This is a genomic window from Mesorhizobium sp. A623 (assembly GCF_054489405.1).
The window spans coordinates 1-110,978 of sequence record NZ_JBTMXB010000001.1 but is presented as its reverse complement, the minus strand read 5'-3'; the positions used below and the strand labels follow the sequence as shown (position 1 = coordinate 110,978).

At 62.8% G+C, this 110,978-nt stretch carries 113 protein-coding genes, 4 tRNA genes and 4 pseudogenes (1 of these 121 running past the window's edge); 80 read left to right on the top strand and 41 right to left on the bottom strand.

What is annotated here, in order from left to right; all coding sequences use genetic code 11:
* The 3 genes from ACX3P1_RS00605 to ACX3P1_RS00595 all read left to right on the top strand — a co-directional run.
* Positions 1 to 862: the final stretch of an ABC transporter permease subunit gene (locus ACX3P1_RS00605; RefSeq protein ID WP_459077905.1), read on the top strand. 917 nt of this gene lie to the left of the window's left edge; the window shows 862 of its 1,779 coding nt (coding positions 918-1,779); the start codon falls outside the window, past its left edge; the stop codon is at positions 860 to 862.
* Positions 863 to 894: 32 nt separating this feature from the next.
* Positions 895 to 1,986 (top strand): ABC transporter substrate-binding protein, encoded by a 1,092-nt coding sequence (locus tag ACX3P1_RS00600; protein ID WP_459077586.1) that lies wholly within the window; start codon positions 895 to 897, stop codon positions 1,984 to 1,986.
* A 219-nt stretch (positions 1,987 to 2,205) separates the two neighbouring features.
* Positions 2,206 to 2,961: an IclR family transcriptional regulator gene (locus ACX3P1_RS00595; protein WP_459077585.1), complete on the top strand. Its 756-nt coding sequence runs from the start codon at positions 2,206 to 2,208 to the stop codon at positions 2,959 to 2,961.
* 201 nt (positions 2,962 to 3,162) lie between these two features.
* On the opposite strand, the gene ACX3P1_RS00590 is transcribed toward ACX3P1_RS00595, so the two are convergent.
* From ACX3P1_RS00590 to ACX3P1_RS00580, 3 genes and pseudogenes are all read right to left on the bottom strand, one after another.
* Positions 3,163 to 4,599, bottom strand: a complete 1,437-nt coding sequence (locus ACX3P1_RS00590; protein WP_459077584.1) for an aldehyde dehydrogenase family protein — start codon at positions 4,597 to 4,599, stop codon at positions 3,163 to 3,165.
* Positions 4,600 to 4,784: 185 nt separating this feature from the next.
* A complete protein-coding gene (locus tag ACX3P1_RS00585; protein WP_459077583.1) occupies positions 4,785 to 5,546 on the bottom strand; it encodes an SDR family oxidoreductase in 762 nt (253 codons plus the stop codon).
* Between the two features lie 177 nt (positions 5,547 to 5,723).
* A pseudogene (locus ACX3P1_RS00580) lies at positions 5,724 to 5,909 on the bottom strand (ROK family transcriptional regulator); the annotation flags it as partial.
* A 28-nt stretch (positions 5,910 to 5,937) separates the two neighbouring features.
* Between ACX3P1_RS00580 and ACX3P1_RS00575 the strand changes: the two are divergent.
* From ACX3P1_RS00575 to ACX3P1_RS00565, 3 genes and pseudogenes are all read left to right on the top strand, one after another.
* A pseudogene (locus ACX3P1_RS00575) lies at positions 5,938 to 6,386 on the top strand (SIS domain-containing protein); the annotation flags it as partial.
* A complete protein-coding gene (locus ACX3P1_RS00570) occupies positions 6,387 to 7,316 on the top strand; it encodes a PfkB family carbohydrate kinase (protein WP_459077582.1) in 930 nt (309 codons plus the stop codon).
* The gene (locus ACX3P1_RS00565; RefSeq protein ID WP_459077581.1) at positions 7,313 to 8,389 is read left to right on the top strand and encodes an ABC transporter ATP-binding protein; all 1,077 of its coding nucleotides are present in this window, start codon (positions 7,313 to 7,315) and stop codon (positions 8,387 to 8,389) included. Before ACX3P1_RS00570 ends, ACX3P1_RS00565 begins: the two co-directional genes overlap by 4 nt.
* A 15-nt stretch (positions 8,390 to 8,404) precedes the next feature.
* On the opposite strand, the gene ACX3P1_RS00560 is transcribed toward ACX3P1_RS00565, so the two are convergent.
* The gene (locus ACX3P1_RS00560; protein ID WP_459077580.1) at positions 8,405 to 9,631 is read right to left on the bottom strand and encodes an ROK family transcriptional regulator; all 1,227 of its coding nucleotides are present in this window, start codon (positions 9,629 to 9,631) and stop codon (positions 8,405 to 8,407) included.
* Between the two features lie 92 nt (positions 9,632 to 9,723).
* Here ACX3P1_RS00560 and ACX3P1_RS00555 point away from each other — a divergent pair, with 92 nt between their 5' ends.
* The 5 genes from ACX3P1_RS00555 to ACX3P1_RS00535 all read left to right on the top strand — a co-directional run bounded on the left by ACX3P1_RS00555 (position 9,724) and on the right by ACX3P1_RS00535 (position 15,432).
* Positions 9,724 to 10,776 (top strand): N-acetylglucosamine-6-phosphate deacetylase, encoded by a 1,053-nt coding sequence (locus tag ACX3P1_RS00555; protein ID WP_459077579.1) that lies wholly within the window; start codon positions 9,724 to 9,726, stop codon positions 10,774 to 10,776.
* 14 nt (positions 10,777 to 10,790) lie between these two features.
* Positions 10,791 to 11,984, top strand: coding sequence for an ABC transporter substrate-binding protein (locus ACX3P1_RS00550; protein WP_459077578.1), 1,194 nt, complete (start codon positions 10,791 to 10,793; stop codon positions 11,982 to 11,984).
* 220 nt (positions 11,985 to 12,204) lie between these two features.
* A complete protein-coding gene (locus ACX3P1_RS00545; protein WP_459077577.1) occupies positions 12,205 to 13,389 on the top strand; it encodes an ABC transporter substrate-binding protein in 1,185 nt (394 codons plus the stop codon).
* A gap of 4 nt (positions 13,390 to 13,393) precedes the next feature.
* On the top strand, positions 13,394 to 14,419 hold the full coding sequence (locus tag ACX3P1_RS00540; RefSeq protein ID WP_459077904.1) for a Gfo/Idh/MocA family protein: 1,026 nt from the start codon (positions 13,394 to 13,396) through the stop codon (positions 14,417 to 14,419).
* Entirely contained in the window at positions 14,416 to 15,432 is a 1,017-nt protein-coding gene (locus ACX3P1_RS00535; protein WP_459077576.1) for a Gfo/Idh/MocA family protein, read from the top strand. Before ACX3P1_RS00540 ends, ACX3P1_RS00535 begins: the two co-directional genes overlap by 4 nt.
* 88 nt (positions 15,433 to 15,520) lie before the next feature.
* Here the strand turns inward: ACX3P1_RS00535 and ACX3P1_RS00530 are convergent, their stop codons facing one another.
* From ACX3P1_RS00530 to uxaC, 6 genes are all read right to left on the bottom strand, one after another.
* Positions 15,521 to 16,366 (bottom strand): ABC transporter permease, encoded by an 846-nt coding sequence (locus ACX3P1_RS00530; protein WP_459077575.1) that lies wholly within the window; start codon positions 16,364 to 16,366, stop codon positions 15,521 to 15,523.
* A 1-nt stretch (position 16,367) separates the two neighbouring features.
* The gene (locus ACX3P1_RS00525) at positions 16,368 to 17,264 is read right to left on the bottom strand and encodes an ABC transporter permease (RefSeq protein WP_459077574.1); all 897 of its coding nucleotides are present in this window, start codon (positions 17,262 to 17,264) and stop codon (positions 16,368 to 16,370) included.
* Positions 17,265 to 17,272: 8 nt separating this feature from the next.
* Positions 17,273 to 18,340: an ABC transporter ATP-binding protein gene (locus tag ACX3P1_RS00520; RefSeq protein ID WP_459077573.1), complete on the bottom strand. Its 1,068-nt coding sequence runs from the start codon at positions 18,338 to 18,340 to the stop codon at positions 17,273 to 17,275.
* 77 nt (positions 18,341 to 18,417) lie between these two features.
* Entirely contained in the window at positions 18,418 to 19,608 is a 1,191-nt protein-coding gene (locus ACX3P1_RS00515) for an extracellular solute-binding protein (RefSeq protein WP_459077903.1), read from the bottom strand.
* Between the two features lie 106 nt (positions 19,609 to 19,714).
* On the bottom strand, positions 19,715 to 21,196 hold the full coding sequence (locus ACX3P1_RS00510; RefSeq protein WP_459077572.1) for a mannitol dehydrogenase family protein: 1,482 nt from the start codon (positions 21,194 to 21,196) through the stop codon (positions 19,715 to 19,717).
* Positions 21,197 to 21,198: 2 nt separating this feature from the next.
* A complete protein-coding gene (uxaC, locus tag ACX3P1_RS00505) occupies positions 21,199 to 22,599 on the bottom strand; it encodes a glucuronate isomerase (protein ID WP_459077571.1) in 1,401 nt (466 codons plus the stop codon).
* 158 nt (positions 22,600 to 22,757) lie between these two features.
* Between uxaC and ACX3P1_RS00500 the strand changes: the two genes are divergently transcribed.
* The 5 genes from ACX3P1_RS00500 to ACX3P1_RS00480 all read left to right on the top strand — a co-directional run bounded on the left by ACX3P1_RS00500 (position 22,758) and on the right by ACX3P1_RS00480 (position 27,866).
* The gene (locus ACX3P1_RS00500; RefSeq protein ID WP_459077570.1) at positions 22,758 to 23,510 is read left to right on the top strand and encodes a GntR family transcriptional regulator; all 753 of its coding nucleotides are present in this window, start codon (positions 22,758 to 22,760) and stop codon (positions 23,508 to 23,510) included.
* A 37-nt stretch (positions 23,511 to 23,547) separates the two neighbouring features.
* Positions 23,548 to 24,732, top strand: a complete 1,185-nt coding sequence (gene uxuA, locus ACX3P1_RS00495; RefSeq protein WP_459077569.1) for a mannonate dehydratase — start codon at positions 23,548 to 23,550, stop codon at positions 24,730 to 24,732.
* A gap of 93 nt (positions 24,733 to 24,825) precedes the next feature.
* Positions 24,826 to 25,878 (top strand): LacI family DNA-binding transcriptional regulator, encoded by a 1,053-nt coding sequence (locus ACX3P1_RS00490; RefSeq protein WP_459077568.1) that lies wholly within the window; start codon positions 24,826 to 24,828, stop codon positions 25,876 to 25,878.
* A 2-nt stretch (positions 25,879 to 25,880) separates the two neighbouring features.
* Positions 25,881 to 26,642, top strand: a complete 762-nt coding sequence (locus ACX3P1_RS00485) for a glucosamine-6-phosphate deaminase (protein ID WP_459077567.1) — start codon at positions 25,881 to 25,883, stop codon at positions 26,640 to 26,642.
* Positions 26,643 to 26,678: 36 nt separating this feature from the next.
* A complete protein-coding gene (locus tag ACX3P1_RS00480) occupies positions 26,679 to 27,866 on the top strand; it encodes an extracellular solute-binding protein (RefSeq protein ID WP_459077566.1) in 1,188 nt (395 codons plus the stop codon).
* Positions 27,867 to 28,115: 249 nt separating this feature from the next.
* On the opposite strand, the gene ACX3P1_RS00475 is transcribed toward ACX3P1_RS00480, so the two are convergent.
* Both ACX3P1_RS00475 and ACX3P1_RS00470 read right to left on the bottom strand, forming a co-directional pair.
* A tRNA-Ala gene (locus tag ACX3P1_RS00475) sits at positions 28,116 to 28,191 on the bottom strand.
* A gap of 172 nt (positions 28,192 to 28,363) precedes the next feature.
* Positions 28,364 to 28,747 (bottom strand): TIGR02300 family protein, encoded by a 384-nt coding sequence (locus ACX3P1_RS00470; RefSeq protein ID WP_459077565.1) that lies wholly within the window; start codon positions 28,745 to 28,747, stop codon positions 28,364 to 28,366.
* Between the two features lie 193 nt (positions 28,748 to 28,940).
* Here ACX3P1_RS00470 and aroA point away from each other — a divergent pair, with 193 nt between their 5' ends.
* The 3 genes from aroA to ACX3P1_RS00455 are packed head-to-tail and all read left to right on the top strand — an operon-like array spanning position 28,941 to position 32,682.
* Positions 28,941 to 30,299, top strand: a complete 1,359-nt coding sequence (aroA, locus tag ACX3P1_RS00465; RefSeq protein WP_459077564.1) for a 3-phosphoshikimate 1-carboxyvinyltransferase — start codon at positions 28,941 to 28,943, stop codon at positions 30,297 to 30,299.
* Positions 30,300 to 30,345: 46 nt separating this feature from the next.
* Positions 30,346 to 31,923 (top strand): 5-guanidino-2-oxopentanoate decarboxylase, encoded by a 1,578-nt coding sequence (locus tag ACX3P1_RS00460; RefSeq protein ID WP_459077563.1) that lies wholly within the window; start codon positions 30,346 to 30,348, stop codon positions 31,921 to 31,923.
* 51 nt (positions 31,924 to 31,974) lie between these two features.
* Positions 31,975 to 32,682 carry an SDR family NAD(P)-dependent oxidoreductase gene (locus ACX3P1_RS00455; RefSeq protein ID WP_459077562.1) on the top strand — a complete coding sequence of 236 codons (708 nt, stop codon included), beginning with the start codon at positions 31,975 to 31,977 and terminating at the stop codon, positions 32,680 to 32,682.
* Between the two features lie 8 nt (positions 32,683 to 32,690).
* Here ACX3P1_RS00455 and ACX3P1_RS00450 read toward each other — a convergent pair whose 3' ends face one another.
* From ACX3P1_RS00450 to ACX3P1_RS00435, 4 genes are all read right to left on the bottom strand, one after another.
* Positions 32,691 to 34,544 (bottom strand): hypothetical protein, encoded by a 1,854-nt coding sequence (locus tag ACX3P1_RS00450; protein WP_459077561.1) that lies wholly within the window; start codon positions 34,542 to 34,544, stop codon positions 32,691 to 32,693.
* A 154-nt stretch (positions 34,545 to 34,698) separates the two neighbouring features.
* Positions 34,699 to 36,396, bottom strand: coding sequence for a 30S ribosomal protein S1 (gene rpsA / locus ACX3P1_RS00445; protein WP_459077560.1), 1,698 nt, complete (start codon positions 36,394 to 36,396; stop codon positions 34,699 to 34,701).
* 204 nt (positions 36,397 to 36,600) lie between these two features.
* Positions 36,601 to 37,260 carry a (d)CMP kinase gene (cmk, locus tag ACX3P1_RS00440; protein WP_459077559.1) on the bottom strand — a complete coding sequence of 220 codons (660 nt, stop codon included), beginning with the start codon at positions 37,258 to 37,260 and terminating at the stop codon, positions 36,601 to 36,603.
* A gap of 13 nt (positions 37,261 to 37,273) precedes the next feature.
* Complete coding sequence (locus tag ACX3P1_RS00435) at positions 37,274 to 38,122, bottom strand: dimethylarginine dimethylaminohydrolase family protein (protein ID WP_459077902.1); 849 nt, start codon at positions 38,120 to 38,122, stop codon at positions 37,274 to 37,276.
* Positions 38,123 to 38,355: 233 nt separating this feature from the next.
* Here ACX3P1_RS00435 and ACX3P1_RS00430 point away from each other — a divergent pair, with 233 nt between their 5' ends.
* From ACX3P1_RS00430 to ACX3P1_RS00400, 7 genes are all read left to right on the top strand, one after another.
* Positions 38,356 to 39,168 carry an ABC transporter ATP-binding protein gene (locus tag ACX3P1_RS00430; RefSeq protein WP_459077558.1) on the top strand — a complete coding sequence of 271 codons (813 nt, stop codon included), beginning with the start codon at positions 38,356 to 38,358 and terminating at the stop codon, positions 39,166 to 39,168.
* Between the two features lie 45 nt (positions 39,169 to 39,213).
* Positions 39,214 to 40,011 (top strand): transporter substrate-binding domain-containing protein, encoded by a 798-nt coding sequence (locus ACX3P1_RS00425; protein ID WP_459077557.1) that lies wholly within the window; start codon positions 39,214 to 39,216, stop codon positions 40,009 to 40,011.
* Positions 40,012 to 40,211: 200 nt separating this feature from the next.
* Positions 40,212 to 40,922, top strand: a complete 711-nt coding sequence (locus tag ACX3P1_RS00420) for an ABC transporter permease (protein WP_459077901.1) — start codon at positions 40,212 to 40,214, stop codon at positions 40,920 to 40,922.
* Complete coding sequence (locus tag ACX3P1_RS00415; protein ID WP_459077556.1) at positions 40,922 to 41,734, top strand: ABC transporter permease; 813 nt, start codon at positions 40,922 to 40,924, stop codon at positions 41,732 to 41,734. The genes ACX3P1_RS00420 and ACX3P1_RS00415 overlap by 1 nt, the downstream gene beginning before the upstream one ends.
* A 28-nt stretch (positions 41,735 to 41,762) precedes the next feature.
* A complete protein-coding gene (locus ACX3P1_RS00410) occupies positions 41,763 to 42,761 on the top strand; it encodes an Ldh family oxidoreductase (protein WP_459077555.1) in 999 nt (332 codons plus the stop codon).
* A gap of 107 nt (positions 42,762 to 42,868) precedes the next feature.
* The gene (locus ACX3P1_RS00405; RefSeq protein WP_459077554.1) at positions 42,869 to 43,315 is read left to right on the top strand and encodes a DoxX family protein; all 447 of its coding nucleotides are present in this window, start codon (positions 42,869 to 42,871) and stop codon (positions 43,313 to 43,315) included.
* Between the two features lie 122 nt (positions 43,316 to 43,437).
* A complete protein-coding gene (locus tag ACX3P1_RS00400; RefSeq protein ID WP_459077553.1) occupies positions 43,438 to 44,412 on the top strand; it encodes a complex I NDUFA9 subunit family protein in 975 nt (324 codons plus the stop codon).
* 152 nt (positions 44,413 to 44,564) lie between these two features.
* Here the strand turns inward: ACX3P1_RS00400 and ACX3P1_RS00395 are convergent, their stop codons facing one another.
* Positions 44,565 to 45,371: an undecaprenyl-diphosphate phosphatase gene (locus ACX3P1_RS00395; protein ID WP_459077552.1), complete on the bottom strand. Its 807-nt coding sequence runs from the start codon at positions 45,369 to 45,371 to the stop codon at positions 44,565 to 44,567.
* 139 nt (positions 45,372 to 45,510) lie between these two features.
* Here ACX3P1_RS00395 and ACX3P1_RS00390 point away from each other — a divergent pair, with 139 nt between their 5' ends.
* The 17 genes and pseudogenes from ACX3P1_RS00390 (at position 45,511) to ACX3P1_RS00310 (ending at position 57,063) form a co-directional block, all read left to right on the top strand.
* Positions 45,511 to 46,203, top strand: a complete 693-nt coding sequence (locus ACX3P1_RS00390; RefSeq protein ID WP_459077551.1) for a glutathione S-transferase family protein — start codon at positions 45,511 to 45,513, stop codon at positions 46,201 to 46,203.
* Positions 46,184 to 47,350: a tRNA epoxyqueuosine(34) reductase QueG gene (queG, locus tag ACX3P1_RS00385; RefSeq protein WP_459077550.1), complete on the top strand. Its 1,167-nt coding sequence runs from the start codon at positions 46,184 to 46,186 to the stop codon at positions 47,348 to 47,350. Before ACX3P1_RS00390 ends, queG begins: the two co-directional genes overlap by 20 nt.
* Positions 47,347 to 48,246: an SDR family oxidoreductase gene (locus ACX3P1_RS00380; RefSeq protein WP_459077549.1), complete on the top strand. Its 900-nt coding sequence runs from the start codon at positions 47,347 to 47,349 to the stop codon at positions 48,244 to 48,246. Before queG ends, ACX3P1_RS00380 begins: the two co-directional genes overlap by 4 nt.
* Before the next feature lie 53 nt (positions 48,247 to 48,299).
* Entirely contained in the window at positions 48,300 to 49,382 is a 1,083-nt protein-coding gene (mepA, locus tag ACX3P1_RS00375; RefSeq protein WP_459077548.1) for a penicillin-insensitive murein endopeptidase, read from the top strand.
* 158 nt (positions 49,383 to 49,540) lie between these two features.
* Positions 49,541 to 50,575, top strand: coding sequence for a glucokinase (locus ACX3P1_RS00370; protein ID WP_459077547.1), 1,035 nt, complete (start codon positions 49,541 to 49,543; stop codon positions 50,573 to 50,575).
* Positions 50,576 to 50,668: 93 nt separating this feature from the next.
* Positions 50,669 to 52,543 (top strand): ABC transporter ATP-binding protein, encoded by a 1,875-nt coding sequence (locus ACX3P1_RS00365; RefSeq protein WP_459077546.1) that lies wholly within the window; start codon positions 50,669 to 50,671, stop codon positions 52,541 to 52,543.
* Entirely contained in the window at positions 52,540 to 53,352 is an 813-nt protein-coding gene (gene dapB, locus ACX3P1_RS00360) for a 4-hydroxy-tetrahydrodipicolinate reductase (RefSeq protein ID WP_459077545.1), read from the top strand. The genes ACX3P1_RS00365 and dapB overlap by 4 nt, the downstream gene beginning before the upstream one ends.
* Before the next feature lie 26 nt (positions 53,353 to 53,378).
* Positions 53,379 to 53,999, top strand: coding sequence for a 2,3-bisphosphoglycerate-dependent phosphoglycerate mutase (locus ACX3P1_RS00355; protein WP_459077544.1), 621 nt, complete (start codon positions 53,379 to 53,381; stop codon positions 53,997 to 53,999).
* 94 nt (positions 54,000 to 54,093) lie between these two features.
* Positions 54,094 to 54,178, top strand: a tRNA-Leu gene (locus ACX3P1_RS00350).
* A 161-nt stretch (positions 54,179 to 54,339) separates the two neighbouring features.
* Positions 54,340 to 54,599, top strand: a pseudogene (locus ACX3P1_RS00345) (hypothetical protein).
* 299 nt (positions 54,600 to 54,898) lie between these two features.
* The gene (locus ACX3P1_RS00340; RefSeq protein WP_459077543.1) at positions 54,899 to 55,267 is read left to right on the top strand and encodes a hypothetical protein; all 369 of its coding nucleotides are present in this window, start codon (positions 54,899 to 54,901) and stop codon (positions 55,265 to 55,267) included.
* A complete protein-coding gene (locus tag ACX3P1_RS00335) occupies positions 55,230 to 55,409 on the top strand; it encodes a hypothetical protein (protein WP_459077542.1) in 180 nt (59 codons plus the stop codon). Before ACX3P1_RS00340 ends, ACX3P1_RS00335 begins: the two co-directional genes overlap by 38 nt.
* Positions 55,343 to 55,912, top strand: a complete 570-nt coding sequence (locus tag ACX3P1_RS00330; protein ID WP_459077923.1) for a cadherin repeat domain-containing protein — start codon at positions 55,343 to 55,345, stop codon at positions 55,910 to 55,912. Before ACX3P1_RS00335 ends, ACX3P1_RS00330 begins: the two co-directional genes overlap by 67 nt.
* 5 nt (positions 55,913 to 55,917) lie before the next feature.
* Positions 55,918 to 56,094 (top strand): cadherin repeat domain-containing protein, encoded by a 177-nt coding sequence (locus ACX3P1_RS00325; RefSeq protein ID WP_459077541.1) that lies wholly within the window; start codon positions 55,918 to 55,920, stop codon positions 56,092 to 56,094.
* 141 nt (positions 56,095 to 56,235) lie between these two features.
* On the top strand, positions 56,236 to 56,517 hold the full coding sequence (locus tag ACX3P1_RS00320; protein ID WP_459077540.1) for a hypothetical protein: 282 nt from the start codon (positions 56,236 to 56,238) through the stop codon (positions 56,515 to 56,517).
* Positions 56,518 to 56,615: 98 nt separating this feature from the next.
* On the top strand, positions 56,616 to 56,810 hold the full coding sequence (locus tag ACX3P1_RS00315) for a YodC family protein (RefSeq protein ID WP_459077539.1): 195 nt from the start codon (positions 56,616 to 56,618) through the stop codon (positions 56,808 to 56,810).
* A 97-nt stretch (positions 56,811 to 56,907) separates the two neighbouring features.
* A complete protein-coding gene (locus ACX3P1_RS00310) occupies positions 56,908 to 57,063 on the top strand; it encodes a hypothetical protein (RefSeq protein WP_459077538.1) in 156 nt (51 codons plus the stop codon).
* A gap of 112 nt (positions 57,064 to 57,175) precedes the next feature.
* Here the strand turns inward: ACX3P1_RS00310 and ACX3P1_RS00305 are convergent, their stop codons facing one another.
* Entirely contained in the window at positions 57,176 to 57,520 is a 345-nt protein-coding gene (locus ACX3P1_RS00305) for a hypothetical protein (RefSeq protein ID WP_459077537.1), read from the bottom strand.
* A gap of 139 nt (positions 57,521 to 57,659) precedes the next feature.
* Here ACX3P1_RS00305 and ACX3P1_RS00300 point away from each other — a divergent pair, with 139 nt between their 5' ends.
* The 8 genes from ACX3P1_RS00300 (at position 57,660) to ACX3P1_RS00265 (ending at position 65,702) form a co-directional block, all read left to right on the top strand.
* Complete coding sequence (locus ACX3P1_RS00300) at positions 57,660 to 57,806, top strand: hypothetical protein (RefSeq protein WP_459077536.1); 147 nt, start codon at positions 57,660 to 57,662, stop codon at positions 57,804 to 57,806.
* A gap of 293 nt (positions 57,807 to 58,099) precedes the next feature.
* Positions 58,100 to 58,390 carry a hypothetical protein gene (locus ACX3P1_RS00295; protein ID WP_459077535.1) on the top strand — a complete coding sequence of 97 codons (291 nt, stop codon included), beginning with the start codon at positions 58,100 to 58,102 and terminating at the stop codon, positions 58,388 to 58,390.
* 382 nt (positions 58,391 to 58,772) lie between these two features.
* Positions 58,773 to 59,132: a septal ring lytic transglycosylase RlpA family protein gene (locus ACX3P1_RS00290; RefSeq protein WP_459077534.1), complete on the top strand. Its 360-nt coding sequence runs from the start codon at positions 58,773 to 58,775 to the stop codon at positions 59,130 to 59,132.
* A 311-nt stretch (positions 59,133 to 59,443) separates the two neighbouring features.
* On the top strand, positions 59,444 to 60,754 hold the full coding sequence (locus ACX3P1_RS00285) for a polyhydroxyalkanoate depolymerase (RefSeq protein WP_459077533.1): 1,311 nt from the start codon (positions 59,444 to 59,446) through the stop codon (positions 60,752 to 60,754).
* A 154-nt stretch (positions 60,755 to 60,908) separates the two neighbouring features.
* Positions 60,909 to 61,523 carry a transglutaminase-like cysteine peptidase gene (locus ACX3P1_RS00280; protein ID WP_459077532.1) on the top strand — a complete coding sequence of 205 codons (615 nt, stop codon included), beginning with the start codon at positions 60,909 to 60,911 and terminating at the stop codon, positions 61,521 to 61,523.
* A 289-nt stretch (positions 61,524 to 61,812) separates the two neighbouring features.
* Positions 61,813 to 63,246 carry a glutamine synthetase family protein gene (locus ACX3P1_RS00275; protein ID WP_459077531.1) on the top strand — a complete coding sequence of 478 codons (1,434 nt, stop codon included), beginning with the start codon at positions 61,813 to 61,815 and terminating at the stop codon, positions 63,244 to 63,246.
* 156 nt (positions 63,247 to 63,402) lie between these two features.
* A complete protein-coding gene (locus tag ACX3P1_RS00270) occupies positions 63,403 to 64,689 on the top strand; it encodes an NAD(P)/FAD-dependent oxidoreductase (RefSeq protein WP_459077530.1) in 1,287 nt (428 codons plus the stop codon).
* 185 nt (positions 64,690 to 64,874) lie between these two features.
* Entirely contained in the window at positions 64,875 to 65,702 is an 828-nt protein-coding gene (locus ACX3P1_RS00265; protein WP_459077529.1) for an SH3 domain-containing protein, read from the top strand.
* Positions 65,703 to 65,801: 99 nt separating this feature from the next.
* Here the strand turns inward: ACX3P1_RS00265 and ACX3P1_RS00260 are convergent, their stop codons facing one another.
* Both ACX3P1_RS00260 and ACX3P1_RS00255 read right to left on the bottom strand, forming a co-directional pair.
* A complete protein-coding gene (locus tag ACX3P1_RS00260) occupies positions 65,802 to 66,548 on the bottom strand; it encodes an SDR family oxidoreductase (RefSeq protein ID WP_459077900.1) in 747 nt (248 codons plus the stop codon).
* Positions 66,549 to 66,555: 7 nt separating this feature from the next.
* A complete protein-coding gene (locus tag ACX3P1_RS00255) occupies positions 66,556 to 68,031 on the bottom strand; it encodes an aldehyde dehydrogenase family protein (protein WP_459077528.1) in 1,476 nt (491 codons plus the stop codon).
* Between the two features lie 199 nt (positions 68,032 to 68,230).
* Here ACX3P1_RS00255 and zwf point away from each other — a divergent pair, with 199 nt between their 5' ends.
* From zwf to edd, 3 genes are read left to right on the top strand one after another with little or no spacing between them, the layout of a single operon-like run.
* Complete coding sequence (gene zwf, locus ACX3P1_RS00250; protein ID WP_459077527.1) at positions 68,231 to 69,703, top strand: glucose-6-phosphate dehydrogenase; 1,473 nt, start codon at positions 68,231 to 68,233, stop codon at positions 69,701 to 69,703.
* On the top strand, positions 69,685 to 70,407 hold the full coding sequence (gene pgl, locus ACX3P1_RS00245) for a 6-phosphogluconolactonase (RefSeq protein WP_459077899.1): 723 nt from the start codon (positions 69,685 to 69,687) through the stop codon (positions 70,405 to 70,407). The genes zwf and pgl overlap by 19 nt, the downstream gene beginning before the upstream one ends.
* Positions 70,408 to 70,451: 44 nt before the next feature.
* Positions 70,452 to 72,275 carry a phosphogluconate dehydratase gene (gene edd / locus ACX3P1_RS00240; protein ID WP_459077526.1) on the top strand — a complete coding sequence of 608 codons (1,824 nt, stop codon included), beginning with the start codon at positions 70,452 to 70,454 and terminating at the stop codon, positions 72,273 to 72,275.
* Between the two features lie 5 nt (positions 72,276 to 72,280).
* Here the strand turns inward: edd and ACX3P1_RS00235 are convergent, their stop codons facing one another.
* The 3 genes from ACX3P1_RS00235 to ACX3P1_RS00225 form a co-directional block, all read right to left on the bottom strand.
* A complete protein-coding gene (locus ACX3P1_RS00235; protein WP_459077898.1) occupies positions 72,281 to 73,183 on the bottom strand; it encodes a GlxA family transcriptional regulator in 903 nt (300 codons plus the stop codon).
* A gap of 117 nt (positions 73,184 to 73,300) precedes the next feature.
* A complete protein-coding gene (locus tag ACX3P1_RS00230; RefSeq protein WP_459077525.1) occupies positions 73,301 to 74,200 on the bottom strand; it encodes a bifunctional methylenetetrahydrofolate dehydrogenase/methenyltetrahydrofolate cyclohydrolase in 900 nt (299 codons plus the stop codon).
* Between the two features lie 244 nt (positions 74,201 to 74,444).
* Complete coding sequence (locus ACX3P1_RS00225) at positions 74,445 to 77,006, bottom strand: GumC family protein (RefSeq protein ID WP_459077524.1); 2,562 nt, start codon at positions 77,004 to 77,006, stop codon at positions 74,445 to 74,447.
* A 173-nt stretch (positions 77,007 to 77,179) separates the two neighbouring features.
* On the opposite strand from ACX3P1_RS00225, the gene ACX3P1_RS00220 reads away from it, so the two are divergent.
* Entirely contained in the window at positions 77,180 to 78,475 is a 1,296-nt protein-coding gene (locus ACX3P1_RS00220) for a lipopolysaccharide biosynthesis protein (RefSeq protein ID WP_459077523.1), read from the top strand.
* Here ACX3P1_RS00220 and ACX3P1_RS00215 read toward each other — a convergent pair.
* Genes ACX3P1_RS00215 through ACX3P1_RS00205 form a run of 3 tightly spaced genes read right to left on the bottom strand, consistent with a single transcriptional unit; the run spans position 78,472 to position 81,373 of the window.
* The gene (locus ACX3P1_RS00215) at positions 78,472 to 79,398 is read right to left on the bottom strand and encodes a DUF6492 family protein (protein ID WP_459077522.1); all 927 of its coding nucleotides are present in this window, start codon (positions 79,396 to 79,398) and stop codon (positions 78,472 to 78,474) included. The two genes, ACX3P1_RS00220 and ACX3P1_RS00215, sit on opposite strands and share 4 nt — an antisense overlap.
* Positions 79,395 to 80,204: a WecB/TagA/CpsF family glycosyltransferase gene (locus ACX3P1_RS00210; protein WP_459077521.1), complete on the bottom strand. Its 810-nt coding sequence runs from the start codon at positions 80,202 to 80,204 to the stop codon at positions 79,395 to 79,397. The genes ACX3P1_RS00215 and ACX3P1_RS00210 overlap by 4 nt, the downstream gene beginning before the upstream one ends.
* Positions 80,201 to 81,373, bottom strand: a complete 1,173-nt coding sequence (locus ACX3P1_RS00205; RefSeq protein ID WP_459077520.1) for a glycosyltransferase — start codon at positions 81,371 to 81,373, stop codon at positions 80,201 to 80,203. The genes ACX3P1_RS00210 and ACX3P1_RS00205 overlap by 4 nt, the downstream gene beginning before the upstream one ends.
* A 168-nt stretch (positions 81,374 to 81,541) precedes the next feature.
* Here ACX3P1_RS00205 and ACX3P1_RS00200 point away from each other — a divergent pair, with 168 nt between their 5' ends.
* The 3 genes from ACX3P1_RS00200 to proC are packed head-to-tail and all read left to right on the top strand — an operon-like array spanning position 81,542 to position 84,679.
* On the top strand, positions 81,542 to 82,540 hold the full coding sequence (locus ACX3P1_RS00200; RefSeq protein ID WP_459077519.1) for a glycosyltransferase family 2 protein: 999 nt from the start codon (positions 81,542 to 81,544) through the stop codon (positions 82,538 to 82,540).
* On the top strand, positions 82,509 to 83,831 hold the full coding sequence (locus ACX3P1_RS00195) for an O-antigen ligase family protein (RefSeq protein ID WP_459077518.1): 1,323 nt from the start codon (positions 82,509 to 82,511) through the stop codon (positions 83,829 to 83,831). Before ACX3P1_RS00200 ends, ACX3P1_RS00195 begins: the two co-directional genes overlap by 32 nt.
* 32 nt (positions 83,832 to 83,863) lie before the next feature.
* Complete coding sequence (proC, locus tag ACX3P1_RS00190) at positions 83,864 to 84,679, top strand: pyrroline-5-carboxylate reductase (RefSeq protein WP_459077517.1); 816 nt, start codon at positions 83,864 to 83,866, stop codon at positions 84,677 to 84,679.
* Positions 84,680 to 84,684: 5 nt separating this feature from the next.
* Here the strand turns inward: proC and ACX3P1_RS00185 are convergent, their stop codons facing one another.
* Together ACX3P1_RS00185 and ACX3P1_RS00180 are read right to left on the bottom strand one after the other, a co-directional pair.
* The gene (locus ACX3P1_RS00185) at positions 84,685 to 86,001 is read right to left on the bottom strand and encodes an NAD(P)H-dependent oxidoreductase (RefSeq protein ID WP_459077516.1); all 1,317 of its coding nucleotides are present in this window, start codon (positions 85,999 to 86,001) and stop codon (positions 84,685 to 84,687) included.
* A 174-nt stretch (positions 86,002 to 86,175) separates the two neighbouring features.
* Positions 86,176 to 86,250 (bottom strand) — tRNA-Thr (locus tag ACX3P1_RS00180).
* A gap of 136 nt (positions 86,251 to 86,386) precedes the next feature.
* On the opposite strand from ACX3P1_RS00180, the gene ACX3P1_RS00175 reads away from it, so the two are divergent.
* The 11 genes from ACX3P1_RS00175 (at position 86,387) to ACX3P1_RS00125 (ending at position 93,313) form a co-directional block, all read left to right on the top strand.
* A complete protein-coding gene (locus ACX3P1_RS00175; RefSeq protein WP_459077515.1) occupies positions 86,387 to 86,578 on the top strand; it encodes a hypothetical protein in 192 nt (63 codons plus the stop codon).
* Between the two features lie 139 nt (positions 86,579 to 86,717).
* A complete protein-coding gene (gene murA / locus ACX3P1_RS00170) occupies positions 86,718 to 88,007 on the top strand; it encodes a UDP-N-acetylglucosamine 1-carboxyvinyltransferase (protein ID WP_459077514.1) in 1,290 nt (429 codons plus the stop codon).
* Positions 88,008 to 88,084: 77 nt separating this feature from the next.
* On the top strand, positions 88,085 to 88,519 hold the full coding sequence (locus ACX3P1_RS00165) for a DUF2948 family protein (protein ID WP_459077513.1): 435 nt from the start codon (positions 88,085 to 88,087) through the stop codon (positions 88,517 to 88,519).
* Between the two features lie 8 nt (positions 88,520 to 88,527).
* A complete protein-coding gene (gene hisD / locus ACX3P1_RS00160; protein WP_459077512.1) occupies positions 88,528 to 89,820 on the top strand; it encodes a histidinol dehydrogenase in 1,293 nt (430 codons plus the stop codon).
* Positions 89,821 to 89,826: 6 nt separating this feature from the next.
* Positions 89,827 to 90,312 (top strand): UPF0262 family protein, encoded by a 486-nt coding sequence (locus ACX3P1_RS00155; RefSeq protein WP_459077511.1) that lies wholly within the window; start codon positions 89,827 to 89,829, stop codon positions 90,310 to 90,312.
* Between the two features lie 46 nt (positions 90,313 to 90,358).
* Positions 90,359 to 90,766 (top strand): arsenate-mycothiol transferase ArsC, encoded by a 408-nt coding sequence (locus ACX3P1_RS00150; protein ID WP_459077510.1) that lies wholly within the window; start codon positions 90,359 to 90,361, stop codon positions 90,764 to 90,766.
* A gap of 90 nt (positions 90,767 to 90,856) precedes the next feature.
* Positions 90,857 to 91,075: a translation initiation factor IF-1 gene (infA, locus tag ACX3P1_RS00145; RefSeq protein ID WP_459077509.1), complete on the top strand. Its 219-nt coding sequence runs from the start codon at positions 90,857 to 90,859 to the stop codon at positions 91,073 to 91,075.
* A gap of 29 nt (positions 91,076 to 91,104) precedes the next feature.
* Positions 91,105 to 91,734: a Maf-like protein gene (locus ACX3P1_RS00140; protein ID WP_459077508.1), complete on the top strand. Its 630-nt coding sequence runs from the start codon at positions 91,105 to 91,107 to the stop codon at positions 91,732 to 91,734.
* A complete protein-coding gene (gene yacG, locus ACX3P1_RS00135) occupies positions 91,731 to 91,940 on the top strand; it encodes a DNA gyrase inhibitor YacG (RefSeq protein WP_459077507.1) in 210 nt (69 codons plus the stop codon). Before ACX3P1_RS00140 ends, yacG begins: the two co-directional genes overlap by 4 nt.
* Before the next feature lie 214 nt (positions 91,941 to 92,154).
* Positions 92,155 to 92,229 (top strand) — tRNA-Phe (locus ACX3P1_RS00130).
* A 496-nt stretch (positions 92,230 to 92,725) separates the two neighbouring features.
* The gene (locus ACX3P1_RS00125) at positions 92,726 to 93,313 is read left to right on the top strand and encodes a GIY-YIG nuclease family protein (protein ID WP_459077506.1); all 588 of its coding nucleotides are present in this window, start codon (positions 92,726 to 92,728) and stop codon (positions 93,311 to 93,313) included.
* A gap of 22 nt (positions 93,314 to 93,335) precedes the next feature.
* Here the strand turns inward: ACX3P1_RS00125 and ACX3P1_RS00120 are convergent, their stop codons facing one another.
* Both ACX3P1_RS00120 and ACX3P1_RS00115 read right to left on the bottom strand, forming a co-directional pair.
* Entirely contained in the window at positions 93,336 to 93,683 is a 348-nt protein-coding gene (locus ACX3P1_RS00120) for a hypothetical protein (protein WP_459077505.1), read from the bottom strand.
* 45 nt (positions 93,684 to 93,728) lie between these two features.
* Positions 93,729 to 94,106: a hypothetical protein gene (locus tag ACX3P1_RS00115; protein WP_459077504.1), complete on the bottom strand. Its 378-nt coding sequence runs from the start codon at positions 94,104 to 94,106 to the stop codon at positions 93,729 to 93,731.
* Between the two features lie 122 nt (positions 94,107 to 94,228).
* Here ACX3P1_RS00115 and ACX3P1_RS00110 point away from each other — a divergent pair, with 122 nt between their 5' ends.
* Positions 94,229 to 94,531, top strand: coding sequence for a hypothetical protein (locus tag ACX3P1_RS00110; RefSeq protein WP_459077503.1), 303 nt, complete (start codon positions 94,229 to 94,231; stop codon positions 94,529 to 94,531).
* A complete protein-coding gene (locus ACX3P1_RS00105; RefSeq protein ID WP_459077502.1) occupies positions 94,528 to 94,731 on the top strand; it encodes a hypothetical protein in 204 nt (67 codons plus the stop codon). Before ACX3P1_RS00110 ends, ACX3P1_RS00105 begins: the two co-directional genes overlap by 4 nt.
* Here the strand turns inward: ACX3P1_RS00105 and ACX3P1_RS00100 are convergent.
* Positions 94,681 to 95,226 (bottom strand): hypothetical protein, encoded by a 546-nt coding sequence (locus tag ACX3P1_RS00100; protein WP_459077501.1) that lies wholly within the window; start codon positions 95,224 to 95,226, stop codon positions 94,681 to 94,683. The genes ACX3P1_RS00105 and ACX3P1_RS00100 overlap by 51 nt on opposite strands.
* 211 nt (positions 95,227 to 95,437) lie before the next feature.
* Here ACX3P1_RS00100 and ACX3P1_RS00095 point away from each other — a divergent pair, with 211 nt between their 5' ends.
* Both ACX3P1_RS00095 and ACX3P1_RS00090 read left to right on the top strand, forming a co-directional pair.
* Positions 95,438 to 95,905, top strand: coding sequence for a hypothetical protein (locus ACX3P1_RS00095; RefSeq protein ID WP_459077500.1), 468 nt, complete (start codon positions 95,438 to 95,440; stop codon positions 95,903 to 95,905).
* The gene (locus tag ACX3P1_RS00090) at positions 95,824 to 96,528 is read left to right on the top strand and encodes a hypothetical protein (protein WP_459077499.1); all 705 of its coding nucleotides are present in this window, start codon (positions 95,824 to 95,826) and stop codon (positions 96,526 to 96,528) included. Before ACX3P1_RS00095 ends, ACX3P1_RS00090 begins: the two co-directional genes overlap by 82 nt.
* Positions 96,529 to 97,028: 500 nt before the next feature.
* On the opposite strand, the gene ACX3P1_RS00085 is transcribed toward ACX3P1_RS00090, so the two are convergent.
* The 3 genes from ACX3P1_RS00085 to ACX3P1_RS00075 form a co-directional block, all read right to left on the bottom strand.
* A complete protein-coding gene (locus ACX3P1_RS00085; protein ID WP_459077498.1) occupies positions 97,029 to 98,408 on the bottom strand; it encodes a DNA cytosine methyltransferase in 1,380 nt (459 codons plus the stop codon).
* Positions 98,409 to 98,603: 195 nt separating this feature from the next.
* Entirely contained in the window at positions 98,604 to 100,025 is a 1,422-nt protein-coding gene (locus ACX3P1_RS00080; RefSeq protein ID WP_459077497.1) for a DNA cytosine methyltransferase, read from the bottom strand.
* Positions 99,968 to 100,783, bottom strand: a complete 816-nt coding sequence (locus ACX3P1_RS00075; RefSeq protein ID WP_459077496.1) for a hypothetical protein — start codon at positions 100,781 to 100,783, stop codon at positions 99,968 to 99,970. Before ACX3P1_RS00075 ends, ACX3P1_RS00080 begins: the two co-directional genes overlap by 58 nt.
* A 589-nt stretch (positions 100,784 to 101,372) precedes the next feature.
* Between ACX3P1_RS00075 and ACX3P1_RS00070 the strand changes: the two genes are divergently transcribed.
* The 4 genes from ACX3P1_RS00070 (at position 101,373) to ACX3P1_RS00055 (ending at position 104,003) form a co-directional block, all read left to right on the top strand.
* Positions 101,373 to 101,720, top strand: a complete 348-nt coding sequence (locus tag ACX3P1_RS00070) for a hypothetical protein (protein ID WP_459077495.1) — start codon at positions 101,373 to 101,375, stop codon at positions 101,718 to 101,720.
* Between the two features lie 451 nt (positions 101,721 to 102,171).
* Positions 102,172 to 103,056, top strand: coding sequence for a hypothetical protein (locus ACX3P1_RS00065; RefSeq protein ID WP_459077494.1), 885 nt, complete (start codon positions 102,172 to 102,174; stop codon positions 103,054 to 103,056).
* 135 nt (positions 103,057 to 103,191) lie between these two features.
* Positions 103,192 to 103,479, top strand: a complete 288-nt coding sequence (locus ACX3P1_RS00060; protein ID WP_459077493.1) for a DUF2958 domain-containing protein — start codon at positions 103,192 to 103,194, stop codon at positions 103,477 to 103,479.
* Between the two features lie 86 nt (positions 103,480 to 103,565).
* Positions 103,566 to 104,003, top strand: a complete 438-nt coding sequence (locus ACX3P1_RS00055) for an MATE family efflux transporter (protein ID WP_459077492.1) — start codon at positions 103,566 to 103,568, stop codon at positions 104,001 to 104,003.
* A 251-nt stretch (positions 104,004 to 104,254) separates the two neighbouring features.
* On the opposite strand, the gene ACX3P1_RS00050 is transcribed toward ACX3P1_RS00055, so the two are convergent.
* On the bottom strand, positions 104,255 to 105,112 hold the full coding sequence (locus ACX3P1_RS00050; protein WP_459077491.1) for a universal stress protein: 858 nt from the start codon (positions 105,110 to 105,112) through the stop codon (positions 104,255 to 104,257).
* A 369-nt stretch (positions 105,113 to 105,481) separates the two neighbouring features.
* Here ACX3P1_RS00050 and ACX3P1_RS00045 point away from each other — a divergent pair, with 369 nt between their 5' ends.
* Positions 105,482 to 106,054, top strand: coding sequence for an NADPH-dependent FMN reductase (locus ACX3P1_RS00045; protein WP_459077490.1), 573 nt, complete (start codon positions 105,482 to 105,484; stop codon positions 106,052 to 106,054).
* Positions 106,055 to 106,404: 350 nt separating this feature from the next.
* On the opposite strand, the gene ACX3P1_RS00040 is transcribed toward ACX3P1_RS00045, so the two are convergent.
* From ACX3P1_RS00040 to ACX3P1_RS00025, 4 genes are all read right to left on the bottom strand, one after another.
* Positions 106,405 to 106,635 carry a hypothetical protein gene (locus ACX3P1_RS00040; RefSeq protein ID WP_459077489.1) on the bottom strand — a complete coding sequence of 77 codons (231 nt, stop codon included), beginning with the start codon at positions 106,633 to 106,635 and terminating at the stop codon, positions 106,405 to 106,407.
* A gap of 7 nt (positions 106,636 to 106,642) precedes the next feature.
* On the bottom strand, positions 106,643 to 106,810 hold the full coding sequence (locus ACX3P1_RS00035; RefSeq protein ID WP_459077488.1) for a hypothetical protein: 168 nt from the start codon (positions 106,808 to 106,810) through the stop codon (positions 106,643 to 106,645).
* Between the two features lie 476 nt (positions 106,811 to 107,286).
* Positions 107,287 to 107,724 carry a tautomerase family protein gene (locus tag ACX3P1_RS00030; RefSeq protein ID WP_459077487.1) on the bottom strand — a complete coding sequence of 146 codons (438 nt, stop codon included), beginning with the start codon at positions 107,722 to 107,724 and terminating at the stop codon, positions 107,287 to 107,289.
* A 70-nt stretch (positions 107,725 to 107,794) separates the two neighbouring features.
* Positions 107,795 to 108,049: a hypothetical protein gene (locus ACX3P1_RS00025; protein WP_459077486.1), complete on the bottom strand. Its 255-nt coding sequence runs from the start codon at positions 108,047 to 108,049 to the stop codon at positions 107,795 to 107,797.
* A gap of 280 nt (positions 108,050 to 108,329) precedes the next feature.
* Between ACX3P1_RS00025 and ACX3P1_RS00020 the strand changes: the two genes are divergently transcribed.
* Together ACX3P1_RS00020 and ACX3P1_RS00015 are read left to right on the top strand one after the other, a co-directional pair.
* The gene (locus ACX3P1_RS00020; RefSeq protein WP_459077485.1) at positions 108,330 to 109,307 is read left to right on the top strand and encodes an alpha/beta fold hydrolase; all 978 of its coding nucleotides are present in this window, start codon (positions 108,330 to 108,332) and stop codon (positions 109,305 to 109,307) included.
* A 54-nt stretch (positions 109,308 to 109,361) separates the two neighbouring features.
* Positions 109,362 to 110,330, top strand: a complete 969-nt coding sequence (locus ACX3P1_RS00015) for an enoyl-CoA hydratase/isomerase family protein (protein WP_459077484.1) — start codon at positions 109,362 to 109,364, stop codon at positions 110,328 to 110,330.
* A gap of 32 nt (positions 110,331 to 110,362) precedes the next feature.
* Here ACX3P1_RS00015 and ACX3P1_RS00010 read toward each other — a convergent pair whose 3' ends face one another.
* Together ACX3P1_RS00010 and ACX3P1_RS00005 are read right to left on the bottom strand one after the other, a co-directional pair.
* Positions 110,363 to 110,824 (bottom strand): PaaI family thioesterase, encoded by a 462-nt coding sequence (locus ACX3P1_RS00010; protein WP_459077483.1) that lies wholly within the window; start codon positions 110,822 to 110,824, stop codon positions 110,363 to 110,365.
* Positions 110,821 to 110,978: pseudogene (locus tag ACX3P1_RS00005) on the bottom strand (TetR/AcrR family transcriptional regulator); the annotation flags it as partial. The pseudogene ACX3P1_RS00005 and the gene ACX3P1_RS00010, both read right to left, overlap by 4 nt.

Genomic DNA, 110,978 nt, shown 5'->3' with positions numbered 1-110,978 from the left:
CTCCGGACACACGCTTGGCACCGTGCTTGCCGACACTATCGGCTGGCCGATCCTGCGCGCACTCTCCGCCGCCCCCCGATGGCTCGGCGGCGCGACCGTTATTTCCAGCGGCCTCCTGGTCATCGCCATCCTGGTCGTGCCCATCATCGTCGTGATGGTCATTTCCTTTAGCGAGGCCAGTTTTCTGACATTTCCGCCACCCGGCTATTCGCTGCGCTGGTACGAGGAATTCTTCACGGACAAAGCCTGGGTCGAGGCCTTCAGGGATTCGCTGACTATCGCCGTCATTTCCGCGCTCATCGCCGTCGTGCTGGGGACGGCTGCGGCGATGGGCATCGTGCGCAGTTCCGTGCGCGGCAAGACGTTCATCATGCTGTTCCTGGTCAGCCCTGTGATCGTTCCGCCCGTTGTGCTCGGCCTGTCGCTCTACAGCCTCTATCTGCGCGTCGGCCTGGACGGCACAATAGGCGGGCTGGCGGCCGCCCATGCGATCGGCGGCCTGCCGATCGTCGTCGTCATCATCTGCGCCGCGCTGCAAAGCGTGGATCGCAATCTGGAGCGGGCGGCGGCCGTGCATGGTGCCTCGCCGCTCACCGTGTTCCGTACGGTGACGCTGCCGGCGATTGGTCCCGGCCTGGCGGCGGCGACCTTCTTCGCCTTTTTGCATTCCTTCGACGAACTGGTGCTTTCGCTGTTCCTGACCAGTCCCCGTCTGGTGACGCTGCCGCTCAAATTGTGGGCCGGCGTCAATTACGAACTCAGCCCCGTGCTGGCCGTCGTCTCCACGCTTGAGGTTTTCCTCGTCGTGGTCGGCATCATCCTTGCGCGCCCGGTACTGGCCCGTTCGCGCAAGCAAGTGTGAACCTCAGAACGCTCAATAGGGAGGAATATGGAATGACAAGATTTCGGACGTTCAAATCGCTCGCCGCGCGCTTCACGGCTATGGCTATCATCGTAGGGGCGGCCACGACAGCCCACGCCCAAAGCAATGAAGTCGTCATGCAGGACCCAGGCGGCCCGTATGGCGATGCCCTGCGCAAGGTGATGTATGACCCCTTCGAGGCCGATACCGGCATCGACGTCGTGCTCGTCCAGGAAGCCCGCAGCGGTCCGCGCATCAAGGCGCAGGTCGAAGCCGGCAAGACAGAATGGGACCTGACCTTCATCTTCGATCAGGAAACCAAGCTGCTCGGCGATTGCTGCCTTGCCGACATCGACTACGACAAGCTCTCCGACAGCGCCAAGAAGACGCTGGAGACCATGCCCGACAATCTGAAGCGTCCGAAGGGCGTCGCCCTTCAGGTCATCGGCGTCGGCATGGCCTACAGCACCGACAAGTACAAGGGCGACAATGTCCCCAAGGACTGGGCGGATTTCTGGAACGTCGAGAAGTTCCCCGGATCGCGCTGCATGCCGGCATGGCCACGTTTCGTCTTCGAGGCAGCCCTCATGGCCGATGGCGTGAAGAAGGAAGACATTTATCCGATCGACATGGAGCGCGCGCTCAAGAAGATCGAGGAAATCAAGCCTCACGTCACGAAATGGTGGACCACTTCCGCCCAGGGGCCGCAGCTGCTCCTCGATGGCGAGGCAGACATGTGCATGGCCTATACAAGCTCCATGAGCCTGCTTGCGCTCAAAGGCGCGCCGGTTGAAGTCAATTGGAACCAGGGCTTTGTCTATTACGACTTCTTCTCGATCCCGAAAGGCGCCCCGAATTACGACAACGCGCTGAAGCTTCTGTCCTGGCGTCTCGACGCGGAACTGGCGGCCAAGCTCACCTCGGCATATCCGGTAGCGCTGCCTTCGCCGTTGGTGTTCGAAAAGGCCGATCCCGCGGTCAGCCGCTACTGGGCCAACAATCCTGAAAACGTAAAGAAGGCCATTGAGTGGAGCCCGGATTTTTGGGGAGCCAAGTCGCCCGACGGCAACACCACCAATGAAGAATACGGACAGGAAAAGCTAAACGCTTTGCTCTCGCAGTAACTCGTAAGGGCGTTGGAGCGGCCGCGATCGCATGGTCGATCGCGGCCGCTCCTGCGGCGATGGACCGATGGCCAATACCGGCGGCTCATGGTAGAGGCCAAGTGTTCAGTCGAACGGATATTGGGGCGCTCCGCTACTTTGGCAATACATCGGATTTAATCGGAAACCGGAAAGTGATTCCGTGGCCCGGTGGCGGAAACTGCAAACTCGGCAAGAGATATGGATAAAGCCTTCATCAAGGGACTGCGTCTTCTCGAAACGCTGGCAGTGAGCGGCAACCCGCGTGGCGTCACCGATCTTGCAACTGAACTGGATTTCACCAAAAGCAACGTTCACCGGTTACTGACGACCCTGCAGGCGCATGGCTATGTCCGCCAGGTTCCGCCCAACAGCACCTACGAACTGACGACCAAGATCTGGCAACTCGGCAGCAATGTGATCCGCCGGCTCGACATCGTCCAGGTCGCCCGGCCCGCCATGACGGAACTCGCCGCGATCACGGGCGAAACGGTTCATCTGTCGGTCCTTGAAGGAACCGACGTCATCTATCTCGACAAGATCGAAAGCGCCCACCACATCCGGGCGCATACCAGCGTTGGCGCGCGCGCGCCGGCCTTCACCATGGCCACCGGAAAAGCCATGCTGGCGCATCTGCCTGACAGCTACCTCGAGCGCTTCGTTCCGCTTTTCAAGCGCTACACCGGCACCACGCGCTTGACGCTGGAAGAATTGCGCGAAGATGTAGAACTGGCGCGCCAGCAGGGCTATGCGGCCGTGCCGCATGGCGAGTGGCGCGAGGGCATCGCGGCCTGCGCCAGCGCCATCCTCAATCGCTCGGGTGAGGTCGTCGGCGCAATCGGCATGTCCGGCCCAGACACACGCATCAACCGCAAGCAATTGAAGCAGATGGCCGAGCACGTCGTGCACGCCGGCCGCACCATCAGTCTCGCGCTGGGCTACGTTGCCCGCGACTGATTTTTTTCGCTTTAAACCTGTATCAGAAACGGGGTTTGACGCGCACCGCGTCAAACTCCTCAGCTACGCCGCGCATCAATTGTCCTGACCTCAAGGCAAAAGACATGCCGCAGCATGCGAAACGTGCTCACCTGCCCCTGGCGGAGCATGGAAACGGCAGTCAGCGACCGCCGTTTCCGCAGTTCGTTCAGCCGTTGCGGCTTAGCTCGCCCAGCCGGAAACGGCCTTCGGCTCGAGGAACTCCTCGATACCCCATACGCCGCCCTCACGGGCGCGGCCGGAGGCTTTCACGCCACCGAACGGCGATCCGGCGGCGCGCGGCACACCGTTCATCTCGACCATGCCGGACTTCAGCTTGCGCGCCATGTGGTTGCGCTTCTCGCCGTCCTGCGTCTGCACATAGTTGGTCAGGCCGTAGGGCGTGTCGTTGGCGATGGCGACCGCATCGTCCAGCGTGTCGAAAGGAATGATCGAAAGCACCGGCCCAAAAATCTCTTCGCGGGCGATCGCCATGGAATTATCGACATCGGCAAACACCGTCGGGCGCACGAAGTAACCGCGGTTGAGGCCGGCAGGGCGTCCAAGGCCGCCGGCTACAAGGCGGGCGCCCTCGTCGATCCCCGTGCGGATCATGTCCTGCACCTTGGTAAATTGTGCCTCGGAGGACAATGGACCGATGTGGTTGCCGCGCTTGTCGGCCGTATCTACCGCCAGCGCTTCTGCAACCGATCTGGCGATTTCGACAGCCTCGTCATATTTCGGGCGCTGGACCAGCATGCGCGTCGGCGCATTACAACTCTGGCCGGTATTGTTGAAGCACTGGGCCGTGCCGCGACGCACGGCGTCGGCGTCGGCGTCCTCGAAGATGATGTTGGCGCCCTTGCCGCCAAGCTCGAGCACCACCCGCTTCAAACTGTCGGCGGCCGCCTTGGTGATCGCCTTGCCGGCCCGCGTCGAGCCGGTGAAGCTGATCATCTCGATATCGGGATGTGACGACAGGCGTTCGCCGACGCCGGCACCGTCCCCGTTGACGAGGTTGAAAACGCCGGCCGGGAACCCGGCCTCATCGATGAACTCGGCAAAGAGCATGGACGATAGTGGGGCGATCTCCGAAGGCTTGAGCACCATCGTGCAGCCCGCCAGCAAGGCGGGCGTGACCTTGAGGGTAACCTGGTTCATCGGCCAGTTCCAGGGCGTGATGAGCCCGACGACGCCGATGGGGTCCATGACGATCCGGTCGTTCGGAGCATGGTCGCCCAAGGGTCGGACGAATTCGAAGTTCTTGAACGCGGTAATGAAATTGGAGATGTGCCAGGAACCGGCGCCAACCTGGCTCTTGAGCGCCATGTCGATGGGGGCCCCCATCTCGCGGGAAATCGCCTGTGCCATCTCCTCGGCGCGGCGATTGTAGATGGCCAGCAGCCGCTCGACTTTCGCCAGGCGCTCGGCCGGCGTCGTGTTCGACCAGCTCTCGAACGCGCGCTTGGCGGCTTCGACCGCGCGATCCCCATCCGCGTTGCTTCCCAGCGAGATCACCGCGAAAGCTTCCTCGTTGGAAGGATCGATCACCTCGAGGCTTCGCGCCTCGATCGGATCGACCCAGGCGCCGTCAATATAGAACTTCCGCTTCTCAAGCATTGTCGTCCCTTCGTCACGTCATGAAATCAAAACATCGCGGCCATCCGCCGAGACCTTCAGATGGACGCCCGAACGCCATTCGGCAAGGGCTGACTTGATGCAAGGTGCGGACAGAAGCGGTAATTCCATCCAGCCAGTGCGGGTCTGTCACGGGTTCCTCGTCCAAGTCCTTTTTCCGCTGCGTCTCAGCCGCGCCCGATATAGGGCATGGTGGTTGCCATGACGGTCATGAACTGCACGTTAGCCTCTGCGGGCATGTCGGCCATATGCAGGAGCGAACGCGCCACATTCTCCACGTCCATCGTCGGCTCCGCCCGCATGGACCCGTCGGCCTGCGGCATGCCGTGGCTCATGCCGCCGGTCATGTCGGTCAGCGCGTTGCCGATATCGATCTGGCCGCAGGCGATGCCGAAAGGCCTGCCGTCCAGCGAGAGGGTGCGGGTTATCCCGGTCACCGCGTGTTTCGAGGCGGTATAGGCGATAGAGCCAGGCCGCGGCACCTGTGCCGAAATGGATCCGTTGTTGATGATCCGGCCGCCTTGCGGCCTTTGCCGCCGCATCCGGGCAAAGGCGGCGCGGGCGCAAATAAACATCCCCGTCAGGTTGACGTCGATGACCTGACGCCATTGATCGACCGTGATTTCGTCGATCAGCGCGGTTCTCAGGCCGATGCCCGCATTGTTGAACAGGACGTCGATGCGTCCCCATTGGCCTGCCACGCGATCGAAGGCCGCCTCGACCGAGGCCTCGTCGGTCACGTCGCAAGGCAAGACCAGCGTATCGGGCGCGTCTGCCGCCACCTGTTCCAGGGCATCCGCACGGCGGGCAATCAAGCCAACCCGCCAGCCCGCCTCGATGAAGGCGCGGGCTGTCGCCGCACCGATGCCGCCGGAGGCGCCGGTTACGACAATCGTGCGCCCCTTCTCCTGTGTGGAACCGCTGCTCATGCCAACCTCGCTGATTTCAGGAAACCCATCATGGTGGCGTACCGAGCCTTCGTCAAAGGCCATGCCGATGGCGAACGGCGTCCGGCCATCCGGTGGAACCGGCAAGGCGGAAAGCGAGGATCTGGAGTTGCCCCGACACTGACGGCCCGCCGCTTGGAGAGCGCCTAACTTCGGGGATCAGGCCGGCCGGGTCTTCAGCATGGCCGAAAAACGCGGATCGAAGGCGCGGCTGATCGGCTCTGCCGCCGCGCCGAGCGCGATGGCCCAGGGATCGGCGATGCCGAGTTGCAGCCTCGGCAAGGCGCGGTCGGGACGGTCCGCGATCGACGGAATGAGAGGATGCATCGCCTCGTAAAGACGCCGGACCCCCGAGGAAAAAGCCATCGACGGCGCGGCGGCTGCCCTTGCGGGGGTAAAACCGTTGTCACCTCGGGCCGTCGCTTGCAGGGCCTGGCCGAGGCGCTGGCGCTGGGCCTGACCGAACTGTCGCGGCGTCCGTGCTTTTCGCTGGAAGGCGGACAGTTGCGGCATGGGCCGATGGAAATGCTGGGACCCGATATCGGAGTCGTGCTTTTCCGGGGCGACGACCCGACGGCATCGCTCGTAGCCGCCATGGCGATCTCGGCGGTCGAGACCGGCGCGCCGGTTATCCTTTTCGATGCTTCGGGGGCCGAGCCGGTCGCGGGTGCGGTCACGCTGGCGTTCAAGCCGGCATCGGGGCTGGCGGCGATCTTCGCCATGCTGCCGGTGGCTCAGCGTCTGATGATCGCCTTCGCCGATGCGCGCGTCGACAATGCCGGCACGCCGGTGCGTTCCAGCAAGATCACCCGGAGCGAGTGAATGCGGCCTCTCGCGGTGATCGGCAACGTCAATGTCGACCTGATCCTCGGCCCGGCCAAGCCATGGCCGAAAGCCGGCACGGAAATCATCGTCGATCACGACGAACTGCGCGTCGGTGGCCAGGCCGGCAACAGCGCGCTTGCCTGGCAGGCGCTTGGCGTCGATTTCGCCATCGCCGCCAATGTAGGCACGGACCAGTTCGGCCGCTGGCTGCGCGAGGAATTTGGCCATCGCGCCGAACATTGGCCGGTCAGTACCGAGGGCACGACGCTCTCGGTCGGCATCACCCACCCGGACGGCGAGCGCACCTTCTTCACCACGCGCGGCCACCTGCCGCGCTTCGATCTTGCCGGTGTCCTGTCGGTTCTCGACGGGCCAAAACTTTCCGGCGGCTGGGCGCTGCTGACCGGTTCGTTCCTGACCGACGATCTGACGAAGGACTATGACGCGTTTTTCGACTGGGCCGACCGGCACCGCATCGCGGTCGCGCTCGACACCGGCTGGCCCATGGACGGCTGGACTGGGGCGAACCGCGCCAACGTGAAGACATGGCTTTCGCGCTGCGAACTGGCGCTGTTCAACGAGATCGAAACGACGACGCTGGCCGAACGGGAATGCCCGGAGGAGGCCGCGCGGCAGCTTCGATCCGGCATGAAAAAAGGGGCGGTCGCGGTCGTCAAGCGCGGACCGGATGGCGCAATCGCAATCGGCGCCGACGGGGTTCTGGCCTCGGCTGAGGCTCCCGCCGTAAAGGTCGTCGACACCATCGGCGCGGGCGACGTGTTCAACGCCGCGTTTCTGGCATTCCATGCCGCTGGCCTGCCGCTTGCCGCCTGCCTCGCTGCTGGAACGCAGGTGGCATCGCGGGCGATCTCCACCCATCCCCGCGCCTATGGCGGATTGCAGTCTTTCGAGGAAATCACGGCATGAGCAGGCTTGAAATCCTTAACGTCCGCAAGAACTACGGCAAGGTCGAGACGCTGAAAGGCATCGACATCGCGCTGGAGGACGGCGAGTTCCTGGTGCTGCTCGGGCCTTCCGGCTGCGGGAAGTCCACGCTTCTCAACATCATCGCCGGGCTGGCCGAGGCAACGAGCGGCGACGTGCGCATCGGCGACCGCTCCATCCTTGGCGTCCATCCCAAGGACCGCGACATCGCCATGGTGTTCCAGTCCTATGCGCTTTACCCGAACCTGAGCATCCGCCGCAACATCGGCTTCGGCCTGGAAATGCGAAAAGTACCAGTTGCCGAGCGGGAAAAAGCGGTGAACGAAGCGGCAAGGCTGCTGCAGATCGAGGACCTGCTCGACCGCAAGCCGAGCCAGCTTTCCGGCGGCCAGCGCCAGCGGGTGGCGATCGGCAGGGCGCTGGTGCGCAAGCCGCAGGTGTTCCTGTTCGATGAGCCGCTTTCCAATCTCGATGCAAAACTGCGCCTCGAAATGCGCTCCGAGATCAAGCGCCTGCACACCATGCTGAAGACCACCGTGGTCTATGTCACGCACGACCAGATCGAGGCGATGACGCTGGCGACCCGTATCGCCGTCATGCACGAGGGCCGGATCGAGCAACTCGGCACGCCCGAGGAAATCTACAACCGCCCGACAACGCTTTATGTGGCGGGTTTCGTCGGTGCGCCGCCGATGAACATGCTGCGGGCAAGCGTCAGCGGCAACAGCTTGACGATAGAGGGCACCGACGCGGCCTTGCCGCTGCCCAGCCGGTTTGCCGGCGCACTCGACGGCGACCGGCAATTGCTGGCCGGGATCAGGCCGGAAACCCTGCGGTTTGCCGCTGTCGGGAAATCGGATTTCTCCTTTACGGCCGAGATCGAAAGCGTCGAACTGACCGGCCCGGAACTGATCGCCGTCGCGCGGATTGGCGGGCAGCGTGTGACGGCCAGCCTGCCGCCGCGATCCCGTGTCGGCATCGGCGAAACGCATGCCTTCGCTTTCGACGAGGAAGCCCTGCATCTGTTCGACCCCACAACCGGTAAGGCCTACTGACGGGTCACCCAACTTTTAGCGTGTCTGACTTCGCCGCCTGCTTTGCTGCCGTGCCGCTTTGGCCCCATCGGCACCAAGCAGCACGCGCACGGCGGTTTCATGAAGCGGCTGTACCGCGCCCTTGACGACATAGTCTAGGCTGGAGCGGTCGGCGATCAGGATCGGCAGGCGCAACGTGCCGACCAGCCCTTCCGCTTCGAAACGGGCGCGCAGAAGTCCGTAGATGCCAGCATTGCCGGTAAACGGCCCGGTGATGAATACCTTCTCGGGGAAAAGCAGCCGGCAGGCGTTGCCCAGCGCGCGCGCCATGAGATCGACGGCGGTGCGGATTTCGGGAATATCCACCAGGTCCATCGTTGCGATCTGACTGGAAAGCAGTTCCTCCTCCACCGAAGCCCACGGATATTTCTCCCGTATGACCGGCAGCAGGGCCGATAGCGAAACGGCCGTTTCGAGGCAGCCCCGGTTGCCGCAACCGCAGGGGCGGTCTTTCAGGACATTGAAACGCCAATGGCCGATCTCGCCGAACGGGCCGCCCTGGTGCATCGGCGAATCGCCGCCGGCGCGGTAGGCGAGGCCGACACCCCAGCCCCAGTGCAGGATGAAGACGCCTTCGATCGCACTTTCGCCGGTGGCGGCGTAACGGGCGCTCAACTCGACATCCAGTTGGCGAAACAGGAACACGCGCGGCGTGATGCCTTCAAGCGCCTCGCCGACGTCGAAGTCGCGAACGTTCGGCCAGCGCGACGTCAAGATCCACATCCGCGTCTTCACGTCGACGATGCCCGAAACGGTAACCGACGTTCCGATGTGGCGCATGCCCAGCGGGCAGCTTTCGCTCAGCGTCGCGACAAGGCCCCGCATCGCCGCCGTCATGCGGGCTTTGTCGGCATCGGCCGGGACATGGGCGGTTTGTCGGGCGAGGATAGTTCCCCGAAAATCGACAAGGACGCCGATCAGTTCCTGGCTGGAAACGTGAAGGACGGTCGCGCCCGCGCAGCCGGGGTTCAAGACGATGTGCGCCGGCGGCCTGCCGCGGCCGCTCGCCTGGCCGACGCTTTGCTCGATGATGCCCCTGCCGATCAGGTCTGCGATGGCGCGCGACGTCGCCATCGAGGTCATGTCCAGTTCGGCGGCGAGCGCCGCGCGGGATTTGCCGCCGCCATCGTGCAGGTTGGCGATGACGCGCGCGCAGTCGCGCTGATGGGCGTCCGCGAAATCGGTGGTATCGAGCGTCAGCATGCCGGGTAACTTTCAATTCTCTTTTCGGATAACATTATTCAAAAATTGCTTGCAAGCGGTTTCGACCCGTGTAGTGTTTGGACAGCGCAACATTGGCGATCGGCAGCATCATGCTCACTTCCGGCCTGGTCGACATGCAGATCAACGGCTTCGCCGGCGTCGATTTCAACTCGGACACATTGACGGCGGCGGAACTCGACAGCGCGCTGGAGGCCCTTCTGGCGTGCGGCGTGACAACTTGCCTGCCGACGGTCATCACTGCAAGGCCGGATGAATTGGCGGCGCGATTCAGCGCCCTGGACAAAGCGGTTTCAGAGAGCCGCCTCGGCCCGCTCATGTGCCCCGGCTATCATCTGGAAGGCCCTTTCCTCAATCCCGCCCCCGGCTATTGCGGATGCCATCCGGCATCGGCGATGACGGCTGCCGACCCCGCGCTTATCGAGCGCCTGCAGCCGAAACTGGCGCGCCCGATCCTGTTGACGACGCTGGCGCCCGAAGTGGAAGGCGGCATCGCCTTCATACGGGCCATGAAGCGGCGCAACCTCCTTGTTTCGATCGGCCACTCGGCCTGCGGCTTCGATCTTGCGGCGCAGGCGGCGGACGCGGGCGCTGCCCTTTCCACCCATCTCGGCAACGGGTTGCCGCAAACCTTGCCGAAGCTGGACAATACCCTGTTTGCCCAACTAGCCGAAGACCGCCTCGCCGCGACGTTCATCGCAGATGGCATTCACGTTCCGCCAGGTGCCCTGAAAGCTCTTATCCAGGCAAAGGGGCTGGAGCGGTCGATCCTCGTTACCGATGCCGTTTCGGCAGCCGGTGCGCCGCGCGGCCTTTACCAATTTGCCGGGATGCAGGTCGAGAGCCACGCCGACGGCTCGGTCCGCGTTCCGGGCGGCATCGGTCTTGCCGGGTCGGCGCTATGCCTGGACGACGCCGTGCGCAACCTGGTGCGCTGGGGCATCGCCGGTTTCGCGCAGGCCGTCGACATGGCTTCGACCAACGCGATGGCGCTGCTCCAGCCCGTTCTGGACGCGCACGGCCTTCGCCTGCCCACGAGCGAAATCGAGTGGACACCTGACATGACCGTCGCCCGCGTGCGCGTCGGCGACGAAGAACGCAAATACGATCGGCAAACGACAAAATAGGAAGGAAAACAGCCATGACTGCTCATGAATTCAAGGTAAGCCGCCGCACCGTTCTCGGCGGCATCGGCGGCACGTTCCTCGCCGGCACGACGGGGGCCTGGGCGCAATCGCCCAAGCTGCCGGCCTCGCCCGTCACCATCTCGGTGATGGACGTGGGCGGCGCGCTGGCGCTTTCGCAGCCGGCGTTCGAGGACTACGCCAAGAAGTATCCCGCGCGCGCCGAACGCATCGTGTTCACCAAGGCGCCGGTAACCGAGCTTGCCGGAAAGCTGCGCGCGCAGCAGGCGGCGAACCGCGTCGATATCGACATGGTGCTGACCGGGTCCGACGGGCTGGCCGCTGGCCTTGCCAACGACACATGGATCAAGCTGCTGCCGGACTATAACGACAAGTTTCCCAATATCGAGGACAACTACGAACCAGCCGCCCTGGCGCTGCACAAGGTGCAAGGAGCGGGCTACGGCGTCGTGGTGAACTACTATCCTTCCGGCCCGCTGATCGAATACGCGCCCGAGCGGGTGAAGGACGTTCCAGATTCGGCCGAGGCGCTGCTTGCCTGGGCGAAGGCCAATCCGGGCCGCTTCATGTATGCTCGGCCCACCAATTCCGGCCCCGGCCGCACCTTCATGATGGGCCTGCCCTATCTGCTCGGCGACAAGGACCCGCAGGACCCCGTCGACGGCTGGGAGAAAACCTGGGCCTATCTGGCCGAGATCGGCCAGTATATCGACTATTACCCGGCCGGCACCGGCGTCACCATGAAGGAATTCGGGGAAGGCAGCCGCGACATCATCATTTCGACCACGGGATGGGACATCAATCCGCGCGCACTTGGCATCGTGCCGGAATCGGCGAAGATCGGCACGCTCAAGGGCTTTCACTGGGTTTCGGACGCCTTTTTCATGTGCGTTCCCAAAGGCATTTCCGACGACAAGCTCGCCGTGGTGCTCGACCTGATGGCGCACCTGCTCACCCCCGAGGCGCAGGCCTATTCCTATGACGAGGGCTATCTCTACCCCGGCCCGGCTGTGAAGAACGTGCCTGTCTCCATGGCGCCGCAGCACAGCCAGGACATCGTCAAGCGCTACGGAAGGGACGAATATGCCGGCCTCATCGCCGACAACCCGATCGAACTGCCGCTGCCGCCGGAAAAGATGATCGTCGCCTTCCGCAAATGGGACGAACTGGTCGGCGCCAAGAAGTCCTGAGGCTTCGCCCGACAAAGGCCGGCCGCGTCGAGCGGTCGGCCTTTTTGTACGTGCAGCCGCCTGAAATGCCGTGCTTCGTCCGGCGTTCCATCTGTCCGGCGTGAGGTACTCGTTTTTCGTTGCCTTCGAATACTAATAGACTAATATATCATTTGGCCGGAGGAGCCGGGCGAAAGCGCAGCAACGTCGCTTTGCCATGAGATATTTGAGGAGGACGACGATGTTCACGATTTCACGCCGCCAGGCGCTTGGCGGGCTGGCCGGTTTTGCCGCGCTGCCCTTTGGCAGGGCATTCGCCGATGAGCTTGCCCTTCCCACTTCGCCGGTGGCGCTCAACATCATCGACGTTGCGGGCAATCTGCAGCTTACCCAGGCGGCAATCGAGAAATTCGCCAAGGAAAATCCGGAAATCGTTTCCAAGATCACCTTCTCGCGCGCGCCGTCGCCCGAACTGCCGGCCAAGCTTGCCGCGCAGCAGGCGGCCAACCGGGTCGACATCGACCTGGTGCTGACGGGGCCGGGCGCCATGTCGGACGGCATCACGCAGGGTCTGTGGATCGACGTGTGGACGAAATATCCTCAGGCGCTGCCCAAGGCCGAGGACGTCTATCACGACAGCGCCTTGATGATGCAGAAGAATTTTGGCCAGAACGAAGGCGTGGCCGTCGTCTATTCGCCGTCGGGGCCGCTGTTCGAGTATGCGCCCGACAGGGTCAAGACGATCCCCAAGAATGCCGAGGAACTGCTGGCATGGGTAAAGGCCAATCCCGGCAAGTTCTGCTATGCGCGGCCGGTAAACTCGGGGCCGGGCTGGACCTTCCTGATGGCCATGCCCTACATCCTCGGCGATAAGGATCCGTCCGACCCGATCAATGGCTGGGAGAAGACCTGGGCCTATCTGAAGGAAATGGACGAAGGCATCGACTACTATCCGTCCGGCACCACGGTGACGATGAAGGAACTGGCCGAGGGCACCCGCGACATGATCGTGTCCACCTTCGGCTGGGATATCAACCCGCGCGTGCTGGGCATCGTGCCGAAGGAGATCGAGACGTTTGCGCTGGAAGGCACGCATTGGGTGCCAGACACGCAGTTTATGTGCATTCCCAAGGGCGTGGCCGACGACAAGGTCGCGGTGCTGGTCAAGCTCATGGCCTTCATGCTCGAGCCGGCGCAACAGGCCTACACTTACGACAAGGGCTATTTCTATCCCGGCCCGGCGGTCAAGGACGTGCCGCTCAGCGCAGCACCCAAGGAAAGCCAGGATGCGATCGCCGAATTCGGCCGTCCGCAATATGACGAGCTGATTAAGAAGTTCCCGGTCGAAGCGCCCCTGAAGCCGGCAGCGCTGGTTGCCGCCTTCGAGAAATGGGACCGCGAGGTCGGCGCCAACAAGACGAAGTAGCGGACTGATGCGGTTTGCCGTTATCGGCATCGATCATCGTCATGTCTATGACCTGATCGGTGGGCTTCTGGATGCCGGCGCGGAGTGCGCCGGCTACGATCCCGCGACGACCGATCCCAAGGTAGCCGCCGGCAGCACCGAGCGTTTCCCGAAGATCGCGGCGGTCGAGCGGCAGCGCCTGCTCGACGACCCCGCCGTCGATCTCGTCGTCACGGCCGCTGTCCCGTCGGACCGGGCCGGCATTGCCATCGAGGCGATGCGGCACGGCAAGGACGTTTTGGCCGACAAGCCCGGCCTGACCACGTTCGAGCAGGTTGCCGCAGTGCGGCAGGCGGTGCGCGACACGGGACGCATTTTTTCGATCTGCTTTTCCGAGCGCTTCCTGACGCGGGCCTCGACGCTGGCGACGAAGCTGGTAATGGACGGCGCCATCGGCGAGGTCATCCATGTGACTGGCCTGGGTCCGCACCGCCTCAACCGACCGCTGCGCCCGGCGTGGTTTTTCGATCCGGCGAACTATGGTGGCATTCTCGTCGATATCGCCTCGCATCAGATCGACCAGTTCCTGTTCTATACCGGCTCTTCCGATGCCCGTATCGTATCGAGCGCCATCGGCCATTACGGCGCACCCGATATCCCGGATTTCCAGGATTTCGGCGATGTGTTGCTGCGCTCCGATAAAGCGAGCGGTTATATCCGCGTCGACTGGTTCACCGCTGACGGACTGCCGACCTGGGGCGACGGGCGGTTGATCCTGCTCGGCACCAAGGGCACGATCGAACTGCGGAAATATGTCGACATCGCCGGGCGACCGGGCACCGATCATGTGTTCATGGTCGATGGCCAAGGCACGCGCCATTTCGATGCATCGGGCGAAAAGATCAGCTATTTTGAACGCCTGCTCGCCGATGTGCGGGATCGCACCGAAACCGCGACGGCGCAGGAACATGTCTTCACCGTCTGTCGGCTGGCGCTTGAGGCGCAGGCCGGGGCCGTCGTCGTGACGGCCAAGGAAAGGAACGCGCGATGAGCAGGCTACGTGTCGCCATGATCGGCCTCGGTCCGGCGGCGCTGCCGCATGCGAAGAGCCTCGTCGATCTTGCTGACAGGATCGAGGTTAGATGGGCGGCCAGTCGCAGCCAGGCGACGGCAGATGCCTTTGCCGGCCAGTTTCCCTTCCCCGTGACAACGGATATCGCCGCCGCGATTGCCGATCCGGAGGTCCAGGCGGTGCTGGTGCTGACGCCGGCCAACGCGCATCTGGAGATAGCCGAGGCAGCCCTTGCCGCCGGCAAGCATGTGCTCGTGGAAAAGCCGCTGGAAACGACGCTGGCGCGTGCCGAAAATCTGGTGGCGCTGGCGCGAAAAACGGGCCTGCTTCTTGGCGTCGTGCTGCAACACCGGTTCCGACCGGCCAGCCTGCGGCTGCGCGAAATACTGGCCGCAGGCGCCATCGGCACGGTCGAGGCAGCCAGCTTGCGTGTTCCGTGGTGGCGACCGCAGGCCTATTACGATGCGGCCGGCCGCGGCAGTTTCGCGCGGGACGGCGGCGGCGTTTTGTTGTCGCAGGCGATCCATGTCATCGACCTGTTCCGCTCGCTGCTGGGAGAGGTCGATGTGCTGGCCTCGCAGGTAACGACGACCAGCCTGCACAAGATGGAAGCCGAGGATCATGTCACCGCCCTGATGCGACTCGACAACGGCGCACCGGCTTCGCTGCTGGCGACCACCGCAGCCTATCCCGGTTCGCCTGAAACCATGGAGATCATCGGCTCGCTCGGCACGGCCACGCTGACCGGCGGGGCGCTGAACATTGCCTGGCTCGACGGGCGCGAAGAGCGTGTCGAGGCGGAAGGGAAGACCGGCAGCGGCGCCGCCATCATGGACTTTCCCCATGACGCGCACCGTGCGCTGATTGCCGATTTCGCCGATGCGGTTGCGCAAGGCCGTGATCCCGCTGTGACGGGAGAAGAAGCGTTGGCAACGCAACGCCTGATCGCCAGCATCATCCGCGCCGATCCTACCAGCAACCAGCCGGTATAACGCCCCCTTCAAAATCTGAAACGTTTTCGAGACTACCTCAGAAAGCGGTCTTTCCGCCGCGATCATGCGGCGGAAAGACAAGCTCTTGTCAGGTGGAGGCGGGCTGCTGCTTGGCGCGCGCCACGATCTGCGTCGGGTTGACGAAGCGCAGCGCGATCAAGAGCCAGATCAGCGTCGTTATCATGTAGATCACCGCCATCGCGTCGATCGACTGTACGGCGCGAACGCCCGAGGCGAAGACCGAATAATACAGCGCCACGACGAGTGTCTGGCTGGTCGGACCGGCCGTCAGGAAGGTCAGTTCGAACATGCCGATGGTGCGAACCAAAACCAGGAGAAGCGCCGCCAGAATGCCCGGCACCAGCATCGGCAGCAGGACATGGATAAAAAGCTGGAACGTGCTGGCCCCGAAGACGCGCGCCGCCGCCTCGATCTTGGGATCGATCTGCTCGATGAACGGGATCATCACCAGGATGACGAAGGGCACCGTCGGCACCAGGTTGGCCAGCACCACGCCCCAGAAAGTGCCGCCCACGCCCGATTGATAGAGCACGGTCGCCAGCGGAATGCCGAAGGTGATCGGCGGAACCAGAAGCGGCAGCAGGAACAGGAGCATGACCAGCTTCTTGCCGGGAAAATCGCGCCGCGCCAGCGCATACGCCGCAGTGACCCCGAGCAGGCCCGAAAGGGCGACCACGGTGAAGGCGATCTGGAACGTCACGATCAGGATGTCGTAGAGCTGGAATTCCGCCCAGGCGGAGAAGTACCAGCGGGTGGTGAAGCCGGCGGGAATCCACGTTCCCAGCCAGCGCGTGCCGAAGGACGACAGGATGACGGTGGCGATCATCGCCGCGAGGTTGAGGATGAAGAAGCCCACCACCACCCAGATTGCGGTGATCCAGAGCTTAGCGCCGATGGATGTATCGCGGATCATGTCAGCCCTTTCCGCCGGCGGTCGCGCCGCGATAGAATAGGTTGCGCAGCATCAGGATGGCGACGACGATGACCAGTTGCACGCCAGCCATGATCATCGCGATGGCCGAAGCCATGGAGTAGTCATATTGCTCGAAGGCGGCCTGGTAGGCCGCGATCGAGATGACGCGCGTCGGACCGGCCGGCGCGCCGAGCAGGATTGCCGACGGGAAGACGGCAAAAGCCTGCACGAAGGAAAGCAGGAAGGCGATGGCCAGGCCGGGGACCAGAAGCGGCAGGAAAACGTAGCGGAAGCGCTGCCAGGAGCGGGCGCCGTGGGTCGCTGCCGCCTGTTCCAGCGCCGGGTCGATGCCCGTCACGTAGGAAAGCGTCAAAAGGAACGTGAACGGGAAGCCGGTGATGATCAGCGAGGCGAAAACGCCCCAGTAATTGTTGGTGAGTTTCACGGGGCTGCCGATGATGCCCAACAGCATGAGCGTGCGGCTGAACCAGCCTTGTGGGCCGAGATAGTTGAGCAGCCCTTCCGCCACCAGCACCGTGCCCAGCGTGACCGGCAGAACGAGGATGGTGGTCAACATGCGCTGGTGCGTCATCAGGCGCACGCGAAAGGCGATGGGCAGCGCCAGCGTCAGGCTGATGACGGTGACCGGCACCGCCAGCCAGAGCGTCGTGGCAATGGTGTTGTAGAGGAACGGATCGGAAAAGAAGCGCTGATAATTGGCGAGCATCCCGCCTTCCTTCGGCTCGAAGGACAGAAGCAGGCCGTAGAGGAACGGGTAGACGAAGATCGCCAGCGTGAACAGGGCGGCGGGAAACACCAGAAGCGTGACGCCATCGATACCGTGCACGGCCAGCCGCTGGCGCAGCGACGGAGGGGGCGTATGATCGAGCGTCGACATCGCCGCCCTCACGCCGCGTAGATCAGGGCGTGGGCAGGATCGATCGAGAGCGAAACCGTGTCTCCGATCGACGCGGCCCGCTTGGCGTGGAAGATAAGCTCCATGCCATCTTCGGCGCGCGCCGTGCCGACGAATTCGCGGCCGCGATACTCGATGGTTTCGACCGTCGCATCGAGCGTGCTGGCGCCCTTGGCGGTCATGGTGACGTCGTCCGCGCGGGCTGCGATCACGGCTTGCGCGCCGATGGCGAGATCGTCGCGCAGCCTGCCGGAAAGGCTGACGTCGCCGACTTTGACCGTACCGATGTCGCCGTCGCGTGCCGTGACCTTGCCGGTGAGCCGGTTGCGGTAGCCCATGAATTCGGCAACGTCGAGATGGTCGGGGCTTTCGTAGAGATCGCGCGGCGCGCCGACCTGCCGGATCTTGCCGTCGCTCAAAACGATGATGCGGTCGGCAAGCGACAAGGCCTCGTCCTGGTCGTGGGTGACGTACAGCGTGGTCGCCCCCAACTGGTTGTGGATGCGCCGGATTTCAGCGCGCATTTCGAGGCGCAGCTTCGCATCGAGGTTGGAGAGCGGCTCGTCCATCAACACCAGCGGCGGCTCGATGACGATGGCGCGGGCAATCGCCACGCGCTGCTGCTGGCCGCCGGACAATTGGCCGGGAAGTTTGTGACCCTGCGTCTCCAGCCGCACCAGCCCCAGCGCCTCGTCGACGCGCTTGGCGATTTCGGCCTTGGGCGTGCCGCGCATCTTCAGGCCGAAGCCGATATTGGCCCTGACCGTCATATGAGGGAACAGCGCGTAATTCTGGAAGACCATGCCGAAGCCGCGGTCTTCCGGCTTAAGCTGGTCGATGCGCTTGTCGTCGAGATAGATGCTGCCGCCGGTGGTGGAGAGCAAGCCGGCAATGCAGTTCAGCGCGGTCGACTTGCCGCAGCCCGAAGGGCCGAGCAGCGCGATGAACTCCCCCTTGCGGACGGTCAGCGAAACGTCACTCAGCGCGCTCACGGAGCCGAACTTTCGACTCATGTGATCGAGGCGGAGTTCGTCGAATTTCGACGAGGCAAGCAGCATCCGTTCGTAACCCCATTGTTGCAGACGATCCGAGCGGCATGCCCGGATCGTATCAAGTGCCGACCGTCAGAGACGCGTCATTTCGCGATGGCGGCGACCTGTTCGTCCCAGATGCGGAATGCCGTGACCATGTCCGAGGGCTGCAGCGGCAGTTCGATCGGATTGTTGGCGATCAGGTCGGCATATTCGGGCCGGCCATATTCGGCGATTGCGTCCTGGCTTTCCTGCGGGGCCATGTCGAGCGTGACGCCCTTGACCGCCGGGCCGGGATAGAAATAGCCCGCGTCATAGGTGTAGGCCTGCTGCTTGGGTGTCAAAAGGAAGGCCATCAAATCCTTCAACACCGCCATCTTTTCCTCGCTGACGCCTTTCGGCACGCACATGTAATGGGCGTCGGCAACCCAATGGAAGCCTTTCAGCGCCGCTACCTTGGCTTCCTTCGGCACGACGCCGAGAACGCGCGGGTTGATGTCCCAGCCGGTCGTCGTCACCGTCATGTCACGCGTGCCTTCACCGAGTTCCTTCATCAAAGCGCCGGTGCCGGTCGGATAGTACTCGATGTATTTGTGCAATTCCTTGAGGTAGGCCCAGGTCTTGTCCCAGCCCTTGACCGGATCGTTGGCATCGGTGTCGCCGAGCAGGTAGGGAAGGCCCATCAGGAAGGTGCGGCCGGGGCCGGAATTGGCCGGGCGTGCATAAAGGAACTTGTTCGGATTTTCCTTGGCCCAGGCCAGAAGCTCCTCCGCCGTGGTCGGCACCGTCTTGACCTTGTCGGGCATGTATTCGAGCAGCGGCCCGGACGGATAATAGGTGACGACGACGCCATGGTCCTTGGCCAGCGACTGCATGCGTACTGCCGGCTCCTGATAGATATCGGCCAGATTCGGCAAGGCCCCCGATTCATCCGGCAAAAGCTTGACCCACAAATCCATCTCCAGGCCCGCCGCCAACGCATCCGTTCCGGTGAGCACGAGGTCGATGTCAACGCGGTCCGCCGCCTGCTGCGCCTTGATCTTGCCCGGAAGCTCCGGCGCGGGCGCCTTGGTGAATACGATGTTCGACACCCATTCCGGCTTGGCTGTCTTGTAGTTCTCGATCGCCTTTTGGGTCAGCGCCAGATTGCCGGCGACGTCGACGACATTGATGGAAACGGGCGAGGTCGGCGCCTTGGCGGCCCCGGTAGCAGCGGTTTGGGCAAAGGCGCGCATAGCCGGCAGCGCCGCCATGCCGGCCAATCCGCCGACTGCCTGCCTGCGGGTGATCTTGATCATCTTCATCTCCTCCACTGGGTGATCCTGTCTTGTCGGGCAGGGTTTCAGTTTTGATATATTAATCTACCAGTCACTAAAGACAACCGCTTTCTGTTCGATTGCCTCACCGCCGGTCGGCCCATCGCGCCACCGTGGCGGATGCGCCGTCGTTCAACAAGTCGGTCAATGCGGATTCGACGGCAGCCCGAAATTCCGGCATGGCCGCAAGGTCGGTGCCAAAAACCTGCTCCAGGCGCAGAAAGGCAGCCGCCAGCTCGGCAGCCGAGCCGGCTCCTTGCGCGCGGTCGCGCATGGTTTCGGCGAGCGGATCGCGCACGTCGATGCGATTGCCCTTTTCGTCCGTACCTGCTGCATAGCGCATCCAGGCCGCGACACCGAGCGCGAGCCGCGCAAACGGCGCCTTCGCCGCGATCCGGTCGCGGATGGTGTGGAGAAGCCGTTGCGGAAGCTTCTGGGAGCCGTCCATGGCGATCTGCCATGTGCGGTGGCGCAGCGCCGGATTCCGGAAACGCGCCAAGAGTTCCGCCTTGTAGGCGTCGAGGTCTATTCCGGCGAGCCGGGGCAGGGTCGGCGTGACCTCATCGTCCATCAACGCTTCGACCAGCGGGCCGAAGCCGGGCGCCGCCATCGCATCCGACACGGTTTCATGGCCGGCGAGATAGCCGAGATAAGCGAGCGTGGAGTGGCTACCGTTGAGCAGCCGGAGCTTCATCAACTCATAGGCGTCCACATCCTTGACGAAGGTAGCGCCGGCCTGTTCCCACTGCGGCCGCCCCGATGGAAAATAGTCCTCGATCACCCATTGCGAGAACGGTTCGGTGACGATCGGCCAGGCATCTTCCATGCCGAGCGCCTCGGCAACGGAATTGCGGTCGCCATCCGTGGTCGCGGGTACGATGCGGTCGACCATGGTCGACGGGCAGGCGATTTCATCGGCGACATAACGGCCGAGATCGGGGTCGCGCAGTTCGGCGAAACGCGAAACGACGCGCTTCAGCGTCCGCCCGTTGGCCGGAAGGTTGTCGCATGACAGCAGCGTGAACGGTGCGCTGCCTGCGGCGCGCCGGCGCGCGATCGCCTCGACGATGAAGCCGACTGCCGTGCGCGGCGCACCCGGCGAGGCGAGGTCGTGGCGAATGTCGGGATGCGCCTCGTCGAGAGCGCCGGTTGCCGGCGCATGGCAGTAGCCTTTTTCGGTGACCGTCAGCGACACGATCTTGACCTGCGGATGCGCCATCGCGGCAAGCAGCGCCTCGGGGTTCTCCGGGGCTACGAGCAGGCCCGCGATGGAGCCGATGACGCGCAGCCGTTCGCCATCGCCGTCGCGCGCCACCACCGTGTAAAGCCCGTCCTGCGGGGCCAGCGCGTCGCGCGTATCGGCGCTGCGTAGCGATGCGCCGACAATTGCCCAGCGCAGATCGCCACTGCCCAGCACCGTATCGGTATAGACGGCCTGGTGCGCGCGGTGGAATGCGCCGATGCCGAGATGCACGATCCCAGCCTGCATGGCGCTGCGGTCATAGGCGGGGCGTGCGATCCCCGCCGACAGGTCGTCAAGGGTTCGATTGGAAAGCCGCTGCGCCATGGTCAAAGCCGGTAGGCTTGCTTGGCCAGGCGGTAGGCGAGATCGTGCGCCACCTCCTGCGCCTCATCCTCGTCGAGCCGGTGGTCGGCCACCAGTTCGGCCAGGAAATTGCAGTCGACGCGGCGCGCCATGTCGTGGCGCGCGGGGATCGAGCAGAAGGCGCGGGTGTCGTCGTTGAAGCCGACCGTATTGTAGAAGCCGGTCGTCTCCGTGGTAAGCTTACGAAAGCGGTACATGCCTTCGGGGCTGTCGAAAAACCACCAGGGCGGCCCAAGCCGCAAGGCCGGATAATGCCCGGCAAGCGGCGCAAGCTCGCGACCGTAGGCCGTCTCGTCCAGCGTGAACAGGATCAGTGTCAGGCGCGTGTCGTTGCCGAAAGCGTCGAGGAGCGGCTTGAGGTCGTGCACATAGTCGGTGCGGGTGGGAATGTCGGCGCCCTTGTCGAAGCCGAATTCGGAAAAAACCTGCGGGTTGTGGTTGCGGAACGAACCGGGGTGGATCTGCATGACCAGACCGTCCTCGACGCTCATGCGCGCCATTTCCGTCAGTATCTGCGCACGGAACAGGTCGGCGTCCTCGGGCGAGACATCGGCCTTCAGCACCCTGTCGAACAGGGCTTGCGCGTCTGTCTTCGAGAGGTCGGCGGTGCGGGCATTGGGATGGCCATGGTCGGTCGAGGTCGCGCCGCGATCCTTGAAATAGGCGCGGCGGATGCGGTGCGCCTCCAGATAGCCGGCATAGCTGGTGGGCGTTCCGGCCAACGCCAGGAAACACTCCAGCTCTGTACGAAAACCGTTGCGCGACGGATCGACGACGGCGTCCGGCCGGTAGGCCGGCACAACCCGCCCCTCCCATCCGGAAGCCTTGATCGCGTCATGTGCGGCCAGCGCATCGGTGGCAGCGTCCGTCGTCGAGATGGCTTCGATGTTGAAGCGCTTATAGAGCGCGCGCGGGCGCATTTGCGGCTGTTCGAGCTGTTCTGCGATGCGATCGTACAGCCGGTCGGCATTTTCCGCGCCAAGCTGCTCTTCGATCCCGAACACCGTTTCCAGCGAATGCTCGAACCAAAGTCGTGTCGGGGTTCCTCGGAAAAGGGCGTAATTCTCGGCGAAACGGCGCCAGATCTTGCGCGGGTCGGTTTCGATCGGGCCGCCATCCAGCCGCGGCACGCCGAAATCCTCCATGCGCATTCCCTGGGAGTAGAACATGCGCAAAATATAGTGATCGGGCTTGACGAACAGCGTGGCGGGGTCCGGGAACGGCAGGTCGTGCGCATACCACTCCGGCTCGGTATGGCCGTGCGGGGAGATGATCGGCAGGGCATGCACGCTTTGATAGAGGCGTCTCGCGATGGAGCGGACGGTGGGGTCCGGCGAAAAAAGCCTGTCAGGATGGAGCGGCATTGCAAATCCTTAGCGTCGGGCAGTGAAGCGGCATTCGGAACGGAGGGGCGACCAAACGCCCGCGATCATAATGTGGGATGAAGCGGCGTTCCGATATTGGCGAACTGTAAGGAATAATATATTAATATGTCAACTGGTCGAAGATCGGAGATCGAGGAATGAAATCAGCAAAGGCGCGTGAGAACGTTGCGGGCTCCGAGCCGACCGCTGTTCCCGCCGCTCCGGCTCGAGCGAAGATGCGGCCGTCCGGTATCGTGCGTACGACCGCCGCGTCGGCGGTTTACCGCGAACTGCATGCGGCGATCGTATCCATGCAGATAAAACCCGGCAACGCCTTGAACGAAAAAGCCCTGACCGAGCGCTTCGGGGTCAGCCGGACACCGGTGCGCGAGGCGCTGATTCGTCTGGTCGAGGACGGGCTGGTCAACATCTACCCGCAGTCGGGAACCTTCGTCGCGCCGATCCCGATCTCGCTCATTCCCGAGGCTGTGGTCATCCGCAAGGCGCTGGAGGGTGCTACCGTCGAAAAGGCCGCGCAATGCGCGACGAGCGAAGACGTGGCGCTGCTCGACGAGATACTGGCGCGGCAGCGGTTCCTTGCCGAGCGCCAGGACATGAACGGCTTTCACGAGGCCGACGAGGCGTTTCACGAGGCGATTGCCAAGATCGCCAGCTATTCCGGCATCTGGGACTATCTGAAGCCGGTCAAGGTGCAGATCGACCGCGCGCGGCGCATGACGCTGCCCGCACTTGGCCGCATGGACCACGTGATCGGCGAGCACGCGATCATTCGCAACGCCATTGCGGCGCATGACGTGAACGCCGCCTGCGAAGCCATGAAAATCCATCTTGGCGCGGTCATTCCCGATGTGGAGCAGTTGCGCGATACCTACCCCGACTGGTTTGTCTGATCGGACCGGTCCCTAAAATAGTTTGGAGATTGAACGAATGCGTGAGGCATGGAGATGGTTTGGACCGGATGCGGGGGTTCCGCTCGATGCCGTGCGTCAGGCCGGCGCCACCGATATCGTATCGGCCCTGCACGAAGTGCCGATCGGGCGCGCCTGGACCAAGGCGGAAGTGGCGGCGCGCAAGGCGATGATCGAGGATACGCCGCCCGGCCGCTCGCCGCTTACCTGGTCGGTCGTTGAAAGCATACCGATCCCCGACGCCGTCAAACGCCACGGCGGTGAGGCCAAGGCCGAGATCGAAGCCTGGATCGCCAGCATGGAAGCGGTCGCGGCCAACGACATCCGCATCATCTGCTTCAACTTCATGCCGCTGGTCGACTGGACCCGCACCGATCTCGACTACGAATTGCCAAGCGGCGCGACGGCGATGCGCTTCGACCAGGACCGGTTCGCCGCCTTCGACCTGCATCTCCTGAAGCGCAAGGGCGCGGAAGCCGACTATTCGATGGAAGACCGCGCGCGGGCGAAGGCCGTCTTCGAGGCTATGAGCGAAGACGAGGCCGCGGCCCTCGTCGCCAATATCGCCAGCGCGCTGCCGGGCTCGACCACGGAGCCGTTAACGGTCCCGCAATTTCGCGAGCGGCTGGAGCGTTACGCCGGCATCGACGCCGCCAGGTTGCGCCGCCACCTCACCGAATTCCTGGTGGCGATCGCACCCGCTGCCGAAGCGAGCGGCGTCCGGCTTGCGCTGCATCCCGACGATCCGCCCCGCTCGCTGTTCGGCCTGCCGAGGGTCGCCTCGACCGCAGCCGACTACGACGCGCTCTTTACGGCGGTACCGTCGCCTTCCGTCGGCATGTGCTTTTGCACCGGCAGCCTCGGCGTACGCGCCGACAACGACCTGCCGGCTATGGCCAAGCACTTCGCAGGGCGCATCCCCTTCGCGCATTTGCGGGCGACACGGCGCGAAGGCGACGGCCGCAGCTTCCATGAATCCGCCCATCTGGAGGGCGACGTCGACATGGTCGCGGTTCTGCGCGAATTGCTTGCCGAGGACGGCAAAAGGGCCGCGCACGACACCATCGTCTTCCGCCCCGACCACGGCCACCGCATGCTGGACGATCTTACCAAGAAGGTGAACCCCGGCTATCCGGCCATCGGCCGGCTGCGCGGGCTGGCGGAACTGCGCGGCATCATCCACGCGCTTCAATCGAAGGCCTGACGGAGCGGCAACGCTCCCGGCACCGGCAGCCGGACGCCTCTTGACACACATCTGTGCAAGCGCTTTCATGCAAGCGCTTGCACAGGAACGCACATGATCGGGCGAAGGCGCAACAATTCATCCTCGACACCGACGCTGAGCGAAGTAGCGAATGCCGCCAACGTCTCCTCGGCCACGGTTTCGCGCGCGTTCGGTCGGCCGGAGCTTCTCAATCGCGAGACGGTGGAACGCGTCCATTCGGCTGCGGCGCGCCTCGGTTATGTCCCCAACCATGCCGCTCGCGCGCTGAGCACGGGCAGGGTAGGCAACATCGCGCTGATCGTGCCCGACATCACCAACCCGTTCTTCGCCGCCCTGATGCGCGGCGGGCAGGCAACGGCCCGCGAACGCGGCTATGCAACATTCATCGGCGATTCCGACGAGACGCCGGAACTGGAAGACATGCTCCTCACCAAGCTGTCGGCGCAGGTCGAAGGCTTCATCATCGCTTCCTCGCGCCTGCAGACCAAGCAGATCCTCGAACATGCGCGGCGGCGGCCTTGCGTTCTCGTCAACCGGGACATTCCCGGCATGACGCGGCTGCTGGTCGATACCGGGCCGAGTTACGCACAGGCGCTGGAACATCTGGTTTCACTCGGCCACCGGTCGATCGCCTATGTCGCCGGGCCGGCATTTTCCTGGTCGAACAGCCAGCGCTACGGCGCGGTGACGAGGGCGGCCGCTGAGCTTGGGGTCGACATCGTGCGGGTTGCGACATTGCGGCCCAGTTTCGAAGCGGGCCAGGCCTGCGTTGATGAACTTGTCCAGACCGGGGCAACCGCGGCCCTCGCCTTCGACGACGTCATGGCCCAGGGCATCATGTCCGAGCTTGCCGCGCGCGGCCTGTCGGTGCCGGGCGACTACAGCGTGGTCGGGTGCGACGGCATATTGGCGCCGACCCTTTTCCCGCCCCTGACATCCATCGTCACCCATTGCGCGGAGGCCGGAAGGCAGGCGGTAGAGCTTCTTGCCGCCATGCTGCAAGGCAAGCCCCTGCCCCACCGGCGCATCAATCTCGCCACCGAACTCGTCATCCGGGCGACGACCGAAAGCCCGTCCGCGCTGCGAGGCATGGCGCGGGCCGACCGACTTACAGCAATGGAGTGAACATGCGAATTTACGTGAAACCGGACAAACAGGCGCTGGGCACTGCTGCCGCCGAACTCGGGGCGCAGGCGATCCGGGCCGCGATCGAGGCGCGCGGTGCGGCGAACATCATCGTCGCCACCGGCGCCAGCCAGTTCGAGGTGCTTGCCGCGCTGGTGAAGCGGGACGACATCGACTGGTCGCGCGTCACCGGCTTCCATCTCGATGAATATGTCGCCATGCCGGATACGCACCCGGCGAGCTTTCGGCGCTATCTGAAGGAGCGCTTCACAACGCAATTGCCGTCGCTCGGGGCCTTTCATCTCATCGACGGGGACGTGGCCGACCCGGCCACGGAGGTTGCCCGCGTCAGCGCGCTGATTGCCCGCCATCCCATCGACGTCACCTTCGCGGGCATCGGCGAAAACGGGCATCTGGCCTTCAACGATCCGCCCGCCGATTTCGAGACGACCGCGCCGTACCACATCGTGACGCTGGACGATCGCTGCCGCCGTCAGCAATTCGGCGAGGGCTGGTTTCCGACGCTGGACGACGTTCCGCACAAGGCGATCTCGATGACCGTCAACCAGATCATGAAAAGCGGCCTGGTCGTGCTGGCGGTGCCGGACGCCCGCAAGGCCGAGGCGGTGCGCGATACGCTCGAAGCGCCGATCACGCCGATGGTGCCGGCAGGCATCCTGCGCAGACATGGCGCCTGCCACCTGTTTCTCGATCCGCAATCGGCCGCTTTGCTTCGCGAAGTACCGGACACAGTGGGCGAATAGACGCCCACACAACTTGGAAAAAGGGAGGAGATACCGATGACAACTCGACGCAATGCCCTTCTGACGATCTTGGGCGCTGGCGTTGCCGTGACGGCAAGGCCGGTTTTCGCACTCGCCAAGGAGTTTCCGAAACCGAAGGAACCGCTGGTCATCAACGTGGTCGACGTTGCCGGCGACCTGCAACTGAGCCAGCGGGCGCTCGACAAATTTGCCGCGACCCATCCGGAACTGGTGTCGAAATTCGTCTACACCCAGGCGCCCGCGCCGGAACTTGCCGCCAAGCTCATGGCCCAGCAGGCGGCAGGCCGGCTGGATATCGATTTCGTGCTTACCGGCAACGACGCCCTTGCCGCCGGCATCGAGCAGGGGTTGTGGACGCAGATCCTGCCCGACTATGAGGATATGTTCCCAAAACTCGACGAGCGCTACCTGCCCGGCGCCTATGCCATGCAGAAGATGGCGAGGGGGCAGGGCTTCGTCGACAGTTGGTATCCTTCAGGCCCGCTTCTGGAATATGCGCCGGAGCGCGTAAAAGATCTTCCGCAAACCGCCGAAGAGCTGCTTGCCTGGTGCAAGGCGCATCCGGGCAAGTTCATGTATGCGCGCCCGGCGAATTCCGGCCCCGGCCGCACCTTCGTCATGGGCCTGCCCTATCTGCTCGGCGACAAGGACCCGCAGGACCCCATCGACGGTTGGGAAAAGACCTGGGCCTATCTCAAGGAACTGAACGACTGCATTGACTATTACCCGTCCGGCACGACCGTGACCATGAAAGAACTGGGCGACGGCACCCGCGACATCATCGCCACGACGACCGGATGGGACATCAACCCGCGCTATCTCGGCATCGTCCCCGAGGAATACAAGGTGTCGACCCTGAAGGGCTTCCACTGGGTCAGCGACGCCAATTACATGGCGATCCCCAAGGGAGTCTCGGAAGAAAAGCTCGGCGTTCTCCTGCAACTGATCGCCTTCATCCTGGAGCCGGAACAGCAGGCGTTCATGTACGACCACGGCTACATGTATCCCGGCCCGTCGATCAGGGACGTGCCGATCGAGATGGCGCCGCAGGACAGCCAGGACACGATCAAGCGTTTCGGCCGGCCCGAATATGCGGCGATGATCGCCGACAACCCGATCGAGCCGCCGCTCGACGCCAAGCCGTTGGTTGCCATGTTCGAGAAGTGGGACAAGGAGATCGGTGCCACCAACAACGTCAAATAGGAACCTCTACGCTCCAACCATTTTGATTGAGCATCGGAGTAGGCCGAAAACCGGTACCTGCTTTCCGATCCGGTGCTCTTGGCCGGCATTTGCATGAAATCCCTCGGTCCGGCGTCGGGTCGAGGGATTTGGCGCTTGCGCCGGCGCAGGATTGCCATGGCAATCGGTGCCGGGATGCGGGCCGGCCGGTCTTTGAAAGACGACGCACTCTTATGGGTGGGAAAACAACCGGGGTTGCCCGGAATGGTTTGGTGGAGCCAAGCGGGATCGAACCGCTGACCTCCTGCATGCCATGCAGGCGCTCTCCCAGCTGAGCTATGGCCCCATTCCGGCACAGGCCGGTGCCGTTTCCGGCGAAGTCGACGTGGCTGGAAACCGCGCCGTCAGTGCAGGCGGCTTCTAACCCCGCCTCTCGTCAAGATCAAGCCTTGGTCGCGCGCTTTTTTGCGCCCAGGGCGAAAAGCCGGCAGGCAACGTCTCGCGCGCCCGCCCCGGTTTCAGACGTCGTCGTCGTTGTCGCCCACGCCGATGATGTCGCCGACATCGTCGTCTTCCTCTTCATCGTCGGCGAGGAACGTGTCTTCATCGTCGTCGCCGAGGTCGACATCCTCGTCTTCGTCGAGGTCGGGCACGTCGTCGGTCTTCTTTTCTTCGTCCGCCTCTTCAAGCGAAACGACCTCGACGCTCTCTTCCTCGTCGGCGTCGGCTTCCTTGACCTCTTCTTCTTCCTCCTCGAGGGCCGCAGCCTTGCTGTCCTCGAAATAGGAGCGCGGATAGGTCTTGCCGGTATAGGGCGAAACGATCGGATCCTTGTTCAGGTCGTAGAATTTCCGACCCGTCTCGGGGTCGATACGTTTGGTGCCGAGTTCGGATTTTGCCACTGCAAGCCTCGTATGGAAAAGTTTGGTCCCCTTAACCACAGTTTGCGGCCCTGTCAAAGACTTAAAGCCGCGCCCCGAAAACGTGTTTCCAAACAGGCAGGCTCAGGGGATGACCGTTCGCTGCTGCCGTGATACGAGACTGCCGCAACAATAAGAAAACGCCCGCATAGCGGCCGTTGCGCAAGGAAGAATCATGCCGCACGAAGCAGCGCCGCTGCCGGCCGTCAGCCGAAAATCAAACCCGCTTTCCGGCACCGTGCGCGTGCCCGGCGACAAGTCCATTTCGCACCGCTCCTTCATGTTCGGCGGCCTCGCGTCGGGCGAGACCCGCATCACCGGCCTGCTCGAAGGCGAGGACGTGCTGCGCACCGGCGAGGCCATGAAGGCGATGGGCGCGCATATCGAGAAGCACGGCGACGAATGGGTGATCCGTGGCACCGGCAACGGCGCGCTGCTCGAACCGGAGGGGCCGCTGGATTTCGGCAATGCCGGCACCGGCTCGCGCCTGACTATGGGCCTGGTCGGGACTTACGACATGGAAACGACCTTCATCGGCGATGCCTCGCTGTCCGGCCGGCCGATGGGCCGCGTGCTCGATCCGCTGCGGCAGATGGGCGTGCAGGTACTGAAGGCGACGCCGGGCGACCGCATGCCGATCACGCTGCGCGGACCAAAACACGCCGCCCCGATCACCTACCGCGTCCCCATGGCCTCGGCGCAGGTCAAGTCGGCGGTGCTGCTGGCCGGGCTCAATACGCCGGGCATCACCACCGTCATCGAACCGGTGATGACGCGCGACCATACCGAAAAGATGCTGCAGGGGTTCGGCGCGAACCTGGGCGTCGAGACCGACGAACGCGGCGTGCGCCACATTTTCATCGAGGGCCAGGGCAAGCTGACCGGCCAGACCATTGCGGTGCCGGGCGATCCGTCTTCGGCCGGCTTCCCGCTGGTGGCGGCGTTGATCGTGCCGGGTTCCGATATCATCATCGAGAATGTGCTGATGAACCCGACCCGCACCGGTCTGCTGCTTACCTTGCAGGAAATGGGCGGCAAAATCGACGTGCTCAATCCGCGCAACGAAGGCGGCGAAGACGTTGCCGATTTGCGGGTGCGCTCTTCCGAATTGAAGGGCGTCACGGTGCCCCCGGAACGCGCACCGTCGATGATCGACGAATATCCGGTCCTGGCCGTCGCCGCCTGTTTTGCCGAGGGCGAAACGCTGATGCCGGGACTGGAAGAACTGCGCGTCAAGGAAAGCGACCGGCTGGCGGCCGTCGCCAATGGGCTGAAGCTGAACGGCGTCGACTGCACCGAAGGCGAAGCTTCGCTGGCGGTGCGCGGCTCGGCCGACGGCAAGGGGCTCGGCGGGGGTGCCGCCGTCAAGACCCATCTCGACCACCGCATCGCCATGAGTTTCCTAGTCATGGGACTGGCCAGCGAAAAGCCGGTGACCATCGACGACCAGGCCATGATCGCAACCAGCTTCCCGGAATTCATGGATTTGATGCGCGGACTTGGCGCGGAGATAGATGTCGTGGGGAGCGCCTAATGAAACCGATGCTGTCGCCGCGCAGCCCGATAAGGGGTGCTTGCCGATGACCACTGTTGGCGAAGCGCTCATCAGCCTGCTCGAAGCCCATGGCGTCGATACCGTCTTCGGCATTCCCGGCGTCCATACGGTCGAGCTTTACCGCGGGCTGGCAGGCTCCACCATTCGCCATGTCACCCCGCGCCACGAGCAGGGCGCCGGCTTCATGGCCGACGGCTATGCGCGCGCCTCGGGCAGGCCGGGCGTTGCCTTCGTCATCACCGGGCCGGGGCTGACCAATACGATCACCGCCATGGGGCAGGCCCGCGCCGATTCGGTGCCGATGCTGGTGATCTCCGGCGTCAACGCCACCGCGACGCTGGGCAAGGGCCTGGGCTTCCTGCACGAATTGCCGGACCAGCGCGGCATGATGGAAAAAGTGGTGCTGTTTTCGCAGCGCATCGAAGACGCGGCGGAATTGCCCGCAGCCCTTGAACGCGCATTCTCGCTGTTCGCGACGGCGCGGCCCGGACCCGTGCATATCGAAATCCCGATCGACGTGATGGCCATGCCTGCCGAAGGGCTGGTAGCAATGCCTGCAAGCGAGGCGTCGCCTTCTCCCGAACCAAAAGCCATTGCCCAAGCCGCAAAACTCGCCAGCGCGGCTGAGCGGCCCGTACTCCTCGTCGGTGGTGGGGCCAAGGGCGCGGAAGCGGCGCTGAAGCGCCTAGCCGAGCGGCTTGGTGCGCCGGTCGTCCAGACCTCCAATGCGCGCGGCCTAATGCACGGCCATCGGCTCTGCGTGCCGGCCAGCCCCAGCCTGAAGGCGGTGCGTGCCTTGATCGCCGATGCCGACCTCGTCATCGCGGCCGGCACCGAGTTCGGCCCGACCGACTACGATATGTATGGCGATGGCGGTTTTTCGATGCCGGCCAATCTGGTGCGGATCGATATCGGCGTCGACCAGCTTGATCGCCATCCAGCAAGCGTTTCCATCCACGCTGATTGCGGTGCGGCCTTCGAGGCGCTGCTGGCGCAAATCGATGGCTTGCCGGGCGCGGCTGACGGCGCTTCCCGTGCTGCATCCGCCCGCGAAGCCGCTTTTGCCGAGATCGGCCTCGCCATGCAGGCGCAGGTGCGGGTGGTGGAAACCATCCGCGACGCACTGCCGGGCTCGATCATCGTCGGCGATTCGACCCAGCCGATCTATGCGGCCAATCTCTATTATGATCACGACCGTCCTGCCGGCTGGTTCAATGCGGCCACCGGCTTCGGCGCGCTGGGCTTTGGCCCGCCGGCGGCAATCGGTGCGGCTATCGCCATGCCCGATGTGCCGGTCGTGTGCCTTTCCGGCGATGGCGGTTTTCAGTTCACGCTGCCCGAACTGGGCGCGGCACTCGATGCGGACGCGCCGGTCATCTTCGTTGTCTGGAACAATCGCGGCTACCGCGAGATCGAGACCTCGATGCGCGATGTCGGCGTCGAGCCGGTCGGCGTGTCGCCGGCCCCGCCGGATTTCTGCAAACTTGCCGACGCTTACGGCATCCCGGCGGAGCGGCTTTCCAGCCCGGATGGGCTGAAGGACGCGCTGTTGCGGGCGAGAGGGTCAAGGCGCTGTTATCTTGTCGAGATTTCGGTTGAGTGACTGGCCGAAAGGCGCGACACTTCTGCCCGAATAGCCGTGGGGTAATCGATTATGGCCGAAACATTACAGGACAGGCACATCGTCATAACGGGCGGCACCGGTGCGCTCGGCGGGGCGGTCCTGGCGAAGCTGCTTGCCGAAGGCGCGGTCTGCCATGTGCCGAACGCGCATGCGTCGGCACCGCCGCATTTTGCCTTTGCCGGCGACGAGCGCGTGAAACTTGCGCATAATGTCGATCTTGCCGATCCAGCCAAGGTCGAAGCTTTCTATGCAAGCGTTCCGGACTTGTGGGCATCGGTCCATCTGGCCGGCGGGTTTGCCATGGCCCCGGTGGAAGATACGGATCCGGCTTCGTTCGACGAAATGATGGACACCAATGCGCGCACCACCTTCCTGTGCTGCCGCGCCGCGATCCGCTCCATGCTGGCTTCCGGCCTGGGCGGCCGCATCGTCAATGTCACGGCGCGGCCCGGCCTTGACCCCAGGCGCGGCAGCGGCATGGTCGCCTATACGGCAAGCAAGGCCGCCGTCGCGGCAATGACCGTGGCGCTGGCGGAAGAAGTGAAGGGCAAGGGCATCCTGGTCAACGCCATTGCACCCTCGACGCTGGACACGCAGGCCAATCGCGCCGCCATGCCGAAGGCCGACTTCGCCAAATGGGTCAGCCTGGAAGCGACCGCCGAGACGGTGGCCGCACTTATCTCCACCCGCAACATCGCGACCAGCGGCGCGCTCCTGCCGCTATATGGCGGGGCTTAGTCCCGCCGCTACATGGTCGGACAAAGCGCGTCCGCGTCTTCGGTCCGGCGATAGAAGCGCAACGGCTTGTCCTTGCCGGACGGACATTGCGTGAGCCACGAAGGCGGGTTCCCTTCCATCAGCATGAAGGCCAACGGCGATTTTTGTCGGAACGCCTCGGCAAAGCCGGCGGGCGCGGCACAGACGGCAACGAGATTTGCTCCCGTCTCGGCAAGCACACTGTCCGCGTCTTGCGTCGCCGGGTCGAAGAACCGATGCACGCGTTCGATGCCTTGTGCGGCCGGGTGATTGGGTATCGCCACCACCACCGGTCCAGCCGGCTGCGCCAGCAGGTCGGCGCCGACAAGCGGAGGCGCAAGCACGACGGCCCCCGTCGGCCAGTCATATCGTCCCACGGACGGCGTCGCGCCGCAGTAGCCCGCCAGATCGACCGCTGTGACCGGCAGCGGCGCGGTTTTGACGCTCAGGTGATAAAGCGCCAGTAAAAGCGCCAGCGCCATGCCGGGAACGATCAGCATGAGCCGCCTGAAGGTCGTTGTCGGGAAGCGGCCATGGGCATATTTTTCTGCCGCCAGACGCGGCGGCAAAAGGGCAGCAACGACAAACAGCAGGCCTATGCCGGAAAACAGAGGCAGGTAGCGCAAATAGCGAAAATAGACGATGGCCTGGACCAGCGCGAGAAGCGACGCAAGCGCGAACAGGACGAGGCCGCGTTCCCGACGCCGCTCGACCAGGCACAGCATGATGGGCGCCAGCGCGCCGACAAACAGCACCATCATGGCGGGAAAGCTTTCCGACAGCACGAAGTCCGGCCGTTGAAAGAAGCTCAGTTCCTGCGGAATGCCTTCAAGCACCAAGGCGCGCAGATGCGCATCCATCCCGGCATAGGGCCCTTCCAGGCATAGCGGAAAAAGGGCTGCGACCACGGCCATGCTGGCCATAGCGGGGATGACGAGTACGCCCGCCCGCAGCAACGGGCCGTGACGGCTGGCCAGCAATGGTGCTGCCGCGAAGGTCAGGCCGGCCAGAACCAGGGCCAAGGCATAGGGGACGGAATAGGTGTCGCACTTGGCCGCAGCATAGGCGGAAGGCGGCACGATCACTGCAAAAAGCACCAGTGCCGTAACCGCCAGCGCCCCGCCGAAGATCGCGATCCGCGCCCGCCCGTCCTTGCGGCCAAAAACGAAGTCGAACGCATAGAGGCCGACGACCAGCGCATGGAAAACAGCGAATTCGAGGCTGATGGCCATGCCGAGAGCGACCAGCGCCCCGCAAGCAACCGTGGCAGTGCGGCGCGGCGACAAGGCGAGCGCAAGAGCCGCGAAAAAGATCAGCACTTCCAGATTGTGATAGTCGATACGGCCCGGCGCGAACTCGAAGAAGCTTTGCAGCGCGCAAAATACGGCCAGGGGCAAGGCGATTGCCGTTCTGGTGAAGCCGGAAGCGACCACCAGCCGGTTGTAGAAATACAGGGCCGGAGCCAGCAAAAGCAGCGGCACGGTAATGGTCGCGACCGACAGGGCGGTTTCGTTTCCGACAAGCGGCATGACCAGCCACGCGACAAGCGCATAGGGAAGATCGACGATCCAGGGCCAGTGCGTGACATAGGGTTCCGGCTGCAGGATGCCCGGCAGCGTGCGGTCGAAGACATTTCCTGTTGCGATGAACGTGCGGATTTCGTGCAGTTTCAAGAGATCGTCGGGATCGTTGGCCATGGCCAGGCCCAGCACATGCCGAAAGATCATGTAGAGGGCGAGGCCGATATAGCAGAGCGCCAGCGGCAGCAGCCCGCCGCCCGTAGGTGCAGCCGCCCGGCTGACACCCAGACCGTCATAATCCGCCGATGTTAAATCCCGCCCCATGCCCCTGTATAGACCGGCAAGATTGCCTTCGCGTAAACGATGCCGCTCCATGCAAGGGCCGAACGACGGATGCATGGTCCAAACAAAACCCCGCCGGATCGCTCCGGCGGGGTTTTTCGTCAGGTCGCGCGAAAGGCGCGGCCGATAGTCAGGCTTAGCTGCCCTGCTTCTTCAGCGCGGCACCCAGAATGTCGCCAAGCGAAGCGCCGGAGTCGGTCGAACCGTACTGGGCGACCGCTTCCTTCTCTTCGGCGATTTCCAGCGCCTTGATGGAGACCTGCAGCTTGCGGGTCTTCTTGTCGAAGGCGATGATGCGGGCGTCCATCTTCTGACCGACCGAGAAACGCTCGGGACGCTGCTCGTCGCGGTCGCGCGACAGGTCGTTGCGCTTGATGAAGGTCTCGATGCCGCTGTCGACCAGCCGCACTTCCAGGCCACCTTCCTTGATGCCGGTGACTTCGCAGGTAACGACCGCGTTCTTGCGCAGTTCACCGCTTGTCGCCGCTTCGCCGACCGTATCCTGCGCCAGTTGCTTGATGCCGAGCGAGATGCGTTCCTTGTCGATGTCGACGTCGAGCACCTGCGCCTTGACCATGTCGCCGCGGTTGTACTCCTCGATCACCTGCTCGCCCGGACGGGTCCAGTCGAGATCGGAAAGGTGAACCATGCCGTCCACGTCGCCTTCCAGCCCGATGAACAGGCCGAACTCGGTCTTGTTCTTGACCTCGCCCTCGACCTGGCTGCCGACTGGGTAGGTGCGTGCAAAGGCTTCCCAAGGATTCTCAAGCGTCTGCTTGAGGCCGAGCGAGATGCGGCGCTTGGCCGGATCGACCTCGAGCACGACCACGTCGACCTGCTGGGTGGTCGATAGGATCTTGCCGGGGTGCACGTTCTTCTTGGTCCACGACATTTCCGAAACGTGGATAAGACCCTCGATGCCCGGCTCCAGCTCGACGAACGCGCCGTAGTCGGTGATGTTGGTGACGGTGCCGGTGATCTTCTTGCCAATCGGGAACTTGGTGCCGATGTCGGACCACGGATCGCTCTCGAGCTGCTTCATGCCCAGCGAGATGCGGTGCGTCTCCTGGTTGATGCGCACGATCTGCACCTTGACCGTCTGACCGATGTTGAGGATTTCGGTCGGATGATTGACGCGGCGCCATGCCATGTCGGTGACGTGCAGCAGGCCGTCGATGCCGCCGAGGTCGACGAACGCACCGTAATCGGTGATGTTCTTGACGACGCCTTCGACAACCTGGCCCTCTTCGAGGTTCTGGACGATCTCCGAACGCTGCTCGGCACGGCTCTCTTCGAGCACGGTGCGGCGCGACACGACGATGTTGCCGCGACGGCGATCCATTTTCAGGATCTCGAAGGGCTGCGGGTTGTGCATCAGGGGCGTGACGTCGCGGATCGGGCGGATGTCGACCTGCGAACGCGGCAGGAAGGCAACGGCACCGTCCAGATCGACGGTAAAGCCGCCCTTGACCTGGTTGAAGATGACGCCTTCGACGCGCTCGCCCTTGGTGAACTTCTCTTCGAGCTTGACCCAGCTCTCTTCGCGGCGGGCCTTTTCACGCGAAAGCATGGCTTCGCCCAGCGCGTTCTCGATGCGCTCGACATAGACTTCGACGGTGTCGCCGACCTTGAGGGTCGAGTCCTTGCCCTTGACGCCGAATTCCTTCAGCGGCACGCGGCCTTCGACCTTCAGGCCGACGTCGATGATGGCCATGTCCTTTTCGATCGCGGTGATGGTACCGCGTACGACCTGGCCTTCGCCGGAATGACCGGCGGAAAATGTTTCTTCAAGCAGGCTCGCGAAATCGTCGCGAGTGGGATTTGCAGCTGACATTGTTTCTCCTGAAAGGCTCCGCCTGGCAGCGAAGCAGGCGCCGTGGGTTAGCGTTGCGGTTGCCTGCCGGCGTTCCGGGTCTTTTCAAAACCCTGGCCGCCTTTCGAGGCGGCAATTTCGGCGCATAAAGAATGCTGGCAGGCTGGTTTGTTTGCCCGCTCGTTTTTCTCCGCCTCCCCTTTCGGGAAACGGTAAGAAAATCGATCAGACAGCGTCTCTCCTGACCGTCGCGTCGTCTATGATCGCCATGGCCGCAAGAAACGCGGCTTCTATAGACATTTCCGACGTATCGAGCAAGTGCGCGTCCGCCGCCGGCTTCAACGGCGAGTCCGCGCGGCCCATGTCACGTTCGTCACGACGAAGGATGTCGACAAGGATGTCCTTGAAATCCGCTTTCCCGCCGATGGCCTCGATCTCGTCGAAACGGCGCCGTGCGCGCACATCCGCACTTGCCGTCACGTAGAGTTTCACCGTGGCGTCCGGGCAGACCACCGTTCCGATGTCGCGCCCGTCAAGCACCGCGCCGGGCGCTGTGTTGGCGAATTCGCGTTGCTTTTCCACCAATATCCGGCGAACGCTCGGGAATACGGCCACTTTCGAGGCCGCTTCGCCCACGGCATGCGCCGAAAGAACGGTCCGGTCGAGTTTTTTCAGATCGACCTGGCGCGCCGCCGTCTCGGCTGCCGAGACATTGGCCAGCGGCAGGCCAAGTTCCAGCAGCGCATGCGCCACCGCGCGATAGGTCAGGCCGGTGTCGAGCAGGTTCAGCCGGTAGTGGTCGGCAAGCCGCCTTGCCAGCGTTCCCTTGCCTGCCCCTGCCGGCCCGTCGATGGCGACGACGATATTGGAATTCGTGGCGCTCATGCCCGCCCCTCCATCATGCCCGATGCACCGGCCGCGTCAGGCAGGTCGGGCCGCCCTCGCAAGCGACACACAGCGCATCCGCCTCGAAAGTCGTGACGGTGCAGCCCGCGGCTTCCATGGCGGCCTTGGTTTTCGGGAAGCCGGCAATGGCGATGACCTGCCGATGGTCGGTCGGCAAAACGTTGAGGCTGAGGCCGTTGGACAGGCGAAACTCCTCCGCATCGCCTTCGACCAGTCGAATGCCATGCGCCTTCAGCATCTGATAGAAGGGTGCCGGCAGCAGCGGCGAATAGACGAGCGCCAGATCGTCCGCCAGCGGGCTGATGACCGACATCAGGTGCAGGCAGGCCTCTTCGCCTTGCCACAGCGGCAGGTCGAAGCCGTAAACCGAAATGCCTTTGGGGCCAAGCATTTCGGTAAGTTGCCGCACGCCCTCCTGGTTGGTGCGAACGCCCCGCCCGACAATCAACGTATGCTTGTCGAGCCAGATGGTATCGCCGCCCTCCACCTGGCCCGGCGCTTCGATGCGGCCGAGAATGGGAATGCCCATGCGCGTATAGGCCGCCTCATGCAAGCCGGGCTCCGGCAGCCGCAGCGCCTTGCCCATCGAAAGGATGATCGCGCCGTGATCGCTCATCAGCGACGGATCGAAGGTGAAGACAGAATCGGCCAGGCCGTCATCCTCGTCGGTCAGCCATTCGATGGTCGCGCCCGAATCGGCCACGAGCCTGGCCAGGCCCTCATGCTGAACGGCCGCCTTTTGCGGATCGAAACCCGGCCCGTAGTGCCACTGGCTGGCGTCGGCCCGACGCATGGCGCTGGCCGCCGAACGCATCATCACCCGCTTGAGTGGCCCCGCCATCGACTGCGATCCGTATGCCTTTTCCACCGCGCTCTCCTTGAAAATCCCTGACTGAAATATGCCGTGGCTCAATAACCATTGCAGCACGGTGCGATCAATGGTCCAAATACGATGGTTGACGCCGGCAAGCGGAACGGTCCATCTTGAAAAGAAAAAGCTGGCTAGTGGCGGGTAATGGGTAGGAAATTCCAGAGACGACCGGTTGATCCTCGCCACGGGGCGGCGAAGCGCTGATGGTGTCCAGCACGGCAACGACCTTGAGGCCGGGCGCGCAGCAGGATGCGCCCGAAGCCATCCACATCGACAATCTGCATAAGAAATTCGGCCAGTTGCATGTGCTGAAAGGCGTTTCGCTGTCCGCGCGCGACGGCGACGTCATCGCCATCATCGGCGGCAGCGGATCGGGCAAGTCGACCTTGCTGCGCTGCATCAACTGCCTCGAAAACCCGACCAGCGGCGTCGTTCGCGTCAATGGCGAAGAAATCCGTATGAAGGCCGATAGCCAGGGCAACACCCAGCCCGCCGACCGAAAGCAGATCGAACGTATCCGCTCCAAGCTCGGCATGGTGTTCCAGAACTTCAATTTGTGGAGCCACATGACGCTGATCGACAACGTCATCGAGGTTCCGGTGCATGTGCTGGGCGTCAAGCGCGACGAGGCCATCGCGGAGGCGGAAAAGCTGCTTGCCCGCGTCGGACTGGCCGAAAAGCGCGACGTCTATCCGGCCTATCTGTCCGGCGGCCAGCAGCAGCGCGCCGCGATCGCCAGGGCGCTCGCCATCAAGCCGCGCGTCATGCTGTTCGACGAGCCGACCTCGGCGCTCGACCCCGAACTGGTCGGCGAAGTGCTCAAGGTCATCGGCGACCTGGCGCGCGAGGGCCGCACCATGGTGCTGGTCACGCACGAGATGAAGTTCGCGCGCGAGGTCGCAACGCATGTCGTCTATCTCTACAACGGGGTAGTCGAGGAGGAGGGGCCGCCGGAGGCGATTTTTGGCGCGCCGAAGTCGGAGCGGCTGAAGCAGTTCATCCGCAGTATCGGATAATTTGGGGCTAACAGACGGGAACGTCACAAAGTGGGAGAACGAAGAATGAAGACTTTTCTGAAGATGGCGTCGGTGGCCGCCGTAATGACGCTGACCGGCGCATTTTCGGCGAGCGCGGAGCAGACCAAGGTCGGCTTTTCGCCGGAAGCCTACCCGCCCTTCTATACGCAGGATTCGTCCGGCAACTGGACCGGCTGGGAGGTGGATATCACCATGGCGATCTGCGCCGAGGCCAAGCTTGATTGCGTGCTGACCCCGATCCCGTGGGATGGCCTGATCCCGGCGCTGAAGACGAAAAAGATCGATACGATCATGAATTCGCTGTCGATCACGGCCGAGCGCAAGAAGGAGATCGACTTCTCCGACAAATATTACAACACGCCGACGGTGATCGTCGGTGCGAAATCCGAGAAATTCGATGCCACGCCGGAAGGGCTGAAGGGCAAGATACTGGGCGTTCAGGTTTCCACCGTTCACGCAGCCTACGCCAAGAAGCATTTTGCCGACAGCGCGGCCGAGATCAAGGAATACCAGACGCAGGATGAGGCCAACCAGGATCTGGTCGCCGGCCGCATCGATGCCACGCAAGCCGACGGCATCGCGCTCGATGCCTTCCTGAAATCCGACCAGGGCAAGGAATGCTGCGATCTCAAGGGCGCGGTCGCGCCAGATCTTGAAGTGCTTGGACCAGGCGTCGGTGCAGGCGTACGCAAGGGCGACACCGAACTTGCCGGCAAGATCAACGAAGCCATCAAGGCAATCCGCGCCAATGGCAAATATGCCGAGGTCACCAAGAAGTACTTCGATTTCGACATCTTCGGCGACGAAGCCGCCGCGAACTAACGGTATCGGCCGCCGGTCAGCTACCCCTTTATCGACAGGGGACGGCTGGCCGGTCGCTTCCTGAGCGGCCCGTTCCGGCAGCCGCTCACTTTCCGTTGATTTCGTATCGGGTCACAAAAGCATCTGTGCTTTGATCCGATGCCACACCGTGAGGAACTATCCTGTACGACATTCTTGCCGCTGCCTTCGGAAGCAGCACGCTGGCGCTGCTGTCGCTTTCGCCTCCGGGCTGGGGCGCGAACCTGCTGGTCGGCCTCGTCAAATCGATCGAGATCGCGGCGGGCGCATTCGGCCTCGGCCTGTTGATCGGCATTTGCGGGGCCTATGGCAAGCTCTATGGTGGCCCGGTCGTCCGCGACCTGTTCGAGGTCTATACGACGGTCGTGCGCGCGGTGCCCGAACTCGTGCTCATCCTGCTGCTCTATTATGCCGGCACCGACCTCATCAACCAGTTGCTGGGTGTGTTCGGCCATGCGCCGGTCGACATCAACGGGCTTGTCGCGGGCATCGGCGTGCTGGGTGTCGTGCAAGGCGCTTATTCGACGGAAGTCTTGCGCGGGGCGATCCTCGCCATCCCGCAAGGGCAGATCGAGGCGGCGCGTGCCTACGGCATGCCCCCCCGCCTGCTGCTTCGGCGCATCACGCTGCCTGCCATGCTGCCTTTCGCCATCCCGGGCCTCGCCAACCTCTGGCTCATTGCCACCAAGGATACCGCACTTCTGGCCATCGTCGGCTTCAGTGAACTGACGCAGACGACCCGGCTCGCGGCCGGCTCCACCAAGGCCTATCTGACCTTCTTTCTCGCGGCGGGCGCCTTGTATCTGACGCTGTCGCTGGTTTCCAATTTCTACATCGCGCGCATCGAGCGGCGAGCGCGGCGCGGCATGCCCTCGCTCAAGGACGCGCACTGATGTCCGCCGGCGAAGCCCCCTTTATCCAACGCGCGGCGCGCGCTTCGCTGTGGCTGCAGCCGCACCGGATCGTCATGCTGGCCGTCGCGCTGGGTCTCGTGCTGTCGGCGGCATTCTTCATGCGCTGGGATTGGCTGCCGCGCTACTGGCCGCTGGCGCTGGAGGGCATCTGGCGGACCCTATGGCTGCTGGTGGTCACCTGCGTGCTCGGCATCACGCTTGCCATCCCGCTTGGGCTGGCGCAGGCGGCGGGGCCTAGATATCTCAGCGTACCGGCGCTTGCGTTCTGCTCGATCATTCGCGGCACGCCGCTTTTGCTGCAACTGTGGCTGCTCTATTTCGGGCTGGGCTCGCTGTTTCCGCAATTCCCCTGGATACGCGAATCCTTTCTTTGGCCGTATCTGCGGCAGGCCTGGCCTTATGGCGTGCTGGCGCTGACGCTGTCCTATGCCGGCTACGAGGGCGAGGTGATGCGCGGCGCCTTTGCCGGCGTGCCGCGCGGTCAACTAGAGGCCGCCCGCGCCTTCGGCATGACCCGCTGGACCGCCTTCCGGCGTATCTGGCTGCCGCAGGCGCTCTACCGGGCGTTGCCGACGCTGACCGGTGAAACCGTGCTGCAATTGAAGGCGACGCCGCTGGTGGCGACCATCACCATGGTCGACATCTACTCGGTGGCTTCGCGTGTGCGGCAGGAGACGTTCATCACCTACGAGCCATTGCTGCTGCTTGCCGTGGTCTATATGGCGATCACCGGCATCCTCGTCTTCGTTTTCCGCAAGATCGAAGCCCGGATGCCGAACAGGGTAGGATAGAACCGCTATCCAAAATCAGGATCGCGTCATGCAACTCAGTCTCGATCAGGCAACCGGCCTGTGCCGCATGGCGGCGCTGGGGGCCGGCGCTGGCGACGAGACAGCGCAATCGCTGGCGTCGGCGACCGTGACGGCGGAAGCCGAGGGCAATACCGCAGTCGGGCTTTCGCATTTCATCGATTATCTCGATGCGCTGGAGGCGGGCCGTATCGACGGCAAGGCCGATCCCGTCGTGACGAGGCCCGCGCTGGCGCTCTATCTGTCGGATGCCAAGGGCGGCATTGCCCATACCGCCTTCGACCGCACCATTGACGATCTCGCCAAGGCGGCCCGGCTGTTCGGTGTCGCCATCTTTTCGCAGAATAACGCCTATACCTGCGGCGCGCTCGGCTATTTCACCCGGCGGCTGGCCGAACGGGGGCTGGTTTCCTTCGCGGCCACCAACGGGCCGGCGCTGCTTGCCGGGGCGGGATCGATCAGGCCGGTCTATTGCACCAACCCGATGTCGTTTGCAGCACCTGCCGCCGATGGCACGCCGCTGGTCATCGACCAGGCCTCGAGTGCCGCCGCCTTCGTCACCATCCGCAAGGCGGCTGAGGCGTGCGAAAAAATCCCCGAAGGTTTTGCGCTCGACGCCCTCGGCAACCCGACCACCGATCCGGCGCAGGCCATGAAGGGCGCGCTGCTGGCTTTCGGCGGCAACCGCGGGGCCAATATCGCGCTGATGGTGGAAGTGTTGGCGGCAGGTCTGTCGGGCGCGAACTGGTCGCTCGACGCGCCTTCCTTCGCCGATGGTTCGCAAAGCCCCGGCAGCGGCCTGTTCATCCTCGCCATCGAGCCAAAACTGCTCGACGCGGATTTCGAGCAGCGCATGGCGGATCAGCTCGAGCGCTTGCGGGGGCACGGCGTGCATCTGCCGGGTCGCGCCGGCGTGGAAGCCTCGCAACGGGCGGCCTTGCATGGCCTGACTGTCTCAAAGGATGTCGTGCAGCGCATTTCGGAATTCGCGGCCCGCTATTCGGCCTGAACGGCGCATTCCGTTAGAGAATAGGCGCCTCGATCAACTAATGTTCATTTGACTGTGAGCGAGCGGATCGAGTCGTTCGGCTCCTCAGCAAAGGAGATATTTTACCGATGACGTCCGAAAATTCCCGTGAACGCCTGATCGTACCCGTCCTTGGCTGCGTCTACGCAAAGCTGCACGACAGCGCCGAGACGCTGCTTCGTGTCGTCGCCGGCGGCATTCTCGCCGTTCACGGCTCGTCGAAGATCGGCAATCCGTTCGGCGCTGCCGAAATGGTCGAAGGCCTCGGCTTCTATCCCGGCGTCTTCTGGTCGCCCTTGCTGGCAGTCACCGAATTCTTCGGCGGCATTCTGCTGGCGCTCGGCCTGTTGACTCGGCCCGCCGCCTTCGCCGGCATGATCGTCCTGCTGGTCACGGTGTGGTTTCATTGGGTCACGATGGGTCAGGGTTTTTCCGGCGCCGAAAAGTCGATCCTGTGGGCGGCCATCATGGCCTTCTTCGTCGTTCGCGGTGGCAATCGTCATTCCGTGGACGCCCGGCTCGGCAAAGCGTTCTGATTGTCCGGGAAGCGGGTGCGGCGACCAGTCGCCGCCCTTTGCCTTTGGCGAAAAACCGACTATGAAACGGCTTCAGCCAGACCCCTGACGATCCACAGGGGCGCAGTTTGTCGGAGCGTGTCATGACCGAAATCCTGGAAACGCCAAAGCTCGTCGTCGTTTTCGGCGGCTCGGGGTTCATCGGTCGCCATGTCGTGCGGGCGCTGGCCATGCGCGGTTATCGCATCCGCGTCGGCTGCCGCCGCCCCGATCTCGCCGGCCATTTGCAGCCGCTCGGCAATGTCGGCCAGATCCAGCCGGTGCAGGCCAATCTTCGTATGCGCTGGTCGATCGACCGGGCCGTCCAGAGCGCAGACCATGTCGTCAACCTTGTCGGCATCCTGCATGAAAGCGGCCGCCAGCGGTTCACAACCGTGCACCAGTTCGGCGCACGCGCCGTCGCCGAGGCCGCGCGCGCCGTCGGCGCGGGTCTTACCCACGTTTCCGCGCTGGGCGCCGACCGAAATTCCGAATCGGCCTATGCGCGTACCAAGGCGCTGGGCGAAAAAGCGGTGTTCGAAACCGTCCCCGATGCTGTCGTGCTGCGGCCGTCGGTTGCTTTCGGACCGGAAGACGCTTTTTTCAACCGGTTCGCCGCCATGGCCCGCCTTTCCCCAGCGCTGCCGCTGATCGGCGGCGGCCAGACCCGCTTCCAGCCGGTCTATGTCGCCGACATCGCCGAGGCCGTAGCCCGTTCCGTCGATGGCGAGGCAGCGGCCGGGCAAGTCTATGAACTCGGCGGCCCAAGCGTGCTCACCTTCAAGGAGTGCATGGAAGAACTGTTGACCGTGATCGACCGCAAGCGGCCGCTGATCCCGGTGCCATGGTGGGTCGCCAACGTCCAGGCCTCGATCCTCGGCCTTTTGCCGAACCCTCTTCTTACGCGGGACCAGGTGACGCAACTGCGTTCGCACAACGTCGTTTCCGCGGCCGCCGCCGCGGAAGGCCGGACGCTGGCGGGACTTGGCATCCAGCCGCAGGCCATCGGCACCATCCTGCCCAGCTATCTGTGGCGTTTCCGCGCCGCCGGACAATTCCAGCGCAAGCCCGCGGCTTAGGAAACCGTTTGAAAATCTCGTGAGACCGGGCTGCAAACGGCGCTCGGCTGCACTCCGGTGCTCACGTACTTAAAGTACGCTCCGCTCCGGCACTCGCCGTGCACCGTTTTCGCCGCGGCCTGACGATTTTTCAAACGGTTTCCAAGGTGCCGTTAACCCCAGATCAATAGCGCGATCATCCCCACCCCGCCGACGATCAGCCGCCACCAGCCGAACAGCGAATAGCCGTGGCGGGAAACGTAGTCGAGCAGGAAGCGCACGACGAACAGGGCCGAGACGAAAGCCGCAACGAAGCCGATGGCGATGAGCGAAAGATCGGAGCTTGTCAGCACGTTCCGGTTCTTGATCAGGTCGAAGGTGAAAGCGCCGAGCATGGTGGGCATAGCGAGGAAGAAGGAAAATTCGGCCGCCGCCCGCTTTTCGACGCCCAAGAGCATGGCGCCCACGATGGTTGCACCGGAGCGCGAGGTTCCCGGGATCATGGCGAGGCACTGGAACAGGCCGATCTCGATATAGCGCCGGAGCGGGAAGCGCTCGACGTCGCGATAGATCGGCTTGAGGTCCATGCGGTCCACCCAAAGCAGCACGACGCCGCCGATAATCAGCATGGTGCAGATCAGCTTTGGCGATTCGAACAGCACCGTCTTGATGAAATCATGCGCCAGCGCGCCGATGATCGCTGCCGGCAGGAAGGCCAGCACGATACCGAGGACAAAGTGCCGTGTCAGCCGATCATGCCGAAAATCGACCAGCATCTTCCACAGGCGCTGGAAATAGAGGCTGAGGATAGCCAGGATCGCGCCCAACTGGATGAGGATTTCGAACGCCTTGCCGGTCGATTCGAAGCCGAGAAAGTGCCCGGCGAGCAGGATATGCCCCGTCGAGGATACCGGGATGAACTCCGTCAACCCTTCGATCAGGCCGAGCAGCAGCGCTTCAACGATGGTATGGGTTTCCATGGAACCTCGATCACGGCTTGCTTGTCATGGCGCGGAACTAACCCTATAGGTCGCTGGACATGACCGCCCTCAGATCGGGCGGACAACACTTACCGGCGCGAGCGGCGATTCGCCAGAGCGCTTTTTTCACCGCTGGACCATGCTGACGCTTTTTCATCACCCGATGTTCGCCTCCTGCCGCTTCGTCCGCCTCGCCTTCGGCGAGTATGGCGAGGAACTGGCGTTGATCGAGGAAAAGCCGTGGACGCGGCGCAAGGAATTTCTGGCGCTCAATCCGGCGGGCACGCTGCCTATCCTGCTGGCCGAAGGAGACGTGCCGATCGTCGGCGCCAGCGTCATCGCCGAATATCTCGATGAAACGCGCGGCGTGCTGAAGCGCGAGAAGCGGCTGTTTGCCGAAGACCCGATGGACCGCGCCGAAATTCGCCGGCTGACCGACTGGTATCTCAACAAGGCCGACAGCGAAATCACGCGGCATCTGGTGCGCGAACGCGTGCTGAAGCCGGTCATGCCCGAAGCGTCGGGCGGCGGCTCTCCGGATTCGGCCGCGATCCGGGCGGCTCGGGCCAATATCCGCCAGCACATGAAATACACCAACTGGCTGGCCGGCACCCGGCCGTGGCTGGCCGGCGGCAGGATCACCTATGCCGACCTGGCCGCGGCATCGGCGCTGTCGGTGCTCGACTATCTCGGCGAAATCGACTGGCGCGAGCATAATGCAGCGCGCGAATGGTACACGCGCGTCAAGTCGCGGCCATCGTTCCGGCCGCTTTTGGCCGACCGCGTGCGCGGCCTAACCCCGGTGTCGCACTATGCGGACCTCGATTTCTGATCCGACCAAGCTTCGCGCGCTGATCGACCGCGAGGCGCAGGCTGCCGGTTTCGATGCCGTCGCCGTCACCACGCCCGATGCCATCCCGCTGGCGCCTGCACGGCTAGCCGAATTCGTCGATGCCGGCTTCCACGGCTCGATGGGCTGGATCGAAGAGACGCTGGAGCGCCGCAGCAGCCCCTCCACGCTATGGCCGGAAGTGCGCTCCATCGTCGTTTTGGCCATGAACTACGCGCCCGACCACGACCCCCGCGAAATCCTCGGCCAAAAGAGCAGCGGCGCGATTTCGGTCTATGCGCAAAACCGCGATTACCACGACGTGATGAAAGGCCGGCTGAAGGAGATCGCCGGCAAGCTCGTCGCCAGGGCCGGCGGCGACGTAAAGGTGTTCGTCGATACCGCGCCCATCATGGAAAAGCCGTTGGCGGGGGCCGCCGGCCTTGGCTGGCAGGGCAAGCACACCAATCTGGTCAGCCGCGAGCATGGTTCGTGGCTGTTCCTCGGCACGATTTTCACCACGGCCGAACTGGAGCCGGGCACGCCGGAAATCGACCATTGCGGCTCGTGCCGCGCCTGCCTCGACGCTTGCCCGACGAATGCCTTTCCCGCGCCCTACAAGCTCGATGCGCGGCGCTGCATCTCCTACCTCACCATCGAGAACAAGGGGCCGATCCCGCTGGAATTCAGGCAGGCCATCGGCAATCGCATCTATGGCTGCGACGATTGTCTTGCCGCCTGCCCGTGGAACAAGTTCGCCCACGCCGCATCGGAGGCGAAGCTGGCCGCCCGCGACGATCTGCGCGAACCGGCGCTGGCCGAGCTTTTGCGGCTGGACGATGCTTCGTTTCGCAGCTTTTTCTCCGGTTCCCCGGTCAAGCGCATCGGCCGCGACCGTTTTTTGCGTAATGTTCTGATCGCGGCGGGCAATTCCACAGACACTTCGCTCGTCCCTACCGTGCGCGCCCTGCTTGCCGATCCGTCGCCGCTGGTGCGCGGCGCGGCCATCTGGGCGCTGTCGCGGCTTGTGCCGGATAGCGAATTTGCCGATCTTGCCAAAGTGGCCCTGCGCACCGAAAGCGACGACGACGTGCGCAGCGAATGGCTTCCGGTCATTCCGGGCCAAATCGAGATGGAAAGCCAGGCATGAGTCGGGAAAAGATATTCATTTTCGGAGCGGGTTATTCCGGCAAGGCCTTTTCTCAGGCGATGTCCGGTGCGCCGATTGTCGGCACGACGCGCTCGCCGGAAAAATTCGATGCACTGCGGCAGGCCGGCATCGCGCCGTTGCTTTTCAACGGTTCTCTGACGCCGAAGATCGAGGCCGCGCTGCGCGAAACCACCCATCTTGTCATCTCCACCGCGCCCGATGAAGCCGGCGATCCGGTCTTGAATGCGGCGCGTGAAACCATCGCGAAAAACATGCCGGCGCTGGCTTGGATCGGCTATCTGTCGACGGTCGGCGTCTATGGCGACCATGGCGGCAGGTGGGTGGACGAGGCCGCAGAATGCCGGCCGGTGTCGCGCCGCTCCATCATGCGGGTGGCGGCCGAGCAGGAATGGCTGGCGCTCGGGCGAGAGATCGGCCGGCCAGTCGCGGTCCTGCGGCTTTCGGGCATTTACGGGCCGGGGCGCAATGCCTTCGTCAATTTGCAGAACGGCACCGCCAAGCGGCTGGTCAAGCCGGGCCAGGTGTTCAACCGCATCCACCGCGACGACATCGGCGGCGCGCTCAGCCATTTGGCCGGGCAAAATCGCGGCGGCGTCTTTAACGTCACCGACGATTTGCCGGCGCCGCCGCAGGATGTTGTGGCTTACGCGGCAAAATTGATGGGCGTCGAGCCGCCGCCTGAAATTGCCTTCGAGACGGCCCAACTTTCGCCCATGGCGCGTTCTTTCTATGGCGAGAACAAGCGCGTGGCCAATGCGGCGATCAAGGCTACCGGCTACCATTTCCGTTTCCCCGATTACCGCTCTGCGCTGAACCGGATGTGGGCGGACGGCAACTGGAACGACGGTGCGGCACGCAGCCCTATTCGGCGTTAAGCTTTGCGTAACCACGACGGCTCAAGGTCCGGCAAAAAGCTCGAAGGTCCGTGATGAGAAAAATCCAGCCCTGTTTTCGTCGTGGCGGTCGCCTGCTGGCCGGCCTGATCGCGATTGTGGCGCTTCTGGCGCTTGGCGCGCAGCCCTCAATGGCGGCGGAAAAGGCCAAGGATCTGTTCGGGGCCAAGAGACTGCCGGCGGTGGCGGCGCCGCAATCCTTCGGCTTCTATTCCAAGGGGTGTTTTGCCGGCGGCATGGCGATCGCCACCGATGGCCCGACCTGGCAGGCGATGCGGCCATCGCGCAATCGCCGCTGGGGCCATCCGACCATGATCGCCCTCATCGAAAAGCTGTCGCGGGACGCCGTCGCCATCGGCTGGCCCGGCCTGCTGCTCGGCGATATTTCACAGCCGCGCGGCGGCCCGATGACGACGGGCCACGCCTCGCACCAGATCGGGCTCGATGCCGACATCTGGTTCACGCCGATGCCCGACCGCCGCCTGTCAATCAGCGAGCGCGAGAACATGAGCGCCGTTTCGCTGGTCAACGAAAAGACGCACCGTGTTAAGGAAAATATCTGGAACCCGGTTTATGCGCGCCTGCTCCGGCAAGCGGCGAGCTATCCGGAAGTCGAACGCATCCTGGTCAATCCCGGCATCAAGAAGAAGCTGTGCGATACGGTGACCGGCGACCGTTCCTGGCTGCACAAGATCCGGCCGTTCTGGGGCCATGACTATCATTTCCATATCCGCATCGGCTGCCAGCCGGGTTCTCCTTCCTGCAAGCCGCAGCAGGCGACGCCGATGGACGACGGTTGCGGCAAGCCGCTGGCATGGTGGTTCACCGAGGAGCCATGGCGGCCCAACAAGAACCCCGATGCGCCGAAGGCACGCGACCTGATGACCATGGCCAACCTGCCGAAGCAATGCCAGGCCGTGCTCGACGCGCCAAGCCCGGTGTCTGCGGAAGCGGTCACCTACCATGGCGTCGGCGGCGCGCCGGCGGTTGCCGCGGCCCCGACCACGACGGTTCGCGCGGCCATCGAAGCCGCCGCGCCTATCCCGTTCAGCGCCAGCGCTTTTGCCCCGACTCCGGAGATCGGCATTCCGTTGCCGCTGCCCCGCCCCGGCCATTAGGGCCAATCGGCATTCAATCGATTCACGCGGTGTTTTTGGCGCTGTTTATAGGGCGCGCGGTGCTCGTTTCGCCATTGCGCGCGGCGGCGATCCTGCATAAGCCTCTTTCGCCATCATGGCCGACCGCCATTTGAAAATCGGAACGATCAGGACACTACATGCCGGCCACCAGCGACATCGAAACGCCATTGCGGTTTCCGATCCTGATCGGCGACATCGGCGGCACCAATGCCCGTTTCTCCATCGTCTTCGACGCGGTGACGGAAGCCTCCGAGCCTATCATCGTGCGAACGGCCAGTTTCGACACCATCGACGAGGCGATCCGGTCCGCTGTGCTCGATCATGCGCCCGTGCGGCCGAACTCGGCCGTGCTGGCCGTTGCCGGCCCCGTCGAAAGCGACGAAATCCCGCTCACCAATTGTCCGTGGATCGTCAAGCCGAAGCAGATGCTCGCCAATCTGGGCTTGAGCGACATCGTCGTGCTCAACGATTTCGAGGCGCAGGCGCTGGCGGTCGTGGCGCTGGGCGAAGAACATATGGAAAAGATCGGCGGCGGCGCGCCGGAACCGAATGCCGGGCGCGTCGTGCTCGGCCCCGGAACCGGCCTTGGCGTTGCCGGGCTGATCCATTCGGGCGGGCGCTGGATACCCGTTCCCGGCGAGGGCGGCCATATGGACATCGGCCCGCGCAGCCAACGCGATTTCGAGGTGTTTCCGCATATCGAGAAACTGGAGGGCCGCATTTCCGGCGAGCAGATTTTGTGCGGACGCGGGCTGGTCAACGTCTATCGGGCCGTGGCCGTGGCGGACGACAAGCCTTCGCCGCTTTCCCAGCCGGCCGAAATCACCGCTGCCGCGTTGGCGAAAACCGACCCGGTGGCGCAGGAGGCGCTGTCGATCTTTACCGCCTGCCTGGGACGCACCGCAGGCGATCTGGCCTTGGTGTTCATGAGCCGGGGCGGCGTTTTCCTGACCGGCGGCATCGCCCAGAAAATCCTGCCTGCTCTGAAGGACGGTAATTTTCGCGCCGCATTCGAAGACAAGGCCCCCCATCGCGCTCTGATGGCGACCATGCCGGTTTACGTCATCACGCAGCCGCTGGCGGCCCTGGCCGGCCTCGCCGCCTATGCGCGCATTCCCTCCCTTTTCGGCGTCGAGACGAGGGGACGACGCTGGAGAACGGCTCTGGCCTGAAGTTTCCATAGGCAAGCCGGCCTCCTGCCGCTATGAGGTGCACCGGAAGGTGGGGCTTCAAACAGGCAGCGCCGGCAATCGCGGAATGGCTCGTTGAAAGCAGATACCGAAAAGCACAGGGCCCAGCCCAGCGAGATCGTGGCGGTCATTCGCCGCATCCTTGCCGAGAACGGCCGCGAATATGCGTGGTACTACGCGCTTGCCATCTTGTGCCTGGTGCTGGTGGCGGGAACGACGGCGTTCACCGCCTGGATTATGCGCGACGTGATCGACGAGATTTTCTATCGCCAGCGCAGCGACCTGATCCTGCTGATCTGCGCGACGATCATGGCCGCCTTCGTCATTCGCGGGCTTGCCTCCTACGGCCAGGCGGTAACGCTGGCCAAGATCGGCAACAATCTGGTCGCGCGCTACCAGCGCCGCATCTTCGACCATGTGATGAAGCTGGGCGTCGGCTACTTCAACGACACGCGCTCGGGCCGGCTTGCCGCCCAGATCAACGAGAACGTCAACGGCATCCGCGACCTGCTCGGCATGACGCTGACCTCGATCGCGCGCGACGCGGTATCGCTGATTGCTTTGGTCGGGGTCATGATCGCGCAGGACCCGCTGCTGGCTGCGATGTCGCTGCTGATCGGCCCGCCCTTGGTCTACTCCGTCTCCTATCTCATGCGCCGGCTGCGCCGCGCCACGCGCGAGGCTGTGCAGATCAACTCGCACCTGATCGGCGCCATGCAGGAGGCGACGCAGGGCATCGCCATCGTCAAGGCCTTCACCATGGAGGAAGAGCTGGCGCGCCGCATCAGCATCCTCGTCGGCGAGGCCGAGCAGAAGGCCAACCGGATCGCCCGCGTGTCGGAACGGCTGACGCCGATCGCCGAAATTCTGGCCGGCTTCGCCGTCGCCGGCGTCATCGGCTATGCGGGCTACCGCGCCACCGCCGGCGGCCACCCGCCAGGCGCGATATTCTCGTTCATTTCAGCGTTGCTGCTCGCCTACGATCCGGCACGGCGGCTCGCCCGCGTTCAGGTCAACATGGAGCGTTCGCTGGTCAATGCGCGCATGATCTACGAATTGCTCGACCTCAAGCCGCAGCAGGGCGACGCACCGGACGCGCCCGCAATCCAGGTCGGCAAGGGCGAGGTCCGCTTCACGGATGTGTCCTTCAGCTATGCGCCGGAGGTGCCAGTGCTGCGGAGCTTGAGCTTCGTCGCCGCTGCCGGCAAGACGACCGCCATCGTCGGAGCTTCGGGAGCCGGCAAATCGACGCTGGTGGCCTTGCTGCAACGCTTTTACGACGTCGAGTCGGGCTCCATCGAGATCGATGGCCAGGACATTTCGAAGGTAACCAAGCGGTCGCTTCGCCAATCGCTCGCCTATGTCTCGCAGCAACCCTACCTGTTCGAAGGCACCATCCGCGACAATATTCGCTATGGGCGGCTCGAGGCGAGCGACGCCGAAATCGAACTGGCCGCACACCAGGCGGCGGCCGACGAATTCATCCGCCAGCAGCCGCAGGGCTACGACACGCCGGTCGGCGAAAACGGCGCGACGCTGTCGGGCGGGCAGCGCCAGCGCGTGTCGATTGCGCGCGCCATCGTGCGGCAGGCGCCGGTGCTTTTGCTGGACGAGGCGACATCGGCGCTGGACAATGAATCGGAAGCGCGGGTGCAGGATGCGCTGACCGAAATCATGCAGGGGCGCACCACCATCGTCATCGCGCACCGGCTTTCAACGGTCGTCAACGCCGATAACATCCTCGTTCTCGAGGAAGGCAGGCTGGTCGAAGAAGGCACGCATAAGTCGCTGATGGCACGGCCACACAGCATTTACGCACGTTTCCACCGCTTGCAGGGCGCGACCGGGCTAGGCCTCGTCGACGACGGGCAGCCGGCCCAGGTCTCGGCCGGCGAGACCGCTGCACAGCAGCCGGCGCGTGAACAGCAGGAGAACGAGAAAAAAGCATGAGCGACATGGAACTGGTGGTCGTGGGTGCTGGGGGCCGCATGGGCCAGACCTTGATCCGCACCCTTGCCGAAATGCCGGGCGTGCGCCTCGGCGGAGCCGTCGAAAGGGCCGGCTCGCCGGCGCTTGGCAAGGATGCAGGCGAACTTGCCGGGACCGGCGCGAACGGCATCATCATCGGCGATGACCCGCTACCCGTCTTCGCCAAAGCGGACGGCGTTGTCGACTTCACCGCGCCGGCGTCCAGCGTGGAATTTGCCGGCTATGCCGCGCAGGCCCGCATCGTCCACGTCATCGGCACCACCGGCTGTTCGACCGAGGACGACGCCAGCATCGCCGCCGCCGCGCGCCACGCCACCATCGTCAAGTCGGGCAATATGAGCCTCGGCGTCAATCTGCTCGCGGTGCTGGTGGAACAGGCCGCCGCCGCGCTGGATGCGGACGATTTCGACATCGAAATCCTGGAAATGCACCACCGGCACAAGGTCGACGCGCCGTCCGGCACGGCGCTGCTGCTCGGCGAAGCGGCCGCCGCAGGCCGGGCCGTCCCGCTTCCCGGCAACGATGTGCGTGTGCGCGACGGTCATACGGGCGCGCGAAAAACCGGCTCGATCGGCTTCGCGACACTGCGCGGCGGCTCGGTGGTCGGCGACCACTCCGTGCTGTTGGCTGGAACCGGCGAAACCATTACCCTTGCCCACCATGCCGGCGACCGGGCAATCTTCGCGCGGGGCGCAATCAAGGCGGCACTTTGGGCGCAGGGCAGGAAGCCCGGCCTTTATTCCATGCGCGACGTGCTCGGCCTGGGCTGAAATTTCTATCACCGAAGGGAGAAAATATGTCGGGAACTCTCGTGCTCGTGCGCCACGGCCAGAGCGAATGGAACCTGAAGAACCTGTTCACCGGCTGGCGCGATGTCGACCTGACCGAGCAGGGCCACACCGAAGCCAAAGCCGCCGGCCAGAAGCTGAAGGCGCGCGGGCTGAAATTCGACATCGCCTTCACTTCGGCGTTGGTGCGGGCGCAAAAGACCTGCCAGCATATTCTGGACGCGGTCGGCCAGAGCGACCTGAAAACGATCCGCGACGTCGCCCTGAACGAACGCGACTACGGCGACCTTTCCGGTCTCAACAAGGACGATGCGCGCAAGAAGTGGGGCGAGGAACAGGTGCATGTCTGGCGCCGCTCCTATGACGTGCCGCCGCCTGGCGGTGAGAGCCTGAAGGATACCGGGGCGCGCGTCTGGCCCTATTACCTGCACGATCTGCAGCCGCATGTGCTGTCCGGCGGCACCGTGCTGGTCGCGGCGCACGGCAATTCGCTGCGCGCGCTGATCATGGCGCTGGACGGCGCTTCCGGCGAAGACATCGTCAATCTCGAGCTCGGCACCGGCGTGCCGATCATCTACAGGCTCAATGCGGATTCGACCGTCGCGTCCAAGGAAGTTCTGGCCGGCTGAACGCCGTTTTGCACGCCAAAGCATGGCAGCGCCGCGCCAAGTCGAAAAAGCGCGTTGACACTGCCGGTATGCCCGCTTACATGAGCGCGCACCAGCCCAGATGGCGGAATTGGTAGACGCGCACGGTTCAGGTCCGTGTGCCGCAAGGCGTGGAGGTTCGAGTCCTCTTCTGGGCACCATTCCATTCGAAAAAGCCTAGCAATTTCAATAAGTTGCTAGGCTTTTTCTTTTCATATCCCCGCTTCAATCCCTTTCCTTTCCCGTTCGACTGTGACCCTGACGCCTCACTCGGCCGGCGCGAAGGTGCGGCAGGGCTGGGGGAAAAATGAATGCTTCGACAATTTTTGATCGCACTGTCAGCCAGCGATCCTGCTCTAGCCGACACAGGAACAGACGATCGAAGAGCGAGGATGGGGAGCTATTCCCCGCGTTCGGCCCCACCGATCAGCAGAGCGAGGATCGGGCTACCGGCACGGCAAGAGCGCTGGCCGACAAGCACGTCGGGGTGATCGCCTAGACAGGGAAGCCAACCCGGATATCGGTGAGTACGGGCCGCCAACGACGCTGTTCGTTGCCGGCGACGTGCCGGACATGGAGTAAATGGAAATCCGCGTCAGTCATGGCGGTTTAGCTCGCTGCCGTGATGCCGCTTTAGAGCATCGACCAGCATCCTGCCCTTCATTCATCCCGCCATGTGATCTTCCGAACGCAATCGGTTCGCCTTATCGTCATCCCCTTGCCGAATTATTTGCCTCATGAGCCGTTTTTTCTTGCACCCTTGTCCTGTTGGACTGATTGTTGCCCATTGACCTTGAGCGGATTAACCGAGTGCGTCCGCGAGCTACCAGCTAGTTTGATTGATCGCTCGATCGATCGAATGGATATCTTAGGGGGATAGCATGGTTGGAACCTTTAAAGCCACCAAGTATGGTGGTTATCAGGAAGCAGAATCTACCATTATACTGTCAGATAATAACTCTGCACTCTCTGATGCTGTTTACGATGTTAATAATAGCGGTTATTATAATATTATCAAGTTTGTTAATGGGCAGTTATACATGTATAACCCCATGATACCGAACGGTTATCTTTATGACAGCAGTTCAAATCCGATATTTTCAGAGACATATGGGCTGTATCTCAGCTTTAGTGGAAGTACTAATCAAGTAGGATTCGGCGGCGGAGCTTTGCACGACGAATTGATAGGTGGCAGCGGCAACGACGATCTAAATGGCTTTGGCGACGCTGACTGGCGGCGCAGGCACTGACACTCTGACGGGTGGCACTGGAAACGATACCTTCAGCGGCACGGCAAGTGAACTGGACGGGACACGATCACTGACTTGTCGGTCAACGATACAATTCAGCTTACGGGCGGGGGCTCATTTGAAAGTTGGAGCTATTTTGTAGGCGTCAACCGTCTACAATTTTCCGCAAACGGTAGCGACGTGCACCTCAATACCGGCGACATCAGCGTCATCGGTGGCACGTTAACAGCCACTGGATTCACCGTTACCGATCTCAACGATGCACCAACCGGCATCTCGCTGTCACCGGCAACCGTTGCGGAAAATGCGCTTGGCGTCACAGTCGGAGCACTGACGGTCAACGATCCCGATATCAACAATGGATTGGAGACACATACCTATTCACTTGTGACTGGTGATGGTGCTGCCGACAATGCCCTGTTCAAGATCGACGGCACCCAACTGAAGCTACAGGATGGTATGGTGTTTGACTTCGAATCCAATCCAACCTCCTCCGTGCGAGTGCAGGTGACAGATGCGTGGGGGCTGACTCATCAAGAGGCGCTGACGATCACCGTCACCAATGTGAACGAAGCGCCCGAAATCACATCCAACGGAGGCGGACCGACGGTGGCCATACCCGTTGCTGAAAACACGCAGCCGTAACGACAGTGATCGCGAGCGACCCCGAAAATGACCCGCTGACCTATTCGATTGCCAGCGGCGGCGATGCGATTCTGTTCGATATCGACACTTTTAGCGGTGAATTGTCTTTCATGACGGCTCCCGATTTTGAGAACCCCGAATCCACAGGCGCAAACGCCTCCAACCTTGCCCATCCGGTATGAGGATTCTTTCGCCGCTTCCTGCTCCGCCCCGGCCTCTGCTCGGCCGTGCCGACGATGCTTCGTCCTGTTTCCGTCTCTTTATCCGCATTTTAACTAATACAGCGCAGCCTCGGTGCACGGTGTTCTGCACGGGGTGGTGGAATGACTGGTTTCGATGACGAAGAAGAAGGGCCACGACGCAGCCTGTTCGAGCGCTGGCGGTCGATTGCCCGAGCGGTAGCAACCTACGCTCCGCCGCTCGTTTCGATAGCCGCGGCCATCGCGGCCGGTTATTTCAGCTACAACGCAGTTACGACGAAGCCGCCGGAAGATATGACCAGGCTGGCGATATCGATCCTGAGATCCGACGATACGCCCCCGGAACTACGGGATTGGGCGACAAGCGCGCTCAAGATACAGACCGATCTTCCGCTGGCCAGATAGAAGCGCATGCGCTGAGCCGCGCCACGGGTCAGCGCCCTTGCCGGCCAGAGCTATTGATGGTTACCTGCTGGCATCGGTGATGTGCAGGGAGAGCGGTTATGGCTGACAGTTTCAAGCCTGGTGATGTCGTCCGGCTGAAGTCGGGCGGCCCACAGATGACCGTAAGCGATGCTTCGGCTGCCTCGGGTGCCGTCATGTGCAACTGGTTCAATCGCGAAGGTGACGTCTGGACCCCGCAGCATGCAGGCTTCAAGTCTGATCAGCTTGTGGCGGCCACTGCGCCTGCGGCCTAGGCGGTGTGACAGTCAGGTTTCGGGCGTGGATGGATTGTTGGAACGCTTGCAATGAGCTATCCGACTGTATCGAAATCCATCAAACCGAGGTCGCTTGATGAAAGACCATCACGACGAGTACATTTATACCAGGGACCATCGGACGCCGCAGGAGCGGCGAGCCGCCAACCGACAGGCGGCGTTCGGCTGGGTATCCCTGATCGCCTTTACCTCCGCTGTCTTTATTCTGGCCAATTTTTTCCTTGTAAAATGATCCCACTCACGGCCGGGTGGGACGCAGCCTCGCCGGCGGCGCCCCGACACTTTGATTGAGCATCGGAATAATCCGAAAAACGATCCCGCTTTTCGGGCCGATGCTCCAGCGATTATCGGCCTTGCAGAACGCGAACGATGGCCGGCGTTACCTGCCCTCTCGAAGCCGCGCTGATGTCCTTATGGGAAAGGCGGCCAGACGTAATGCCGCGCGTCAACCTCGAACAATAGGTTCGTGGCGTAGCGCGGACGGATGTGTTCATCACCTTGGCAATATTTTGGCGTGTTCGTAGCGGCTTGGCTGTTATATTCTGCGTGCAGTTTGCGACGAACTCGCTGCGCAGAGCGGGGCTGCCTTTGAGGGCTTCCTTGCTTGTCGCATAGCTGGTGGCGCTGACGCCGCAGCCGGTCAGCAAGATCGCCGACGAAAGCGCGATCAACGATTTGGCGAAGGTCATCCTTCCTCCTCTACAGTTGCCCGTCCCTTTGCGATCTTGCGGGTCGCATCCTGTTTGGTCAACCGCGGGGCAATGCCGGGCGCGCGGCGGCGCAATCGAGGCACTGGACTTGCGATCCTCGTATCGGTAACGAGGCAGGATGAAGCAAAACAGACTTTACCTCGTCATCGGTATCCTGATCGCGGCCGTGATTGCCCTGGGCATCTACGTCTATCATGAGGAAACCAAGCCGAAGGGCGTCGAACTCCACATCGACGAATCGGGCATTTCGGTTCAGGAGAACTAGGTCCCGGCCCGACGGGGAAATTGTCTGCGCAAGCTGAACCTTTCCGGCCATGCGGCGTTCCTTGATGGCTGCGGGTCGTGTCAACCGGGCTCGACGGTACGGTGAACAGGAAGCTTTTTCCCGGTTTCTCTTCCTGGCCGACGAATTGGCAGACGAGCATCTACCCCGTCCGATCCGCAGCACCTTCCCTGAAGCACAGGAACAAACACAGCGATCCCTGGGCGGCGGACAACAGGGAACCTAAAGCCCTGCTCCATGTTGCTGTAGACCTGATCTCATAGGGAGCGGTGACCATGCGTGAAAAATCCGCCTACGAAACCGGAGCCCGGAAATATCCGGCCCGTACCGGCCCCGACCCCAGCGACGCCTTTTCGCAGGATGCCGCCGGCAACAAGCCGCCTGCAAGTGGCGTCGGCCTTACCGAAAATGCCGACGACCCGAGGAAAGACGAGCGCAAGTCCAGTCGCAAGCCGGGTCACAAGGATGCTTCGCCGGAACCCGACCATTCCGACCCGCCGCCCAGGGATACAAGAGAAGCGCCGACGCCAAACCCGAACGGCAAGCCGGCCAGGAAAGACGGCTGATGCATGGCGCCTGAAGTAGCCTCAGGTTGCGCCGCCGCCACGAAAGCAACACCGGAAGAAGAATGCTGATTTTCACCTGCTAAGCGTGACTGAAAGTATGGATTTCGATCGGTTGAAATCGGGCGAAGACCGGTAGAAATAGATCTGCCCACGCGCCGAAATATATTCGGAATTGATGACCGGTATGACCGTCAATTCATGCCGAAGCGGTCACGAAATATGAAATTATTCCTTGCAGGAAACGCGCGCCTGTTCTGACAAACTGTTTCCCGGTGACTCCAAACGTGTCTCGACGCCACGGAACCGCCCGAGATTCGCCCCAGTTGCTGCCTTATTTCCCCCGTTAACAGGCTCATTCTGTCAACGGAGCCCCTTCAACCGCATGAAGAACAGCAATCGGGCCGCGCTTGTCGTGGCAACCGCAGCGGCTGGCCTGATGGTCGCCGTGTCCGCCTCTCCCGCTTCGGCCAAATGCGGCAGCGCCTCCTGGTACGCGTTGCACTCCAAGACCGCTTCGGGCGAACGCATGAATCCCGCCGCGATGACCGCCGCCCACCGCTCGCTGCCGTTCGGAACCAGGCTCAAGGTTACCAATAAAAACAACGGCAAGAGCGTCGTCGTGCGCATCAACGACCGCGGCCCCTTCATCAAGGGACGTATGCTGGATCTCTCCAGGGGCGCGGCACGCCAGCTCGGCTTCATCGGCGCTGGCCATACCTCGGTCTGCACGGCCCGTCTCTAAACAGTTCGATGGAGCATCGGAATAATCCGAAACCGGTCACCCGTTTTCGGTCCGATGCTTTGGGCCGTTGATCTCCGCAACGAAGAACCTGCGGGGCCGCGTGTTGCATCTGCTTTGAACGGCGCGGCGGTTGAATTTAGCCGGCGTCACGGCTTTGAGCCGGGGTTTCAACGGCTTGGACCAAAGCATCAGGCCAATTCACCTGCATAACGTATTGCATCGCAGCAAATTTTCATTAACTTCGCTGTGAGACATTTAAGGCTCGGCGCTGCCGTCGTCCCTTTCCGGTCGAGGCAGCAGCGGAGTTTGCGATGCTCTATCAGCTCTACGAACAGAACCATGCCGCCTTGTGGCCCGCGCGTCTTTACGCCGACTTCACCAGGCTGCTCTATACCAGCCCGCTCAATCCGCTTTCGCACACGCCTTGGGGAAGATCGGTCGCGGCGGCGGCGGAGGTGTTCGAGCGCGCCACGCGCCGCTACGACAAGCCGGGCTTCGGTCTGGACACGACGGTCGTCGACTGGAAGACGGTGCCGGTCGTCGAAAAGACCGTGTGGTCCCGTCCCTTCTGCAACATCATCCATTTCGAGCGCGAAGTCCCCGCCGGGCGCAAGGCCGATCCGAAGCTTCTGATCGTCGCGCCGATGTCCGGCCACCATGCGACGCTGCTGCGCGGGACGGTCGAGGCGATGCTGCCTTACGCCGACGTCCACATCACCGATTGGCTCGATGCCCGCGACGTGCCCGTTTCCGCCGGCAAGTTCGACCTGGACGACTATATCGACTACGTCATCGACATGCTCCATGCGCTCGGCCCGGACACGCATGTCATGGCCGTATGCCAGCCCTCCGTGCCGGTACTGGCTGCCGTGGCGCTGATGGAAGCGCGCGGCGACCGTTTCGCGCCGGCGACGATGACGCTGATGGGCGGGCCGATCGACACGCGGCGCTGCCCGACCGCCGTCAACCGGCTGGCCGAGGAAAAAGGCAGCGACTGGTTCCGCGACCACGTCATCACGCAGGTTCCGTGGCCGGCGGCCGGCGTCGGCCGCGCCGTCTATCCGGGCTTCCTGCAGCTTTCGGGCTTCATCGGCATGAATCTCGACCGCCATCTCACCGCCCAAAAGACGTTCTTCCAGAACCTCGTGAAAAACGACGGCGACAGCGCTGCCAGGCACCGCGAGTTCTACGACGAATATCTGGCGGTGATGGACCTCACCGCCGAGTTCTATCTCCAGACGGTGGATACGGTCTTTGTGCGCCAGGCCCTACCAAAGGGCGAAATGACCCATCGCGGCGTTCCGGTCGATCCATCGGCGATCCGCAATGTCGCGCTGTTCACGGTCGAAGGCGAAAACGACGACATTTCGGGCCTGGGCCAGACCAGGGCCGCGCACGATCTTTGCATCAATGTCCCGGCGGACATGAAGGCGCACTACATGCAGCCGGACGTTGGCCATTACGGCGTCTTCAACGGCTCGCGCTTCCGTGCCGAGATCGTGCCGCGCATCGTCGACTTCATCTCCACCTACGGCAATCACGAAACGATCGACGTGAAGGCCAAGCCTGCCAGCACCGCCAAGGCCCGGGCCGCCAAGGCTCAGGCCAAAGTTCAGGCATAAGTCGCAAAGCCAGGCTCCAGGCCGCGCCGTGTTGCAGAACTGCCGCGGTCACAGGCATGTGAGTAACCATGCCGCCAATCTGCTCGTCGCCGGAATTGACACGGACTGTTAATAGCCCTTAACGTTTCGTTAACAACAAGGGCGAGCGGGGACAATGATTTCCTCAACAGGGTGGAGGCTGCGCAAAAGCGTGGCTATCGGATTGGCGATGTCGGCCTGGTCGGTCGGTTCGGCGTTTGCCGGCGGGCCGATGGCCATCGGTGGCCTGACTTCCCAGCCGATCGGCCACTATGATTTCTGCAAGGCGCACAAGCGCGAATGCTCCATCCGCCCCGCCAACCAGGCACCGGCAGCGATGACCGGCGCCCTGTTGCGGCAACTGGCCAGCGTGTCGGCAGCGGTCAATGCCGCCGTCAAGCCAATGAGCGACATCGACATTTACGGCAAGGAAGAGGTCTGGGCCTATCCGGACAGCGGTGTCGGCGACTGCGAGGACTACGTGCTGGAAAAGCGGCGGCGGCTCAACCGCCTCGGCCTGTCGCTGGCGGATTTGTTGATTACCGTGGTACGCAAGCCCGATGGCGAGGGCCACGCCGTGCTGACCGTGCGCACCGACAAGGGCGACTTTATCCTCGATAATTTGACCGACCAGGTCCGCACCTGGGACCAGACCGGCTACCGTTTTCTCAAGCGCCAGGCGAGCGACAATACCGGCCGCTGGGTTTCGATCCGGGAAGGCCAGCAGCTTCTGGTCGGCTCCGTCCAGTAGAGCGTCATACAGTTCGATCTTGCGCAGGATCCGACCCGCTGCCGGCCGGTCCGTCTGGCGGTGCAGCACCGTCATCCTACCCTGAAGCAATTTTCGCGCTTGCCGACGCTCGCTGGACCTGACTCTGCGCATTCCAGTACGGCGTTGACGTAATAGCGTCCTGTTGTTGGCCATTCCCACGGGCTGGCCGCTTGATGCCGGCTTATTCTCGACACAATTTAGGCCGGCTCCCTTTCCTTTCGGCGTCGGGCGCGCCTATACTTCGCCACCTCAACAGAACTGGTGAAAGATGCCGCCCGTCAAAAAGGAAGCCCGACCGTCCCACCGCGTCGCACGCGCCCGCACACCCGCCTTCGTCAAGAATCTGCGCGGCGTCAAGAACTGGAAGGAAGTCAGCGCCTGGCTGGAATATCGCGGCATCGAAGATATCGAGTGCATCACGCCCGACCAGGCGGGCATCGCCCGCGGCAAGATGATGCCGACCAGCAAGTTCACCTCGAACACTTCTCTGGCCTTGCCGTCCGCTGTGTTCATGGCGACGATTTCGGGTGGCTATCCGGAAAACGGCAACGGCTTCCACTATCCGGAAGACGATGGCGATCTCAAGCTGATGCCGGATCTTTCGACGCTGACTGTGGTGCCGTGGGAAGACGACCCGACGGCGGCCGTCATCTGCGATCTCGTCCATCAGGACGGACGCAATGTCGAGTTCGCGCCACGCAACGTGCTCAGGCGCGTCCTTGGCCTCTACGACAAGCTCGGCCTCAAGCCGGTGGTCGCACCCGAAATCGAGTTCTATCTGGTGCGCAAGAACCCCGATCCGGACTACCCGCTGACACCGCCGGTCGGGCGCTCCGGCCGTGCTATCGGCGGCGGTGCCGGTTATTCCATCGCCGGCGTCAACGAGTTCGACGAACTGATCGACGACATCTATCATTTTTCCGAAAACCAGGGCCTCGAGATCGATACGCTGATCCACGAGGAGGGTGCCGGCCAGCTTGAGATCAATCTGCGCCACGGCGACCCGATCGAGCTTGCCGACCAGGTGTTCATGTTCAAGCGGACCATTCGCGAGGCGGCGCTGAAACACGACATCTACGCCACCTTCATGGCCAAGCCGATCCAGGGCCAGCCGGGTTCGGCCATGCACATCCACCAGTCGATCATCGACAAGAAAACTGGAAGAAACATCTTTTCGGCCGAAGACGGGTCGGAAACCGACGCCTTCTTCCATTTCATCGGCGGCATGCAAAAGCATGTGCCCAATGCGCTGGCGATGTTCGCGCCCTATGTGAATTCCTACCGTCGGTTGACGCAGGCGGCATCGGCCCCCGTCAACAACAAATGGGGCTATGACAACCGCACCACGGCGTTTCGCGTACCGCGTTCCGATCCGGCGGCGCGGCGTGTCGAAAACCGTATCCCGTCTTCCGACGCCAACCCCTATCTGGCGCTCGCCGCCTCGCTGGCCTGCGGGCTGATCGGCATGAACAACAAGATCAAGGCCGAGCCGCCGGTGCTGACGACCGCCAACGAAGCCGAGATCGACCTGCCGCGAGGCCTGCTGGAGGCGGTCGACCTGCTCGAAGCGGACGACGAGTTGTGTGCAGCGCTGGGCAAGTCCTTCACCACCACCTACGCGGCAATCAAGCGCGCCGAATTCGAGACCTTCATGGAAGTGATTTCGCCGTGGGAGCGGGAATATTTGTTGTTGAATGTGTGATTTAGGGCAGTAGCGAATAGCGAATAGCGAATAGCGAATAGCGAATAGCGAATAGAGGTAAGCGTGACCCACCAATCCATGCAAGCAGGAGCGCGGATCAGCCGTGCCTGCTGTTTCCCTACTCCCTACTCCCTACTCGCTATTCGCTAGCCGCCCATGCCCTATCAATCCCCGATTTCTCCCGGCATTTCCTGGTACGAGGATAGCGCTGGCCCGCGCCCGGAATATCCGGCGCTGGACGGCGACCGGCAAACGGATGTGGTGATTATCGGCGGCGGTTTTACCGGCCTGTCCGCCGCGACCCATCTTGCCAAGGCAGGTGTCAACGTCGTGCTGGTCGAAGCACACCGCTTCGGCGATGGCGCTTCAGGGCGCAATGGCGGGCAACTCGGCACGGGGCAGCGCGCCGGGGTCGAGGAACTGGAGGCCGAATACGGTTTTTCCCGCGCCAAGGCGCTGTTCGACCTGGCCGAAGACGCCAAGGCGCATCTGCTGGAGTTTGCGGCGGCCAACCAGATCGACATCGACTACGTGCCCGGCCAGATGTCGGTGGCGCACAAGCGCCGCTATGTCGATGACTACAAGGCCCATGCCGAGATCATGGCCAACCGCTTTTCCTATCCGCATATTTCCTTCATGGATGCCGGGGAGACGGCGGAGCGCCTGGGTTCGGCGCGGTTTTTCGGCGGCACGCGCGACACCGGCACCGGCCACATCCATCCGCTGAAGCTGGTGATCGGCACCGCGCGGGCGGCAAACGAGGCTGGCGCGCATCTGTTCGAGAACACCGGCGTCACCGGCGTCGCCTCGACGGGCGGCAAGGTTCGGGTGACGACGGCGACCGGCACCGTCACCGCGCAAAAATGCCTGATCGCGGTCAATGCCTATGGCGGCGCGCTGGAGCCGGTCAGCGCTTCGCATATCATGCCGATCGGCTCGTTCATCGGCGCGACGGTGCCGCTCGATGCCTTTCCGGACGTCCTGCCCGGCGGCGAGGCCGTCGACGATTCGCGCTTCGTCGTGCGCTATTTCCGCAAATCCAGGGACGGGCGGCTGTTGTTCGGCGGCCGGGAAATCTACGGGGTCAACGACCCCAAAGACATCCACATCCACATCCGCCGCCAGATCGCCGAGATCTATCCGGCGCTGAAAGACATCGAGATCACCCATGGCTGGGGCGGCTATGTCGGCATCACCTTGCCCCGCAAACCGTTCGTGCGCGAGGTCATGCCCAACGTCATTTCAGCCGGCGGCTATTCCGGCCATGGCGTCATGCTGTCGAATTTCGTCGGCAAGCTCTATGCCGAAACCGTCACCGGCAACCGCGACCGGCTGAAGCTGATCGAGGCCCTCAAAATACCGGCGTTTCCCGGTGGCCGGCGCTTGCGCGCGCCGCTGTTGTTTCTCGCCCTTAACTGGTATGCGTTGCGGGACAGATTTTAAGCCCATGTTTCGAGGTCACGTTTCAAATTCCTTAATACTGGCGCAGTGATGCCACATTCGTCGTTCTAGGTATCGGTAACAGATAAGAACCAGCACCAGCGGCTGGCGGGACTGTCTTCCATCTTCGGCATGCTATGCCTGTATCGAGCAGATGGACTTTCGGCCCCCTTTTGGAGAAGGCAGAAGTGAAGGGGTTCTCGTTTTTCGGCAGGCCGAGACGTCGCCGCCTCGCAATGACGTTCGGCTATGAGTGCCGCCCTTCTTTGTGGCGCACGCTCCGTTCCAATTCCCATCTTGTCATCGCCGCGTTCGGCACGGCCTCGTTCCTGGCCGTCGCCGCAATTGCCCTTTGGCTTGCCCTGCCTTCCGTCGACCGACCGGCCTTTGCCGAAGCCAGCCAGGAACCGTTGGCGCAGGCTTCCGCCAGCCCGTCAGCTTCCGCCAAATCTGTAGCCGCCAAATCCGTGATCGTCGCGAAGCCGCCGCCGGTAGAGGCGAACGCCGTTGCGGCTGAAACGGGCGCGGTGCCGAGCGACCTGCGCTGGAAAGATCCGAATGGCGCCAAATCGCCGACGCAGACAGCGGCAAAAGCCGCGCAGGCCGTCAATGCCGAGGCCGGCTCAGCCGAGCCGGCAGTTGCGACCAGCCCGCAGCTTGCCGCATTCGCCGCCGCAAACCGCGCAGAGGTGAATGGCGACGCCGATACGAGTGGCGCTGCCGATGTGGCCCAGACCGCTGCGGTTCCCACGCCCAGGCCGGCAAAACCGGAAAAACAAGTCGCGAAAGCGGAAACAGACGAGCCGCAACCTGCTTCGACGGGCGGCGGCGAGGCGGCGCCGGGCCATATCCTTCGCGGCGTGACCATGCGGTCCGGCCCGAAGAAGGGCGCGGCTGCCATCGGCACCATTCCAGCCAAGACGGCTGTGCAGATCGTGGACTGCAAGCGGTGGTGCGAAATCCTCTATAACGGCAAGCGCGGCTGGGTTTACAAGACGTTCGTCGCCCGCGACTAGAGCGCCGCGCCCAACCGGACGCACAAAGGGTACTCTGCCCCCTTGTTTGAGCATCGGATTACCGAAAACCGGTAACCACTTTTCGGTCTGACGCTCTGGTCAGATACAGCGCCCGCCATCGACTTCCAGCGCGACCCCGGTAATGAAGGCGGCTTCGTCGGATGCGAGCCACAGTGCTGCATTGGCGATGTCGAGCGGCGTCGACAGCCGGCCAAGCGGGATGGAAGCGCGGAATTTCTCGCGGATTTCGGGCGTATCCTTGCCCATGAACTTCTCCAGCATGCCGGTGCCGCCGGCGACCGGGCACAGGCAATTCACGCGGATGTTCTTCGGCGCCAATTCCACCGCCATCGATTTGGTCGCGGTGATCGCCCAGCCCTTGGAGGCGTTGTACCAGGTAAGGCCGGGGCGCGGCCGCAGGCCGGCGGTCGAGGCGGTGGTGAGAATGACGCCGCCGCCCTGTGCCTCCATAATCGGCACAATGCTGCGCGCCGCGTGGTAGATCGCCTTCATGTTGACGGCGGTAATGAGGTCGAACGTTGCTTCGTCCACGCCCAGCATGTCGCCGTTGCGATGCGTATAACCTGCATTGTTGACCATGATGTCGACGCGGCCGAAGGCATCCATGGCCGCGCCCACCATCTGTTCGAATTCGGATGCCTGCGATACGTCGGTCTGCGTCCATATCGCGGACACGCCGATCTCCGCCGCGACCCGTTCCGCGCCCTTGCCGTTCAGGTCGGCGACAACGATCTTCGCGCCTTCCTCGGCGAAGCGCCGGGCCATACCCTCGCCGAAGCCGGAAGCGGCCCCGGTAATGACGGCTACCTTGTCTTTCAGGCGCATTGTTTTCTCACCCATGGTTGAACACGATCGTCTTGGTCGCCGACATGTCGTACAGCGCCTCGAACCCCTTCTCCCGGCCATGGCCGGATCGCTTGAAGCCGCCGAAGGGGAGTTCTATGCCGCCGCCCGCGCCATAGCCGTTGACGAAGACCTGGCCTGAACGCACCCGCTTGGCGACACGATGCTGGCGGCCGCCATCGCCGGTCCAGATGCCGGCGACGAGCCCGTAGTCGGTGCCGTTGGCCAGCCGAATCGCTTCCTCCTCGCCGTCGAAGCCAAACAGCGCCAGCACCGGGCCGAAGACTTCCTCGCGCGCGATGGTGGCGTCCGGATCGACCTCGCCGAACAGCGCCGGTGCGAAATAGTAACCGCCGGATGGCGCGTCGCGGTGAATGGAACCGTGTGCCAGAACCGGAACCCCTGCCTTTTCGGCATCGGCCACCATGCTCTCGACGCGAAGCTTCTGTTTCGGGTTGATAAGCGCGCCAAGGTCGAGATCGGCGTCGTGCGAACCGGCAACCAGCGCCGAGAATCGTGTGGCCAACGCTGCCGCGACCGCCTCATAGATCGGCCGCTCGATCAGCACACGGCTGCCGGCCGAGCAGGTCTGGCCGCCGTTTTGGATGATCGCGTTGACCAGCACCGGCAGCGCCTTGTCCAGATCGGCATCGGCAAACACGATTTGCGGCGACTTGCCGCCGAGTTCCATGGTGACGCCGCGATTGTTTCCGGCCGCCGCCTGCTGGATGGCCGTTCCGGTGGCGGGTGAGCCGGTGAAGGTGACGTAATCGACACCCGGATGCGCCGACAGCGCTGCCCCCGCCTCGCGCCCATAGCCGGTGATGACGTTGAAGACGCCGTCAGGAAAACCCGCTTCGAGCGCCAGTTCGCCCATGCGGATCGCCGTCAGCGAGGCGTCTTCCGCCGGCTTGACGACCAACGTGTTGCCCATGGCGAGCGCTGCCCCCGCCACCCGCGCCAAGATTTGCAGCGGGTAGTTCCACGGAATGATGCCGGCAACGACGCCATGCGGTTCGCGCAGCGTCAGCGCCGTATAGCCGTCGAGAAAGGGAATGGTGTCGCCATGGATCTTGTCGCCCGCGCCGCCATAAAATTCGTAATAGCGCATGGTGGCGGTGACGTCGGCCTTGCCCTGCCTTGCCGGCTTGCCGGTATCGCGCGATTCCAGTGCCGCCAGTTCGTCGCCGTTCTTTTCGACCAGGTGAGAGAGGCGGGTCAGCAGCCGGCCGCGCTCGACGGCCGGCATTTTGGCCCATGGCCCCTCTTCGAAGGCGCGCCGCGCCGCCTGCACCGCGCTATCCACATCAGCCTCACCGGAAGCCGGGATCGAGGCGAAAACCTTACCGTCGGATGGACAGAAGACATCGATGCGTTCGCCGGAAGCCGCATCGACGGACTTGCCGTCGATCAGTTGACGGAAGGCGCGGCCCTGTGCGACGGCCCCTGAAAGGTGTGTGCCCATGGCGTTTCTCCTTTGGGTTCGCTCCAAAGCCGCCCTATGTTGCGGTTGCGGAGCAATCGGCGGGGATTATCGCCTATCGGCTGCCTCGCGTGCTGGACCAGTGGCATGGTCGATGCTGTGACACCATGGCACTGGTCAATCTAAATCGATTAGATTATAGCAGCCCGGCATACCCAGCCGGCGTTAGAACGGACAGAGCATGACAAGCCAGATCATTCCCGTCGACCCTTTCGACTTCATCATATTCGGTGGCACCGGCGATCTTTCGGAGCGCAAGCTCTTGCCGTCGCTGTATTACCGCCAGCGCGATCATCAATTTTCGGAACCGACACGCATCATCGGCACGTCGCGCAGCAAGATGAGCGACGTGGAATTCCGGGCCTTCGCCAAGAAGGCGATTTCCGAGCACGTCGCCAAGGAAGACATCGACGCCAAGGAACTGGAGACATTTCTCGCCAGGTTTTCCTATGTGGCGGCGGACGCCGTCAGCGGCGCCGGCTTCGACCAGTTGAAGAAGAAGGCCGGCGACAGCGATCGCATCCGCGTCTTCTATCTCGCCGTGGCGCCGGCGCTTTTCGGTGAAATCTCGCACAAGCTCAAAGAGCACAAGATGATTACGCCCACTTCGCGGATCGTCGTGGAAAAGCCGATCGGCCGTGACCTGGCTTCGGCCAAGGCGCTCAACGACCAGATCGGCAGCGACTTCCATGAAAACCAGATTTTTCGCATCGACCACTATCTCGGCAAGGAGACGGTGCAGAATTTGATGGCGCTTCGCTTCGCCAACGCGCTCTACGAGCCGCTGTGGAATTCGGCGCATATCGATCATGTGCAGATCACGGTGGCCGAAACCGTCGGGCTGGAAGACCGCGTCACCTATTACGACAAAGCCGGCGCGCTGCGCGACATGGTGCAGAACCACATCATGCAGCTGGTCTGTCTCGTGGCCATGGAGGCGCCCGCCTCGATGGACGCGGATGCCCTGCGCGACGAGAAGCTGAAGGTGCTGCGGGCGCTGAAGCGCATCAACGGCACCGAAGCGCCGAAGCAGACGGTGCGCGGGCAATACCGCGCCGGCGCGTCTTCGGGCGGCCCGGTGAAGGGCTATGTCGAGGAACTGGGAAGCGAAAGCAACACCGAGACCTTCGTTGCCATCAAGGCAGAGATCGCCAACTGGCGCTGGGCCGGCGTGCCGTTCTACCTGCGCACCGGCAAGCGGCTGGCCAACCGTGTCTCCGAGATTGTCATCGAGTTCAAGCCGATCCCGCATTCGATCTTCGCAGGCGAGGCGGCAGGGCCGATCTTCCCCAACCAGCTTGTCATTCGGCTGCAGCCGGACGAAGGCGTCAAGCAGTTCATCATGATCAAGGATCCGGGTCCGGGCGGCATGCGGCTTCGCCAGATTCCGCTCGACATGAGCTTCGCGCAATCCTTCAAGGGGCGCTCGCCCGACGCTTACGAGCGGCTCATCATGGATGTGATCCGCGGCAACCAGACGCTGTTCATGCGCCGCGACGAGGTCGAAGCGGCGTGGAAATGGATCGACCCGATCCAGAACGCCTGGGCAAGCGCCTTGCAGGAAACGCAGGGTTACACCGCCGGCACCTGGGGCCCATCGGCTTCGATCGCCCTGATCGAGCGCGATGGCCGCACCTGGCACGAAAGCAATTGAGCGCCATGGGCGGCAATTTCCACTGGCACGGTTTTGAGACGCGCGACGAACTGGCGGCGGCGTTTTCCGGCACCGTCGCTGCCCGCCTCACCGAGGCTGTCGCAAAACGTGGGACGGCACTGCTTGCCGTTTCCGGCGGCACCACGCCGGCGAAGTTTTTTGCCGCCCTGTCGAAACAGCCCATCGCCTGGGACAAGGTGACGGTGACGCTGATCGACGAGCGTTTCGTGCCGACCTCCTCGCCGCGCTCGAATGCCGGACTGGTAGCCGCCAACCTGCTGCAGAACGCGGCTGCCGCCGCCAAATTCATGCCGCTCTATCACGAGGCAGCCAGCACCGAGGCTGCGGCATCCATTGCCGACAAGGCCTTGCAGGCGCTTGGCTGGCCACTCGACGTTGCCGTGCTCGGCATGGGCAATGACGGCCACACCGCTTCGTTCTTCCCCGATGCCGTCGATCTCGCCACGCTGCTCGACCCCGCCTTGAAAACGAACGTTCTGCCAGTTCATGCCGTAAGCGCCGGAGAGCCACGCCTCACGCTATCGATGGCGCGCATCATCGACGCCGGTTTCGTCGCGTTGCACATCGAGGGCGCCGAGAAGAAACAAACCTTCGACGGCGCGATGACGCCGGGTGCGAAAAAACCGATCCGCGCCGTTATCGAGGCCTCGCCAAGACCGGTCGAGGTTTTCTGGGCTGCTTGATATGCAACGCCGGACACTTTGCCGCAATCCGCAAGGAGTTTGCCATGACCGCCAGACGCGACATCGAAGCCATCACCGGACGCATCCGCGAGCGCTCCAAGGGTAGCCGTGAAATCTACCTCTCCCGCCTCACCGCCGCTTCCGGCAGCACGGCCAATCGCGGCGTTCTTTCCTGCGGCAACCTCGCTCACGGCTTTGCCGTGTGCAGCCCCTCGGAAAAGATCGCGCTCGGCGGCGACCGGGTGCCGAACCTCGGCATCATCACGGCCTATAACGACATGCTCTCGGCGCATCAGCCGTTCGAGACCTATCCGGCACTGATCAAGGAAGCGGCGCGCGCGGCTGGCGGCATCGCGCAGGTGGCGGGCGGCGTGCCGGCCATGTGCGACGGCGTCACCCAGGGCCAGCCAGGCATGGAACTGTCGCTGTTTTCGCGCGATGTGATCGCCATGGCCGCTGCAATCGGCCTGTCGCACAACATGTTCGACGCCGCGGCCTTTCTCGGCGTCTGCGACAAGATCGTGCCTGGCCTTTTGATGGCGGCCCTTACCTTCGGGCACCTGCCGGCAGTGTTCATCCCGGCCGGGCCGATGACGACCGGCCTGCCCAATGACGAAAAAGCACGGGTGCGCCAACTCTACGCCGAGGGCAAGGTCGGCCGTGCCGAACTGCTGGAAGCGGAATCGAAATCCTATCACGGGCCGGGCACCTGCACCTTTTACGGCACCGCGAACTCCAACCAGATGCTGATGGAGATCATGGGCCTGCATACGCCGGGCGCTTCCTTCGTCAATCCCGGCACCCCCTTGCGCGACGCGCTGACCCGCGAAGCGACGAAACGCGCGCTGGCGATCACAGCCCTTGGCAATGCCTACACGCCGGTCGGCCGCATGATCGACGAGCGTTCGCTGGTCAATGGGGTCGTTGGCCTGCACGCCACCGGCGGCTCGACCAACCACACCATCCACCTGATCGCGATTGCGGCGTCGGCCGGCATCAAGCTGACCTGGCAGGATATTTCCGACCTGTCGGACGCCGTGCCGCTGCTGGCCCGGGTCTATCCGAACGGGCTTGCCGACGTGAACCATTTCCAGGCGGCCGGCGGCATGGGCTTCCTCATCCGCGAACTGCTGGACGAAGGCATTCTGCACGAGGACGTCCAGACCGTATGGGGCGAAGGCCTTCGCCCCTATGCTGTCGAGGCGACGCTGGGCGTCGACGGTTCCGTGGTGCGGTCGCCCGCGCCTCGGCAAAGCGGCGACGAGAAGGTGCTGGCTCCCTTCGCCAGGGCATTCCAGCCGAGCGGCGGGCTGAAGGTGCTGTCCGGCAATCTCGGCCACGCCATCATAAAAACCTCCGCCGTGAAACCCGAGCGGCGCATCATCGAAGCGCCGGCGAAAGTGTTCGACAGCCAGCATGGATTGAACGACGCCTTCAAGGCCGGCGAGTTGACCGGCGACTTCATCGCCGTCATCCGCCTCCAGGGGCCGAAGGCCAACGGCATGCCGGAACTGCACAAGCTGACGACGGTGCTCGGCATCCTGCAGGACCGCGGCCAGCATGTGGCGCTGGTGACGGACGGGCGCATGTCGGGCGCCAGCGGAAAAGTGCCGGCGGCGATCCATGTGACGCCGGAAGCGCTTGAAGGCGGGGCGATCGGCAAAGTCCGCGCCGGCGACATCTTGCGCCTCGATGCGGATGCGGGGACGCTTGAGCTTCTGGTGCCGGCGGGCGACCTCGCGTTGCGCCCAGTCACAACCGCCGATCTTTCGGCCAACGAATTCGGCATGGGCCGCGAGCTTTTTGCCGGCTTCAGGCATCTGGTCAACCGCGCCGACCAGGGCGCGAGCGCGTTCGGTAACGGCTGACGCAATCAGTAGGTCGTGCGCCGCTCTTCCGAGGGCGGGCGGGCGAATTGCAGCCGGTAGCTCTGGGCGAAATAGGAATGCGAGGTGAACCCCGTCGCAATCGCCACGTCGAGGATCGGCATGTTGGTCTGGCGCAGCAATTCGCGCGCGCGCTCCAGCCGCAGGCGCATGTAGTAGCGGCCGGGCGTCACCGACAGATGGCGCAGGAACAGGCGCTCCACCTGCCGCACCGAAAGGCCGGCCGATTTGGCCATCTGCACCGCCGAGAGCGGCTCGTCGAGATGATCGGCCATGAGTTCGACGATGCGGCGCAGCTTTTCGGATTTTCCCGTCAGGTCACGTTCCGGGCCGACGCGCTGGCGGTCGGCGGCGGAACGGATGCGCTCGTGCTGGAACTGGTTGGCGACGCCATTGGCGATGTTGGAACCGAGATCGGCCCGCACGATCTCCAGCATCAGGTCGATCGACGTGGTGCCTCCGGCGCAGGTATAGCGCTTGCGGTCGATTTCGAAGACGTGGCCGGTACAGGCGATGTCGGGAAACCGCTCGATGAAGCCGGCGCGGTTTTCCCAATGGATGGTGCACCGGTGGCCGTCCAGTTGGCCTGCTTCCGCCAGCAAATAGGAGCCGATGGACAGCGCGCCCAGCGCGCCGCCGCGCCTGCCCCAACTGCGCAGCGCGCCCAGCACCTTGCTCTTTCCGGGAAACTCCGTGCTGAGGCCGACCGCGACGAACAGGATGTCCGCATGCGGCATGTCCGCCACCGAATAGTCGATCTTGATCGGCAGGCCGTTCGAGGCCGTAACCGCCTCGCCATCGGCCGAAACCGTGGTCCAGCTATAGAAATCCCGGCCAAGCAGCCGGTTGGCCGACCGGCACACATCGATCGCCGCGGCCAGCGAAAACATCGGAAACCTGTCGACCAGCAGGAATGCGAACTGGCGTCCGTCCGTCGCAGAATCGCTCGATACCGGCCGTTCGATGGAAACAGGAACTGTCGGCAAGGCGCATACTTTCCAAGGCGATCAGAAGGACGGACGTTTCAGCCCGGTGGCAAGATAGGCGGAAACCAGCGTATTGGCCATCAGCATTGCAATGGTCATCGGGCCGACACCGCCCGGAACCGGCGTGATCGCGCCGGCGACCTTGTCCGCCTCCGCGAAGGCGACATCGCCGACAAGGCGGGTCTTGCCCTCGCCCTTCTGGGGTGCCGCAATCCTGTTGATGCCGACGTCGATGACGGTAGCGCCGGGCTTTACCCAGTCGCCCTTGACCATCTCCGGCCGGCCGACGGCGGCAACCAGGATATCGGCGGTGCGGGCCAGCGCCGGCAGGTCCCGCGTGCGGCTATGGGCGATGGTGACGGTGCAATTGGCGGCAAGCAGAAGGCTCGCCATGGGCTTGCCGACGATGTTGGAGCGGCCGAGGACGACGGCGTTCAGGCCGGACAGGTCCTTGCCGCGCACCCGCTCGATGAGCAACATGGAGCCTGCCGGCGTGCAGGGCACGAAGGCCGTTTCCAGTTCGCCCGTGCCGACCTTGCCGACATTGATGAAATGGAACCCGTCGACGTCCTTTTCCGGCGCGATCGCCTGGATGACCTTGCCCGCGTCGATATGCGCCGGCAGCGGCAACTGCACCAGAATGCCGTGAATGGCGGCATCGGCGTTGAGATCGCCGATGATCGACAGCAGTTCCACTTCCGCCGTATCCGCCGGCAAGGTGTGCTGCACCGACAAGAAACCGCAGGCCTTGGCGGTGCGGGACTTGGACGCGACATAGACCTGGCTGGCAGGGTCTTCGCCAACGATCACCACGGCAAGGCCGGGTTGTGTCCCATGCTTGCCAACGAGTTCGGCCGTCATGGCCGTTACCTTGCTCACCACGTCGGCGGCGACGCTTTTTCCATCGATCAGTTCGGCCATGCTCAACCTTGTTGCTTCGGGGCACCCTGCGGAATGTCGGGGGTACCCTTCCGCGGCATCGAGTGCAAATGGACAATTTGCAGCGCCCTGTGCCTGTTCGGCAAAAAGCATCCTGTATGGCCAGCATTTCATGGAAAGGGGCCGGCGCAATCCCGCCAATGCGCCGCGCCATGCCGTAAACTCGAAACCGGCGCGATTATTCCGACGCAGGACCTATCGGTTCAGCCTACTCTGCCGCTGGTTTTCAGAAATAGCGACGGCGGGAGCGGCTGTCGGCCAGGTCGCGCACGGCATCGCGGAACTCACGCAAGGAGGCGCGGATTTCCTCGATCGGCGTCGGCTCCTCGGCAAAGGGCTGCATGGTCTGCATTTCGGGCGCGCGCGGCTGGCTGAACGCCTGCGGCTGCGCATAGGGCGCGGCCTGATGCTGCGGCATCGGCGGCGCGTAAGGATAGGCCGGTGGCGGCGCATAAGACGGCACCTGCCAAGCCTGTGGCTGCGGCGGATAAGCCATCTGCTGCGGCGCCTGAACGTAAAGATAAGGCTGCGGTTGCGCATAGACCTGCTGCGGCGGCGCATAGGGCTGGGGCTGCATCTGCGGGGCAGGATAAGGTGCCGCCTGTTGCGGCATCATGTGCGGCGCGACCGGATAGGGGTGCGGAGCTTGCGGATAGGCTTGCTGCGCATAGGCGCCCTGCTGGAACTGGGGCTGCGAAAAACCCATCGCCGGCTGTTGCGGCGCATAAGGCGCGTTCGGATCGGGATAGACGGGATACATGGTGCTCTCCGCGGGCTGCATGGTGTCGTCGGGTGCAAATACGGGCGCGTCGTCGAATTCGCCCGGCTCCTCTTCCTCGAAATATCGGTCGGTCTCTTCGTAGACCTCTTCAGGGCTTTCGTCCGGGCCGGGCGCTTTGCGCTGCAAAGCCCGCGTGATGGCCGAGCGCAAGGTTTCGATCGGGTTTTGTCGCACCGGCGACGGCAGCGGGGCAGCTTCGGCCACCACTGGCTCGTGGAACGGCAGCGGCTCACGCGGCGGCGGAGCGAATGCGGCGCGGTCGGGCGTGCGGCGCGGGGCCGGCTGGCCCTGTCGTGAACGATCGTCGGCGGTTTCGCGAAGGCTGTCATAGGCCCCACGCATGGCGCCAAGGCCGATACCGGAGGCAAAGCCGAGCAGCAGGCCGGCAAGGGCCGTCAAGGCGCGGGAAGGGCCTGTCGGCTCCAGCGGCGGAAAAGCCTTGGAAATGACGCTGATATTGGCGGTGTTGATGTCTTTCTGCTCGCCGGTCTGCTTGGCGCGCAGCAGGAACGCCTCGTACACGGCGCGCTTGGCGTTGGCGTCGCGCTCCAGTTCGCGCGCGGTGACGAGATCGGCGTTGACATCGCCGCTGCGCACCTTCAACTGCGCCAGCCGGGACGACAATTCCTGCTCCATCTGCACGGCCCGCTTCAGTTCGGTCTGTAGCGACGAGGCGATGCGCCGCAACTCTCCCGCGATACGGTCGCGCGCGCCCGTCAACTGGGCGTCCAGCGCCAGCCGCTCGGGATGCCGGGGGCCGAGCCGCACATCGGCGCGGTCGGCTTCCTGCCGGAGCTTGGCATATTGCGCGCGCAAATCGTTCATGGCGTCCGAAGCGACCGCCTCGGGCAGCGTACCGCCGAGCACGGCATCGACATCGACCGACCGGGCAGAGGCGGCCTTGGCGTTCAGCTCCAGCGTTTTCGCGCGCGCGACGGTGAGCTGGTCGTTGAGCTTTACCAGTTCGTCGTCGGAAATGAGGCGTCCCTGCGCGTCGATCAGATCGTGCTCGGCCTTGAAGGTTTCGACCTTGCGTTCAGCGGCTTCGACAGCCGCGCGCAATTCATCGAGCCGCCCGGTCAATTCGCCCGTGGCGCGGCCGGCCGTATCCGACTGCATCTTGCCGTAGGTCTGCAAGAAGACATCGGCCATCGTATTGGCGATGAGCGCCGATTTCTCGCCCTGCTTCGTGGTTACGCCGATGCTGATGACGAAGGTCTTGCTGCCGCGCTCGACCGACAGATCCTTGGCCAGATTGTCCACGACGATGGCGCGGCGGCGCGCTTCGTCGTTGCCGGCCGGCGCATCGTCGCGCGACAGCACCGAACGGATCATCGCCATCACGCCCGGAAAGCCCTCGCTCTGGCCATTGAATTCCGGGTCGTCGTCAAGATTGAGCTTGTCGGCAACCTGGTTGAGCACGGTGCCGGAGGTGAGCACGCGCACCTGGTTTTCCACGATGGCCAGCGTGGTATCCGAGGCGATGCCCGATTGCGTCAGGTCGTGGTCGGTGATCTGCAGGTCGCGCGGATCGGCGATCAGTTCGGTCGTCGCCTCATACTTCTTCGGCGTCGTCACAGCGATGGCTACGCCGAGCAGGGCGCCGGCCAGCGTCGCCGCCACGATCAGCTTTTTCGAGCGCGCGATGCCGCCGAAAACCTTGATTGGATCGATGAGCGGCTTCCAGCGCTGGTCGTCCCCCTCACGGTCGGGGGGCCGCCTGTCGGCCTGCGCGAAAGCCGGGACGGTTTCGGCAGGCTCAAACGGCGGCAGCGCTTCGTCCATGATGGGTGGGGGAGGTGCTACGTGCTCGGATTGCGCTTCGCGTTCCGCTCTCGCCAGCCGATGACGGGCGGCGGCATCCTCCCGCCCGGACGGCCGCACGTCGTCGGCGACAGAAAGAAGCGAGATGGATGGGCGGACAGCCGGTCGTTCAGGCGCTTGCTGGCCGAGCGAAAGCAGCGAGCGCAAGCGGCTTTTGTCTTCGCGGTTTTCCCTCTCGAACATGGTTTTGAGGCTTTACCTTCAGCGGCGCGCGAACGGCACGCCCATGCGTTAAACCACGCTAAACAGACATGGAAAACAAAACGTTAATTTTGGAGCGCGTTTGAGGGCTTCGTCAGACGATTCTGTGCGGAAAACGGCACGTTAAACTTTGTCGCCTATGCTGCTTTCGAACCATGACGCAGGCCCGCGACATCACCGAAAAGCGCAGTATCGCCCGGCTCGCAAACGTTGTAGCCGCGCGGCGGGGGCTTGTGCGCGACTATCTTTCGGCCATCAGCGGGGCTGGCGGGCGGCTGGTCTTCTCGCTCGTCTATTTCGTCGCGCTGGCCAACACGCTTTCCATTGCGGAATTCGGCCTGTTCGCTACGGCTTCCGCTGCCGGCGTGATGCTGTCGCGCCTGCTCGCCTTTGGTTTTATATCGGCGCTGTACCGCACCGCCACCAAGCGCCCCAGGCTGATCGGAACCTTCACGGCAGGCTTCGCCCTGTTGGCCGTCCTGTCGATTCCGCTGCTGATTGCCGCCGCTTACGGCATCTATCGGCTCTTCTTCGCGGCCAGCATGGCGCTGCCGGTATTCGCGGCTGTCGTCTTTGCCGAAGCGCTGTTGTGGCGGCCGGTCGAGGTGGCGATGATCGTCAACAACGGTCTTGGCAAATTCGGCAAGGCAGCGCTGCTGTCGATCCTGACGGCCATGCTCAAGGCAGCGGCGGCGGTGCTTTTCATGTTTGCGGCACAGCATACGCTGGCGACATGGTCGTGGTTTTACATCGGCACGAACGCGGCCTCGCTTGTGCTTGCCTTTGGCCTGTTTTATCCACGCCAGCGGCTCAGGCTGCGGCCCGCGCTCTACTGGCGTCGGCTTGCCGATTCGGTTTATGTCGCCTGCGCCGAAGTGCTGTTCTACCTGCAAATGGAATTCGACAAGCTGCTCGTCCTGGCGATCGGCGGGCCGCAGCTTGCCGGGCTCTATGCCATCATCATGCGGCTGGTCGACCTGACGGCCATTCCGATCCGCACCTTCTCGATGATGCTGGTGCAGAAGCTGATGCGCGCGCCGATGCTGCTGACGCGGCTTGCCGTCCGCTGCGGCATCGAAGGCGGCGTATTCCTCGTCTCGACGCTCGGGCTGCTGGCGCTGGGCGTGGTGCTGCATTTCTTCCCGGCAGCGCTTGGCCGCAACGTTGCCGAGGCCGCGCCGCTCGTCCTGCTGGCGCTCTTCGTCCCGGGCTTGCGCAACCTCGTCGAATACCAGGCGGAACTGCTTTTCGCGCGCGGCCAGACGCTGGTGCGGGCGCTCAATCTCGGCCTGCTGGCCGGCGCAAAGGCGGTCCTCCTGACCTATGTGCTGACAAGGTTCGAGGCGATGTCCGACCTGGTGCTGTCGCTCAACCTGGTGTTCCTGCTGCTTTATCTGGCGTCGGCCCTGCTTACCTATTCGGCCATGCGCCAGCCGCCGAAGCCGGTCTAGGCGGCGTGTGCGATCAGCCGCCGGATGCGGTCTGGATCGACGCCCAGGAAGGATTGCACGCCTATGGCCACCTGCTCCGGCTGCATCGAAGCGACGAGCGCGCAAAACTCGGTGTCGGATAAAGCCTGCCCGAACCAGTGCACCCGGCAGAATTCCTCCGCGCCGTGGAAATGATCCGCTCCCTGCAGCACCTCGTCGACATAGCGGCCATAGACCATGCATTCGGAAAATTTCCGGCTCGCCCCCAGCACCTCGATCCAGCTGCGGCCGTGCTGCGCCTCGATCCGCTTGCACATCGCCGTCATCGTTTCGCGCCGCCAGGCGATCAGCGTCGAGATATAATCGTGCGGCGAGACCGCCGGGCTAGCGATGCCAAGCGCGCGGCCGGCATTGCGCGACCACAGGCGATGGTCGTAGCGGGTCTCGCTTGCCATCGTGTCGTCGCGGCGAAACAGGCGGACCTTGCCGTCGCGATGGAACGCACCGCAATCGAACGGCTTCAGGAACACAACGTCGGAATCGCAAAACACCAATACGTCCTGCGGCACATGCGCGGAGATGGCGATGCGGCGCAACTGTTGCACATGCCAGCCGCGCAGCGGTTTGGTCCTGAAGCTTAGCCATATGCGGCGGCGAAACAGGCTTGCCGGGTCGTCGAAGGGGCGCAGCCAGCCCGGCAGCAGGTCGCGCTCGTCAATGACTGTGCGGCGCGCGCCGGCCAGTTGGCGAAACAGCCCCATGTCCCGGCGTTCAACCAGAATATAGTGGTGCGCGAAGCCCGTCACATGGCGGTCGAGTGTTTCGCAAAGCAGCCGGCAGCGCTCGAAATCCGCAGCATAGCTGGGCGTCACGATAGCCGTGGATGCCGCCGGCGTGTACGGGACAGGGTCGGCGGCATCGCCCGCCGCGAACCGGCTGCTCACCGCTTGCCCCCCAGGGAATTTCCCCCCACTGAGGCAGGAAGCCCCAAGAATTTCTGCCGCAGCACGCGCCACAGGAAGACCGGGTTGCCGATGAGGTAGCGCCGCCACAGGCGGCGGGGTTCGACAATCAGCCGGAAAAGCCATTCAAGCCGGACGCGGCGCAGCCACAGCGGTGCGCGCGGCACGCTGCCGCTCAGGAAATCGAAAAGCGCGCCGACCGCGATGGGCAGCGTGCAATGGCGCGCGTCGATGTGGCGGGCGATCCATAATTCCTGCCGCGGCACACCCATGGCCACGAGCAGGATATCCGGGCGAAGGCTCGCGATGCGGCCAAGGATAGCCGGCTCCTCTTCGGCCGGGAAATAGCCGTCACCGATGACCACGATGCGGTGGCGCGGCGCCATTGCGGCGAGCCTTGCCGCCGCCGCGTCGGCGATGTCGGGAGAGGCGCCGAGCAGCGCCACGGTCAGCGGCGAGGCCGCCGCTTGCAGCAAGGCCGGGATGAAATCGGTGCCGTTCAGGTTGGCTGGAAACGACGAGCCGTAGAGAAGCTTCGAGGCAATATCGATGCCGACGCCATCCGGCAGGACCAGGAAATCGTCGAGCGCATGCGCGAAGGCCGGATCGGTCACGGCGATGTTCGCATTGTGCGCGTTCAGGAACGTGACTTTGGTAAACTTCCGGTCGCGAAGCAAGCCCGTCAACCGGTCGATGGCCTCGCCCCAGCCGGCGCCGGCTACCTGAATGCCGAGAACCCTTCTGCATATGCGGGAACCGAAAATGGTATGGGCGGCATCCATGTTCATGCGAAGGCCGGCCGCCGGACGGGGCCGATAGCCCGCAGGCCGCGCTCGATCGCGGCGTCGAGGGCATTCAGTTGATGGCGATGGAAGGATGCGCCGTCGCAATCGGAAACCGCGCCTGCCGCTGCGGCCTCAAGCGCGCTTGCGAAGGCGGCCGGATCGTCGGTGACGACGCAATTTTGCGGGCGGTAGCCGATGCCGCGCAGCGAGCGGGCGGTGGCGACGCTGGGAAGGCCAAGCTCGAAGGTTTCGATGGTCTTCAACTGCACGCCGCTGCCGGATGTACTGATGAGCGGGACGACCGCGCCCGAACGGACAAAAGCCTGCGCGTCCGGCACGCGCCCGACAAAGCCGACGCCGGGGTGCGGGGACTTGATGCCGGACGGGACGCTGCCGGCGATGCGGACGCGGAAGTCCGGCCGCAGGTGCGGCACGACGCGGCTGAGGAACCAGTCGAGGCCGATGCGGTTGGGCTGCCATGTCCATGTGCCGATCAGCGCCGCGTCGCATTCGATCCGGCGCGGGGCCTTCACCGGGACGGTCGCGCGCGTCGTCAGCGGCAGCACGGCGGAGCGGTCGTCGGAGGCAACGCCGAGTGCGACGCGGTCTTCCTCGGCCAGCGTGAAGACGAAGCGGGCCTCTCTGCAAAGCCGCTCTTCCATCCGCTTCAGCAGCCTTGCCTCGCGGCGAAAAAGCAGGCGCTCCGGCAGGCTGTTTGCGGCTGCGGCATTGTCCAAAGCCGCCTGGTGCTCGACATTGTGGGCGACGAAAATCGATGGCAGGCCGACAAGGGCTTCCTCGAAGGCGCCGGCGAACTGCACCGAATTCAGCACATAGCCGTCGAACGGGCCGGCTTTCGCAATGGCCGCGCGGACCGCTTGCGCCGAAACGATGCGCAGCTTGGCCGATGCGAAAGTACGCCCCGATGCGAGCGCTTTTGCTACCCATTCCAGCTTTTGCATGGGCGAAGCGCTGTCGGTGCGTACGTCCAGCGCACCCAACACAATGGTGTTTTGCGGATCGAGGGCGGGCTTGCCCGGCCAGGTGAAGCCCATGACGGTAACGCGCGCGCCGGCCCGGCGGAGCGCGTCGATGATTGCCGCATTGGCAATCTCGTAGCCTGAGGCGAGAGCGCCGTCCGGCACGATCGATGTGGCAAAAAGCAGATGCATCGGGCCTATCCTGAAGGCAGCCAATAGCAAAGCTGGGTGAATCTCCCCTTAAAAGCGAGGTTTTGCCCTCTGGATCGCGCAAATTTTCATCATTCGCAGGTGAAGATGATTAACGAAACATTATCGCGGCGGTGCTACCACCACGCCAGATCATTCGGCTTGACGGACATGAATGCTTTTCCTTCCGACGCCTCGGTGTCGATTTTCGGCCGATCGCCCGGACTTGCTGCTGAAGCGGTCGAGGCGGTCGTTACGCTGCCGACCTTCAAGCGGCCAAAGCAGGTCGTGGCCACGCTGGAATCGTTGCGCGGCCAGCAAACAGCCCGTCGCTTCGCTGTAATCCTGATCGAAAACGAAGCCGAGGCGCAGGAGGGCGCAAGGGCGGCGCTGCCCCTGTTCGAGAGCGGAGCCATTGCCGGCATGGTCATCGTCGCGCACCAGCGCGGCAATTGCAGCGCCTACAATGCCGGCTGGCAGAGCGCGCTCACGCATTTCCCGAATTTCAGGCACCTGCTGGTCATAGACGACGACGAAATCGCCGATCCGCGCTGGCTCGAGCGGCTATGCCGGGCGGCCGAAACGCTGCCGGCCGACATTGTCGGCGGGCCGCAGGTGCCCCTATTTGCCGAGCCTGCCCATGAAGTGTGGGCTACGCACCCGGTATTCGCGCCGCCCTACCGCGAAACCGGGCTTGTGCCGGCGCTGTATTCGTCCGGCAACCTGCTGGTTTCGCGTCCCGTGCTGCTGGCCATGGGGCCGCCCTTCCTCGACCTGAAATTCAACTTCATGGGCGGCGGCGATTCGGATTTTCTCAGCCGCGCGGCGCAAAAGGGGTTTGTCCTTGGCTGGTGCGCCGAGGCCAGTACGCAAGAGATCGTGCCCGCCCGCCGCGTCGAGGCCGACTGGCTGCGCGCACGAAGCCTGCGCAATGGCGTCATCTCGACGCTGGTTGAAAAGAAGAAGCGCGCGGGCACGCCGCTTGGCCGGACCAGAGTGTTGCTGAAGAGCCTGGCCCTGCTTGCCGCCTCGCCGTTTCGCGGGCTTTTCCGGCTGGTGCGAATGAGGTCCGCCCGGACGGCGCTTTATCCGGTCCATGTTGCGCTTGGTCGCGTTCTGGCCGAATTCGGATATGCCAATGAGCAATATCGACAGCCTGAAAAGAACTGAACCCGCGCCGCTGAGCGCCGCCTTCACGCGCGATGGCGTCTCGACCGCCATCGCGGCGGTGTTACTCACCGTCGTGCTTGTTTCATTCCGACCCTTCTACCCCGACGGCACCGGCGTCGACGGCTCTGATATCGTGAACCAGATCGGGTTCGGCGCCCTTGGCGCGCTCTCGATCTTTTCGCTGGCAACGCTGGCGGAGCCGCGCGTGGTGCGTTCGCTGCTCAGCCCATCCTGGCTGATGGTGCTGGCCTTTTTCGTGCTTTCCATCCTCATGGCCACCGACCCGTTCGCGGCCCTGCGCGCAGCATCCTTCACGCTGATCGGCATGCTGGCCATGGCAACCGTGCTGGCGTTACCGCGTGACGCGGAAGCGTTCTCGACGGTGCTCGTCTTCGCCGCGGTGGGGGTCATAGGCCTGTCCTATTTCGGGCTTTTCGCCTTTCCCAACGCGGCATTGCATACGGCAAATTCCAGCGAACCGGACCAGGCCGGCCTGTGGCGCGGCGTCTTCACGCATAAGAACATCGCCGCACCGGTCATGGCCTGCTTCACCTTCGCCGGGCTTTATCTCTACCGGCGCGGGAGGCGCTTGAGCGGCATCGTCATCTTCTGCGCGGCGGCCTTCTTTATTGCCCATACCGGCTCCAAGACCACCTTCGTGCTGGTGCCGTTCTCGATCCTGATCGTCATGGCGCCCGGCATCGCCGGCATGCGGCTCGGCACGCCGATATTGTTCGCCATGGCCATCATCGCAACGGCCGTCGCCACGCTCGGCATCGTCTTCCTGCCGCCGGTGGCGCATCTCGCGGCGCTGTATTTTCCCGATGTCACCTATACCGGGCGCACCACGATCTGGCGGTTCGCCGGCGACATGCTGGCGCAGAGGCCCTGGACGGGATACGGCTATGACAGTTTCTGGGGCACGCCGCTGCTGCTGGGCCAGGAACAGCCTTTCGACCGCGCCTGGGACGTGCGCAACATCGTCCATGGCCATAACGGCTATCTCGACATAGCGGTGTTGATGGGCATCCCCGCTTTGTGCGTGGCCGCTTACACGTTCATCTTTGCGCCCATGCGCGATTACATGCGCATCCCGCTTCGCAAGGAAAACGTCTGGCTCGGCGATTTTTTCATGATGGTGGTGCTGTTCACCGCCCTCAACGCCTTCCTGGAAACGTTCTTCTTTCATCGCGCCGACCCGGTCTGGATGTTGTTCATCCTGGCGGCGTTCGGCCTGCGGCAGGTTTCGCGGCGGCCAATTCCGGTTCGGGCCTTCCACGCGGCGGGATGAACCGGTAAGGAACGGTTTTCGGGAGGCTTCCAATGACGATCAGGCTCGTTCTCGCCGGCTGCGGCAATATGGGTTACGCCATGCTCGCGGGCTGGATAAACTCGGGCAAGCTGAAGCCGGGCGAGACAATCGTGGCGGAGCCGAACGCCGACCTGCGCAAGCGGGCCGAAGCGCTGGGCTGCCACACCGGCGCCGATGCGGTCGACATTCCAGCCGACGCGGTGCCGCAACTGGCGGTGATCGCGGTCAAGCCGCAGGTCATTCGCGAAGTAACACAAGCCTATGCGCGCTTCGGAGATGGCCGCACCACCTTCGTCAGCATCGCGGCGGGAACGCCGGTCGCCACTTTCGAGGAGGTGCTTGGCAGCCAGGCGCCGATCATGCGCTGCATGCCCAACACGCCGGCCGCCATCGGCAAGGGCATGATGGTGCTCTATTCCAATGCGCTCGTATCCGACGAGATGAAGCGGGTGGTTGCCGACCTGCTTTCGGCCAGCGGCCAGGTCGCGACCATTACCGACGAGGGCCTGATGGATGCGGTGACGGCGGTGTCCGGCTCCGGCCCGGCCTATGTCTTTCACTTCATTGAAGCGCTGACGGCGGCGGCGAAAAAAGCCGGCCTTCCTGACGAGACGGCAAAACTTCTGGCCATACAGACCGTCTATGGCGCGGCTTCGCTAGCTGCCGAGAGCCATGAAGAGCCAGGCACGCTGCGCCAGCAGGTCACCAGCCCGAACGGCACCACCGCGGCAGCCCTTGGCGTTCTGATGGGCCAAGACCGGCTGACGAACCTCGTGACCGAAGCGGTCGAGGCCGCACGGCTCAGGTCGATCGAACTCGGAAAATAGCGGTTTCAGGCTTTCCCGTACAGCATTTCGTCCTGGCGCTGGCGCAGGGCGAACAGGCGCGTCGTCGGGTCGGCGGCGGCGTTGTCGGTGGTGAGAAGTTCGCCCTTCTTCACCGGCTTCAGCACCTTGCCGCCTTCGAGCAGGCCGACCGGGATGGCCTTGTGGCCGCGTGCGTCGCCGACGGTCATCGTCCACGAGCGATAGCAGGTCTCGCCGATGGCATCGAAGGTCTCGCCGGCGGCCAGGTCGCGCTTGGCGACGGCGCAGACTTCGGCGACCGGGCGCGGCAGCGGCACCATGTCGGGCCTGCCGTAGAGCATGATGCGCGCCGCCGTCAGCGGCACCTCCAGCGAGGTCAGGTGATAGGGCCGGAAGAAGCTGTAATAGGGGCCGTGGCCGATATGCAGATCGTCCATGCGCTCGATGATGCGCGGATGCGTCGCCTCAACGATGACGAACACGCCCGGCGCGACGCCCTTGCCGACCGTATAGTCCACCACCCCCTTCTTGAGCAGGATGCCGCCGTCCTCGCGCGGTATCAGGACTTTGGCGAGGTCATCGCGGTCGGCCTTGGGGCCATGCATGCCGGGCACGTCGGGCACCAGGCCGGTGGCGTTGGCGATGGCGCACATCTCGACCATGGTTTTCGAGCCGTCGACGAATTCGACCAGCATGCGCGGGTTCATGTTGCGGCGGATCGCTTCCTCGCGGTAGTCGTCGGGCACCGCGTCGTGGTTCAGCGGGTTGTTCTTGCCCTTGCCGGCGGAGACGATGGTGTAGCCGAGCGCGGTGGCGAACTCGATCAGTTCCATGCAAGACGACGGCTCGTCGCCCGCGCCGACCGAATAGACGACGCCCAGCCGGTCGGCTTCCTGTTTCAACAGGCAGCCGATGGTGACGTCCGCCTCGACGTTCATCATGACCACATGCTTGCCGTGCTCCATCGCCGACAGGCAGAAGTCGGCGGCAACGCCCGGCTTGCCGGTGGCGTCGATGACCACGTCGATCAGCGGATTGGTGACCAGCATCTCGTTGGAGGTGATGGCGATCCGGCCCGCCTCGATCGCCTCGGTAACCCTGGATGCCGTATCGGCCTCGCGCGCCATGGCGTCGTCGCCATAGGCGATGCGGATTGCCTCATGTGCCGTATGTGGGCGCCGCGTCGAAACCGCGCAGACCGAGATGCCCGGCATCAGCATGCCCTGCGTCACCAGATCGGTGCCCATCTCGCCGGAGCCGATGACGCCAATGCGTATGGGGCGGTTTTCTTCGGCACGCCGGGCGAGATCGCGGGCAAGCCCGGTGAGGGCGACATTGGTCATGACGACATCCGCGACATTCTGCTAGAGCGCCGTGCGTCCTTTCGGATGCACAAAGGACGCTCTACCACTTTGATTGAGCATCGGGATAATCCGAAAACCGGTGCCCGCTCTTCGGTCCGATGCTCTGGCGGCCTGGTGTCCGCGAGCCGAACGCCCGCCGCTTCGGAAAAGGAATGGTGCTGCCAGGGAGGATTGAACTCCCGACCTCTCCCTTACCAAGGGAGTGCTCTACCACTGAGCTACGGCAGCATCTCGAACGCGGCGCTTCTGCCACATCACTTCCGTAAGCGCAAGTTATGTGTGTAATCTTCCGTCGCACATTTACCGGACATGCGCACGCCATATTCGCGGCTATGGCTGGGAACCGGTATCCGGGGACAGAATCATGAGCGGAAAAGAAGGCGAATCCAGCGATGCAGCAGTGCGGCGCAAGGCGCGGCTGGCCGAGGCCCTGCGCGCCAATCTGCAGAAACGCAAGGCGCAATCGCGCTCGCGCCGCACAGGACAGGCCGATTCGAGGCCGGAAGGGCTGCCAGCCTCGGTGCCCGGAAAGGCCGCGCGTGAAAACAAAGACTGAAGGCCGGCGACCCTTTGGGGCAAGCCCGATCTATGAGAGCGTTTCGCAATCCTATTTCTTGAACCAAGCCCGCCAATAGTCTAGACGGACCAACCTCAACCGATTGAAACCGGCTTCCTGGCCGGAAGGATACTTCTTCATGGATCGCATCAGAATCGTCGGCGGCAACCAGCTTGCCGGCACCATTCCGATTTCGGGCGCGAAAAACGCCGCCCTGCCGCTGATGATCGCCTCGCTCTTGACCGACGACACGCTGACGCTGGAAAACGTGCCGCATCTGGCCGATGTCGAGCAGCTTACCCGCATCCTAGGCAATCACGGCGTCGACTATTCGGTCAATGGCCGCCGCGAGAAGCAGCAGGAAGGCTATTCGCGCACCATCAATTTTTCGGCCCGCAACATCGTCGACACGACCGCCCCTTACGAACTGGTGTCGAAGATGCGCGCTTCGTTCTGGGTGGTGGGGCCGCTTCTGGCGCGCATGGGCGAGGCGAAGGTTTCGCTCCCCGGTGGCTGCGCCATCGGCACAAGGCCGGTCGATCTGTTCATCGACGGCCTGCAGGCGCTGGGCGCCGAGATCGACGTGGAAAACGGCTATGTGCTGGCCAAGGCCAAAAACAGGCTGAAGGGCAACCGCTACGTCTTCCCGAAGGTTTCCGTCGGCGCGACGCATGTGCTGATGATGGCGGCGTCGCTGGCGCGCGGCGAAACCGTGCTCGAAAACGCCGCCTGCGAGCCGGAAGTGGTCAATCTGGCCGAATGCCTGAACGCCATGGGCGCGAAGATTTCCGGCGCGGGCACGCCTACCATCCACATCGACGGCGTCGAATCGCTGTCAGGGGCGCGCGTGCGCGTCATTCCGGACCGCATCGAAACCGGCACCTATGCCATGGCGGTGGCCATGACCGGCGGCGACGTATTGCTCGAAGGCGCGCGGCCCGATCTGTTGCAGAACGCGCTCGATGTGATCGCCCAGACCGGCGCCGAGATCACGCCGACCAATGCCGGCATCCGCGTGCGCCGCAATGGCGCGGGCATCTCGCCGGTCGACGTCACCACCGAGCCGTTTCCCGGCTTTCCGACCGATCTGCAGGCGCAGTTCATGGGCCTGATGACCATGGCTAAGGGCAAATCGCGCATCACCGAGACGATTTTCGAGAACCGCTTCATGCATGTGCAGGAACTGGCCCGGCTTGGCGCGCGCATCACGCTTTCGGGCCAGACGGCGATGGTGGAAGGCGTGTCGACGCTGAAAGGCGCGCCCGTGATGGCGACCGACCTGCGCGCCTCGGTGTCGCTGGTCATCGCCGGTCTGGCGGCGGAAGGCGAAACGACGGTCAACCGCGTCTACCACTTGGATCGCGGCTTCGAGCGGCTGGAAGAGAAGCTTTCCGGCTGCGGCGCGGTCATCGAGCGGATTTCAAGCTGATGCGCCACGGTTGCGCTGCGGGATAAGACCGCCTAACAAAAGGCCGACGGCTAAACCTTCGCAGGTGCGAAATACGCATGGACGCTCTCAAGCTCATCGCGCTCGACGATCAGGATCTCGGCATCATCTCGGCCTGCGTTCAGGACGCGGTGATGAAGGTGGGCGAACTCGAGTATATGCCGGCCGCCAAGCGGTTCGTCTTGCCCATGAACCGCTTCGCCTGGGAAAAGAAAACCAGTTTCTTGCGCCAGCATAACGAGCGGCGGCAAAGTGTCCTGCATTTCGACCGGGTTCTCGGCGCCAAGCTGAGCGGGATTTCGCGCGACAAGCCGGCGGAGATATTGTCGCTGCTGGCGATCAGTTTTGTCCCGCTAAGCGGCCCGGCGGGCATCGTCGAACTGATCTTTGCCGGCGACAGCGCGATCATGCTCGAGGTCGAGTGCATCGAGGCGCGGCTGGCCGACCTTGGCAGCGCCTGGGAAGCGGCATCGCGACCAGCGCATGGAAACTGAGTAAGCCGATGGCCATTACCCTTCGCCAGACGGATGCCGATTTCGAACAGCGCTTTTCCGCCTTTCTCACCACCAAGCGCGAGGTGTCGGCGGATGTCGACGCTGCCGTGCGCGCCATCATCGCGCGGGTGCGGGTCGAGGGCGACGCAGCACTGATCGATTATACGCACAAGTTCGACCGTGCCGATCTCGCAAGCCTTGGCATTGCCGTCTCGCAAGACGCTATCGCGCAGGCCTATAACGACGCCGATCCGGCAACGGTCGAGGCGCTGAAATTCGCGCGCGACCGCATCCATGCCCATCACAAGCGCCAGATGCCGCAGGACGACCGTTATGTCGATCCGATCGGCGTCGAACTCGGTTCACGCTGGACGGCGATCGAGGCGGTCGGGCTTTACGTGCCGGGCGGCACCGCCAGCTATCCAAGCTCGGTGCTGATGAACGCAATGCCCGCACTTGTCGCAGGTGTCGAGCGCATCGTCATGGTGGTTCCGGCCCCCGGCGGCGTCATCAACCCACTGGTGCTGGTGGCGGCCGATCTGGCCGGCATCTCGGAGATTTACCGGGTCGGTGGCGCGCAGGCCATCGCCGCCCTTGCCCATGGCACCGAAACGATCCGGCCGGTGGCCAAGATCGTCGGCCCCGGTAACGCCTATGTCGCGGCGGCCAAGCGGCAGGTGTTCGGCACCGTCGGCATCGACATGATCGCGGGGCCGTCGGAAGTGCTGGTGATCGCCGACGGCGACAACGAGCCGGACTGGATCGCGGCCGACCTTCTGGCGCAGGCCGAACATGACACGGGCGCGCAGTCGATCCTCATCACGGACGACCCCGCTTTCGGCGCGGAAGTGGAGCGGGCCGTGGAACGGCAGTTGCCAAAGCTTTCCCGCTCCGAGACGGCAGCGTCAAGCTGGCGCGATTTCGGCGCAATCATCCTGGTCGAAACGCTCGAGGACGCACTGCCGCTGGCCAACCGCATCGCCGCCGAGCATGTCGAACTCGCCATCGACGAAGCGGAAAGCTTCCTCTCGCGGCTGCGCAATGCCGGCGCCGTGTTCCTTGGCCGTCATACGCCGGAAGTCATCGGCGACTATGTCGGCGGTTCCAACCACGTCTTGCCGACGGCGCGCTCGGCCCGCTTCTCATCGGGCCTGTCGGTGCTCGATTTCGTCAAGCGCACCTCCATCCTGAAGCTCGGTCCGGACCAGCTGCGCTCGCTTGGACCAGCCGCAATCGCGCTCGCCAGGGCGGAAGGCCTCGACGCCCATGGCCGCTCGGTCGCCATACGGTTGAACATGTAGGCGCCAATGGCGGACAAGGCTTCAGATCGTGCGAAACTGATCGACGTCGAACTCGACGAGACCATCAGCCGTTCGACCCCGGACATCGAGCATGAACGAGCGGTGGCGATCTTCGACCTGATCGAGGAGAACAGCTTTCGGCCGGTGAGCGACGAAGGCGACGGGCCATACCGGCTAAAACTGTCGCTGGTGGAGCGGCGTCTGGTTTTCGCGGTTTCGCGCGAGGATGGCGGCGAGGTCGTCACCCATATCCTGTCGCTGACCCCGCTGCGGCGCATCGTCAAGGACTACTATCTGATCTGCGAAAGCTATTACGACGCCATCCGCTCCTCCACGCCAAGCCATATCGAGGCCATCGACATGGGCCGGCGCGGATTGCACAACGAAGGCTCGCAGGCGCTGAAGGACCGGCTTTCCGGCAAGATCGACATCGATTTCGACACGGCGCGCCGTCTGTTCACGCTGGTCTGCGTGCTGCATTGGCGAGGCTGACCTGGTTGCCGGCGCTCACCCCCGTTCCATCCTGTTCATGTGCGGCATGAACGCGGTGCGCTCGCCCATGGCCGAGCTTCTGGCGCGCTCCATGCTGCCGCCCGCGGTGTTCGTGGCTTCCGCCGGCGTTCGCGCCGGCGAGCGCGATCCCTTTGTCGATGCCGTGCTTGCCGAAGACGGCCTGTCGCTCGGCGAGCGGCACCCAAGGACGCTGGACGATCTCGAGGACGACTATTTCGACCTCATCGTAACGCTTTCGCCCGAAGCCCATCACGCCGCCCTGGAACTGACGCGGTCGCTGGCCGTGGAAGTCGAATACTGGCCGACGGCGGACCCGACCACCATTACCGGAACCCGCGATCAGATCATGGCCGGCTACCGCGATGTCCGCGAGCGCCTGAAGGCCCGGATCGGCCGGCGCTTCGCTCCGTTTGACGCGGAAAACGCCTCCTGATTAAGCGTGTTCACAAATCGAGGATTATCATATAGGTTCCGGCCGAATTCCCGGTCGAGCGCCGGAATACAATCCAAGCAAAGGTATCGAATGCCGAAGGAAGAAGTCCTCGAGTTTCCGGGTGTTGTCTCGGAATTGCTGCCCAACGCGATGTTCCGGGTAAAACTCGAAAACGACCATGAAATCATCGCCCATACCGCCGGCCGCATGCGCAAGAACCGCATCCGCGTTCTCACCGGCGACAAGGTGCTGGTCGAGATGACGCCCTACGACCTGACCAAGGGCCGCATCACCTATCGTTTCAAGTAAGCGCCCGCAGGGGCCGGCTGGAAAATACGATGAGTAGTGTGCAGACGCTTGTGCTGGCCTCGGGGTCGCCTCGCCGCATCGAATTGCTGCAGCAGGCCGGCATCGAGCCGGACCGGATATTTCCGGCCGATATCGACGAGACGCCGCTGCGCGCCGAGCATCCGCGCTCGCTGGCCAAGCGGCTGTCGAGGGAAAAGGCGGAGAAAGCGCTGGCGGCGCTAGCCAGGGATGCCGGCCACGCGCCGGCCTTCGTGCTGGCTGCCGATACGGTGGTTGCCGTCGGTCGCCGCATCCTGCCGAAAGCCGAGACGGACGACCAGGCCTCCGACTGCCTGCAATTGCTGTCGGGCCGGGCGCACAGGGTCTATACGGGCGTCTGCGTGATTACGCCCGCGGGAAAGCTTCGGCAACGGCTGGTCGAAACGCGCGTGCGCTTCAAGCGGCTGCCGCGCGACGAGATCCAGAGCTACCTGGCCAGCGGCGAATGGCGCGGCAAGGCCGGCGGCTACGCCGTGCAGGGGCTCGCCGGCTCGTTCGTCATCAAGCTTGCGGGTTCCTACAGCAATGTGGTCGGCCTGCCTCTTTACGAAACGGCCGCGCTGCTTGCCGGCGAAGGGTTCAACGTGCGGCTGAACTGGCCGTCCGGGGAGCGGTCATGAATTCCGACAAAGGCGCTACGGTGACGCCGCTGCGCCCAAAACGCCCCTGCCCCGAATGCGGCAAGCCGTCAGCGCGGGAAACCTATCCGTTCTGTTCGACGCGCTGCAAGAATGTCGACCTCAACCGCTGGCTCAAGGGCGTCTATGTCATCCCGGCTCGCGACGATGAAGACGAGGTGGATAGCGGCACGCCGGATCAGGGCTGAACAGCGCGATATTTATCCACCGGCACGGTGGTGGGGCGACTTCGCCGGCAGCGATAAATGCCATCGTTTCCAACTTCTCTACACCGCGACTTAAATCCGTTTCGGACGCTGGACAGGCCGGATTCTCGTGCTATAACCCTCGCGCTTTCAGGGTGCCGCCGCGCCTTTTGAAAGGCCGGACGTGACGACTTCCCCACACATCCGCCAATGGCAGGCCCAGGTAGCTCAGGGGTAGAGCAGCGGACTGAAAATCCGCGTGTCGGTGGTTCGATTCCGCCCCTGGGCACCATAAAACCTCCAAGGAGATCAACGGCTCATAGGCTCTGACGGAAGTTAACTCTCCTTAACTACCAATATCTTTTATGCCTCGGTACCTTTTTCATGCCTTTTCGAATTCGAATAGCTATAGCTACGACGGTCAACAATCTTGACCCAAATCAGCCGCCGAGCGGGATGCCATCCCCAATCTCTTCACCGCCAAGGCGGCTACTTTGCCTCCGAGTGGAGGCGCATGAGGAGGCCGAGCTCGCCTCTCGGCAGGCCCGAAGGCCCAGCGGCGTCTCCGCCGTCGATGCCATGGTGCCCTACAGGATCCCTGTTCACATCGACCGCTTCGAATGAGACCATCCTCGTGAGGTGCTTTGGTGCAGGATCGTGCCATCGCCAAACCCTGCGCAATCTCCACGGCTCCGTCTCCGCCGTAGGAAGATCACAGCACATCGGCGTGCAACATTCGACGTCGCCATCTTGAAGTCATATCTTGTGAACTCCTCGAAGCCGCAAGCGTGGTCAAGGGACTGTTCAACCGTGTGGTAAAGGAGGACCAGTGGGACTGGTTTACGGTCGCCCGGCAGTTGGGATATCCCTCACGGCGCATCAGCGCCGTCACGGCACAGCAGATCACCGCGTTCCGGAATGCCGTCAAGGAACAGGATCCCGATTCTTTCTGGAATGCCCGTTCAAATCTACTTCGGCTACCCCTCCGACGCTGCCTGTCCGTCTTCCTGGGCAAGTCGCGGATTGTCGACGAGCCAGGCGCAGGGTGGATTTATGCCCTGTCCATCCGCGAGTTTTCTGACCTGCTGAAGATAGGAATGACGACCCGCACGGTGGAGCAGCGGGCGCAGGAAATAAACGGTGCCACCGGGGTTGCGGTGCCGTTTGGCGTCCGCAGGTGCTGGCGCGTTTCGCATCCGCATGCCGCGGAAAAACTAGTCCATGCAGAACTCGCCGACTTTCGCCTCCGGAACGACCGCGAATTCTTCCGCATCCATTTTTCTGTAGCGGCGAAGAAGTTGGACGCAGCTATCGGCAGCAGCGGTTTGGAGATCAGGACACTCGATGCGTTGGCAGCATTGACTGAATCAGACTGACACGCCTTCGCCTTTCACTTACTCACTCCCGTCCCTTCGCCGCCGCATACGCATTCCCCGACTTCGCTGGCACCGACGGGACATCGAGGCTGCTCCCTTCTATCGCCGCAAACCAGGACCGCTCGACCTCTCTTGCCGCTTCTCGAGGGCTATCTGCATGGCCAGTCAGTTCGCCGATGTTCCGCGAAATCTCGGGTCCGAACGCGTTGAACGCCCAAAACCACTTGCCGCCCATTGGTCCATGGTTTTCTTCGATCCGATAAATGCGGCCGATGCTCCCGTGATACGTGGTGGATTCAGTCACGTAATCAGCGTCCTTTTCGGGCCACGTTTGCCGCCATTTCAATAGGAGGCCGATGTCTTTTTCCATGCCGGACTCATACCCGAATCACGAGAACAAAGAAAGAACAAATTCCTATCGACCAGGCAGCGACCATGCGCGATTGTCTAAGTCGAAGAACGCTTCGTCTATGAAATCTTGATAGGACTGGCACGCCATCAACCGCGCAGGTCTGCGCTCGGCATCGACGTCGCGAAGCCATTCGTTATCGGCATCGACCGCCGACTTGAGCCATCCAGTGATTATCTCGGACATCCCCGCTATCGGCTTCGATGCCGGGAGATCCCCCAATTTCATGGAACCACCGCGTTCATCGAGCGTCTCCCTCAGATGACCGGCCGCGATCCGACCGAGCGAGACCTCAAGCAGGTCCAGCAACCGTTCGTCGCCGTCGGCGAGTCCTTGAAGCCAGCAGTCGAAATGCGGACGTTCGTCGTCGGTCAAGCGGTCCATGAATGGAATCCTATCACGCGGCATCCGCCACGAAAACCGCCGACCGATTCAATTCGATCGGGACCTTTAGATCTATCTTGGATCCTGTCATGTGAGAGTTGCCGCAACGACAGGAGGCACTCATGCGCAGGATGGACATCGGAACGGCGGTAGGACTTCAGGCCACGGCTCTCGGAGTCGGCATCGGTGCCGTCCTCTATACGGGTGCCATGCACGCCATCGAAGGCGGCCGCGCCGCACGGGAAGCCCGTGAACAAGCTGCATATGACGCTGCCGTATCCCACGCCCTCGGCAACGCCGAAGAACTCGGGATCATCGCTCGGCGAGCTGTCCGTGATCTGGCCGCAAGTCAGGCCGAAAACGCGAAGCTCCGTCGCGCCCTGGCTCAGCGTCAGGGCTACATCGACAGGATGAAAGCGGCATGAGCGACGACATCCTTGAAGGATTCGGCGACCTGATCAAAGAAATCCCGGAGGCGGAAAAAGCCATCCGGGACCATATCATTCGCCGCCGTCGCCAGGTCATGGCAGCGACGGCGAAAGTGATGGATGCTAATGCCCGGAAAACGGACACCTTACGCGCGGAGCTTCTCGCGTGCTACATTGGCACGGATTCGCTCGAGTAAAAGATTTCGAACTGGATGCGGCCCCTCAATTGCGGGGGCCGTTTCTGTTTGTGGCGTCGGGAGTCCGACGACACCGGAACGCTTTCCGGTTGCGGCAAGTTCGCATGCCTTGGGGCCAGCGGTTACGAGTTTCTGCAGGTCGGCTTCCGACAGGCCAAGCAGCCAGTCGATCTGACTCGGCGACAGACCTTCGAGGTCGATGGCACCGCGAACGGCGGGGTCGAGCGCGTTCGCGAACTGGTAGACGGTCATACCGACATTGGACGCGAATGCGTGGTCGTTTGAAACCTCCCGGTCATGAGCATCCCGGTATTCGTCGCGGACGTCTTCGGCCGTCGTCGACGGGCGCGGTGGCGTCGGTGGAGGCGGCGGCGTGAGGCCAAGGAATCGGCATATGGCCGAGATGACGGCGTGGATCGCGGTCAGAATGCCAGAAAGAAATTTTGCCGCCGATTCCAGAATGTAACTTATTTGTTGCATGGTTCGCCTCCGCATGCGGGTTTAGATGCCGACAACGATCAGTTAACCATGTGCAAGCGACAAATTCTCAAAGAGAATTTGTTAACGGATACCTCGGTTTCCTTGCAAAGTGTAAAGTGCACTTTGCAACTTTCGAATTATTTTCGATTTCACTCTTGTAATGTTCGACATTACGGCAAATCTTTTTTGTATCGGATGCGCGGGCTGCCGAAATGAGGAAAGTGAAATGGAAGAATTTATCGTTGAAGCCGAAAGGATAAGGGTCTCGGATTTCGAGATGCAATTTGTCGAGGACGAGAAATCGTTCGAGATGGGGTGGCTGCTTTGCACCGTCGAAATCCTCGACGACGACGGTGATGTGGATAGGTATTTCACGGCAAAATCCGCCGTCGAATTCGGCGACTACGGCGGCTCCCTTTATAAAACCCATCTCAACGCCGGGTTCGAAGACAAGAGCTTGGCTCCGGTCATCGAGGAAGCGATGGAAAAATATCTCGAACATCCGGCCGTCAAACAAGAACTCGCAGACGTGTATGCAGAGGGACTTCGGCTGGCCGATGAAGAAGACGAGAACGACGGATCACTACCGCAAGCTCCAAGGAGGAACCCAAAATGCTTGATCTATCACGAGACCAAATGCTCCGGTGGAAACAGATCCCGGCTTGGGATTTCGCCGCCGCATTCGGCGACCTGAATCCGAAACGTCGGGTTTCGTCGCATCAGGAAATCCGGGATCACTATGTCGCCCTCGTTGCTTTCCTGAAGCGCAAGGGCTGGGATTCACAGCGCATTGCAGACCTTATCGGCACGGCGCGTCAGACTTCATATCAATATGGATTCAAGCCCGAAACGCGGGGGTCGCGCATCATCCCTGCGGACAAGCTGGATCGGCTGCGCGATGCCGCGACGGCGATCCGGATCGAGCGGATGGAAGCCGGGTTCCCGGCGTTCCTTAACCGTGACGAGCATCTCTGGCTCGTCTTCGCGGCGGACATGTCGTTGTTGCTCGAGACCACGTCGCCTTGGCGGGCGGCTTGGCATGCAGCCATGCACGGAGGGACCGCGGTATACGGCAAGGACAACGTACTCCACGGCGACGACAAGCTCTCCGACAACGACCGTCTCTGTATCGAGTGGCTTGAGATCAGGCACGGCGGTCTCGTCGACAAGAAGGATGCAATGTGCGCGGCGGGCTGTGACGAATATCTCGTCGAGCGCATTGCGCATGAATACGGCGGCTGGCGGATTCAGCCGACGGTGGCGCAGGTCGAAGCGTTGAGGTCGTTGGCAATGGGGAGACTTAGCCGTGCTACCTGAACACATCCTTGATCTCGTCTGCCGTGGAGCCTTGTTCGTCGTCAACCACAGCGGCGGCAAGGACAGTCAGGTCTAGCAAAATCTCTAGGAGGAGCCGCCCCGGGGAACGTTCGACGCGGCCCCTGTATCCGCGGCGATCCGATGCGGTCGAGCGCGATGCGCGTGGTCGGATGCACAGCGGCCAAAGTTGGCCCGAACTTGTAAGCGCAGCGTGGCACCGCCAACCAGCGCAAGGCTGATAAGGTCATTACCATTTCTGGGATGATGTGGTGCCGGACGATGGTCCGATGTGAAGGTGATCACCTGCCGACTGCCGAACTGGGACTGCCTGCGTCCATAGAACTGGGTTTAAGCTCTGTCCAAAGGAGCCGCCCACAATCTTCCTTCTTATCGAAGATTAGTGCACGGAAATAGCGGGCCGGTCGTCACTATGACCGACATTCGGTGATCCTCTGGGTAGAGCGGCGCGCCAGTTCGGTGCCGCCGCTCTATTGGTAATGCTATGCTGTGGCCAGACCTTCAGCTTGGTCTAACCGTCGGCCGATCCAGCGCATGACATCGACCGACATCGAGTTGCCAATGCATTTGTAGCGTGCGGAATCGGCCATGGCCGCGCCGTTCAACTCAACGTCGGTCCATCCTTCCGGGAAACCCAGGAGCCGCTCGCACTCCTCGGGGAGCAATTTACGAACGACCAACCGATTCGGGTCGATATCCTCAAGCCTCAGCTTGGTGCCATCCTCTCCATCTGTCGGGATGACATAGGCGATACTCGGAACTTGGTTGGTGCCCGATGCTCCGGATCGTAGGGTCGGAACCACGGTCGTGGATTCGGCTGCGCTCCTGGCTTTTGCACTCTGGCCCGCCATAAACGCTACCGGTCCCCGATATCCGGAGATGTCTTCAGCGCATGCTCCAGAAATTCCGACAAAGGCTTCCCCCTTCCTTCCGCGGACGTCAGGACATAGTTCTTCACATTCCTCGTCAAAGAGTATTTCTCGAGGGTCGATGCCGGCAGTTCCATCTCCAACTCGTGCCAGAGCAAAGACGCGCTCGCGTCGGTTGGGCTTGCCGAAATATTGCGCGTCGAGGAGGCGCCAGGCCACGTCGCCGGCCGGCCCCGATACATAACCAGCGTTGGCGTAACGCCCTTCTGGAGCGACGATTGGAGCGCCCTGCTTTTGCGCAATTCGCCCAATGAGATAACCAAATCCATTCTGACTGTCATTCAAAACATCCTTTACATTTTCCCAAAGGACCCATTTCAGGCCGTTGATGCGTTTCATTCTCTCGATAAGTTCGATAAAGCCGAACAACCCGGCACTGCGATAATCAAGCAGGCTGTCCTTCTTCCCGGCGGCCGAAAATGCTTGGCAGGGAGACCCGCCCTCAAGCAGGTCGATCGGGCCAAGGTCCTCGAGATCCGCATCGGTGACGTACCAGAGATCACCGAAATTCGGCGTCGTCCCGGTAACGGGATAATCTGTCTTCTTGTGCGCCGTGATCAGATCTTCTCTGCGCTTTATTTCCTTTTCCAACATTTCCTCGAACTTCTCATCATCCCTCAACCGAAGCTTCCTGATGTCAGGTGAGGTTAATGAAAGTGGATCCATGTCCGGAGTGAGATAATTAAGCAGACGTGCCGGCAGCGTTCCCGCAGGAACGCCCTCGTTTATGCGGCCTGCCAGACCCCAGGCATCATCCTCCATCAAACTGGGATCGATTGTGGGAAGATACTTTGGTCGAGTAGCGCCGCAACGGGTTGCCAGCACGGCGCAAGCGCCTGGGTCGTAGTCGGCATATCCCGCAAAGGTCCAACCCAAATCCTTCCACGCCACTGTCGCCGCGCTGATGCCGCTGAAAGTCGAAAATACACGCAAAATACTACCTCATATTCCGGCTGCAAACGCGTTGCAGCAGCTGTTGAACGATGGACGTGGCGGGATGCTCCGGCGCGCGCGAGAAGCGTGCGGGAACGTCGGCTTGATCCGAAACACGGCTTGATGGCGCACCGAACTCAAATGGCCGGGAATGAGGATGGCAGCCGCAAGGACGCCATCCTCAAAGTCCGCAGGTCAGGCCATTTCTTCGATATCGACCTCGGTATCCTCGTAGGAAATCGATGGGGCCAGGATGCCGAGGTTCAACCTTCCTTTTGCCGGCCGTCGTGATGCGGCAAGCGCGGCGGGGAGATCAATCTCGGAACCTGTAAGCGCCCGCATGATGGAAGCTGCTACCGCCTGCGCCATTCGCGGGGGAAACGCATTGGCGATCTGGTGGAACACCTGCAGATCTTTTCCCTGGAACTGCCAATCATCCGGAAAATCCTGGATACGGGCCATCATGCCAAGCGTCAGCATTGGCGTGTGACCGGCGGGTGCGTCCGGCCCGGGTGCCGCCTTTGCCCGGCCGTTCGGATTGACGCCTATCTTAAGCCAGCTTTGGCGCGATTTCTCCTGAGCCAGATCGATGCCCAGCTTATTCTGGCTTCCGCCGATCAGTGTCGGCGCATACTCGTTGGCTCTTTCCACCCAGGCATCGACATGCGGCCATCCCCGCGCGGCCATGAGGTCGCGCAACGCCTCACCGACCGTTGGAGCCTTGGTACCAAGCGCCTCAGGCCAACGGAACCGATGCATGATCCCCGGCCGGAAGGCGACCAGAATGGCTCTGTGGCGGTTTTGCGGCAACCCGAACTCCGGCCCCTCGAGGATGCGCCATTCGGCATCATAGCCAAGGTTGGTCAGTTCCGACAGAATACGCAACCGATTCACGCTGTTGGGCATATGCAAAACGCCCTTCACATTCTCCAGCATGACGGCTTTCGGCTTCAATTGACGGATCAGCCGCAACGCTTCCGGGAACAGGTCACGTTCGTCATCGGCGCCCCTACGCTCGCCGGCCGTCGAGTAGGGCTGGCAGGGCACGCCACCGGCGAGCAGATCAATACCTTTATGCGCGCGCAGATCGAGAGTGCGCAGATCCCCCTGGATGACGGACCACTCCGGCCGGTTCACTCTTAAGGTAGCTGCTGCGTCCTCGTTGATTTCGACAAGCCCCGTGTGATGGAAACCGGCGGCATCGAGCCCCAGCGCCTGACCGCCCGCGCCAGCACAGATTTCCAGAACCGTTGGCTTGCGTACGGTGTCCGCCCGGATGCGGCCCGATGGTGCGTGCGTGTCGAGCGGCGCGTGTCCCGCTTCACGCATCCGTCTCGCTGTCGCTTCCGGCCGATCATCTTCATCATAGCCGAACACCCAGGCCAGATGCCAGACGAGATCATGGTCGAAGACCAGCAGAGTGGTGATCGGCCGCTTGTAATGCTCCTCCAGAAAGACGTCGCGCTCTGCGATCCTGCGCAGCGCGGCGACGACCTTCATCCAACTGCCATCGCCGACGTGCACATCGGCGGAAGCCGCCCGGTCAATGAAATCGTCACTCACGATCGCCGGCAACTCATGCAGAAGCCTGCCGGCATTTTCGGCGAGCTTAGACACCTGGTCCATCGCGCTAACGGCAACGTCCTATCCAGCGTCGAAATGGCGATAACCTCATTGGCCAACGCTTCAAGAGAGGCAAGCCATGCCTTGGCTGCACCGCGGGCCTTGTGTGCTGCGGCATTCTTGATATCGCGAACCCGGGCCTCGTCCAGCTTGCCGTCCCGGGCGGCTTGGGCAAGCCCGATATCGCGTTTAAGACCGCGCAAATCCTTTGCCTGCAGGCTGCGCCCTGCCTTGATCATTCTGATGGCTTTCTCGCGGACAATCTCGTCCTGTACGGCAAGATCAAGCAGCACGGAAACTGCGACCCCGTGCTCGACAAACAGGTCGCGGTCTTCTTTGGGCATCGCCGCCAGCCGGACATAACCTGCGACATCGCGCCGGGGAACCTGGCATTCGCTGGCGAGAAACGCCGACACTTCACGCTCGGTGAGCGTTTTGGTCAGTTCGCTCCACATCTCACCGATACGGTAGGCTTCTTTCACCTGCTTAGCGCGCCAGCGTACAACCTTGTCCCTCGCCTTGCTGAGCTCACGCCCGTAAAGCGCTTCGGTATCGTAATGGCTTCCGTTGCCTTTATCCGACGCAGCCCGAGAAGGCTTTCTTTTACGCGCAGCTTTATCCTCACCAACTGCAGCCGTCTCGTCGCCGGTGGCGGCACTCCGCGTGACGACCTCTTCGAGGCCGATCGGCTTTACTATCTCCGTATTATTGTCACCGGCGTTGCGGCCGAAATTATCTTCTATTGGTCCCACCCTGAACTCCTGTATTGGAAATACCAAACCCAACTCAGGAATAGAAGGCCAGTATTTTAGAACTGGTGATGCCGATCATTAAAAGTCGACCGATATGGGAAGTTTTTTGCCGACAACCACGATTGCGCTACGTAAGCTGATGAACCTCTGTAAACAGCGCTAGATGTCCCACCCACCCGTTCACGTTCCTGCGCGACGTTCGGCGCCGCTGCGAATAACTGCCCGGCTTCTGAGCCAGAAACTCCATGCAAGCAGGAACAAATGACGAGGTCAGCGGAGCGGCCAATGTGCAGGTAGCCCAGATTTTGGCTGCGTTGATAGAGTCCGGCGCATGACCCGGCGGGCACTGATGCAAAATGCTGGTCAGATTGAGTCAGGCGTGTGACAGCGTGCCGGCAGTCGGAAACGAATTGCCCGCAATTCAGTTTGATTTGCGTTTGTAACTTTTAAGTGTCATCGGCCCCTCCCGGTCGGATGCCCGCCCCTTCCCTGCCGTCACGTTGTGAAGCTGATGGCATCTCGTTGTGACTTGCATGCCACCACTCGATCCTCGTCAACAAGAGCCCTCATCTGTGGTGACGAAGAAAAAATGCCGCGATATCCGGATCCTGCAAAGAGCGCGCACCAGCAACGGCAGCGGCGCTACCGCAAGCGGCTGGTGGAAAAACAAACGCCTGAAGCCGACACCGTCGACGCTGCCTTGGCTGCTTCTCTGGCCTGTTACATCCACGTGATCAGCACAGGTCGTGCGGACGAATCCGCCCGGGCGACGATCAAGCTGCTTTTGCGATGCGCGCTTAAATTGCTGACTGCCCGGGGCTATGATCGACTGGAAGCGGTGGCAGTGTTGCGCCGCCGGCTTGTTCGCGGACATAGGCGCGATCTCGAGGCTCTGATCGAACGGTCTCGAATAAAGGCTCTGCTGCGACGCACGTGAAGAGCTTGCTCCCCCCATTACTCCATAACATCGAATCGAAAATCCCGACATCACCTCGTGATGTGAAAGGCGCTATGCGCCGGCGGCGGCGGCGTAATCGGCGCGTTCCCTAAACCATTGTGGCTACCTTTCCCTGAAATGCTGGCGTAACCCGTAAATAACGGACGACCAGACTGCGCGGCCTATCCAGAACGGCCGGGTGACTGCCTATCCGACTTTCCGAAACCCGCGACCAGGCCGTTTCTGATGGCGGGAGGCGGGCCCACACCTGACAAAGTCGACGGTAGCCAAACTGCCCAAATGCCGAAAACATCCCGCTCACCTATTGCCGATGAAATTCGCCCTTACGCTGGAGGCCGCAGAAAGGCGTGGCGCCGTTACTGCATGCTCTATGCCGGCGCGGCAGCTTGTCCCGGGCACTGGGTTCCGGTTGACGCCGTGGCAGAACCGGATGAGCATTTTCATATCGGCTGACCCAAACGAATTGAAAGGTACAACGATCATGGTCGACATTCTCATCAAATCACCGGAGAGCAGCGACACTCCGATTGCATCGGCGACGATCTGCGGTCGCGCATTCTGCCATGCACCACCCCTCTTCCACGAGGTTCACGAACCCGCCGGCGCACCTGCCGCAACAGCGAAACGCGGCCATTACGACGAAATCACGCGCATTTCGTTTGCGGGCGGAAGCGTCCTTTCTGGCGCCGAGATCATCAACAAATTCGGCGCCGCCCTGCCTGAGACTTTCGTCGAGTTCGACAAAAAAATGCGCGGCGACAGCCTTAATCTCGATCTCTATGGATACGACATCGAGCAGGACGTCGCGATCATCCAGATCCGGCATTTTTTCCGTCGCTATCGCAACGGCTACGCCAATATCCACAAAGACTATGTTCTGGTCGGTCGCAACGAAATAACCAACGAGCTTTTCCGCCACCCGGTCTCGGCCCATGCCGTACATGCCGGTATTCGCAGGGACTATGACGATCCGGTAGCGGCAGTCCGTGCCGCACAGCGCTGGATGTGGGGTGTTTCGGACAAGCAACTGGCCAGCGGCATTCGCCAGGGCGATATCCTGATTGTCCCTGCCAAAGGCAAGCCTGCTCATGCCGAGATGATCGAAGCCGACACCGTTCTCGTTGGCGAAACCCATGAAGTCCACGCCCCGGCGTTCTGCCGTGACCGCAAGGGGGTGGTTTTTGCCTATGGCCCGACGGTTCGACACACGAAGGCCCAGCATCTTACCGCTTATGGCGATGGCGACTTCTGGCACTCGATCCGCGTCGCGGATTCGGCAAAGACCTGGAAATGGGGAGTTCGGCTCGGTGATTAACGTTACGATTAAGACCTTCCCCATTCGGCCGAGCCTGATCCCGGCCGCAGCATCATCATCCACGCCCGCAAAGGCCAGAAATAAAACCATGCTGATGACAGATAAAGTCCGCACTCAGCTCCTGAAAAATTCCAGTTGTCTGCCGCCGGAGACCAGGACCATCGACCGGCGGTCAAGTTCTTCACGCCGGACGCACAAGCTACCTGGCTTTTCACCGAACTCGACGCGGATCAGGACACGCTTTATGGCTTGTGTGACCTGGGTCTCGGCTCTCCCGAACTTGGCTATGCCAGCCTTATGGAAATCCAGAGCCTTCGGGGACCGCTTTGCTTGGCAGTGGAACGTGACCTCTACTTCAAGGCGACAAAGACCCTGTCGCAATATGCGGTCGATGCGCAATGTCATGGCACGATCGTCGCTTAGCTCGTCCTTCGGCAGAGTATGCCACGCGACATTCTGATGCGCTGTCGGGCGCGGGCGTTTTAGCTCCAACCCGGCAGGAGGGTATAGTGCCACCACCAAGAATGCTACCTACAGCGGGCGCGCCGGAAACGGCGCGGATCCCGATCACCCTTGCCGAGTTACCAGTCATGGACGAGAAAATGCCCACGCATCGCCGCACCAGTGACTTGACCACCGGGCCGATCTCCCGCACCCTTCTCATCTTCGCCCTGCCGGTGCTTGGCGCGAACGTGCTGCAATCGCTGAACGGATCGATCAACGCCGTTTGGATCGGCCGCTTTCTCGGCGAATCCGCGCTGGCGGCCACGTCCAACGCCAATCTCGTGCTGTTTATGATCCTCGGCACGCTGTTCGGCATCGGCATGGCCGCGACCATCCTGGTGGCGCAGTCGGCCGGATTACCTGGTCCTGATCTCCACCTTCGGCGGAATTTCGGTAGCGGGTCTCAACGAGCGGAATCGGCTGCTCTGCCGTGCCGCGCGTAGCGGCGATGGCAGTAAGCGCCCATATCCAGGCAACGCCAAACGCGTCTCCAGCACTGCTTGGACGAATGCTGTCGTAACAACAAAGTTTCAGCTTTGTCGGGCGGCAATGTCATCATTGTTGGCGCGGCAAAAGCTCGAGTTGATGCCCTCGCGCCAGCAAAATACGGCGGTGATGTCGAATAGACGCCGCGTCCATCGAACCCATCACCTAAGCCTCGCAGGATACACCATCCTTAAGCTGGAAGCCCCCTTCACCTTGGGATTGGCGGCACCGCAAGAACATCAATGTCGACCGATCGCAAAATGCTTTCCGTGACGCTTCCCAGCAAAACTTTGACGAACCCGGAGCGGCCATGTGTTCCGATCACCAGAAGATCAGGCGCAATCTCTTGAACCACGTCCATGATCGCGTCCACGGCCCCCGCTTCCTTGACGCGCAGCGACCAGTTGTCGACGCCAAAGTTGTTCGCCTCAAGAAACGCGATCAGTTCGGTACCCGCCTGCAAACGTTCTTCCGCGACGTAACGCGCTATCTCGTTCTTGCCCATTCCCGCGTTTGCCATCTTCCCCTTGGCCAACGCATCGAAACCATGGACCAGTATGAGACTGGCATCGCCAGTCAACCCGAGGTCGGTAGCAGTCCTGATTGCCCGCGCCGATGGTTCGGACATATCGACAGCGGCCATCACCTTTTGGTAGGCTAGTTCTGCATCAGCGTTCACCATGAGCACCGGATATGGTCCCGTGCGGATCACCCGTTCGATGGTCGTTCCGACGAAAATATCTCGAAGCAGTTGCTTGCGATGCATCCCCATGACGATGAGATCGACTGAGCGTGCCTCAGCCGCTTGCAGAATGCCGGCGAAAGGGTCGCCGGCAACGACCATTGAATTGCATCGAAGGCCCTGCAGCTCGGCAATGGCACCGATTTGTTTTTCAAGATACCTCTGGGACGCGCGCGTTTCGAGTTCGACCATATCCGAGGGCTGGTCGTCATCGACGACATGGACGAGAGTGAGTTGTGCGTTGCTGTCCCTCGCCAAAAGGCCGGCCCGTCGTAAGGCCAGTTGTGAACGCGTGGAAAAATCTGTCGCGGCAAGAATTCTCATCGATGGCCTCTTATGTCGACGGCGCCCCGCCGAGTAGGCAGATCGCAATTCCAAACCCTATGATTACGCGCGTCACGCCGTCCAATTTTGTATCCTCGCATAATTTGCGGGCGTTGCTGTTTATCTTGCCATAAAGCTGTGCGCCGACCTTTCCGGCCAAGCGGGCTGCACACTCTGCCTTGGCACGCATGCGGCCCGGTGGACATGGCAGCTTCCTTGCTCCCTGCCCTATCGTGCCTGGATTCGAGGGAGGGGGCTACTAATGGTAAAAACGGCGTCGTGACAAGCGGCATGGGCTGGCCGATATTAATAACCGGCACTCGTCGTATCTTTAAGACCAATCGTTTGTGACAACGGGAGTACACCGCAATGACCACGCACAAAGTCGGCTATTTAATCGGCAGCCTCGCCAAAGGATCGATCAACCGCAAACTTGCCAAGGCGTTGGTGCGGCTTGCTCCGCCGGAGCTGGAAATGTCAGAGATCTCCTTCAAGGATCTACCACTCTACAGCTACGATTATGACGCCGACTACCCGCCGGCTGGCAAGGCGTTCAAGGCGGCGATCGCGGCTGTCGACGCCGTGCTGTTCGTCACGCCTGAATACAACCGATCCATACCCGGCGGGCTGAAGAATGCGATAGATTGGGCGAGCCGCCCCTACGGCTCCAATTCGTTCACGCGCAAGCCGTCGGCGGTGATCGGCACGTCGCCGGGCGCAATCGGCACCGCCGTCGCCCAGCAGAATCTGCGCAGCGTGCTCGGTTTCTGCAACTCGCCGCAGATGAACGCCCCGGAAGCCTATATCCAGTTCACATCGGGCCTCATCACCGATGACGGCGAAGTCACCAATGACGGCACCGCCGAGTTCCTGCGTACCTTCATGCAGGACTTCCATGTCTTCGTTGCCAGGGTGCGCTCGGTGCTGCCGAAGGATGCGTAGGGCATGCCCGTCGCGCGATTTCGTACCCCGGTCGCGCAACGGGTGAGGATTTGAAGTCCAGACTCGCTGATGAATGATTGCAGCGGCCTCAAGTGGCCGCTGCATCTCCAGGGTTCCATTTCCAATCTTCAAGGGAGCAGCGATGTCCAATGCGGAACGGTACGACGCCGTTGTCATCGGCAGCGGTGAAGTTGGCAAGTATCTCGCGTGGCATCTTGCCCAGGCGGGAGAGAAGACCGCGGTGGTCGAACGCCGCTGAGTTGGCGGTTCCTGCCCTAATATCTTTGCTTCTTCTCTTCTGAAAAATCACTGCCTGGCTTACACCCTGTCGCCCGCCTTCCGGCCCTAGCCTATCGCAACTGCGCCTCTATGATCTCTCGGGCGGCTTCGTAGATCGGCTGCGTCTCTGGTTCGTCGCCTGGGTGGGATTCCAGCAAGAATAGTGCTTGTTCGTAGACCTCACGGACTTCCTCGTCGGCGAGAACGCCTTTCGCGCCCAGCATACCGATCAGCGAGGCTAGGATCGCCAACGACGGTAGGTCACTGGCGGCAACGGCATCTATGCGAGGGTCGTTTTCCATACCCGATCTAACTGGCTCGTTTCGTGCTCCCGCAATCGTGTTTCATTCTTGCTATCTCGATGCGCTTTGCCTCAATGCGGTCGGCAGCCGCAAGCAGGATTTCGACCACTTCGGCTTTTGTCCGGCCGACAGGGTTGGCGGCGACGGCGCGTAGATCATCAACGATTGTCGACATTATCTCTCCTATTCAAGGAGCGCGTTGTAACCGGCTTCCGCCAGCGTCCGCAACCAGCCCGCCTTGATCATCTTCCCGACGCTAGCAATATGGCCCACTCCGGTCGCCGGAGCGGGCTTTGCGTTAAAGCTTCAATCTCCGGGACCGCCTTGCATTCCCAGCCGGAAGGTAGTGGCCATCAGGCTTGTGCAGCCTACCAACAAAATATCGGCTGCTGTGAACACAGCGGCGGCCAAACACAACGCGCTGCCGCTTGCCGCCATTATCTTCCTTGCAGTTCCTGTAATTATCTCGCCCGCGTGTCCTAATGGACGCGGGGTCTTTTCGTTTGATGAACCAACGAAGCTTTGGCCTACATCGATCGGGACGCGCCAAGGGCAAGGTCGTGAACAAGGTCAGATAGGGCAGACGGCAAAAGCGTCTCGCATAGTGTGGCGATTGTGCAGGATGGACGACTGCTCTTCGTGCGCCCACCCTCAAGAAAGCGCCTTCAACCGTTCCTGTAAGGCTTCCGGCAGTCTGGAAAACCAGGCGTCTTCCTCGCCGGGCGGTGGCAGAACTTGGCCGAATTCCAGAACGCCCGTCGCCGGGATGTCGGAGATATACACCCAAACGTCCTCTCTCCCGACTTTGGCGATCGTGCTGAGGCCATCGGCGATCCGCTCCATGATGGCTTTCTTCTGCTCAACGGTGCGCCCGCTCCTGATATCGGCGCGAACCCAGATGAGATCTTCGGGCGCGGAGAGGCCACCGATGAAGTGGCTGGCGGGCTGAATCTCGTTGAACAACACCTGCACGAAGTACCGCGGTGCGCGTCCTTCCTCGGCATGGATCGTCGTGATGGCCTTGGCTATGTCGGTGCGTTGCGCCGATGTGAGCCGTCCCCCGGCAGTCCAGCAAGCATAGGTAGGCATATCTTCGTTTCTCCTCTGACTGTTTGATTGTGACGCGTCGCCAGTTCGCCGATGTCCGATATCGGGCCGTTCACCATGGCTCGTGGAACCGGCGCACCTCCGCGAAGAAGGACCATGCGTCCCGAGGCTGGTGAGCGAGACGATACACCGCTTCGGCGATCGATGCGGGCTGAATGAAGAAGTCCTCCGCCGCGTCAGGAAACCACTTGCGTGCGAGCGTCGCCACGCGGCACCCACCTTCTGCAAAGCAGCGCGCGATGGCTGAGCCGGTGCCCGGCCCGACGCCGGTCACGAGGGCGAGCGGCTTGGCGGCTGGATACGTCATTTCAGCTCCTGACGATGGATGTCACGTTGAATCGCAGGTCCCGTTGACATCTTACATGACGTCTATCATATTTCAATGATGATGATCATCATGTTTACTTCCGAAGTGTCGCGAGCTGGTTTCCTGGGTCGACCGCTGGCCAATTTCGTTCACACGGCTCTCCGAGGTGGCACGGCCGCGGCCACCCGAAATCAAATATTCTGTCGAGAACAGCACTGTCGCCGTGGCTCCTCAACGCCAAACCGAACTTTCCCGAAACTCTCATTTCCTGGAAGAAACCATGAAACAGACCCCTGAACTTGCCGCGAGCCGGCGCAACCTTCTCCTAGGCAGCGGCTCCGTCCTGGTCGCGGGCGTCGCCGCTATCGCGCTCGGCGGCCGCGATGCCGTCGCCCAATCAGCGACTGAACCGCCAGCAGATCTGCATAACTCCGCCCCAACTCGCTTCCAGGACATCGGCGGTGTCCGCCTTGCCTATCGCCGCTTCGGAAAAGAGGGGGCGACGCCCGTTGTGTCGCTGCAGCATTTCGCAGGTGCGATGAATAGCGCGGATCCGATCCACACCAACCGGCTGGCGCAGGACCGTCCTGTGATCCTGGTCGATTACAGGGGGGTCGGACGCTCCGAAGGACAGACGCCCGACACCGTGCCAGGGTTGGCGGCCGATATCATCGCCTTCATACGCGCGCTTGATCTCAGCCAGGTGGATGTGTTCGGTTTCTCGCTCGGCGGCTTCGTCGCCCAGCAGGTTGCGCTTGACGCACCGGAGTTGGTGCGACGCCTCCTCCTCGTCGGCACCGGGCCTTCCGGCGGAGAGACCATGCAAGATTATACCCCTCAGGTGAAGGAGATCATCGCCCGACCCAACGCGACCGGGGATGAACGGCGGGTTGCACTATTCTTCGCGCCGACTGCAACGAGCCAGGCAGCCGGTGAGGCTTGGCTCGCACGGATCCAAGCGCGGCAAACCGATCGCGAACCCGATCCGGCCCCGGAGGCGGTCCAGGCGCAAGCCGCCGCTATCACGCAATGGGGCCGCATCCCGAGCGATCGCTACGCTTCCCTCAAAAAGATCACGCAGCACACGCTGGTGATCAACGGGAGCGACAACATCATGGTCCCGACGGTCAACTCGTTCATCCTTCAGCAGCAACTGCCCGACGCGCGGCTCGTCCTCTTCCCGGATTCGGGTCACGGCTCGCATTTTCAATATCCGGAAGAGTTCGCTGAAGCAGCCGCCAAGTTTCTCAACGTCTAATGATCTCGACTGGTTCGTAGCGGTAATCGGTTCTTTTCTCAAAAGGTCAACTCAATGAAAAAAACATCTGAAACGCCATCTTTGGCACAGAGTATCTCCCGCCGGGGCTTTGTTTCTGCCGCTGTTGCCGCAACCGCGGCCGCAGCAACGCTTCCGGCTTTCCTCCCAACACCAGCATTCGCTCAGGGTGCCGCCGCCGGCTCCTCTTCATCTCTGGTCACGCTGGACAAGCGCACACCGCAGCTCTGGCAAGTGACGATCGCCAACCCACCATTCAACTTGGTGGTGCCTGAGATTGTGTCGGCTCTGCATTCGATCGTGAAAGACATGGATCGTGATCCCGAGGTCAAGGTCATCGTGTTCAGGAGCGAGATCGAGGGGTATTTCATCAATCATTTCGACCTGAGCAAGGCGCAGGATTTCCCAATCGAGTCGACCAATCCGCCCTTGCCGACCTGGAGCGATCTGGTGCTGCGACTGAGTAAGTCGCCTGTCATCAGCATTGCCAGCATCCGGGGCAGGACACGCGGAGGCGGAAACGAGTTTTCGCTGGCATGCGACCTGCGTTACGCGAGCGCCCAAAAAGCGCTGTTCGGCCAGCCGGAGGTGGGGTCCGGCATCCTGCCCGGAGGCGGCGGAACCGAGAGACTACCGCGTCTGGTCGGGCGGGATCGCGCCCTTGAGATCATCTTGAGCAGCCAGGACTATGATGCGGCCGACGCTGAGCGGTTCGGCATGGTCACTCGCGCACTGCCGGATAGCGAACTTGACAGCTTCGTGGATGCTCTGGCTGTTCGCCTGAGTGGTTTCGATAAGCAGGCGCTGGCCGGCGCCAAGGCCCAGGTCAATCGCGCGACGCTGCCGCCGCACGCGGATGTCGTGGCAGCCTATACGGAGTACAGCCAGTCACTCGGCTGGCCCGGTTTCCGAGCCCGCGGCCCGAGGATAGCCAAGCTTGCCGCCGAACACGGACCCGCAGAGCTGGAGCTTCGCCTTGGCCACTATCTGGGTCAGGCGAACTGAACGCTGGACGGGATAGCCCGGATTTGAACCTGTTAAGCGGCTCGCGGGTCGATCGGGAACACCAGCGGTGTCGAGGTTGCGGACGCGCAGAGCCGCCCTTCCGAGTCGACGAGCCGCGCTTCGGAGAAGGCAACTCGCCGGCCAAGCGAGACCAGCTTTCCTTCGGCCCGCACCGGACCGCTCGCCTCGCTCAAGGCGCGGTGATAGGCCACCTTAAGTTCGAGCGTCGTATAGCCCTGGCCTGCCGGAAGGCTCGAATGTACCGCGCAGCCGCAGGCGCTGTCGAGGAGCGTCGCGGCGTATCCGCCATGCACCGAGCCAATCGGATTGAAGACCTTGCGAGACGGCGAGCCATCGAACACAACACGTCCGCGCTCTAGCTCGACAAGAGCGAACGCAAGCGTCTCACCGATTGGCGGATGGACATTGGCCTTCATGAGGGCGGCAAGCTGATCGTGGCCGTCGAGGCCCGCGTCGTTGTCAAGGATGTTCATGCCGCGGGCCTTTTCTGCGCCGGCTCGGGCGCGTCGGGCATCTTTCTTTCGTCGATCCAGGCCCGCGTCTCAGACAGCAGTTCGTCGGACAGCGCCGGGTCATCCATCGATCGGGCGAGGATGAGCGCGCCGACCATCGCCGACCAACTGCCGA

Bases quoted from the DNA above. Each gene is read 5' to 3' on its own strand.
- queG (WP_459077550.1), top strand. From the start codon at position 46,184: ATGCGGACCTCGATTTCTGATCCGACCAAGCTTCGCGCGCTGATCGAC.
- ACX3P1_RS00010 (WP_459077483.1), bottom strand. From the start codon at position 110,824: ATGAACATCCTTGACAACGACGCGGGCCTCGACGGCCACGATCAGCTT.
- ACX3P1_RS00030 (WP_459077487.1), bottom strand. From the start codon at position 107,724: ATGCCTACCTATGCTTGCTGGACTGCCGGGGGACGGCTCACATCGGCG.
- ACX3P1_RS00260 (WP_459077900.1), bottom strand. From the start codon at position 66,548: ATGCGCCTGAAAGACAAGGTAGCCGTCATTACCGGGGCCGCTTCCGGC.
- ACX3P1_RS00045 (WP_459077490.1), top strand. From the start codon at position 105,482: ATGACCACGCACAAAGTCGGCTATTTAATCGGCAGCCTCGCCAAAGGA.
- ACX3P1_RS00490 (WP_459077568.1), top strand. From the start codon at position 24,826: ATGATCGGGCGAAGGCGCAACAATTCATCCTCGACACCGACGCTGAGC.
- ACX3P1_RS00210 (WP_459077521.1), bottom strand. From the start codon at position 80,204: ATGAACATGGATGCCGCCCATACCATTTTCGGTTCCCGCATATGCAGA.
- ACX3P1_RS00455 (WP_459077562.1), top strand. From the start codon at position 31,975: ATGGCCGAAACATTACAGGACAGGCACATCGTCATAACGGGCGGCACC.
- ACX3P1_RS00280 (WP_459077532.1), top strand. From the start codon at position 60,909: ATGATTTCCTCAACAGGGTGGAGGCTGCGCAAAAGCGTGGCTATCGGA.
- ACX3P1_RS00520 (WP_459077573.1), bottom strand. From the start codon at position 18,340: ATGCTGCTTGCCTCGTCGAAATTCGACGAACTCCGCCTCGATCACATG.
- ACX3P1_RS00485 (WP_459077567.1), top strand. From the start codon at position 25,881: ATGCGAATTTACGTGAAACCGGACAAACAGGCGCTGGGCACTGCTGCC.
- ACX3P1_RS00405 (WP_459077554.1), top strand. From the start codon at position 42,869: ATGACGTCCGAAAATTCCCGTGAACGCCTGATCGTACCCGTCCTTGGC.
- ACX3P1_RS00560 (WP_459077580.1), bottom strand. From the start codon at position 9,631: ATGCTGACGCTCGATACCACCGATTTCGCGGACGCCCATCAGCGCGAC.
- ACX3P1_RS00425 (WP_459077557.1), top strand. From the start codon at position 39,214: ATGAAGACTTTTCTGAAGATGGCGTCGGTGGCCGCCGTAATGACGCTG.
- ACX3P1_RS00550 (WP_459077578.1), top strand. From the start codon at position 10,791: ATGACTGCTCATGAATTCAAGGTAAGCCGCCGCACCGTTCTCGGCGGC.
- murA (WP_459077514.1), top strand. From the start codon at position 86,718: ATGGATCGCATCAGAATCGTCGGCGGCAACCAGCTTGCCGGCACCATT.
- ACX3P1_RS00205 (WP_459077520.1), bottom strand. From the start codon at position 81,373: ATGCATCTGCTTTTTGCCACATCGATCGTGCCGGACGGCGCTCTCGCC.
- ACX3P1_RS00050 (WP_459077491.1), bottom strand. From the start codon at position 105,112: ATGAGAATTCTTGCCGCGACAGATTTTTCCACGCGTTCACAACTGGCC.
- ACX3P1_RS00315 (WP_459077539.1), top strand. From the start codon at position 56,616: ATGGCTGACAGTTTCAAGCCTGGTGATGTCGTCCGGCTGAAGTCGGGC.
- ACX3P1_RS00525 (WP_459077574.1), bottom strand. From the start codon at position 17,264: ATGTCGACGCTCGATCATACGCCCCCTCCGTCGCTGCGCCAGCGGCTG.
- ACX3P1_RS00310 (WP_459077538.1), top strand. From the start codon at position 56,908: ATGAAAGACCATCACGACGAGTACATTTATACCAGGGACCATCGGACG.
- ACX3P1_RS00110 (WP_459077503.1), top strand. From the start codon at position 94,229: ATGCGCAGGATGGACATCGGAACGGCGGTAGGACTTCAGGCCACGGCT.
- ACX3P1_RS00220 (WP_459077523.1), top strand. From the start codon at position 77,180: ATGACGCAGGCCCGCGACATCACCGAAAAGCGCAGTATCGCCCGGCTC.
- ACX3P1_RS00090 (WP_459077499.1), top strand. From the start codon at position 95,824: ATGCTTGATCTATCACGAGACCAAATGCTCCGGTGGAAACAGATCCCG.
- ACX3P1_RS00305 (WP_459077537.1), bottom strand. From the start codon at position 57,520: ATGACCTTCGCCAAATCGTTGATCGCGCTTTCGTCGGCGATCTTGCTG.
- ACX3P1_RS00015 (WP_459077484.1), top strand. From the start codon at position 109,362: ATGAAAAAAACATCTGAAACGCCATCTTTGGCACAGAGTATCTCCCGC.
- ACX3P1_RS00095 (WP_459077500.1), top strand. From the start codon at position 95,438: ATGGAAGAATTTATCGTTGAAGCCGAAAGGATAAGGGTCTCGGATTTC.
- ACX3P1_RS00100 (WP_459077501.1), bottom strand. From the start codon at position 95,226: ATGCGGAGGCGAACCATGCAACAAATAAGTTACATTCTGGAATCGGCG.
- rpsA (WP_459077560.1), bottom strand. From the start codon at position 36,396: ATGTCAGCTGCAAATCCCACTCGCGACGATTTCGCGAGCCTGCTTGAA.
- zwf (WP_459077527.1), top strand. From the start codon at position 68,231: ATGACAAGCCAGATCATTCCCGTCGACCCTTTCGACTTCATCATATTC.
- ACX3P1_RS00335 (WP_459077542.1), top strand. From the start codon at position 55,230: ATGGCTTTGGCGACGCTGACTGGCGGCGCAGGCACTGACACTCTGACG.
- hisD (WP_459077512.1), top strand. From the start codon at position 88,528: ATGGCCATTACCCTTCGCCAGACGGATGCCGATTTCGAACAGCGCTTT.
- proC (WP_459077517.1), top strand. From the start codon at position 83,864: ATGACGATCAGGCTCGTTCTCGCCGGCTGCGGCAATATGGGTTACGCC.
- ACX3P1_RS00355 (WP_459077544.1), top strand. From the start codon at position 53,379: ATGTCGGGAACTCTCGTGCTCGTGCGCCACGGCCAGAGCGAATGGAAC.
- edd (WP_459077526.1), top strand. From the start codon at position 70,452: ATGACCGCCAGACGCGACATCGAAGCCATCACCGGACGCATCCGCGAG.
- ACX3P1_RS00295 (WP_459077535.1), top strand. From the start codon at position 58,100: ATGCGTGAAAAATCCGCCTACGAAACCGGAGCCCGGAAATATCCGGCC.
- ACX3P1_RS00255 (WP_459077528.1), bottom strand. From the start codon at position 68,031: ATGGGCACACACCTTTCAGGGGCCGTCGCACAGGGCCGCGCCTTCCGT.
- ACX3P1_RS00065 (WP_459077494.1), top strand. From the start codon at position 102,172: ATGAGCATTTTCATATCGGCTGACCCAAACGAATTGAAAGGTACAACG.
- ACX3P1_RS00185 (WP_459077516.1), bottom strand. From the start codon at position 86,001: ATGACCAATGTCGCCCTCACCGGGCTTGCCCGCGATCTCGCCCGGCGT.
- ACX3P1_RS00480 (WP_459077566.1), top strand. From the start codon at position 26,679: ATGACAACTCGACGCAATGCCCTTCTGACGATCTTGGGCGCTGGCGTT.
- ACX3P1_RS00380 (WP_459077549.1), top strand. From the start codon at position 47,347: ATGAGTCGGGAAAAGATATTCATTTTCGGAGCGGGTTATTCCGGCAAG.
- ACX3P1_RS00395 (WP_459077552.1), bottom strand. From the start codon at position 45,371: ATGGAAACCCATACCATCGTTGAAGCGCTGCTGCTCGGCCTGATCGAA.
- ACX3P1_RS00370 (WP_459077547.1), top strand. From the start codon at position 49,541: ATGCCGGCCACCAGCGACATCGAAACGCCATTGCGGTTTCCGATCCTG.
- dapB (WP_459077545.1), top strand. From the start codon at position 52,540: ATGAGCGACATGGAACTGGTGGTCGTGGGTGCTGGGGGCCGCATGGGC.
- ACX3P1_RS00435 (WP_459077902.1), bottom strand. From the start codon at position 38,122: ATGGCGGGGCCACTCAAGCGGGTGATGATGCGTTCGGCGGCCAGCGCC.
- ACX3P1_RS00410 (WP_459077555.1), top strand. From the start codon at position 41,763: ATGCAACTCAGTCTCGATCAGGCAACCGGCCTGTGCCGCATGGCGGCG.
- ACX3P1_RS00290 (WP_459077534.1), top strand. From the start codon at position 58,773: ATGAAGAACAGCAATCGGGCCGCGCTTGTCGTGGCAACCGCAGCGGCT.
- ACX3P1_RS00040 (WP_459077489.1), bottom strand. From the start codon at position 106,635: ATGGAAAACGACCCTCGCATAGATGCCGTTGCCGCCAGTGACCTACCG.
- uxaC (WP_459077571.1), bottom strand. From the start codon at position 22,599: ATGCCGCTCCATCCTGACAGGCTTTTTTCGCCGGACCCCACCGTCCGC.
- ACX3P1_RS00500 (WP_459077570.1), top strand. From the start codon at position 22,758: ATGAAATCAGCAAAGGCGCGTGAGAACGTTGCGGGCTCCGAGCCGACC.
- ACX3P1_RS00150 (WP_459077510.1), top strand. From the start codon at position 90,359: ATGAACGCGGTGCGCTCGCCCATGGCCGAGCTTCTGGCGCGCTCCATG.
- ACX3P1_RS00175 (WP_459077515.1), top strand. From the start codon at position 86,387: ATGAGCGGAAAAGAAGGCGAATCCAGCGATGCAGCAGTGCGGCGCAAG.
- ACX3P1_RS00195 (WP_459077518.1), top strand. From the start codon at position 82,509: ATGAGCAATATCGACAGCCTGAAAAGAACTGAACCCGCGCCGCTGAGC.
- yacG (WP_459077507.1), top strand. From the start codon at position 91,731: ATGAATTCCGACAAAGGCGCTACGGTGACGCCGCTGCGCCCAAAACGC.
- ACX3P1_RS00270 (WP_459077530.1), top strand. From the start codon at position 63,403: ATGCCCTATCAATCCCCGATTTCTCCCGGCATTTCCTGGTACGAGGAT.
- ACX3P1_RS00340 (WP_459077543.1), top strand. From the start codon at position 54,899: ATGGTTGGAACCTTTAAAGCCACCAAGTATGGTGGTTATCAGGAAGCA.
- ACX3P1_RS00530 (WP_459077575.1), bottom strand. From the start codon at position 16,366: ATGATCCGCGATACATCCATCGGCGCTAAGCTCTGGATCACCGCAATC.
- ACX3P1_RS00120 (WP_459077505.1), bottom strand. From the start codon at position 93,683: ATGGAAAAAGACATCGGCCTCCTATTGAAATGGCGGCAAACGTGGCCC.
- ACX3P1_RS00235 (WP_459077898.1), bottom strand. From the start codon at position 73,183: ATGTTTTCGCTGGCCGCGGCGATCGATGTGTGCCGGTCGGCCAACCGG.
- ACX3P1_RS00020 (WP_459077485.1), top strand. From the start codon at position 108,330: ATGAAACAGACCCCTGAACTTGCCGCGAGCCGGCGCAACCTTCTCCTA.
- infA (WP_459077509.1), top strand. From the start codon at position 90,857: ATGCCGAAGGAAGAAGTCCTCGAGTTTCCGGGTGTTGTCTCGGAATTG.
- aroA (WP_459077564.1), top strand. From the start codon at position 28,941: ATGCCGCACGAAGCAGCGCCGCTGCCGGCCGTCAGCCGAAAATCAAAC.
- ACX3P1_RS00230 (WP_459077525.1), bottom strand. From the start codon at position 74,200: ATGGCCGAACTGATCGATGGAAAAAGCGTCGCCGCCGACGTGGTGAGC.
- ACX3P1_RS00450 (WP_459077561.1), bottom strand. From the start codon at position 34,544: ATGGGGCGGGATTTAACATCGGCGGATTATGACGGTCTGGGTGTCAGC.
- uxuA (WP_459077569.1), top strand. From the start codon at position 23,548: ATGCGTGAGGCATGGAGATGGTTTGGACCGGATGCGGGGGTTCCGCTC.
- mepA (WP_459077548.1), top strand. From the start codon at position 48,300: ATGAGAAAAATCCAGCCCTGTTTTCGTCGTGGCGGTCGCCTGCTGGCC.
- ACX3P1_RS00165 (WP_459077513.1), top strand. From the start codon at position 88,085: ATGGACGCTCTCAAGCTCATCGCGCTCGACGATCAGGATCTCGGCATC.
- ACX3P1_RS00035 (WP_459077488.1), bottom strand. From the start codon at position 106,810: ATGTCGACAATCGTTGATGATCTACGCGCCGTCGCCGCCAACCCTGTC.
- ACX3P1_RS00115 (WP_459077504.1), bottom strand. From the start codon at position 94,106: ATGGACCGCTTGACCGACGACGAACGTCCGCATTTCGACTGCTGGCTT.
- ACX3P1_RS00510 (WP_459077572.1), bottom strand. From the start codon at position 21,196: ATGGCGCAGCGGCTTTCCAATCGAACCCTTGACGACCTGTCGGCGGGG.
- ACX3P1_RS00025 (WP_459077486.1), bottom strand. From the start codon at position 108,049: ATGACGTATCCAGCCGCCAAGCCGCTCGCCCTCGTGACCGGCGTCGGG.
- cmk (WP_459077559.1), bottom strand. From the start codon at position 37,260: ATGAGCGCCACGAATTCCAATATCGTCGTCGCCATCGACGGGCCGGCA.
- ACX3P1_RS00545 (WP_459077577.1), top strand. From the start codon at position 12,205: ATGTTCACGATTTCACGCCGCCAGGCGCTTGGCGGGCTGGCCGGTTTT.
- ACX3P1_RS00320 (WP_459077540.1), top strand. From the start codon at position 56,236: ATGACTGGTTTCGATGACGAAGAAGAAGGGCCACGACGCAGCCTGTTC.
- ACX3P1_RS00595 (WP_459077585.1), top strand. From the start codon at position 2,206: ATGGATAAAGCCTTCATCAAGGGACTGCGTCTTCTCGAAACGCTGGCA.
- ACX3P1_RS00070 (WP_459077495.1), top strand. From the start codon at position 101,373: ATGCCGCGATATCCGGATCCTGCAAAGAGCGCGCACCAGCAACGGCAG.
- ACX3P1_RS00300 (WP_459077536.1), top strand. From the start codon at position 57,660: ATGAAGCAAAACAGACTTTACCTCGTCATCGGTATCCTGATCGCGGCC.
- ACX3P1_RS00590 (WP_459077584.1), bottom strand. From the start codon at position 4,599: ATGCTTGAGAAGCGGAAGTTCTATATTGACGGCGCCTGGGTCGATCCG.
- ACX3P1_RS00225 (WP_459077524.1), bottom strand. From the start codon at position 77,006: ATGTTCGAGAGGGAAAACCGCGAAGACAAAAGCCGCTTGCGCTCGCTG.
- ACX3P1_RS00460 (WP_459077563.1), top strand. From the start codon at position 30,346: ATGACCACTGTTGGCGAAGCGCTCATCAGCCTGCTCGAAGCCCATGGC.
- ACX3P1_RS00140 (WP_459077508.1), top strand. From the start codon at position 91,105: ATGAGTAGTGTGCAGACGCTTGTGCTGGCCTCGGGGTCGCCTCGCCGC.
- ACX3P1_RS00200 (WP_459077519.1), top strand. From the start codon at position 81,542: ATGAATGCTTTTCCTTCCGACGCCTCGGTGTCGATTTTCGGCCGATCG.
- ACX3P1_RS00585 (WP_459077583.1), bottom strand. From the start codon at position 5,546: ATGAGCAGCGGTTCCACACAGGAGAAGGGGCGCACGATTGTCGTAACC.
- ACX3P1_RS00275 (WP_459077531.1), top strand. From the start codon at position 61,813: ATGCCGCCCGTCAAAAAGGAAGCCCGACCGTCCCACCGCGTCGCACGC.
- ACX3P1_RS00105 (WP_459077502.1), top strand. From the start codon at position 94,528: ATGAGCGACGACATCCTTGAAGGATTCGGCGACCTGATCAAAGAAATC.
- ACX3P1_RS00600 (WP_459077586.1), top strand. From the start codon at position 895: ATGACAAGATTTCGGACGTTCAAATCGCTCGCCGCGCGCTTCACGGCT.
- ACX3P1_RS00390 (WP_459077551.1), top strand. From the start codon at position 45,511: ATGCTGACGCTTTTTCATCACCCGATGTTCGCCTCCTGCCGCTTCGTC.
- ACX3P1_RS00155 (WP_459077511.1), top strand. From the start codon at position 89,827: ATGGCGGACAAGGCTTCAGATCGTGCGAAACTGATCGACGTCGAACTC.
- ACX3P1_RS00570 (WP_459077582.1), top strand. From the start codon at position 6,387: ATGCGGCCTCTCGCGGTGATCGGCAACGTCAATGTCGACCTGATCCTC.
- ACX3P1_RS00535 (WP_459077576.1), top strand. From the start codon at position 14,416: ATGAGCAGGCTACGTGTCGCCATGATCGGCCTCGGTCCGGCGGCGCTG.
- ACX3P1_RS00400 (WP_459077553.1), top strand. From the start codon at position 43,438: ATGACCGAAATCCTGGAAACGCCAAAGCTCGTCGTCGTTTTCGGCGGC.
- ACX3P1_RS00415 (WP_459077556.1), top strand. From the start codon at position 40,922: ATGTCCGCCGGCGAAGCCCCCTTTATCCAACGCGCGGCGCGCGCTTCG.
- ACX3P1_RS00430 (WP_459077558.1), top strand. From the start codon at position 38,356: ATGGTGTCCAGCACGGCAACGACCTTGAGGCCGGGCGCGCAGCAGGAT.
- ACX3P1_RS00285 (WP_459077533.1), top strand. From the start codon at position 59,444: ATGCTCTATCAGCTCTACGAACAGAACCATGCCGCCTTGTGGCCCGCG.
- ACX3P1_RS00565 (WP_459077581.1), top strand. From the start codon at position 7,313: ATGAGCAGGCTTGAAATCCTTAACGTCCGCAAGAACTACGGCAAGGTC.